We start from the raw sequence: 111,527 nt of genomic DNA, 5'->3' as shown, positions 1-111,527 counted from the left end.
CGGTAGACGACCTCGGCGACCCACGCGCCGCGGCTCAGCCGGTCGACGTCGAACGCGATACCCGGGTGCTCGGCCATGCCGACCGGGGTGACGTGGACGACGCCGTCGACGCGCGGCAGCCAGTCGTCGAGCGAGCCGCCGGCGCTCCGCAGCCGGGCGGGACCCTCGCCCGCCGCGTCGCCGAGCCGGCCGAGCAGCGCGCCGACGGCGGCCTCGACGACGTCGTGCACGACGATCCGCCCGAAGCCCAGGTCGAGCAGGGCCGACGCCGTGGCCGCCCCGGCGCCGCCCGCGCCGACCTGGAGCACGGTGCTGGTCGCGGCCACGGCGGCGTTCTGCGCCAGAAAGCCCTCCAGCGCGGTCCCGAACCCGGTGCGGTCGGTGTTGTGCGCGGTACGACCATGGCCGTGCTGCGCGTCCTGGCCACGGTCGAACAGCACCAGGTTGGCCGAGCCGAGCCGCCGCACGGTCGGGCTGGGGTGCTGCACGTGCTCCAGCACGGACTGCTTGAACGGGTGGGTCACGTTGGCGGCGGCGAACCCGGCGTCCTCCAGGCGGCGCAGCTCGGCGCCCAGGTCGACGTCCGCGCGGTCGATGAGGTCGACGATCCGGTACTCGTAGTCGAGCCCGAGGTGCCGGGCCTCCTCCATGTGCAGCGCGGGAGACAGGGACGGCTTGATGCCGTTGCCGAGCAGCGCGACCCGGTAGGCGCGGCTCATCGCTCGCCCGCCTGCCCGCCGGTCTCGCCCGCCAGGAGGCGGCGTGGGTTGTCCACCATCATCCTCTCGACGTCGCGCGGGTCGGTGCCGGCCGCCAGGAGCCGCGGGATGATGCGCCGGCTGAGGTGGTCGTGGGTCCAGGAGGGCGTGCGGGCACGCCGCCAGGACGGCGGGGTGACGCGGCTGAACCAGGCGCAGTCCTGGGAGAGCACGAGCTGGCCGGCGTACCCCCGGGCCAGCAGCGCGAGGACGATGCCGATCCGTTTCTCGTCGTCGCCGGTGTGGGCCATCCCGAACCGGTCCATCCCGAGCGTGACCCCGGTGTCGAGCAGGGCCAGCAGGTAGTCGAGGTCCTCGCTGTCGCCGCTGTGCCCGACGACCACGCGCGTCAGGTCGACGTCGTGCCGCGCGAGGAACGTGGTCTGGTCGAGGCCGGTCCGCAGGGCCGGTTCGCTGTGCGTCGTGATCGGCACGCCGGTCTCGCCGTGCACCTGCGCGGCCGCCGCCATGACGCGGGTGACGTCCGGCGTCAGGCCGGGGGCGCCGGTGACCACCTTCAGCATCCCGGCGCGGACCCCGCTGTCCCCGATGCCGTCGGTGACGTCGCGCCGGAACATCTCGGCCAGCGGGTCCGGGCCGCCGACCAGCCGACCGGGCCCGTGGGTCCGGAAGTACGGCGGCAGCACGTCGTCGGTGTACCAGCCCGTCGCGGCCACGAGGTTGACCGGCGTCCGCCGCGCGACCTGCCGCACCAGGGCGAGGTCGCGCCCCAAGCCCGGGACGGTCAGGTCGACCACGGTCCGCACACCCAGCCGGTACAGCTCGGCCAGGCCGCGGACGGCGGTGTCGACCGCGCGCTCGGGGTCCCACTCGGGGTGCGGGTGGTCGCGGTCGAGCTCGGGGGCCAGCACGAAGACGTGCTCGTGGGTGAGCGTCCAGCCCAGGTCGGCGCCGTCGATCCGGCCCTGGTAGGTCGGCACGGGGCCGGCCGGTGCGGGGCTGCTCGGAACGGCGGCGCCGGCCGGGTCGTGCGTCACTGTGCGGAGCTCCGCATGGCCTCGTACACCGCCAGCGAGTCGCCCTCGAGGTTCTCCTGGAACCACGCGTCGGTCTGCTGCGCGAAGGCCTCCTGGTCGACGTCGTCGACGATCTCGACGGCGCCCTCCTGCTCCCACCGGTCGAGGATCTCCTGCTCGGACTCCTCGACGCAGCCCGGCATCTGCTCGACGGCGGCCGCGACGGCGTCGTCGAGCGCCTGGCGCTGCTCGTCGCTCAGCTCGGTGTCGTAGGTCGGCGCGACCACGATCAGGTTGGAGTTCTGCTGGTGCGCGGACATGCTGACGTAGTCCTGCACCTCCACCAGGTTGCTCGCGTCGATGTTGGTCAGCGGGTTCTCCTGGCCCTCCACGACGCCCTGCTGCAGCGCGAGGTAGAGCTCCTCGTAGGCGACCTCGGTGGCCTCGGCCCCGAGCGCCTGCGCGTTCAGCAGGTACTGCCCGGAGCCGGGGAACCGCATCCGCAGGCCCTCCAGGTCGGCCGGCTCGCGGATGGGCTCGTTCGCCGTGAACTGCCGGGCACCGGCCGACCAGGCACCGAGGATCGACACGCCGCCGGAGGCCTCCTTGAAGTCCTGCTCGAGCTGGTCGGCGGAGCCGTCGGTGAAGAACCGGTTCAGGTGCTCCGCGTCGTCGAACCCGTAGGCCGCGTCGATCACCCCGGCGGGTTCGTAGACGGCGGCCAGCGCCGAGGCGCCCTGGATGTCGATGTCGATGTCCCCCGACTGCACCGACGCGATGCGGTCGGCGTCGGCGCCGAGCTGGCTGTTCGGGTACACCTCGACGGTGATCCCGACGTCGGCGGCCTCGGCCTCCTCCTTGATGACCTGCGCGCCGCAGGTGTGCTGCGGCTGGTCCTCGGTGTAGCTGTGGGCGAGCGTCAGCTCGACCTCGCCACCCCCACCCGCCGCGGGGTCCTCGCCGGAGCCGCCGCAGGCGGTCAGCAGGACGAGGGGCAGGACCACGGCCGCGCTCGCGGCGGTGGTGCGACTCAGGATCATGGGAAGTCCTTTCGGTTCGGGCCGACGTCGTCGTCGGCCGGGTTCTGGGTTACAGACCGAGCTGTGCGGGCAGCCAGGTGGCGATGCCCGGGACGAAGATGATCAGCAGGCAGCACAGGACCAGCGGCACGATGAACGGGAGGGAGCCCCGGAACACCTCGCCGACCGGCACCTTCTGGGTGGAGCTCAGGACGTAGAGCACGGTGCCCACCGGCGGCGTCAGGAGCCCGATCATCAGCGAGAGGATCATCACGACGCCGAGCAGGATCGGGTCCACGCCGAGGCTGGTGGCGATGGGCATCAGGATCGGCACCACGAGCACGAGCGTGGCCGTCGCGTCGATCACCGTGCCGAGCACGAGCATCAGGAGCATGACGAGCAGCAGGAAGACCGTGCCGTCGCCGGTGACGCCGAGCACGAGCTCGGCGAGCGCCTGGGGCACCCGCTCCTTGGCCAGGACGTACCCGAGCAGCGCGGCGGACGAGACGATCAGCATGATCGCCGCGGTGGTGAGCACGGTCTCGACGAAGATCTGCGGCAGGTCGCGGATCCGCAGCCGGCGGTAGGCGAAGCCGAGCACCATCATGTAGGCCGCGCCGACGGCGGCGGCCTCGGTCGGGGTGAAGAGCCCGCCGAGGATGCCGCCCAGGATGACGACCGGCGCCCCGAGGGGCAGCACGACCCGCTTGCCGGCCCCCGCGAGCCGGGACCAGGAGAAGCCGATGTGCCGGATGTCGGGCTGGCGGCGCACCAGCAGGAAGACCACCGCGCACAACCCGGCCACCATGAGGAGCGCCGGTACCACGGAGGCCGCGAACAGCGCGCCGGTCGAGACCGAGGCCTGGCCGGCGAAGATGACCGCGGGGATGCTCGGCGGCATCACCGGCGCGATGAGCGCCGACGCGCCGACGACGCCGAGGCCGAACCTGCGGGAGTAGCCGGCGCGCAGCATCGGCGGGATCTCGACCTTGCTCAGGGCGGCGGCGTCGGCCACCGCGGAGCCACTCATCCAGGAGAAGCCGAGGCTGACGCCGACGCTCACGTAGCCGAGCCCGCCGCGGACCCGGCCGAACAGGGCCAGGGCGAAGTCGAAGAGGCGGTCCGCGATGCCGGCGTGGTTGGCGACCACGCCGAGCAGCACGAACAGCGGGACGGCCAGGAGCACGAAGTTGCTGGTGGCGTCGGCGACCAGCCGCATGGGCAGGCCGAGCGACTGGCCCTCCAGGAGCAGGTAGCCCAGGCCGGGTCCGAGGAACGCGAACGCGACGGGCACGCGCAGCGCGAGGAGCGCGAGGATCGCGATCAGGAGCAGCAGCACGGTCATCGCCGGTCCTCGCCCTCTGCGCCGAGCTCGCTCGTCGCGATCGCGATCTCGTCGTACTCCGCCGGCGGCATCCCGAACCGGGCGATCCGCACCGCGGAGAAGGCGGCCCGGACGGTGGCGCTCACCAGGCCGATCAGCGCCACCGCGTACACCCAGGACATCGGCAGGCCGAGCGCGGGCGAGGCCAGGAACCCGGCCGAGGACACGAGCTCCCAGCAGGCCCAGGCGAACGCGCCGGCGATCAGTGCGACCAGCACCATGGCGAACGTCTGGATGATCCGGACCGCCGTCGCGCTGGGCAGGCTGTCGACCAGCTGGATCGCGATGTGGCCGTTGCGGGTGACCAGCACGCCCGCCGCGACGAAGGTGAGCCAGATCAGCGCGAACTGCGAGAGCTCACCGGTCCAGACGACCTGCGGCAGCGGCAGGTAGCGCTGCACGGCCTGGAACAGGATGAGCACGAAGATCATCGCCGCGGCCACGCAGGCGATCGTGAGCTCGGTGGCCGTGAGCACGGCCACGACGCGGTCCAGGACCCGCTTCCCGGTGCGGTCGTCGCCCGGCTCCGAGCCAGGTGCGGTGGCCGGGTTCAGGTCCTGGTTCATGCACGGTTCACGTACATCGTGACGGTCCCCTTCCGTAGAGCCACACGGCTGCGTGTGGTGCGGTCGCCGCCACACGTCGGCGTGTGGCGTCGTCACTGCCGCGACAGTAGAAACCGCCCGACAAGTTGCGCAAGCAGTTGCCAAAGTTGCCAGCACTGTGGCTAGATGCCCAGGTGCAGCCCACGATCTACGACGTCGCGAAGGCGGCGGGCGTGGCCGCGTCGACGGTCTCGCGCACCTTCAACAGGCCCGGCCGGGTCAACGAGGCGACCCGGCAGCGGGTGCAGGCCGCCGCCGCCGAGCTCGGGTACGAGCACAGCCCGCAGAACCGGGCGCTGCCGGGCGGTCGGCACCGGACCATCGCGATGGTCCTGTCCGACATCACGAACCCGCACTTCTTCGAGCTCATCCGCGGCGCGGAGCAGCGCGCCAAGGCGTCCGACGTCACGCTCGTGATCGTCAACGCGGAGGAGTCGCAGCGCATCGAGGAGAGCCAGGTACGCGACCTGTCGCCCACGGTCGACGGCTTCGTCCTGGCGGCCAGCCGGCTCTCCGACGACGCCCTGGTCGCCCTGGCGGAGAAGCACCGCGTGGTGCTGCTCAACCGCGAGCTGGCCGGGCTGACGAGCGTGACGATGGCCGTCGCCACGGGCTGCCAGCAGATCCTGGAGCACCTCGCCTCGCTGGGGCACCGGAGCTTCACCTACTGCGCCGGACCGCCGGGATCCTGGATGGGCGCGGTGCGCTGGGCGGCCCTGAGCGCCGGCGCGGAGGAGCACGGCCTGACGGCGCACCGCGTCGGCCCGTACACCCCGAACGTCGCCAACGGCGGCGCGGCGGCCGACGGCGCGCTGCGCACCGGGGCGACGGCGATCGTCGCCCACAACGACCTGCTGGCGTTCGGCGTCATCCGCCGGCTCACCCAGCGCGGCATCAGGGTGCCCGACGACGTCAGCGTGGTCGGCTTCGACGACATCTTCGCCTCCGAGTTCGTCCACCCGTCGCTGACCACCCTCGGCGGCCCGGGCGCGCACGCCGGCCGGCTGGCCGTCGAGCTGCTGATCGACCAGTTCGCCGGGCGGGCGACGCAGGTCGGCGAGCAGGTCAGGCTGCCGACGGAGCTGGTGCTGCGCGAGTCGTCGGGCCCGGCGCCGCGCGTTCCACCACCCCATTTGTCCGCTTCTCGCTAAACTCCGGTCATGGCTCCTGGCAGCAGAGCACCAGAGTCCGGCACGTACGACGCCTTCATGTCGTACAGCCACCAGAACCAAGCGGTCGCCCGATGGCTGCACCAGGCCCTCGAGTTCTTCGGACGCACCGGCCGAGGCCGGGCCTCGCGCATCTTCCGGGACGAGACGAACCTCGGCGCGGGCGGGTCCCTCGACGAGGGGATCATCGACGGGCTGGCGCGCTCTCGTCGACTGATCCTGGTGGCCTCCCCGGAATCAGCGGCCTCTCCCTGGGTGCGACAGGAGCTCGACTGGTGGTGGGAACGCCACAACAGCTACCGCGACGTCGTCGTCGTGCTCGTCGGCGGGGAGATCCGCTGGAACCCCGACGAGCTCGCCGGCCTCGGTGGCGAGGCCGCGATCACCACCACGGACCTGGCGCGGTTCGGCGCCGAGCGCCTGTACGTCGACCTGCGGGAACGGGCCGCGGGGACGCAGGCCACGCTCCCGGCGCCACGGTGGTGGCGGTCGTCCGACGTCGGCTCGGATCACGCGACCGTGGATGCCATGGCCTCGATCGCGGCCACGGTTCGTGGGGTCCCGAAGGAGGTGCTGGTCGGCAACGAGGTCGCGTGGCAGCGCCGTACCCGCCGGCGCACCCAGACCGTCGTCTCCGTCCTGTCCGCCGCCGTCGTGCTGGCGGTCGCCGGCCTCGTCGCGGCCGTCTGGCAGGCGAACGAGGCGGGGCAGGAACGGCGTGTGGCGACGGCACGCCTCCTGTCGTCGTCGGCGATGCTTGCCGCGCGCGAGGACGGCGCCCTCGCGCGGCTCCTGGCCGTGGAGGGGCTGCGGATGCACCGGGACGACCTCACGCTCACGGCGCTCTACGACGTCGCCGACGAGAACCCCTTCCTCGGGGCGCGGACCACGGTCGACGGCGAGGTGACCGTGCTCGAAGGATCCGGCTCCGGCGCGTACGTCCTCGCCGCGACCCAGGACACGACCTATCTCTGGGACACGCTCCACGGCACGACGGAGCCGGTCGACCTGGGCGGCGAGCGCACGGTCGCGGCCGACCTCGACCACGACGGCGACCGGATCGCGATCGCCACCGATGACACGCTCCTGCTCTGGGCACGTTCCGCCGAAGGCGCCACCGCGCCGACGTCGATCGCGCTGGAGAGCGTGATCGACGTCGGGCTGTCCGACGACGACGACGTCGTGGCGGCGCTCCGGGCCAGCTCGGGCACCGCTGAGCGCCCGGACGCCTTCGAGCTCGTCCTGGTCGACACGGCAGACGGGCGCATCCTCCGGACCACCGCCGTGGACGGGTACTGGAGGTGGGTGGGGGTCGACGGGGACGAGGTCGTCATGGTGAGCCACGACGGCACCTGGCAGCGACGGCCCACCTCTGATCCCGGCGTCGTCGTCGCCGAGGGCGGGCCGGTGGCCCCGTTCAACGGCTGGATCGGAAAGGCGTCCCCGGACGCCGGGCACTTCGGGTTCGTCAAGCACTCCGTGGACGTGAACCGGAACTCGCAGGGCAGCTTCGACGAGACCTATCGCCAGGCCCCGATCCCGGGTTCGGGCACGTTCATGCCGCGCCTGTTCGAGCTGTCGCCGGACGGGAGCAGCGCACTGGTGGGCGGTGGCAACGAGGCGTGGGTGACCACCACGGACACCGAGGGCGTGCCCGTGGAGTGGCAGCTCTCCGGCGCCGGACTGCCCGGGCTGGCCGCCTTCCTGAACGAGACCCGGATCGTGTCCGCTCACGGCTCGACGCTCGTCCTGTGGGACCTCGCGCAACCCACCGGCCCCTACGACACGCTCCCCTATCCGGTCGCGGACGGACCGACCGTGGGCTTCTCCGCCCACGTGGCCCTCTCGGACGACCACCGGTCGATCGCGGTGGTGGGTGGGTTCGACCTGGTGTCCCACGGGACGGTCGACGAGACCGCAGGACAGATCACCGGCCCGACCGGTGGCCTGCCGGTCTGGCGGCCCGACGGCTCACTGCTGCTCGCCACCGGCAACGAGGGATACGTCGTCGCCGGGGACGGAACCTCGACGCGACGCCTGTGGACGACCGGGTCCGAGGAGGTCGACCCCTGGTTCCGTGCCCTCGCGGCCCGGATCGTCGGCACGGACCTCTACCTCGTCGACGACGACGGCGTGATCCAGGTCCGCGACGTGCGGGACGGCACCCTCCGGCACACGATCGACCCCGGGTTCGACCGGGGCGAGGCCTGGAACCGGCCGGCCTCCACCACCAACCAGGCCGCGCTCAGCGACGACGGGAGCCACGCCGCCGTCGTCCTGGGCGACGCCTCAGGTGTCGCGCTCGTCCGCACCGCCGACGAGAGCGTCCGGATGCTGACCGACACCGTCGGGTCGGTGCTGATCGACGGCGAGCGGGTGATCGTCGCGACCGGCCGCGACGTACGCACGTTCACGCTCGACGGCGAGCAGACGTCGTCCTTCTCGATGACGGGCGACTACGCGGACGCTCTGGCGGTGGTGCCGGACACGGACGTGCTCGCCCGGGTCCGGACGGACGGCAGGCTCGTCCTGGCGAACCTGACCACCGGCCGGCAGCTCGCGGACTACGCGATGCCCGTGCCGAGGTCCACGACCGCACAGGCCCCGTGGCACTCCTCGACCCTCACCGTCGCGGGAGCCGCCGTCTACTCCGCGACGGTCGGTACCGACGTCGCCCGCTGGGACCTCTCGATCCCGGAGATGGCCGAGGCCGCGTGCCGCGCGGCGGGCCGCGATCTGTCGCCCCGGGAGTGGCGAGCCGTCACCGCGGGCGATCCGCCCGCGGACCTCCGCTGCGACAGACCTGGCCTTGACGCGAGGTAGGTCATGACCGGCCGTGGGCTCGCAGGAGGAGCGGCAGGCTGACCACCAGCGCGACGGCGCGGAGCACTCCGGCGACGGGGTAGCCGGCGCGGACGCCGATCTCGTGGGCGATCAGGCCGCCGGCCAGCGCGCCGAGCGGGATGAGGCCCCAGCCGAGCAGCCGGTAGACGCTGTTGACCCGCCCGAGCAGGGCCAGGGGGACCAGCTCCTGACGCAACGTGACCGTCAGGACGTTCCAGACCGCCGTGGCCAGTCCGCTGAGGGCGAGCAGCGCGGCGAGGACCCACGCGTCCGGGCTGAGTCCCAGGAGGACGAACACGACGGCGTTGACGCCCAGGGCCGCGACGAGCGCCGGTATCTGCCCGAGCACCGTGCCGAGCCGGGCGGCCAGCAGACCGCCGAGAACGCTCCCGACCGCGGCGACGGCGAGGAGCACGCCATAGCCGGCCGCACCGACACCGAGCTCACCGGTCGCCAGCAGGACCAGGGTGACGTTGCCGAGCTGGAAGCAGAACGTGTTCACCCCGAGCAGCAGGGCCAGCGTCCGCAACAACCGGTGGCCGACGAGCCAGCGCAGACCCTCCAGGACCGCTGGTCGTGCCGACCCGGCGGATCCACGCGCCCGCGACCCGCCGCGCAGCCGTGTCAGCAGGAGCGCGGAGAGGACCAGCGCCACCCCGTCCAGCCCGAAGGGCAGGGCGATCGCCAGCCCGAACAGGAGACTTCCGACGGGCGGTCCGACGAAGCCCTGCCCCACGGTCGCGGCCAGGTACTGGCGGGCGTTGGCCCGGGCGAGCTGCCGGTGCTCGACGATCTCCGGCACCACGGACTGGCTCGCGATCCCGAAGCCGACCTGGCCGACGCCGACGAGGAACGCCCCGACGATCAACGTCACGACGTCCACGGCCCCGGCGGCGGCCAGGACCGCCAGGGCCGTGACCACGACCGCCTGGAAGACCTGGGCGGACCGCATCACGCCGATCCGGCTGTACCGGTCGACGACCGCGCCGGCCGGGAGCGCGAACAGCAGCCACGGGACGAAGCTCGCTGCGGTGACCAGCGAGACGAGCCGGGGATCGGCGGTGAGGGTGACCGCGAGCAGCGGCAGCGCCGTCACCAGCGCGCCGTTGCCGACGCTGTCGACCGCCCCGGCCCACCACAGCCGCCAGTAGCGGGCGGGCAGCCTGTCCCCCGTCCATGCCATGCCCGCAGCCTGGGCGCACACCGGGGACCCGCACCATGGTTGAGTCCTGCGCTACATCGTGAGTCGATGACCGTGGCTCGATGATCATGGGGTCATGGCACTGAGCATCGAGATCAGCGCGACCGACCTCGCGGGCACCCGGTTCGCCGTCTCACCGCTGGCCGAGACGATCTCCGGGCTGCAGCAGCTGGCCCGGCCCGAGCCGTCTCCCCGGGCCAGGGGGTGGGTGCGGTGGGCCCGCGACGAGCTCGCGCGGCGACCGCTGCGGCTCGCGGCGACCTGGCCGCTCCTGGTGAGCGAGCGACCCTCCTGGCCCCAGTTCCTCCTGCCGGCACCAGCCACCACCCGCACCGGCATCGACGACGACCTGGAGGCCGTGCAGCGGACCACGCCGCGGCAGGTGGTCGAGAGCCTGCGCCGGGTCTTCGGGGACGATCTGCCGCCCGCGGCCCGTGAGCTGGCCGACGCTCCCGGGGAGCAGCTCGCCGTGGTGGCGGCAGAGCTCCGCGCGGCCCATGACCGCCTCGTGCTCCCGCACTGGCCGCGCATCCGTGCCCTGCTGGAGACCGACATCGCCCACCGCGCCGCACAGCTCACCTCCGGCGGCGCCGCTCGGCTGTTCGCCGACCTGCACCGGGACCTCGCCTGGTCCGACGGCCGCCTGACGGTCCTGACCGACCAGCGCGACGCTACCGCCGCGCACGGAGGACTCGTGCTGCTCCCCGTGGCGCTCGGACCGGACCGGGTGATCGTCAAGCGCAACACCACCACCTGGACGACCCTGCGCTACCCCTGCCGCGGGACGGCCCGACCCGGCGCCGTCCTCGACCGGACACCCGCGCCCGACGGCACGGTACGGCTGATCGGCCGGAGCAAGGCCACCCTGCTCCGCTCCCTGACCGCGCCCGCCACGACGACCGACCTCGCCCGAGAGCTGGGTACGACGCCCAGCGCCGTCGCCCAGCACCTCGCGGTCCTGCGGACCAACGGACTCGTCGACCGCCGACGGCACGGCAGGCACGTCGTCTACGCCACCACCACGCTCGGCCGCGCGCTCCTCGACGCCGGAGCCTGAGGCGACCTCAGCGCGCGAGCGCGGCCGCCATGAACTCCGCCGGGTACGGCGAGCGGGCCAGGGCCTGCGCCCGGCCGAGCCGGCCGGCGGCGACCTCCCGGCAGAGCTCGGCGACCAGCGCCAGCTCGGCACGCTGGGCCCGGACGAAGTCACGGTCCACCGGGTCGCCGTGGCCGGGCAGGACGGTCGCCGCCCCCAGGGCGAGGACGCCGTCCAGCGCGGCGGGCCAGCCCTGCGGAAAGGCGTCGCCGAACTGGGGCGGCGCGCCGTGCTCCACGAGGTCGCCCGCGAACACCACGTCCGCGTCCGGGACGTGCACCACCAGGTCGTGGTCGGAATGGGCGGGCCCGAGGTGCCGCAGCCCGACGCGACGGCCACCGAGGTCCAGCTCGGCGCCTTCGTCGACCAGGCGGTCGGGCAGCACCAGGCGCACGGCGGCGATGCGGTCGGCGACCTCCGGCTCACCGCGTTCGCGGTAGCGCCGCGCCCACGTCTCACGTTGCCGGTCACCCGTCGCCACCAGGTCCGCGCGGCAGCGGCGGTGCGCCCAGACGGCGCACGGCGCGAAGGCCTCGGTGCCGAAGCTGTGGTCGAAGTGGGAGTGGGTCAGGACCACCTGCCACGGCAGCGGCGTCACCTCGCGGACGGCGGCGGCGAGCTCGGCGCCCTGCCCCGCGTCCCCGCCCGTGTCCACGACCAGGCACGACTCTCCGCCCACCACGAGCCCGACCGAGAGGTCCAGCTCGGCGTACCGCCGCACCAGCACGCCGTCCGCGACCTCGACCCACCGTCCCATGGCCCGACCCAAGCAGACGGACCGGGCCGGATCAACCGGCGCCACGGGCCGCCCAGCCGTCGTCGAGCAGGAGGTACCGCGTGATCAGCCCGTGGGCGTCGACGGCGACGTCGAGCACGAAGGCGCCGGCCACCCCCAGACCCGTCGCACGGACGGTCCCCCGGACCGTACCGGTCACCACGGCGCGGTGACCGGCGGCACGGATCGTCACGAGATCGAACTGCTCGAGATCAACCGCCTCGCGGAGCCGGGCGAAGTGCTCGGCGACCCCCGCACGGCCGGATCCGCCGGCGGTCCACGGCGGCTCGCCGACGCCGCCGCGGACCGTCAGGTCCACGTCCACGTCGAACCGCTGCGCCAGATCACACGGCGAAGCGCCCGCGATCCTGGCCGCGAACAGCTCGATCACGGCCACGCGGACCGCGGACTCGGCCGGGTCCGCCACGAGGTCGACAGGTGCTCCCGGCTGCATGGAGGCTGTCTAGCGACCGTCGCCCACCTACCGCAAGAGCCCGCCAGACCGGTCGAGGCCACCGGCCGGAACCGGCCACGACTGTTTACCTGCGCGTCACGCGACCGAGCAGCGGGTCGTGCACATGCAGAGCCCGCTGGTGCATCCCGGCAACGCGCGAGGCGGGCATGACACATGTCATGGATCGGGCGTGCACAACGCCCCGGGAGCCGGTGACAGCCCGGCACTTCTGAGGGACGCGCCCGCGCGGTGGACTGGGGTCAGCGCCGAGGAGACACCCCGGCGGCCGTACTGACAGGAGCACCCCATGGACCTCGTCGACACCCTCCAGAACCTCATCGGGCAGGTGCCCGAGCTTCTCCAGCCGCTGATCGTCGCCCTCGCCGGCGCCATCCCCTTCATCGAGGGCGAGGGCGGCGTCGCCATCGGCATCCTCGGCGGCATCCCCCCGGTCGTCGCCGCCGTGGCCGCGATGATCGGCAACTTCCTGACCGTCGCCGTGCTCGTGCTGCTCAGCACCGGAGCCCGCAACGCCGTCGTGACCCGCCACCGCGCGAAGGTCCAGGCCCGCGACGCCGTGGCGGTCGGCGGCGGCACCACCCTGCGGACGGCGTCGGAGGTACGGGAGGACGACCGCGGCACGGCCCGCCGGGCCAAGTTCCAGCGCGCCTACGAGCGCTACGGCGTGCCCGGCGTGAGCCTGCTCGGCCCGCTGCTGCTGCCCACCCACTTCACGGCCACCATGCTCGCGGCCTCGGGCGTCGGCAAGGCCCGCATCCTCGTCTGGCAGGCCATCGCGATCGTCGGCTGGACCACGCTGACCGCGCTCATCATCAGCGGTGTGCTCCAGGCCGTCCGGTGAGGTCCGCCCGGTCGGCGCGCGGAACGGGCGGGGGCGGGTGCGAGGTTCGCCTCGCACACCGCCCCCGCCCGTCCGGGGCCGGAGGTCCGGTACGGCTCAGCCGGTGACGACGAGACCCTGCTCGGGCTCGCCCGGGACCGTCGGGACGGGCCGCGGCTCGCGCTCGCCGGTCGGTCCGGTCTCGGCCGGAGCGGCCGGGACGGGCGACGGCTCCCCCTCGTCGGCGGGCGCCGGCGCGGCCTCGGCGGGCTCGGCTCCGGCGTCGGACGGCGCCGGTGCGGCGTCGGCGGCGACCGACGGCACGGGCGACGGCTCCTCCAGGACGGCGGCGCTGGCCTGCGTGCAGGCCGTGGCCAGCAGCGCGACGGCGAGCGCGCCGCCTGCGGCGGTGACGCCGCGCACGGCGGAGCTCCAGGTACCACGACGGCGCGGGGCCGCGGTGGTGGTCGATGGGACGTGAGTTCTCGGGTTGATGGTCACGCACCGGTCAGTGTGCGCCGGGGCCCGATCCGTCACGGCCCCGAGGTGTGGCGTGGTCCACACCGGCAGACTGTGACGACGGGGGCGTTGCCGGACACCGACCCATGTGCAGACCCGCGCCCGCCCTCGCACCCGCCACTGGAGACCACACTGTCCACTCACGCCGAGCCGCGCGACCTCGCACGGGGCACTCTGACACCGGAGCAGACCGAGGCACTGGTCGACGAGCACGCGCGCGCCGTGCACCGCTACGCGCGCACGCGGCTGAGCGCCGCCGAGGCCGAGGACGTCGTGGCCGAGGTGTTCCTCATCGCCTGGCGCAAGGGCGAGGTTCCCGACGAGCCGCGCACCTGGCTGCTCGCCGTCGCCCGGCGGGTGCTGGCCAACCAGGTCCGCGCCGACCGGCGACGGGCCGCCCTGGCGGACCGCGCGATGCGGCATCCCGCGCCGCCCGGCCAGGACGACGCGCGGCTGGTCGACGAGCTCGACCTCCTGCACCGCGCCCTGGCGCTCCTGCGCCCGGCCGACCGTGAGGTGGTCGAGCTGCTGGCGGCCGCCGAGCTCAGCACCACGGAGCTGGCCCGGGTGCTCGGCTGCACGGCGACGACCGCCGCCACCCGCGTGTACCGGGCCCGACGGCGGCTCCGGGCCGCCTACCGCACCGTGACCGAAGGCCAGGAGGACTGACATGAGAGCGCTGAAGAGAGCGCAGGGCGACCCCCTGGCACGTGCCCGCCGGGCGCTGGACCAGGTCGACGACGAGCTGGACCTGGCCCGCGTCCACGCCGTGACGTCCGGTCACGGCCGGGCGGGTGCGGACCCGCTCCCCCTGGACGAGGACGCCGAGCCCCGGGTGGAGATCCTGACGCCCGGGCAGCGGCCCACGCGCCCCCGCCGTCGGGCGGCCGCCTGGGCGCTGGCCGCGACCGTCGCGCTGCTGTGCGGCGCGGGGGTCGGTACCGCGATGCTCTGGTCCGGGTCCGCCGAGACGGTTCCCGGATCGACGCCTCCCGCGTCCCCGGCACCCGAGCAGACCGGACCGACCCAGCCGCCGGCACAGGAGCCGAGCCCGGACCCGCGCGAGTGCTCGCCGGCACACCCGACGCCGTCGGCCACACCGGGGCCGACGGCGGACGACGTGCCGTCGGACGCCTGCGACGTGCCCACCCCGTCGAGCGGCCGGGCCGGGAGCCGGCCGTGACCCGACGCCCGTGACCTAGCGGACGGCGGGCCCTCGGCTGTCCCAGGGCAGGACGACGAGCTTGCCGCGGGCGCCGCCGGACTCCATGAGCGTGTGCGCGTCGCGGATCTGGTCCAGGCCGAAGACCCGGTCGACGGGCACGACGGCGCGTCCGGCGGCGACGTCGTCGAGGAACTCCTGCAGCACGTCGGCGGGCAGGTTCTCGGCCTCACCGGAGTATCCGGTCAGCCGCACGCCCGACGGCAGGTACCCGATCGGGTAGAAGTCCTTGACGATCCACTCGTCGGAGAGCATGCCCGTGAAGCAGACGGTGCCGTGGACCCGGACGGCGCGCAGGGTGTCGGGCAGCGTGGGGGTCCCGACGAGCTCGACGGCGCCGTCGACGCCGTCCGGCAGCAGCTCACGCACCTGCCGGGCCACGTCGCCGTCGTCGATCAGCACGTGGTCGACGCCGACCCGCTTCAACGCCTCGCGCTTGCCGGCGTTCCGGGTGGTCGACAGGACCGTCATCCCCATCCGCTTGCCGAGGACGGCGGCAGCCATGCCGACCGACGACGTCCCGCCCCGCACCAGCAAGGTCTGGCCCGGCCGGGCGTCCAGCCCGACGGTCAGCGACCCGTAGGCGGTCTGCAGCATCTCGGGAACCGCGCCGAGGGTCGCCCACGGCAGGTCGGACCGGAACGGGATGACCTGGTCGGCCGGGACGCAGGTGTACTGCGCGTAGCCGCCGTCGTAGGAGCGGCCCATGCCGCCCATCATCGTCATGACCTGCTGCCCCGGGGTGAACGTGCCGCTGGGGTCGGCGTCCACGGTGCCCGTGGCCTCGATACCCAGGACGCGCGGGTAGGTGACGGCGTCGCCGGCGAAACCGAACCGGGTGTGCAGCTCGGACCGGTTGAGGCCGAAGGCCTCGACGCGGATCCGCGTCCAGCCCGGCTCGGGCTCGGGCACCGGGAGCTCGCGGACGTGCAGGTTGGTCACGGGGCCGGGTGCGTCCAGCACGACGGAGCGCATGGTCTCGGTCATGGTGTGGCCTCCTGGGTGGTGACGTCCTGCGTGGTGGTGTCGGCGTCGAGCAGCTCACGGATCCACGCGCGCTCGGCGCGGCTGGTCGCGCGGGCCGAGAGCAGGATGCCGCGGCGGTACGGGTCGGCGATGTCCGCGGCGCGCAGCGGCCGGTCGCCGTCGTAGAAGAAGCTGGCCGGCTGCTCCAGGTAGTCGAGGCGGCGGCGCAGGACGGCGTCGCGCTCGGCCCGGTCGGGCAGCAGGGACAGGAAGGACAGCACCACGAAGAACCGGCTGCCGTCGGTGATGTCGTGCCCGTCGGCCTGGCGCAGCCGTTCGAGGAGATGGGTCCGCCCGGCGTCCGTGATCGTCAGGGTCTGGCGCGGCGCCCCGGCGCTGCCGGGCTCGGCGGCGCGGCGGACGAGCCCGGCCTTCGCGAGGCGGGCGATGGCCGGGTAGAGGGTGCCGTCGCTGATGGTGCGGGCGTACCCGTGGAGCTGCTCCATGCGGCGCCGCAGCTCGTACCCGTGCTGCGGCCGCTCCGCGAGGAAGCCGAGGATCATCAGTTCGATCACGCCATCACCATACCTCGTTTCGATATACCTCGAATCGTAGTACCATGAGGCGACAGCACCGATGGAGGAAAGCCCATGCCCTGGCTGCCCGAGCACTTCTCCGCGAAGTACGTCGCGGAGCTGTCCCAGCGACACTCTGCGCCCCCTGCCGCGATCTCGTTCTTCGACGGCGTCACCTCGGGCCAGGTGGACGCCCTGATCGCGTCCTTCGCCGGCGAGCCCGAGCTCCATCACCCGGTGCGCGGCAGGATCAGGGGACGCGACGCGTTCCGGCGGTACGTCGAGACGACGAGCGAGCAGCTGCACGCGGCGGGCTTCACCGTCGAGGACGTCGACCTGGTCGTCACCCCGCACCGCACGGTCGAGGAGGTGGTGCTGTGGTACGACGTCGGGCAGCGGCGGGTCGGGCTCCCGGTCGCGATCGTCACCGAGCGGTCGGACGCCGGCCTGCACGAGCTGCGGATGTACTTCAGCACCTGGCCGATCACCGGGTCGCACGCCAACCGGCCCCCGCTGCTCCAGCCCGACGAGAAGGCGACGGAGCCCGACGTGGTGGGCGAGTACCAGCGCGCGCTGGCGGCAGGTGACGTCGAGGCCACGGTCGCGGCCTTCGAACCCGACGCGACCGTACGCGAGCCTGCCGGCGGGCAGTACGTGCACCGCGGCACGCAGGAGCTGCGCGCGCTGTTCACGTCGTTCTTCTCCAACGGCGGCGGCATCCCGCTGGAGCACTGCACGGTGACCGACGACGGGCGGGCCTGCGCGCTGGAGTACAACGTGGTGCGGTGGGGCGTGACCGACCTGCCGCCCGAGGCGGGTGTGGCGGTGTACGTGCGAGGCGCATCGGGTCTGCTGACCGCGGCCCGGATCTACGACGACTCGAACCCGCCGCTGACCGCCTGACGCCCTGGGCGCGACGTCGGCCGCTTGCGTCTGCCCCTACGGCACAGTGTCCACTCGGAGGTGGATCACGTCGATCCGCCTCCGAGAAAGGGATCGTTCATCGTGCGCACCTCAGAACCCGGCGTCGACAGCTCGCGGCCGTTCGGCGCCCACCTGCGGATGAGCTGGTGGAAGCCGCTGGTCGTCCTCGTCGTGCCGGCGCTGGCAATGGTCGTGCTCCAGGTCGTGTTCTACCAGGTCGTCGGCGTCATCGAGGGCAGCGACGACCCGATGTCGGCCACGTTCACACCGCTGAAGCTTCTGGCGATCAACCTGAGCGTCGCCCTGGCGGGCGTCCTGGCGGTCCTCCTGCTGGCCCGGCTGGCCAAGGCGCCGTGGCGCAGCCTCATCAGCTTCCCCCGGGCGTTCGACGGCCGGCGCCTGGCGCAGTACCTGCTCGGCGCCGCCGTGCTGGTCGGCGCCGGGATCGGTGTCGTGGCGCTGGTCGCGCCCGAGTCCCCGGGCTGGGTCGCGTTCGGCGTCTCCGGGACGACGGTCCTCATGCTGGTGATCACGCTCGTGAGCACCCCGCTCCAGTCGGTGGGCGAGGAGCTCATGTACCGCAGCGCCGTCCTGCCCGCGGCCGCGTCCTGGGTGCGCGCGGTGCGACCGGCGCTCGCCGTCGGGCTCGCGGTCTCCAGCCTGGCCTTCGCGGTGGTCCACGGCTCCAGCGACCCCTGGCTGTTCGGCTACTACACGTTCATCGGTGTAGCCACGGGGCTGATGGCGATCATCAGCCGCGGCATCGAGGCGCCCGCCGCGTTCCACGTCGCCAACAACGTCCTGTTCTCGAGCGTCAACACCCTCATGGCGGACGGCCAGGGCTACACCATCGACCGGTCCACCGACACCGGCGACCCGTCCCTCCTGATCCTCGCCGCCGTCAACGTCGCCATGGTCGCCCTGGTCTGGGTGCGAGAACGGCGCGCACGATGAGCTGGAGCACGCGCGAGGTCGCCGAGCTGTCGGGCACGACCGTGAAGACGGTGCGGTACTACCACGAGGTCGGCCTGCTGGAGGAGCCCGAGCGCGAGCCCAACGGATACAACAAGCGCTACGAGGTGCGCCACCTGACCCGGCTCCTGCAGATCAAGCGGCTGACCGGCCTCGGCCTGTCGCTGGCGCAGGTCGCGGACCTGGGGACGGCGGGCGGCGGGCACCCGTCGGTGTTCCATGAGATCGACGCCGAGCTCGCGGCGACCGTCGAACGGATCCAGGGCATCCGGCAGGAGCTGGCCACGCTGGCCCAGCCGGGCGCGACGCCCGACGTCCCCACGGCGTTCCACGGCGTCGCGCGGCGCCTGCGCGACAACGACCGTGCGCTCCTGACGATCTACGCCCAGCTCTTCACCCCGGAGTCGATGGACGCGCTGAGCGAGCTCCTGCGGGCCAACCCCCACGAGGCGCTCGACGAGGCCTTCCGCGACCTGCCCACGGACGCGGACGAGGCGACGCGGCGGGCGCTCGCCGAGCGGATGGCCCCGTTCGTCGGCGCGAACACGTCGGTGACGATGGAGCCCCGGGCCGCGACGCCGCGCCAGGCAGAGGCGGCGCGGAACGCCGTGGGCCAGGCCCTGCAGGCGCTGTACAGCTCGGCCCAGCTCGACGTGCTGCGCCGGGCGCACGAGCTGAGTGCGGGGTCGGGCGGCAGAGCCCCCAGCTAGGGGCGGGCTGCCTCCGAGACGGCCCAGCTGTCCTCGAGCATGTGGTAGCGCGTGATCAACCCGGTGTCGTCCACGGTGATGTCGAAGACGTACTCGCTGTCCATCAGGCGTCCGGTGGCAGCCACCCGGGCACGGAAGGTGCCCAGCACCACGGCACGGTTGCCGTCCGTCATGGTGGCGTCGACCTCGAAGCCTTCGGGCCGGACGGACGCGCCGAGCTGGGTGAAGTGCTCGGCGACGCCCGCCCGGCCGACCTTGCGGCCGATCCAGGGCACGTTCTCGGTGTCGCCCTGGATGAACCAGTCGACGTCCTCGTGGAAGCGTTCGGCGAGCTCGTGGGGTGTGGCCCCGGCGAGCCGCGCCTCGAAGAACGCGTTCACCGCGGTACGGACCAGCGAGCCGTTCGGCTGGCCGGTCGAGCCGGGAAGGGCGGATTCGGTGGTCATCTGTGTCTCCTTGAGGGTTCGGTGGTTGTCGGGGTCTGTCGTGTCGGGATCTGACGGTTCGAGGGTCATGCGGCGAGGGCGCGCCGGCGTTGCACGGCCCAGATCAGCAGTGCGAGCAGCAGCAGGACGCCGGCGGCGGTCGTGATCACCGGCCAGCCGCCGAGACCCCACAGCAGACCGGCGAGTGCGGAACCGATGGTGCCGCCGACGAAGTTGCCGACGACGAACACCGTGTTGAGGCGGCTGCGCCCGGACGGGTCGAGCGACATCATGCGGGTCTGGAGCAGGACCTGAGTCGCCTGCACGCCGATGGAGTACAGCGCGACAGAGACGACGACGGCGACGATCGATCCCGGCGCGACACCAGAGATCACGAACGACACGATGGCCACGACGAGGCCGACGCCGATGGCGGGCATCGCCAGGCCGCGGTCGTACAGACGCCCGACCTGCTGCGCCGCGAGGGCACCCAGGATGCCGACGAGGCCGAGCAGGCCGATCCGGGTCGCCGAGAAGCCGAACGGCTCGCCCGAGAGCAGCAGGGTCAGCCCCGTCCAGTACAGCGTGAAGGTGGCCATCGCCGCGGCGCCCATGAGGCCGAGCCAGCGGGCAGCCGCGCTCGTCACCCAGGTGCGGAGCACGGCGGCGAGGAGCGGGCCGTAGCCGACGCGGGCACGCGGCTCGAGCCGCGGCAGCAGGCGGTACAGCACCGACGCCAGGACGAGCATGACGACGGCGACGACCGCGTACAGCGCGCGCCAGCCGACGAGGTCGGTCACGACGCCGCTGATGGCACGGGCGACCAGGATGCCGAGCAGCACGCCGGACACGACGGTCCCGATCACCCGGCCACGCTGCTCGTCCGTCGCGAGGTCACCCGCGAGCGGTGCGAGAAGCTGTCCGGACACGGTGCTCGCACCCACGAGGGCGAGGGTCACGAGCAGCACCGGGAAGCTCGGGGCGGCGGCGCTGATGCCGAGCATGCCGCCGGAGAGCAGCATGAACGCCGGGATCATGACCTTGCGGTCCACGATGTCGCCGAGCGGGACCAGCAGGAACACACCGACGGCGTACCCGACCTGCGTCACGGTGACGAGCACGCTGGCCGTGGTCGCCGTGGTGCCGAACTCACCGGCGATGGTGTCGAGGATGGGTTGCGACCAGTAGAGGTTGCCGACCGCCGCTCCCCCGGCGAGGGCGAGGAGAAAGGCCACGCCCCCGGACACTCCCTGGCGCCGGCGGACCTCGGTTGCTGCTGACATGACGACGTTAACAACGCCAACGTTGGCGTTGTTCCCGGGTAGTACCGTTGACCTTCGCAGGCAACGCTTCCGTTGGTCGACAGTGAGGATCCGCCCGTGGTCAGGGACGTCGAGGGCACGAAACGCAAGATCATCGAGGCCGCCACCGCGGAGTTCGTCGCGCACGGGCCGGACGGCACGACCATCGAGCAGATCGCTCGGCGTGCCGGCGTGAACAAGGAGCGTGTCTACAACTACTACGGCGGCAAGTCCCAGCTGTTCGCCGTGGTGCTGCGCGAGCAGTTCGCAACGACGGCGGGCGCGGTGCCGCTCGACGCGACCGATGCCGACGCCCTCGGCGAGTTCGCCGGGCAGCTCTACGACTACAGCCGCGAGCACCCGGAGTTCGTCCGCCTGCTCATGTGGGAGGCCCTGTCCTACTCCGACGAGGTTCCCGACGAGGCTCAGCGGCGCAGCACCTACCAGAACAGGTCAGCCTTCATCGAGGCGGGTCAGGCCTCCGGGCGGGTGACGTCGGCGCTCGCACCGGAGGCGCTCCACTTCATCGTGCTCGCGATCGCCGCGTACTGGACGGCGCTGCCTCAGGTGGCGCGCATGGTGACCGGCACGACGGCCGAGGATCCCGACGACACGGCGCGCCGCCGCGAGAGCGTCGTCACCGCGGCGCGACGTCTGGCCGACCCCGCGTGAGCCTTGCCGCTCCCGTGCCGTCCTGAGGTTCCCGAGTACGGTCGCGGCGTCGTCGGAGGCATGCGCCGATGCCAGCGAGCCGGCGCATGCCTCCGACGACCATCAGAGCTCCACGGCCGCCTCCGCGTCGCGCATGTCGAGGCGGTCCAGCAGCCGGTTGTACGGGGCGAAGGTCTGCTCCACCTCGGCGGGGTCGAGGTACTGGGACAGGTCGTACTGGTGCGAGGGGGTGCCCTTGGGCTTGGCGATCACGTCGGCCAGGTTCTCCTGGTCGCGGGTGGTCCAGGTGGCTCCGATCGCGGCGTACAGGCGCGGTACCTCGGTGAACGGGTCGGCGGACAGCTTGTGGTACGGCACGTCCACGATGGAGGCCGGCGGCAGGCTCCGGCGCAGCTCCAGGCCCCGCTCGACCTGCGTGAACAGGTGGTCCAGGGCGAACCTCCCGATCTCCTTGCGGTCGGTGTCGTGCTGGTACATCCCCCAGAAGGTCTCCACCAGGCTGCAGAACGACCCGATGACCGTGACCGGGTCGCGGTGGGTCCACACGAACGTCGCGTCCGGGAACACCTTCCGGATGACGTCCATGTCCTCCAGGTGCGCCGGATACTTCAGGACCCACCGCTTGGCCGGCCGCCCGTGCTGCAGCACCTGCAGCGCCCGCTTCAGGTACTCGTAGTCGCCGGTCACGTCCCGCCCGGCGGCCCAGTCGGTGTACGAAGGCATGAGGCCGTGCAGGATCGGCCAGTGGCTGCCGTGCGGCAGGATGAACATCGACTCCTCGGGCTTGTCGATGTTGATCGGGTGGATGTGCGGGATGTCGGGCGCGAACTTCTCCATCATGGCCGCGCCCTGCTGGAGCTGCTTGATCAGCTTCCGGGCGGACCGCGGGTCGTCCAGGCCGGTGTTCTGCATCTCCCACAGCAGCGGGGCGCGGTGGTCGGGCGAGGCGGACAGCACCCGGTGGGCCAGGGTCGTGGCGGTGCGCGGCAGCCCGCACACGATCACCGGTGCGGTGATCTCCTCGTCCGCGATCCGCGGGTGCTCGGCCAGCATGCGGTCGATCCGCAGCCGGTTGACGTACCGGGCCTTGACGTCGGCCGTGATGAGGTACCAGCCCAGCGGCGACAGCCGCGGCATCTCGGCCGCCGCCCGCACGATCACCGCGAGCTCGGCGGCGAACCGGGGGTCCGTGGCTCCGGCCTCCTTCTCGACCTGCGCGACCGTCCTGGCCCAGGACGCGTCCGGGTCCTGGTAGCCCTTGATGACAGGGGCAAGCACGGTGTTCAGCACGCGGGTCGTGCGGGAAGTGCGACTCACTGGTCCTCCGGGGATATATGTAGATGTGCTCGATGAAGACGTGCTCGATGGAACTGCTCGTGCGCCCGACGGACGCGGGTGTCGTCCGGGTGGGTCAGCCGCCCAGGCCGGTGGGGCGCAGCGTCACCGGGAGCGACGCCGGGCGGCGGTAGCGGAAGTCGGGCGCCCAGCGGATCTGGTCGGCGCCGGTCGTGAGCACGGGTTCGACCTGGCGCAGGAGCGTCTCGACCGCGGTGCGGACGATGAGCCGGGCCTGCCGGGGCGCGGGGCACCGGTGGGCCCCTGCGCCCCAGGCCAGGTGGGCCCGGTTGCCGAGCCCGTCCCAGGTGCCGTCGCCCCGGATGCTCGGGTCCGAGGCCGCCGCCCCGACGGCCAGGAGGACCGCGTCCCCGGGCTCGACGTAGGCGCCGTCCCCGAACAGGTGCCCTTCCTTGACGGCGAACCGGGGCGCCATGACGGTCACCGGCGACGCGTCCCACAGGACCTCGTCCAGCGCCTCGTCGGTCCCGAGCCGGCCGCCGGCCAGCCGCCGGGCGAACTGCTGGTCGCTCAGGGCGAGCAGCAGCGCCTGCCCCAGCCACGCCTGCATGCCCAGGCTCGCCCCGGTCACGACCGAGAGCATCCCGGCCACCGCCTCGTCGGTGCCCTCGTAGGCGGGATGCTGGGCGAGCAGGCCGGACGGCGTCGGGCCACCGTTGGCGTCGCGTCCCATGACCTGCCCGCCGAGCACGAAGCTCAGCTCGTCGACGCTCGCGGCATCGCCCTCTCCCGCCGCGAGGGCGTCGGCGATCTCGAACACCTGGCGACCGGTGGCGGGGTCCAGCCCGAGGACCGTGCCGAACGCGAGACGCGTGACGGGAACCACGTAGTGGCGCATCAGGTCGACCTCCCGGCCGGCCGCGTCCCCGCTGCCGAGCCCGTCGAGCACCTGGTCGCACGCCACACGGGTGACGCGGCCGACCTCGGCCGCGTCGACGGCCTCGAGCATCTCGTCCAGCGGTCCGCGCAGCCGGGCGTGCAGCGGCCCGGACGCCGTCTCGACCCGCTGCCCCACCCGGGGCCGGAACAGCGACCGCAGCGGAGCGGGCAACGACCCGGGCTCTCCGTTCCAGGCGCCGGTGTCGGTCGTCACCATGCTGGAGTCCCGGGCGAGCATGACGATGGTCTGGTACCCGCCCACCAGCCAGGCCCGCGCACCCGACCCGAGATCGACCGGAAGGGCCTCGCCCCACTCCTGCCGCAGGGCGGACCACGCAGCGTCGATGTCGCGCGCCGAGAGCACATCGCCCAGCACCGGGACAGTCTCAGGGTCGTACAGGCGCATCCGGTACCTGCCGGAGGCCGAGCCTGCCAGCACCGAGCCCGAGCCGCGCGCAGCCACAGTCACATTCGGATCCGTCATCGTCCTCTTCCGCCAAGGGCCAGGGCGAGATTTCCCAGACGACAGAGACGATAGCGACAAATATCCCGTATCAGTCCTTTTTCACCACCCCCGGTTTGCCAGACCTGGACTGTCGGCTCACGGACGAGTCGTGTGGTGCGGCCCGGTCTTGAGGACATCCCCGGAGCTCTCGAGCACGAGCGGCGCCGTGCTGGGTTCGTCCTTCAGCGGTACGACCTCGACCGGCGTGTCAGAGACGCCCAGGACCGCCCTCGGCGTCCGCCCCAGACGAACCGGGTGCCGCAGGTCGCGGTGCGGTCGAGCGAGCATCAGGACGTCCGCGTCGGTCGCGGTGTCGACCAGGACATCGGCGGGGTGGCCCTCGACCACCACGGTCTCCACGGCGACGCCCGGGAACGCGTCACGCCAGTCACGTGCGACCTCCCCCAGCAGGCGGCCGGCGACACCGACGGACTCACCCGCGACGGGGTCGGTGCCGCCGGACTCGGCCGCACGGCCCGAGACGTCGACGACGTGGACCAGGCGCAGGGCGGCGTGCCGTGCGGACGCCGTCACGTACGCGCGGGCCAGCATCTCGCCGTTGCGCTCGAACGACTTGATGCCGACGACGATCCGGCCGTGGTCGCCGGCCCGCCAGTCCGCGGCCGTGGCCCCCGACCGAGCACCGTCTCGAACCCGACGTCGGACGCGCCGGAGCGCGCCTCAGCGGCGACCCTGTCCAGAGTGCGCTCCCCTGAGCTCCGAAGATCCTCGACATCACGCCCCGCCGCGGGCCACAGACCGATGCGGCTGTGCCTGAGGCGCACCCGCGGACCCGCCGGGCGCGATCCCGTCGGTCCTCCGGCGCACCTCCCAGACCTCCCCGGGTTTCAGCTCTCGTTCCTGACCGTCGACGGCGGCGGTGATCGGGAGCTGCTGCGACCCGGGTATGCCGAGACGAACGCCGTCGTGGTCACACCGCACGGTGATGCCCCAGTGGTCCCGGTAGCGGAGCCGCAGCTCCAGGGCGTCGAGCTCGTCGGGCAGCCGGGGTTCCAGGCGGAGCGCCCCGCTGGTGAGGTCGAGCCCGGTGTAGCACCGCTGGACGAGGTCGACGGCGCCGGCCATCGCGCCGAGGTGGATCCCCTCGGCGGTGGTGCCGCCCTGGACGTCGGCGATGTCGCTGTCGAGCGCCTCCCGGAAGAACCGCCACGAGGCGCTCCGGTCCCGGCTGGCCAGCACCCAGGCATGCACGACGGCGCTCAGCGTCGACCCGTGGCTGGTGCGGGCGAGGTAGTAGTCCACGGTGCGGTCCAGCCGTGCGCGGTCGAACTCGTAGCCGAGTGACGCGAGTGCCCGGAGCAGACCGTCCTCCCCGAGGAGGAACACGAGCATCAGGACGTCCGCCTGCTTGGACGCCTGGTAGCGGTGCACCGAGTCGCCCTCCGCCTCGAGGATCCGGTCGAGGCGGCGGATGCTCCCGTAGCGCGACCGGTAGGCCGGCCAGTCCAGCTCCACGAGCCGGTCGTAGCCCTCGAACTGGCTGAGCACGCCCTCGCCCTGGAACACCACGCGCATGCGTCGGCTGACGTGGTCGAACAGTTCCGTCTCGTGCTCCTCCAGCCGGAGCCGGCGGCGCAGGGCGCTGCCCTCTGGCTCGGGCAGGAGCGCGATCGCGTCCAGGGCATATCGCAGCACTCTGGTCACCATGACGTTCGTGTAGGTGTTGTTGTCGATCCCCGCGCGATCGGCCTCCGGGTACCGGTCGTGATATTCGTCGGGCCCGACCACACCGCGGATGTCGTACCGGTCCGTCACGGCGTCATAGGTCGCGAGGCTGCACCAGAACCGGGCGATCTCCACGAGCATCTCGATGCCGTAACCGTGCAGGAACACGAGGTCGCCGGTGGCCTGGTAGTACTGCCACACGTTGTGCGCCACCGCGATGCCGACGTGCCGCTGGAGGTCCGTGTGGTCCTCGAGCCAGCGGCCGGAGACCGGGTTGAGGTGCGTCCGCTGCGTCTCGTCCCGGCCGTCGCTACCGCTCTGCCACGGGTACATCGCGCCCCGGTAGCCGGCGTCGGACGCCGCCTGCCGGGCTCGCGGGAGCCGTCGCCACCGGTACATCAGCAGCGACCGCGCCACATGGGGCAGGCGGAGCAGCAGGAACGGGAAGACGAACAGCTCGTCCCAGAACACGTGCCCGCGGTAGGCCTCCCCGTGCAGGCCGCGTGCGGGCATACCGACGTCGAGGTGCTCCGTGTGCTCGGACAGGACCTGCAGGAGATGGAAGACGTACAGGTCCAGCGCCCGCTGCGGCTGCCCCGGGACGACCACGCGGCACGACCGCCACAGCTGCTCCCACGCGCGCGCGTGGTCCGTCAGGAGCTCTTCGAAGGGCGGGACACGAGCCGCATGCGCACGTGCGGCGTCCAGGGGTTCGGAGATCGCCCGGTCCAGCGAGGTGTACATCGCGACGCGCTTCTCGATCGTCACGGGTGCGCCCTCGGCCAGGTCCAGCCACATCCGGACCGCGGACTCCCCGGCGGAGTGCTCGAAGAGGGTGGTGACCGGCCGCGACGGGTCCAGGACCACGGTCACTGCCGCCTGCGCGATCCGGATCTGCGACGTGGCGGTGCGAACCTGGAGCCAGGCGATGCGCTCTTCCTTGTCCCACCCTTCGTCGACGGGGACGAGGTGCTGCCCGTCGAGGTCGCGGTACCGGGCCACGCCGGCGTTGGTCACCCGGGCGTCGAGGCTCGCGCGGACCTCCAGCCGGCCGGACCAGTTCTCCGCGACGAACGTCGTCTCCAGTGCGGCCACGTGCGGGTCGTGCATCGACACGAGCCGCCGCTGGGTCACGGCAACCCTCCGGCCGATCGGGTCGCGAAACCGGGTGCGCCGCGTCAGGACCCCCTGTCGCAGATCGAGGTCCTGCTGGTGCTCCAGGACGTGCCCACCGGCCAGGGTGAGCCAGTCCTGCCCGGGGGTGCGGAACCTGAGCGGCAACCAGTTCGGCGCGTTGACCAGGTCCTCGTTCTCGACCGCGCGGTCCGCAACCGTCGAGGTCAGGCGGTCGTAGCAGCCGGCGAAGTAGGTACCCGGGTAGTGCACGCCGTCGGCCGACGACTCCGGCGCGGCGCCGCGGGTCGCGACGTAGCCGTTGCCCAGCGTGCACAAGGCCTCGCGCAGCCCTTCGGTGGCCGGGTCGAAGCCCTCATACGACAGGGTGGCGTGTTCCACGGTGCCTCCCGACGACGGCGACGTCGGCCAGGTCCGCGACCACGACGTGTGCGCCCAGCTCCAGCATCTCCGGGCGCGACCGCCCCTGACGGTCCACCCCGATCACCAGTCCGAACCCGCCGCGACGGCCGGACTCGACGCCGACCAGGGCGTCCTCGATCAGCGCGCACCGGCCGGGTGGCACCGCGAGCCGCTGCGCGGCTTCCAGGAACAGCGCCGGTTCCGGCTTGCCCGCGAGCCCGAGCCGCTGGGCGTCGAGACCGTCCACGCGCACGTCGACCAGGCCGTCCACGCCGGCCGCGCGCAGGACCGGCCCGCAGCTGCGGCTCGCCGACACGGCCGCGATGCCGACCTGCCGATGCCTGAGCTCGTGCAGGAACGCCACGGTGGAGGGGAACGCCCGGACCCCGTGTGTCCGCACCTCGTCGAGGAAGTACCTGGTCTTGCGCTCGAGCAGGGACTCGAGCGTGTCGGTACCGGCCGTACCGGTACCGTCTCGACCGCGCTCGGGCAGCACGATGCCCCGCGAACCGAGGAACGCCCGGGCGCCGTCCTCTCGCGACCTGCCGTCCACGAGACGCAGGTAGTCCGTCTCCACGTCGAACGGCGCCGGGCGGGTACCGCTCCGCGCCCCTCGGTCGTGGAGCAGCTCGTCGAACGCACGCTTCCAGGCCGCCGCGTGGGTACGGGCGGTGTCCGTGATCACACCGTCGGTGTCCAGGACGACGGCGTCGACCGTCGCGAGGTCCAGCTCCGTGCGCGGCAACGTCACGTCGTCTCCTTCGACAGTCGAGCGGTGTCAGGCGGTCGGTCACGCGGTCGCTGTCACGCGGTACTTTTCATGCCACATTGGCTTGCCCGGCCGTCGGGGGGCAGGGCCATCCGGCCCGGGTAGGCGGGACGTTCGGCCCCAGCTGCGCACGACAGCGCAGGCTCGTGGCGCCTCACGTGAAGACGGCCTGGCCGCCGGTCCGCGAGGTCCAGGGACCAATGCCCGGACGAGATGGGACCTCCTGCCCTACCGCTTCCCGCAGCCAGGCGCTGGGCTGGAGCCAAGGGTGGGAGGGTCGAGCACCATGAACCTGATCGACTCCAGGGTGCAGAAGATCCTGCGGGCAGCGGGAAGCGCTCCGAGCGTCTACAACACCCAGCCGTGGCGGGTGTCGGTCGCGGGCAGCACGGTGAGGGTCCACGCGGATCCGGCGCGTCAGCTGCAGCACTCCGACCCGCACGGCAGGGAGATGTACCTCAGCTGCGGCGCGTACCTGTTCAACGCCCGGACGGCCGCTCGCCGCGAGTCGCTGGACGCCGTGGTGAGGGTGCTGCCGGACCCGCACGACGAGCTGCTCGTCGCCGTCCTCGAGCTCGAACCCGGCAGAACTCCCAACACCGACGAGCTCGAGCTGTCCGTGGCGATCGCGCGGCGCACGACGTCACGGACGCCCTTCGACGACCAGCCCCTGTTCTCGGACGTCCTGCACGCCATCGTGTCCGCCGCCCACGACGAGAGCGCGGACCTGCGCGTCATCCAGCCCTCCGAGCCCGTGCGCGCCGACGTCATCGCGCTCGTCCGCCGGGCCGAGGCCCTCGCCGCCGAGGACCCCGTGGCTCGCGCCGAGGAGCTGGCCTGGACCGGAACGGACGCGGATCGCGCCGACGGGATCCCCCAGGAGCTGCTCGGTCCGGCCAGCGCCGACGACCACGCAGGGGCCCGACAGTTCCTGGCCAGCACGGGCGTCGCGCAGTTCGAGCGCATGTCGACGATGGCCGTCCTGACGACGCCGGGCGACACACCCCGGGACTGGGTCCTGGCCGGCCAGGCGCTGGAGCACGTGCTGCTCGTCGCCACGACCTTCTTCGTCCGCGCGTCGTTCGCGACCACCGTCCTCGAGAACCCCACCACGCGCCACGACCTGCGCCGGGTCCTGTCCCTGGACGCGGCGCCGCAGATGCTCATGCGGCTGGGGTACAGCTCGATGCCCAAGCACACGCCCCGCCGGTCCGTCGACGAGCTCAGATCCTGAGGCCCCCCGGGTCACGGATGCAGGCGGACCGGGCGGTGCTCGATCTCGCGGCCCTCGCTCGCCGGCTCACCCACCCCGCGCGCGGTCGCCACCGCGCCGTCGGCGGAGCTGACCGAGCGCGTGCGGAACCAGTTCCGTGGGCACGGCCTGACCACGTACTGACGGGCCGGCGCGTGTGCGGTGCGCCGGCCCTGCCCGGTCATCGGGTCAGGTGGCTGGGGCCGAAGAGCGCCACCTTGAGCGCACCCGTCTCGGCCGGTCGCGAGAACACGTCGTAGGCCTCCTGCATCTGGGTCAGCTCGAACCGGTGCGTGATCAGCTCGGGCAGCCGCAGCCGGCCGGCGGCGACCATCCCCAGCAGCGTCGGGGTGGTGCGCGTGTCGACGAGGCCCGTCGTGATCGTGAGGTCGCGGATCCACGCGGTCTCCAGGTGCAGCATGGCCGGCGCACCGTGCACACCGACGTTCGCCACGTGGCCGCCGGGCCGGACGATCTCGACGCACAGCTCGAACGTCGCGGGAATGCCGACGGCCTCGACGGCCACGTCGGCGCCGAGACCACCGGTGAGCTCGGCGACGCGTCCAGCGACGTCGTCGGCGGAGTCGAGCGCAACGTCCGCGCCGAGGCCGGACGCCGCATCGCGGCGGCTCTTCGCCGGGTCGACGACGACGATGTGCGACGGGCTGTACAGACGAGCCGTGGCGACGGCGGCAAGCCCGACCGGACCGGCCCCGACGACGACCACCGTGTCCCCCGGCGTGACGGACCCGGCCAGCACACCCACCTCGTAGGCGGTGGGCAGGATGTCGGCCAGGAGGACGGCCTTCTCGTCGCCGATCGCGTCGGGCAGCCGGTAGGTCGACAGGTCGGCGAACGGCACCCGCACGTGCTCGGCCTGGGTCCCGTCGACACGGTGGCCCAGGATCCAGCCGCCTCCCCCGAGGCACTGGCCGTAGCGTCCCTCGCGGCAGTACCGGCACCGCCCACAGGCCGAGATGCAGGAGATCAGGACGCGGTCGCCGACGCCGAGGTTCCGGACGCCGCTCCCGACCGCCTCGACGGTACCGACGGCCTCGTGGCCGAGGATCCGTCCGGGCTCGACGGTCGGGACGTCCCCCTTGAGGATGTGCAGGTCGGTGCCGCAGATCGTGACGCAGTCGACCCGGACGACGGCGTCGTCCGGGTCGTCGACGGTCGGCTCCGGCACCTCTTCCCACCCGGTGCTGCCGGGTCCGTGATAGACGAGTGCCTTCATGACTCCTCCTGGTGGTCGGTGCCCGGACATGGGCTCCAGGGGCGGCCTCGGTCGGCGAGCGCCGGTCGTGATGGCTACCCGTTTCCTCGACGACATCACCACGGAGGGTCGGGCTGCAGGACCGAACGTCCCGACTTCTCAGGCCGACGGTCCTGCGTCCTGTCGACTGCACCGACCTGCGAGGCGCCCGCCGTGTCGCGGCGAGCCTGAGCTGCCCGCTCTACGCACTTGTGCGTCGCTCCTGGGAGGCGGTGGGCTCGCGCCGGTTCCGTCGACGCCGGTGCAGGCGCCACGCCTCGTCGATGCCCCAGAGCAGGAGCCGGTTGCTGAACAGGCCGATCGAGCGCAGCGAGGCGAACTGCGTGCGGGAGGCCAGACCGGTACCGATCTGGCACGCGACGATCCCGAGGAACGTCATCGTGGTCGCCTGCTGCCAGACGTGGTGCAGCGGTGTGCCTGGATCGACCGGTGCGCCCAGGCTCCATCCCCCGTCGACGAGGGTCAGGATGAAGACCGTCAGGACCAGGACCGCCGAGACACCGCCCAACAGCCCCCAGGCACGCCCAGCATGGTGGCGTTGATGATGTTCTCCCTGCGGGCCCGGGGTGGCCGGTCCATCAGGCCCGGCTCGGCCGGCTCCCGGCCCAGCGCGAGCGCAGGCAGGGTCTCGGTGCCGAGGTCGATGGCCAGGATCTCCCGGGCCCGCACGATGGTGCGGGTGCCGTCGCGCAGGGCTGTCGCGGTGTCCGGCAGGTATGCCGCGAGCGCCTCCACGGCTCGCTCCGCCTGCTGTTCCTGGACGAAGGCCAGGCCGGCATTCAGCACGATCACCGCGACGATCGCGATCCCGAGCGCCTGCGCGCCCGACGCGAGGGCCAGTGCTGCGGCGAGCCACAGCAGCAGTGCGAGGGGGTGGGTGAACTGGCGCAGCAGCTGCCCGGGCCAGTCCCGGCCCCGGCGTCGGGTCAGCTCGTTGGGTCCGTAGACGAGCAGTCGTCGTGTCGCTTCGCGTCCGGTGAGCCCTTCGGGCCTGGTGCGAAGGTCACGCATGAGCGGTGTGAGCGGTTCTCGCGGGTCGCTCAGTGCCATCTCGTCGGCCACGGCCATGCCACCGAACGTAGCCAGCGGCCAGGACCGGGCACAGGGGCGAAAGCCCTTGGATGCCACGCGCCGTCCCATCACGTGACCTTTGGCCCTGTCGTGCGCACAGCCCGGAACCGAGGCTGAACGTATGGCTGACGAGGCGGAGAAGTCAGACTCGCGGCGCGTCGTCGGCGTCGACGGCTCCGAGTCCTCCGTGCGGGCGCTGCGCCGTGCAGCCGAGATCGCCGAAGCGCTCAGCATGCCTGTCGAAGCGACCATGACGTGGGAGAACCCCGTCATGCTCGCGAACCCACCCGATGCCCCGCCGGCGGGCGGGTGACGACGAGGAGGCGGACAGGATGGAGATCGTTCGAGGCGAACGAACAGCGCAGGAGATCGTGGGCCTGCGCGAGAAGGTGCGGATGGACGAGCTCAAGGACTTCTTTCCGCGGGCGCTGACCGCGGCGGCCGAGGCGCTCGGGGCGCGGGGTGTGGAACCTGCGGGGCCGCCCGTGGCGCTCTACCAGTCCATGTCCCCGGAGGGGTTCGACGTGACCGCGGGATACCCGGTCCCGGCAGGGGCCGCGCCGTCCGACGAGGTCGTCGCCGCGATGCTCCCCGCCGGCGCGACGGTCGAGGCGGTCCACGAGGGGCCCTACGAGACGCTGACGGCGGCCCACCAGGAGCTGACGGCCTGGTTCCAGGAGAACGGGGTGCCCTCGCCCACAGTCGTGTGGGAGGAGTACGTCCTCGGGCCCGAGAGCGGTGCCGATCCGAGCCGGTGGCAGACGCGGATCGTGTACCCGGTGGGCTGACCCGGCCCGTTCCCTGCCGGGCACGCGGACCGGGTGGTGTCCTGGGTGCAGAGCACGGACTGAAGGAGACGAGCCATGGACGTCGGCGACGCACGGATCGAGAGGATCCTGAGAGCGGCTGGAGACGCTCCGAGCGTCTTGAACACCCAGCCGTGGCAGGTGGCGGCCACGGGGAGCACCGTGACGCTTCGTGCCGATCCGTCGAGACAGCTCCGGCACAACGACCCTCAGGGTCGTGAGATGTTGATCAGCTGCGGGGCCTTCCTGTTCAACGCGAGAGTGGCTGCCCGGCGCGAGTCGCTGACCGCCGTCGCCACGGTCCTGCCCGACCCGGGCGACGAACTGCTCGTCGCCGAGATCGTGCTCGAGCCGGGCGACGACCCGAGCGCGGACGAGCTCGAGCTGTCCGTGGCGATCGAGCACCGCGCGACGTCCCGCGACCCCTTCGACGACCGGCCCCTCCCGACGGACATCCTGGTGGCCATCCAGCGGGCCGCGGACCACGAGGGGGCAAGCCTGCGCGCGGTCCACCCGTCGGACCCCGCCCGGACGGAGGTGCTGAGCCTCGTAAGGCGGGCTGAGGCCATCGCGGCGGAGGACATGGCCGGTCGCGACGAGGAGGCGGCATGGACCGCCACCGAGCCGGGGCGCGACGACGGCATCCCGGTCAAGCACCTCGGACGGTCGCCGAGCAACCCGGGTGCACCGGCGCGCCGGTTTCACGAGAGCGTCGGCCGGGAACGGTTCGAGCAGAACTCGACCCTCGCCGTCCTGAGCACGCCCGGCGACACGGCCAGGGACTGGGTCGCGGCCGGCCAGGCCCTGGAGCGCGCGCTCCTGGTCGCCGCCACCTACTTCGTCCGCGCGTCGTTCGCCACGACCGTCCTGGAGAACCCGACGACGCGCGACGACCTGCGCCAGGTGCTCTCCCTCCGTGGCTTCCCGCAGATGCTGATGCGGCTCGGCAACGTCGCACGGCCGGTGCACACACCCCGGCGTACCGTGCGCTCGACCACGCCGTAGGGGCCTCGCCCACCCCGAGGCACGGCACCGTTGTCACGAGTAGCCATGACGACGGTGCCGTCGCCAGGACCACTAGGCCCGTGCGGTCGCCAGCTCGGGGTAGACGGCCTCGAGGGGAGCACTGAGCCCGGCCTTGGCCTGGACGGACGTGGCGTCGGCGAGGACCTCGTACTCCCCCGCCTCGGTGGCGTCGAACACGATACGCACCAGGTCGACCGGGTCGGTCTTGGGGTCGGTGGTGTGGGCGGCCATCGGGGTGTCGACCCAGCCGACGTGCACTCCGACGACGTGCACCCCGGCGGGAGCGAGCTCGAGGCGCAGGGAGTTGGTCGCGGACCAGAGCGCGGCCTTGGTCGCACTGTAGATGCCGGCGACGGCGTACCAGCTCAGTGCGGAGTGGACGTCGATGATCACCGAGCCCGGATTCGCCGAGAGAATCGGCGCGAACGCACGGGCCAGGAGCAGCGGGCCGACGAAGTTGGTCTCGACGCTGCGGCGGATCTCCTCGTCCGTGTGGGTGAGGATGCCCGCGCTGGACACCGACGCACCGGCGTTGTTGATCAGGACGGTCACGTCGGAGGCCGCTTCGACCGCCGCCCGGATGGATTCTGCGTCGGTGACATCCAGGGCGAGCGGCACGATGCGCTCGTCGTCCCAGGTGCGGGGGTTTCGGGCGGTCGCGTAGACCTTGGCCGCGCCGAGGTCGAGGGCCTGGCGCACGAACTGGGTGCCGATTCCGCCGTTGGCGCCTGTGACCAGGACGACGGCTCCGTTGAGTGAGGGCATTGGCTTCTTCTTCCGAGGGATCTGAGATCGGGTGGGGGTCAGACGTGCGTCATGGCTGGGTAGTCCGTGTAGCCGGCCGCGCCGCCCCCGTACAGGGTGGTCGGGTCGAGCTCGTTCAGCGGCGCGTCGGTGCGCAGCCGCTCGACGACGTCGGGGTTGGCCAGGGCGAAGCGGCCCAGGGGCGCGATGTCGGCGAGCCCGGCGTCGATGTCGTCGGCGATCTGCTCGCGGTTCCGCCCGTACCGGACCACGAGCACCGCCGTGGTCCACAGGTCACGGAGGGAGCGCAGCAGGTCGTCGTCACCGAGGTGGTGCACGTGCAGGTACGCCAGCTCCAGCGGGCCGAGCTCGCCGACCAGGTGCCGGTACTGCGCCCGGACGCTCTCGACGCCGCCCTCGTCGATCCCGCCCAGGGGGAAAGCGGGCGAGATGCGGATGCCGGTCCGGTCGGCGCCGATCTCGTCGGCCACCGCTCGGGCGACCTCGACCACGAACCGGGACCGGTTCTCCACCGATCCGCCGTACTGGTCGGTGCGGTGGTTCGCGTTCGGGGAGAGGAACTGGTGCAGCAGGTACCCGTTGGCACCGTGGATCTCGACCCCGTCCGCGCCCGCGGCGATCGCGGATGCCGCCGCGTGCCGGAACTCGCCGAGCACGGCCTGGATGTCCTCGGCGGTCAGCACGCGCGGCACCGGTGTTCTCTGCGGTCCGGTCGCGGTGAACATGTCCTGCTCGGCGGAGACGGCGGACGGCGCGACGGGCCGGCGGTGGTGCGGGGTGTTGTCCGGGTGCGACATGCGGCCGACGTGCATCAGCTGGATGAACAGCGACCCGCCACCGGCGTGCACGGCGTCGGCGACCTTCCGCCATCCCTCGACGTGCTCGGAAGTGTAGATGCCGGGCGTGTTGAAGTAGCCCTGCCCGTCCTCCGAAGGCTGGACGCCCTCGGTGATGACCAGGCCGAGCCCGGCCCGCTGCCCGTAGTACTCGGCGGCCAGCTCGCCGGGCGTGCCGTCCGGGTTGGCCCGGTTGCGGGTCATCGGCGCCAGGGCGAGCCGGTGTGGGAGCTCCACCCGGCCGAGAGCGAACGGCTGCCAGAGGGTAGGTGACAAGGTCATGGGTCTGAGTCCTTACGTCGATCGGTCTTGAGCGGCCGCCACTGCTGCCACGGTCGAAGCCCTCGTGCAATAGTGACTGTGCTCATAACTGAGCATAGTCATCTTTTATTCCGAGAGCGTTGGCGCCGCCCGCACCACCCCCTTGACAAGCTTTTCTGAGCATGCTCATTATTGAGCATGCTCACATGAGCCGGGCTGGACAGGGACCAGGAGAACGACATGTCGCAGCAAGGGACGACCCAGAACTACGCGGACGCTCCGACGAGGACGATCGCGGCGGGCGACGCCGTGTTCGCCTACCGCGAGATCGGCCCGCAGACCGAGATCCCGCTGATACTGCTGACGCACCTCGGGGCGAACCTCGACGGCTGGGACCCGCGCCTCGTCGACGGCCTGGCACGCGACCGCCGCGTGATCGCCGTCGACTACCGCGGCGTCGGCGACTCCACCGGACGCGTGCGCACCTCGATCGAGGAGATGGCCGGCGACGTCGTCGCCGTGATCCACGCGCTCGGCCACGACCGCGTGGACATGTTCGGCCTGTCGATGGGCGGGATGGTCGCCCAGGCCGTCGCCGCACGGGCGCCTCGGCTGATCGACCGGCTCATCCTCGCAAGTGCGGGCCCCGCCGGCGGGCCCGGGCTGACCGCCATGACCGCCGTCATGGTCAGGACCGTGCTCCGCGCCGGGCTCACCGTCAACGATCCGAGGGCGCTGCTGTTCTTCACCCCCACCACCGAGGGGAAGCACGCCGCCCGCACCTACCTCGCGCGGCTCAAGGAGCGCATGACAGGACGCGACAAGCCCGTCGCTCCGGGCGTGTATCAGGCCCAGCTGGCCGCCGTACGCCAGTGGGGTACGCAAGAGCCCGCAGACCTCACGGCGTTCACCGGACCCGTCTTCATCGTCCACGGGGACAGCGACCGGATGGTCCCACCCGCCAACGCCACGGCGCTGGCCCGGCGGCTGCCCGGCGCGGCCGTCACGGTCTACCCGGACTCCGGGCACGGCGCCGTCTTCCAGTACCACCGGGAGTTCGTCGCCGGAGCGCGGGACTTTCTCCACCGGTAGTCCCGGCAGGCCCGTGGTCGCCTCGGACAGACCCACCAGACCAAGTCACCAGATCAAGTCACCAGAACCAGAAGGAAGAACACCATGCGCGCGTTCGTCGTCAGAAAGTACAAGGGACCGCTCCAGGAGGTGGACGTCCCGGAGCCCGTGGTCGGAGAGCACGACGTGCTCGTCCAGGTCCAGGCAGCCGGGCTCAACATGCTCGACGAGAAGATCCGCGCGGGCGAGTTCAAGCAGATCCTCCCGTACAAGCTGCCGCAGATCCTGGGCAACGACGTCGCCGGAACCGTGATCGGCGTCGGCCCCGAGGTGCAGGAGTTCGCCCTGGGCGACCAGGTGTACGCCCGGCCCGACAAGGGCCGCATCGGAACGTTCGCCGAGCGCATCGCCGTGGCCGAGACCGATCTGGCGCTCAAGCCGGCCTCGGTCAGCATCGAGGAGGCCGCGTCGCTTCCGCTGGTGGCCCTGACCGCATGGCAGGCGCTCGTCGAGAAGGGCAACGTGCAGCCGGGCCAGCGGGTCCTGATCCACGCCGGCGCAGGGGGCGTGGGGACGATCGCGATCCAGCTCGCCAAGCACCTCGGCGCGACCGTCGCCACGACGGCCGGCGGCGGCAACGCCGACTTCGTCCGAGAGCTGGGTGCCGACAGCGTCATCGACTACCGCACCCAGGACTTCGAGCAGCTCCTGGACGGGTACGACCTCGTGCTGGACAGCCTCGGCGGCCAGAACCTGGAGAAGTCCCTGCGGGTGCTGCGACCCGGTGGCAAGGCGATCGGGATCGCCGGGCCGCCCGACCCCGCCTTCGCGCGGGAGGTGGGCCTGAACCCCGTGCTGCGCCTCGCGATCGCCGGACTCAGCGGCAAGGTCCGCAGGCAGGCGAAGCGCCTCGGCGTCACCTACGAGTTCCTCTTCATGCGTGCCAGCGGCGACCAGCTCCGTGAGATCACCGCCCTCGTCGACAGCGGCGCGCTGCGCCCCGTCGTCGGACGCGTCTTCGACTTCGACCAGACCGTCCAGGCCGTGCAGTCCCTCGAGAAGGGCGGCATCCGCGGCAAGGCCGTCGTCACCAGGGCCTGAACGAGCCCTCATCCACCGCAGACCAGAAGCAGGAGAAACATCATGAGCACCAACGACACCTCGAACCGGCCCACCGTCACCTCTTATGCGCTGGCCCCGGCCCGCACGATCACCGCGGGCGGCGTCACCTACGCCTACCGGGAGCTCGGCCCGAAGGGCGGGATCCCCGTCGTCTTCTTCGTGCACCTCGCCGCGACCCTCGACAACTGGGACCCCCGGATCGTCGATGCGATCGCGCGGAACCGCCACGTCATCACATTCGACAACCGCGGTGTCGGCGCCTCCACGGGCAGCGTTCCCGACAGCGTCGAGGCGATGGCCGATGACGCCTACACCTTCGTCAAGGCCCTCGGCTTCGGCACGATCGACGTCTTCGCCTTCTCCCTCGGCGGCATGGTCGCGCAGGACCTGGTGGTCAAGCATCCCGAGCTGGTCCGCAAGCTCGTCCTGACCGGCACCGGGCCCCGCGGCGGCAGGGACATCGACAAGGTCGTGGCCACCACCTACTGGGACATCCTGCGCGCGACGCTGACCCGGTCAGACCCGAAGGAGTTCCTGTTCTTCAACCGCAACGCAACCGGCAAGCCCGCCGCGAAGGCGTTCGTCGAGCGCCTCCAGGAGCGCACCATGGACCGTGACGAGGACATGTCGCTGAAGGGGTTCCGGACGCAGCTCAAGGCGATCAAGAAGTACGGGCGCTCGGCCCCCTCGGACCTGTCCAAGATCACCCAGCCCACCCTGATCGCCAACGGCGACAACGACCGCATGGTGCCCTCCGTGCTCTCCGAGGACCTGCACCGCCGCATCAAGGACTCCACGCTCATCATCTACCCGGACTCCGGGCACGGCGGCATCTTCCAGTACCACCAGGAGTTCGCCCCTGTCGCCGCCGAGTTCCTCGCCGGCTGACCCCGACCACCGGCCGACTCACCGGACGAAGGACGATCATGACGACGACACCCCCCTCGGCGAAGAAGGCGCTCGTCTCGTCGATCCCGCTGTGGATGCGCACCGACCAGCCGCGGCAGACGGGCATGGACTACTGGAAGGGCCCGCACTCGAAGATCATCTCCGTCACCCCGGGCTTCGAGGAGTACCGCCAGATCCACCTGGCCGAGCACAACCCGGGGCTCTGGCCCGCGACCCGGGGCGTCGAGACTGCCATCCCGGCAGACCGCCGGATCGACGGAGTCGCCGAGGTCACCTTCGCCTCGGTGCTGTCCCCGCTGCTCGGCCGCAAACAGACCAAGCTGGCGTACCAGGACGAGATCAACGTGTTCCGGCGGACCCTGCTCTACGCCGGGACGCCGCGCTCGGCACGCTGGTACCACGTGGGCAGCGGGGAGAAGGTCGGTGCCCGAGCCCTGGTCTACCTCCGACGCAGGGCGGGCGTGCGGACCGGCCCGTTCCGGCGACACCTCACCGACGAGCTCGTGCCCGCCATGGCGGAGACCGGGGTCCTGAGGGAACTACGCACCCAGGCGTTCACGCCCTGGAACGAGAAGCTCTGGGACACCCCGAACGTGGCCCACGACAACCCGGTCGACCAGCAGTTCCATGCGTCCCTGATCATCGGCTTCGCGGACACGGCGGCGCGGTCGGCCTTCTTCGCCGGCCCGGAGGTCGCGAGCCTGTCCGACGCGCTCGCCCCGTTCGCCTCCGCCGTCCACGCCTACGACGTCACCGACGCGCTCACCTACGTCAAGGGCGGCAAGGTGCTCGCGCACTACCAGAGCTGACGACACAGCGGTCCACCCACAGAAAGAACTTCAGCATGCCTTCCCTCGATGGAGCAGTGGTCCTGGTCACCGGAGCGAACGGTGGCATCGGAACGCAGTTCGTGCACCAAGCCCTCGCCCGCGGCGCCGCGAAGGTCTACGCCACCGCCCGCACACCCCGGACGTGGGACGACGAGCGCATCGTGCCGCTCCCCCTCGACGTCACCGACGGCGCGTCGATCGCCGCGGCGGTGACTGCGGCACCCGACGTCACCGTCCTGATCAACAACGCCGGTGCGAACCCGCCCAGCGCGAGCCTCCTGGAGGTCACCGAGGCGGACATCCGAGCGAACATGGAGATCAACTTCTTCGGGCCGGTCTTCCTCGCACGAGCCTTCGCGCCGGTCCTGGTCCGCGCACCAGGGGCCGTGCTCGTGGACGTCCACTCCGTCGCGAGCTGGCTCGGCTTCGGCGGCGTCTACAGCGCCGCCAAGGCCGCGTTCTGGTCGGCCACCACCTCGCTGCGGCTAGAGTTCGCGCCCCGGGGCGTCCATGTCACCGGCGTGCACATGGGCTACGTCGAGACCCGGATGGCCGCACACGCCGACGGGCCCAAGATGACGCCGTCCGACCTCGTGACGAAGGTCTACGACGCCGTCGAGGCCGACGAGTACGAGGTCATCGGCGACGAGCTGACCGCGCAGGTCAAGGCAGCCCTGAGCGGCCCTGTCGACGCGCTCTACCCGGAGCTGCGCGGCACCGGGGCACCCCGGGTTGCCGTGGAAGAATGAGCGCCGAGCGCCAGCCCGATCAGCCACGAAGGAGGCAGCCATGTCACTCACCTCCGGGTCGCCGTCCGCGTCCCTCAGCCGGCGGGAGCGGAACAAGCAGCAGAAGCTCGAACGCATCGTGGCCGCCGCCACCGAGCTCTTCGCCGAACGCGGCATGGACGACGTCACCACCCAGGAGATCGCCGACAAGGCCGACATCGGGGCGGGCACGCTGTTCCTCTACGCCAAGACCAAGGGCGAGCTCCTGCTGCTCGTGCAGAACTCCACGTACGCCGAGGCCCTCGCCCAGGGCAGGCAGGCGGCCGAGAACGTGACGGATCCGCTGGATGCGGTGATGGCCGTGGTGCGGCCGGTCGTGGAGTGCAACCGCAAGCAGGTCGACAACGGGCGGACCTACCTGCGCGAGATCGTCTTCGGCGACCCCACCGAGCCCCACCACCGCGAAGCCCTCGGCCTGAGCGCGCAGACCGAGGAGGCGATCGCCGCCGTCCTGCAGCGCGACGGACGCCTCACCGCGCAGGACGCCGCAGCACTGGCGCGCGTGGTCTCCGCAATCATGTTCATCAGCATGGCCGTGTCCTTCAACGCCACCATGCCGGTCGACGACGTCGTGCGGGAGATCCGGGACCAGGTACGGCTGCTCCTGCCCGGGTGACGGCGCTGCGTGCGGTGAGCAGGCCGGCCAGCGGCCGCGCCCATCACGGAAGCCTGATCTCCAGCGCCTCTGGGGCCACCGCGAGCGATGTCCGGATCAGCGCGCACAGCTCGGCGCGGGTCGCTGTCTCCTCGGCGTCGGGCGCCGATCGCCAGGTGTCCACGGCGGCCCGGTGGCCGGCCACCGCGACGGCGCACACGACGCGCGCCGAGAGATCCGCCCCGGATGCACCGGCCAGCCGCGCCACGATCGCGTCGACCACCTGTTGCGTGAAGCGTTCGCACACCAGCATGCCCGCGGCGTCGACCACCGGGCTGGTGCCGCTCAGCCGCGCGCTCAGCACCGCGAGTCGCTCCCACCCGGGCGGCATCCGTTCGACGACCTCGACGAGCGCGTCGCCCAGGACCTCCAGCAGCGGCCCGCTGCGCTCGAGCACCTCGTCGAGATCGGCGATCAACGTGCGCCAGACATCGTTCAGCGGGGTCAGGGCGAGGTCTTCCTTGCCGTCGAAATAGCGGAAGAAGCTCCGCTTGGACACCTCGGCCTGGTCGCACAGCCAGTCGACGGTCACCGCGTCGTACCCGCGCTCGGCGAAGGCCGGCAACGCGACCTCCACGAGGCGCTGCCGGCTGCGCGCGATCCGCCGGCCGCGGAGCGTGCCGGTGGCGGCCTGTGTCGTCATGCGCCCATCATAGCTATCTGGCACTCAGTGGCACTTGGCATACAGTAGCGCCATGCTCGCATGGACAGTCGACCACTCGTCCCCCAGCCTCCTCGCCCTGCGCGAGGTGCCCGATCCGGTACCCGGACCGCACGACGCGGTCGTCCAGGTGCGGGCGTTCGCGCCGAACCACGGCGATCTCGAGTCGCTGCCGAGCCTGCCCGACGGCACGATCCCGGGCTGGGACGCCGCGGGCATCGTCGTGGCCGAGGCGTCCGACGGCACCGGCCCGCGCCTCGGCCGGGTGGTGTCGTCGCTGGGGCCCGACGGCGCGTGGGCGCAGCAGCGGCTGGTGACCGCCGAGTCCGTGGGGATCGCCCCGGCCGGTGCAGACCCTGACGTCATGAGCGTCGTGCCCGTCGCCGCCACCAGTGCACTGCGCGGGCTCCGCCGCCTCGGCCCAGTCCTCGGCCGCCGGGTGCTGGTGCTGGGCGGGACCAGCGCGGTCGGGCTGTTCGCCGTCCAGCTCGCCGCCCGGAGCGGCGCCGAGGTCGTCGCCACCACCAGGAACCCTGCCGCGCGGGAGCGTCTGGTCGAGCTCGGCGCGCACGAGGTGATCGCCTCGCCGTCCGACCTGGGCGAAGAGGTGTCCGGCGTGCTCGACCTGCTCGGCGGACCCCACCTGGCGCGGGCGTTCGCCCGGCTGGCGCCGGGCGGCACGCTCGTCGCCCTGGGACACGCGGCCGGGGAGGAGGAACGCTTCGGATACGGGGACCTGTTCGGCGACGCCGGCCGGCACGACCGGTCCCTGTCGACGTTCTTCCTCGGCGCCGAGACCGACCTCGGCCCCGACATGACGTGGCTCGCGACCGAGATCCACGAGGGGCGTCTCGACCCCGTGGTCGCAGCCGTGCGGCCATGGCGGGAGCTGCCGGACGTCTTCGGTGCCGGCACGGGCCGGTCGTACGGAAAGACCGTCCTGACCGTCGAGTGAAGGCGACGCCCGACGAGGCGACAGCACGACTGGGCTGCGGCGCGGCGTGGCGACCGTAGCCCTCGCCGTCGATGTGCGGTTTTTCAGCGCGGGCCGCCACGGCTTCCCGCAGGGTCGGACCTTCCGTATCGAGGCGACTGCATCCGCCGGGCCGCACCCGGCGGAAGCACAGGTTGTCAGAGGGACGTTCGCACCCGCGGCGTCGACGACCTGGAGGGCACCATGGAACGCACAGCACGACGCGCCGGAGCATTGATCGGCGTCACCACCTTGGCCGCGCTCGGCCTGGCCTCCGTCGGATCGGTTGCCGCGTCCGCCGACACCTCCGACGGGGCAGTCCTGTCGGTCATGCACGGCGTACCCGACACCACCGTGGACGTCTGGGTGGACGACGAGCTCACCGTCGACGACTTCGAGCCCGGCGACATGGCGGGGCCGCTCGACCTTCCGGCCGGTACCTATTCCGTGGCCATCACGGCCGCCGATGCGGAGGACACCAGTGAACCGGTGATCGGCCCCGTGGACCTGCCGCTCGACGCGGGTGCCGACTACACCGCCGTCGCACACCTGGACGCCGACGGTCAGCCGACCGCCACGCTCTTCACCAACGACACCTCCGCCACCGCCGCCGGCGAAGGGCGGCTGACCGTACGGCACGTCGCCGCGGCACCCGCCGTCGACGTGCTGGCCGGCGACGAACCCGTGATCAGCGGCCTCGAGAATCCCGACGAGGGCGTTCTCGACCTCCCGGCGGGCACCGTGTCCGCGTCGGTCGCCGCCGCGGGTACGACCGACGCCGTGCTCGGCCCGGCAGACGTCGAGGTCGCCGAGGGCGTCAACACCATCGCCTACGCCTGGGGAAGCCTGGAGGACGACACCCTGGCGCTGGCCACCCAGACGGTGGACGGGCTCCACTCCTCACCGGACGGGGTGCCCGCCGGTAGCTCCGGCCTCGCGGCCGAAGGCCCGGCGGCCGACGGCGCGCTCGGCTCGATCACCGCGCTGGCGGGCCTCACCCTGGTCGCGCTGTTCCTCGTCGCGGGGTTCGTGGGCGTGCGACGTGCGCAGGGACGAAGCGGAGCGGGGCAGCCGGCCCCGGACCCCGCGCGGCGTCGATGACTCCACCGCGCAAGGGCGCCGTGGCGCGGGCGGCCCGAACGGGTTCCGCCTGCGCCGCGGTGGCCTGCCTCATGCTCGTGATCGCCGGCTGTACGGGCACGCCCGGCCCGTCGGCTCCCGAAGCAGCACCGGCGCCGTCCGCTGTCGCATCTCGCCTGCCGCCCGACGGCGGGCGCGACGTCGCCAGTGGTACCGACCGTGCCCCGCAACAGGGAACCGCGGACGGGACACTCGGTGAGGTTCCCGTCCGGGCCGCCCAGGACACCCCCACGCCTCGGCCGCCCGCACCCGTGCAGGTCGAGGTCCCGGCCCTGGACGTCGACGTGTCCGTCCGGCCGGAAGGCGTGGACGCGCAGGGCCGCATGGCCCTTCCCGCTTCCGCGGACCAGGCCGCCTGGTACCGGTTCGGGTCGGCGCCCGCGAGCGCCTCCGGTGCCACGGTCGTCGCGGCGCACGTCGACGACGAGGAGAGCGTCGGTCCGTTCGCCCGGCTCGCCCTGGCCAGGTCCGGCTCGGCGGTGCGTGTCCGCACGGCCGACGGCACCACACACAACTACACAGTGACCGACGTACGGGCGGAAGCGAAGGCCGACGTCTCGTTCGACGACCTGTTCGACAGGTCCGGGCGGCCTCGTCTCGTCCTGGTGACGTGCGGCGGCGAGTGGGACGCCGACGCCGGCTCCTACTCGGACAACATCGTGGTGACGGCGGAGCCGCGGTCGTGACGGCCGTGGGTCGCCCGACTCCGGTGGTCGGGGCTCACGGCCGCGCCCTACGATCGAATCAGACCGACCGCGGTGTCCCCGCTCCGGGAGCACCGCCCGAGCCTGAGGATGCCCACCTGAACGCCGACGACGCCGAGCTGAAGGACGCCGAGCTCGCCGTGCGCAGCCTGGGTCGGCGCTTCGCCGAGGGTGACGAGGCCGCCCTCGCGGATGCCTACGAACGCTGGTCGGCGCTCGTGCACACCATGGCGCTGCGCTCCCTCGGCTCCCGCACCGACGCCGAGGACGTGACCCAGCAGGTGTTCGTCGCCGCCTGGCGCGGCAGGGCCCGCTACGACCCGGACCGAGCCCGACTACCTGCCTGGCTGGTCGGGATCACCCGCCACACGATCGCCGACGCCCACGAAGCACGATCACGGGTGCGCCGGTCGGAGGACGCGGCAACGTTCGCCTCACGGTCCAGCAGCGGCGCAGAGTCGGTGGTGGAGCGGATCGCCGACAAGGTCATGATCGACGACGAGCTCCGCCGGCTCGGAGACCCGGCCCGCACGATTCTCCGTCTGGCCTTCTTCCGCGACCTCACCCACGTGCAGATCGCGGAGACTCTCGACCTGCCGCTCGGTACCGTGAAGAGCCACGTACGGCGCGGCCTGATCCGGCTGCGCGACCGATTGGAGGTGGACGATGCCACACATCGATGACGAGACGCTCGCGCTCTGCGCCCTGGGCGAGGACGTGCTCGGACCTGCGGAGCACGTCCACCTCGAGGACTGCACGGACTGCGCACGAACCGTCCGGAGCCTCACGCGGGTGGTGGACGGCGCACGGGACACGGAGCACCCGGACATGGTGCCGCCGCGACCAGAGGTCTGGAGCCGCATCCACACCGAGCTCGGTCTCACCGAGGCGCCCGCGGTCCTTGCCCCCACCCCTGCCTCTGGCCCTGCCCCCGATGCCGAGGAAGGTGCCGACCAGACCGGGGCCGCCGAGCCGGCGCACCCGGACGAGCTGGCGTCACGTCGACGCCTACGAGCCTGGGTACCGGTGCTCGTCGCGGCATGCGCGGCCCTCGTACTGGGCGTCGCCGGTGGAGTGCTGTGGGAACGGTCCGCCCTCCAGCCGGAGGAGACGACGATCGCGAGTGCCGTGCTGGACCCGCTGCCGGACTGGGCCGGGGTGTCCGGCGAGGCCATGCTCCAGGAGTCCGCGGACGGAAGCCGGCAGGTCGTCGTCTCTGTCGACGGCCCCGCGCCCGAGGGCACCTACCGCGAGGTATGGCTGCTCACGCCCGACGCGAGCGGACTGGTCAGTCTCGGCGCCCTCGAGGGCGCCGAGGGACGCTTCGCCGTTCCCGAGGGCCTCGACCTCGCCGACTACCCGGTCGTGGACGTCTCCGAGGAGCACTTCGACGGCGACCCGGCACACTCCGGCAATTCGGTGGTACGCGGCGAGCTCGCCACCTGATCGGCGCGTTCGACCGTCGTCCGCAACGCTCGCACAGCTCGGAGGGATACGCAGATGAAGATCGATCTGACCGGACGGGTAGCGCTCGTCACCGGTTCCAGTGCCGGCATCGGCCGGGCGATCGCCACCTCGCTCTCCCGCGCGGGAGCGGACGTCGTGGTCAACGGCCGCGACGCGGGGCGCGTGAGATCCGTCGCGGAGGAACTCGGCGGACTCGGGATCGTCGCCGACGTCGCCACCACTGAGGGCGCAGACCATCTTGTCACGGAGCTGCCCGAGGTCGACATCCTCGTCAACAACACAGGCGCCTTCCCGGCACGCCCGGTGTTCGAGATCGACGACGCCGAGTGGCGGGAGATCTTCGAGATCAACGTGCTCTCCGGGATCCGGCTCACCAGGCACTACGCCCAGGGGATGGCGACGCGCGGACACGGAAGGGTCGTGTTCATCTCCAGCGAGGCAGGTGTCCAGCCGCCGACCAACATGGTGCACTACGGCACCACGAAGACCGCGCAGCTCGCGGTGGCGCGCGGCTACGCGCAAGCCCTCGCCGGCACGGGCGTCACCGTCAACAGCGTGCTCGCCGGCCCGACGATGAGCGACGGCGTCCTGGCCATGTGGGACGACATCTACCCGGGCCTGTCCCGCGAGGAGCAGGAAGGCCAGTTCATCGCGGACGGCCGGGTAGCCGGATCACTCATCGGGCGGTTGATCCGGCCCGAAGAGGTCGCACACCTGGTGACCTACCTCGCCTCGGACTACTCCTCGGCCACCACCGGGCGGGCGCTCGGCGTGGACGGAGGCCTGGTGCCGACGATCCTGCCCTAGACGAACAGCCACCCACCCGGACCCGGTCGGTGAGATCGGTGGCGGTCAAGCCGGGATCTCATGGACCGCTCAGACGTTGAACTGCCTCTGAGTCCAGAGCACGGTCCATCGTCTTTGGTGTCGGACCTCCCTCAAGCCGGTGGTCACTTCATCTGCACCAGGCCGCCGGCCGCGCTCCGAGTTCACCTTCGTCGCTGTCGGGGCGTTGAGGCCGCTCTATTGTTGGTGTCAGCGTCACATGACCCACCTCATAGAGTCGCCATCGGCGGTGCTAGTGATTGGAAGTCAGATGCCAGAGAGCAGCACACCAGCGAGTCCCCTGCGGGCCCTTACGGAGTCCGTGCCGTCTTGGGGCGCGAAGATCGCATTCGGCGAAACCGTTACGGTGAGCGGTCAGGAAGTCATACCTGCCGCTCTGGTCATGTTCGGCTTCGGCGGCGGCGGAGGGTCCGGCAAGTGGCCCGAGAGGGAGGCGGTCCCGGAGGGCGAGGGCGAAGGGAGCGGCGGTGGCGGTGGCGGTTACGTCTTGCCGATCGGCGCATACGTGCGAGGTCCAGACGGGATGAAGTTCCGGCCGAACCCGGTGGCCATGATCGTCGTGAGCGTGCCGTTGGTGTCAGCGGTCGGCTGGGCAGTCGCGCGGATCATCACCGCGGTAAATTCCGGCCGCGCCACAAACTGATCAGGCCTGCCCGGTGCCCGGGACGCTCTCAAGCATCCCGGGCACCCTGAACGTGCCACAGCGCCATGGCCAGTGAAGCTTCCTTCCACCCGTCGATGCACTGTTGGAGCAGCGGAGTGGCAGGCGTGCTCGAACCTTCTCTACTGCGCCAGGTAGCCGCCGTCAATCACCAGCTCGGTGCCAGTGACATAGCTGGACTCGTCCGACGCGAGGAACAGGCAACCATAGGCAACTTCGATCGCCTTGCCGCCCCTTTTCATCGGGGTCGCAGCGATGACGGCCTCGTTCAGCTCCAGCGCCTGCGCGTTCGTGAGAGGAGTGTCGATGAAGCCGGGATGCACAGAGTTGGCGCGGATGCCGTCGGCGACGTACGTCATTGCGGCGTTCTTCGTCATGTTGCGCACTGCGCCCTTGGCGGCGTGATAAGCGTGGGCACCGCCGACAGCAGCACTGCCCCAGATCGAGGAGATGTTGATGATCGAGCCTGATTGCTGCTTGCGCATGGTACGAACCGCCTCGCGCATACCGAGGAAGACGCCGGTCTGGTCGACCGAGATCATCCGCATCCATGCCGTCATGTCCAGCTCATCAAGCGCCTCGTAGGCGATGATGCCGGCATTGTTGACCAGCACATCGAGACGGCCCGAGTGCTCGACAACCGCAGCGACCGCAGCGGCCCAGTCAGCTTCGCTGGTCACGTCCAGCGTCAGCTCCTGCACGCCGGCCGGGTAAGCCTGCGCAGGAGACACGATGTCGCTGGCGAATACGGTGGCGCCTTCCTTGCTGAACAGCTCCGCAACCGCGTATCCGATGCCGCTAGCTGCGCCGGTGACCAGCACTACCTTTCCCTGCAGTCTCATCTCACATCTCCGTTTCGACGGTCGAAGCCTTGCTGTTCTCGGTCATACTGCTTTCCTTTCGACGGTGCTTGACAGTGTCAAGCGCTCATGGGTGGCAACGCTACGACGCGTGGTTGACACTGTCAAGCAGGGGTCGGTGTGACGCCTCACCCACTGCCGCACCGGCTGATCTGCGCAGCGCACTCCACCCCCTGGCGGCGCGTCGCACGATCCGCAGGAGCATCTCGCCGCCGGTTGGGCTCGTCATCGAGCAGCAGACGGACACCACAGGCATCGGCGCGGCCGATGATTTCGCCGCCGCGATCGAGGCGGGCACGGGGGACGCCCTTGTCATCACCCGCATGACCCCCGATGAGCCGGCCACAGCGATGCAGGAGGACGCTGCCGCCGGCGCGATCGTGATCCCGGCAGGCTTACGCGTCGATCGCGAGCCCCCTGCCTGGTGCGTCCGAGAGCGCCGTCCCCGCCCTGTCGATCCTCACCAACGCCGATGATGGTGGGCTCAGCAGCGGCCTACTGTTCGGCAACCTCACTCCGGCGCTGCACGCTGTCGCCGACCACCTTCCTCGGAAAGGTGGCGACTCTTGTGGGCACAGCACCGGTCGCCGCGCTCGGAACCAGCGCCCGGCCACGCGGACCACGCGCTCAACCTTCAGCTGCGGCCGAGTTCGGGGAAGCTAGCAGTGGCCTGACCCCGAAGGCCCTCGCCGCCGCCGGCACCCAGTTGCCGCCCGAAGGCCGTCGCATAAAGTGCTACGAGTTCGCGTGCGTGATCGGCCTCCCGGTCGGGCTCGTACCCAGCGATCCGAGCAAGCAACCCTTCGCGCACGATGTTCACCAGACCGTGCACCACAGCCCAGCTGACCAGCGACCACTCCTCGGCACGCTCGCCCACCACGTCGCCAACAGCCCCCCGCAGGCGTCCGAGCGCGGCGCGCTGAGCCGCCACGAGAGAGGGGTCGTCGGGCACGAGCTCCGATCGGCGGAACATGAGGTCGACAAGCGCCGGGTGCGCCAACCCGAAGTCGACGTAGGCGAGCCCAAGTGCCGCGAGCGTTGTCTCACCCCCGCCGGATGCCTTCCGCGCAGCGTCCTCAAGAGCCCGCTCCAGCATTCCGAAGCCGTCTGTCGCGACGGCGGTCAGCATCCCGGCGCGATCACCGAAGAAGTGCGCCGGGGCCGCGTGGGACACACCGGCCCGACGAGCGACGGCTCGCAAGCTCACGGCCGCATGCCCCTTCTCCACCAGTTCCTCGCGCGCGGCTCGCAGAAGCGCTTCACGGGCCGGGACAGTCTGCTCGATCGATGCCATCCCGCCATTCTCATGAGACTTACTTAACACTGTCAAGCGGAGTGGGTTCATCCGGTCGGCGGGCAGTTCCGCGGCATAGACTTTGATGCCACGCACGGCCTTCCCTGATCGTGCACGCTTGGTCGAGCAGAGCGAACGGTGGCAGCCGTGGGCCCACGGGATGAATCTGACAATATCGGCGGTGATCTCGGGCCTTACTCGGGCAACCCGCTGCGTCTACGGGTGCTCGGGCCGCTGCGAATTTGGCGCGGGGACGTCGAGCTGGATCCCGGCCCTCGGCAACAGGCTTACCTGCTCGCCCTGCTCCTGGCGCGGGCGGGGCGGCCAACCAGCACGGGTGAGCTGATCGACTGGGTCTGGGGCGAGACGGCGCCGCTCAGCGCGCTCAACACGATCCACAAGTATGTCGGCTCGTTGCGGCACCTGTTGGAACCGTCGCTGCCTACCCGGGGAACCAGCTCTTACCTGGTGCGGCGCGGTAACGGATACATCTGCACGGCCGGGCCGGACGTCCTTGACCTGGTTGCCTTCCGTCGGTCCGTCGCCGCCGCGGAAGCAGCCCTCGGAGGCTTTCGATCCGACGCGGCTCTTGACCTCTACGTGGAAGCGCTCGGCCTCTGGTCCGGGCCTGCGTGCGACGGGCAGGTTCACGAATCGGCGGCGACGGGAGTCCTCGCAGGCCTGAACGCGGAGTTCTACGACGCCTGCACCGCAGCCGCCGAGCTCGCCACGTCTTCGGGCGGGCCGGAACGAGTTCTGCCGTCCCTGCGCCTCGCCGCAGTGATGGCACCGCTCCATGAGCCCGTGCACGCCGGCCTCATCTCCTGCCTGGGTGCGGCAGGGCAACAGGCCGAGGCACTGTCGGTCTACCGCACCGTACGCGCACGCCTGGCGGAGGACCTGGGAATCGACCCGGGACTCGTACTGGAGGCCGCCCACCAGCGGCTTCTGGCGCAGAAGCCCCCGTCATCGGCCCGACCGTCAAGCATTCGGCCACGAGCGGAGGACCGGCCAGTAGCGTCTCACCCTCCAGCCGAGCACGAAGCGCCCCCGACGGGCGGCCTCGTCGGCCGCGAGGAGGAGATCTCCGTACTGCGACGAGTCCTGGAGGCGGCGTTCAACGAAGACTCGGGGCTCGTGCTCGTCGAGGGAGAAGCCGGGGTGGGCAAGACCCGCCTGCTCAAGGAGATCTCGGCCGACGCGAACGTGCGGGGGGCTGCCATCGTCTGGGGACACTGCCTCGAAGGTGCGGGGACTCCGACGATGTGGCCCTGGGTGCAGGCGATCGGCTCGATTCTGGACGATCTGCCGGTCACCGTTCGCAGTGATTGGTTGGCCGGCGACCTCGGTCATCTGATCGAACCGCGTGGCGACCTTCTCGCTGGGGACATCATGCCCGACAGCAATCTCCAGTTCCGCATGTTCGAGCAGGCTGCAGGCATCATCGCCCAGGCCGGAGCCCAGCGCCCTCTGGTCCTGGTGATCGACGACCTCCAGTGGGCGGACGCGACCTCGGTTCGTCTGCTGGCCCATCTCGCGACGACGTTGCCGGGTGGGACTGTCATCGTCGGGGCGCTCCGCGACCACAAGCCCGAACCGGACTCCGAGCTTGCTCGGATGCTTGCTGCGGTGAGCCGCGCGCCGGGACAGCGGCGTGTCCGACTCGGACAGCTGCGTCCCGACGACGTCGCCGAGCTCGTCCGCCGGGAGACCGGGCAGGCGCCCAGCCCCGAGGTCGCCCGGAGCATCCATGCCCGTACTGACGGCAACCCGTTCTTCGTCCGGGAGCTGTCCCGGCTACTGGCGGAGGGGGGTGCGCTGACCGCCGAAAGGGTGGCGCGAACAGGTGTGCCGTCCACCGTGCTGGACGTCGTCCGCGGCCGCATGGCCGTGCTCGACGGCGGAGCGAGGAACCTGCTGCAGTTCGCTGCCCTCATCGGCAGGGACGTCGATCTGAGGCTCCTCGCAGAAGCGGCCGGCCTTGACGCCCCGACCTGCCACGATCAGCTGGAGCCTCTGGAAGCCAGCGGCCTGCTCGAGGCGGTGCCAGGGAATCCGTTCTCGGTCCGGTTCACACACGACCTGGTCCGTGAGTCGGTGGCAAGTACCGTCTCGCAGCTGCAGGCCAGTAGGTTGCACCTTCGCGTCGCGGACGCCCTGGAAAGTACCAGCCCCGAGCGTGAACCTATCGCCGAGCGACTCGCGCACCACTTGTGGGCCGCCGGGCCGCTCTCGGATCCCGCCCGGACGGCACGTGCTCTGGTGGACGCCGGCCGGTGCGCCGCGGGAAAGTCCGCGTTCGGGTCAGCGGCGCGGCACCTGCGGTCCGCGGCACAGGTCGCGCGGACGGCGGGGCTGGCCGAGCTGGAGCTGTCCGCCCTGTCGCAGCTGACCGCTGTCGTCGGGATGCACTCCGGCTATGTCGCTTCGGCGATCGACGTGCTGGAGCGCGCCGAGGAACTGGCGTGGGGGCTGGGGCAGGAGCTGGTCGCCACCGACTTTCTCTTCTCCCGGTGGGCCGGGTACTCCCAGGGCATCCAGCTCGACCTCGCCGACCGTCTGGCGCGCCAGCTGCTCGAACACGGGGAGGTGTCCACGAACTCGGTCGTGCGCGCCTACGGCCAGCACGCATGGGGTATCCACCAGTGGGACGTCGGCAACATCGGCGAAGCGTTCCGTTACCTGGGCAAGTCGCGCGAGACGATGTTCGAGAGCTCCACCCACCGGGACGAAGATCCGCTCCGGCACGACCTTCAGCTCCTGTCCCCCGTCATGCTCGCCCTGATGACAGCACTGCACGGCGACCTCGATGCGGCCCGGGAGCAGCTCGACACGATCGAAGCCGCCGCCGGTGACGATCCCTACGCGATCACCGTCTGGGCCGCCTTCGCCGTCACGGTCGCAGCGCTCGCCAATGACCCGGCCCGGGCCTTGCGGGCGGCACAGCGGGGAATCTCCGTCGACCCCGACTTCTCCTTCGTCTTCCTCGGCAGCTACCAGCGACTTGCCAGGTGCTGGGCCCGTGCGGCCACCGGCCAGGACCCGGTCAGCGCCGCGCACGAGGCGGACGAGCTGATCACCAGAGCACTCCTCGACCCACCACGCTCGGGCCTGGCGACCTGGTACGGGCTCCTCGCCGAGATGTGGCTGGCCGCCGGAAGGCCGACCGAGGCCGCCGCCGCCCTTGACCGGGCCGACCAGGCACTCGACACCTACGACCAGCGCTACCCCGAAGGCTTCGTGATGCTGCTGCGTGCACGGCTGATGCGAGCCCGTGGTGAACCCACCAAGGATGTCCGGGCTGCCGCCGAGCGCGCCCGGGCACTCTCCGCGGAACGCGAGGCCCATCTGTTCGCTTTCCGCGCCGAGCAGCTGCTGACCGAGCTTGTCGACGAGCCCAAGGACGGCTGACCGCACAAATCAAGTCAGGTTCCAGAACTGCTCCATCGGTCAGCCGTAGTGTCCCGGTTCAAGCTGATCTGCGGGCCGCGAGCCATCTCTGTCCGCGGACCGAGGAGCTGCGCGGTGATCCAGCGGCCATCCACCAGTCTCGCCGAGCATCACGTCAAGAGACTGTTCCACCGAGGGCGGAACCATGCACCAACAGGCGTACGAAAGTCAGTGCACAGCTGAGGAAAAGCGGCACGAGACAGCGACGTCACCGATCCGCAACCCGCGGCTGGCGCTGTTCGCCCTGGCGCTGGGTACCTTCGCGATCGGGACCGGGGAGTTCGGCAGCAACGGCATCATCCAGCTCTTCGCCGCCGACCTGGACGTGTCCATCCCCGTAGCCACCTACGCCATCACCGCCTACGCGTTCGGCGTCATGATCGGCTCCCCCGCGATCACCCTGCTCGCCGCGCGCGTCAACCGCCGCACCCTGCTGCTCGGCCTGATCGTGCTCTTCCTGGTCGGCAACGGCCTGTCCGCGGTCGCACCGAACCTCGCGTTGCTGGTCATCTTCCGGTTCGTCGCAGGCAGCGTCCAGGGCGCCTTCTTCGGCGCCGGCGCCGTCGTCGCCGCCTACGTCTACGGCCCCGGCAAGGGCGGCAAGGCCTTCGCCACCGTCATGGGCGGCCTCACCGTCGCCACCATCTTCGGCTCACCCCTGGCCACCTTCATCGGCCAGAACGCCGGCTGGCGCGCCATGTACTGGGCCGTGGTCGCCATCGGCCTGCTCGCGGGCGTCGCCCTGGTGGCCTGGCTACCCCGCACCAAAGACCTGCGCGGCGGCTCCGTCCGCAACGAGCTGAGCGCGCTGCGCCGCCCCAACGTCTGGCTCATGGTCGCCGTCGCCGCCCTCGGCATCTCCAGCATCTTCGCCGTCTACACCTTCATCGGCCCGTTCATCACCGACGCCGCACAACAGGACGCGTCCCTGATCCCGATCGCCCTGGCCGTATTCGGTGTCGGCATGGCCGTCGGCAACCACCTGGGCGGGCGGATCGCCGACCGTTACCGGAGCCGCGGGCTGATCCTCGGCTACGGCGGCGTCCTGATCTTCCTGGTCCTGATCGGCGTAGCGGGCAGCAACCTGACCGTCCTGCTGTTCTGCTTCTTCGGCACCGGGGCAACCATGATGTACGCGATCCCCACCATCCAGGTCCGGCTGACCAGCTTCGCCCCCGACGCACCCACCCTGATGGGCGCCCTCAATCTGGCCGCCCTGAACCTGGCAAACTCCCTCGGCGCGATCGGCGGCGCCATCACCCTCGGCGCCGGCTGGGGAACACTGTCCACCGTATGGGCAGGCGTCGCCCTCACCTCCGCCGGCCTGCTGCTGTACGTCACGACGGTCGGTCGGGAGAGGTCAGCGGTCGCCTGAGCTGCTCATCGCCCGTCACGAGCCTCGTGACGAAGACTCGATCTTCCTCGTCCCCATGAGTCGCCTAGCCCGGAGCACGCCATGACCACTTCAAGGATTCCTGTCATCTTCGTCCACGGGCTGTGGATCCATTCCTCGGCCTGGGAACCGTGGATCGAGAAGTTCCGTTCGGTCGGCCTCCAACCGGTTGCACCCGGTTGGCCGGGTGATCACGAGACCGTCGCCGAGACCCGTGCCCAGCCCGAACAGCTCGCGGGGGTCGGTCTGGAGAGCATCGCAGCGCACTACAGCAACATCATCGATGCCATGGACCAGCCCCCCATCGTCATCGGCCACTCGATCGGCGGACTCGTCACCCAGAAGCTGAACGTCTCACGCACGCTACGCGCGGCCGTCGCCATCGACCCTGCGCCGATCAAGGACGTACGACCAGCGCCACTGGCACAGCTACGCTCCTCGTTCCCGGTCCTACGCAACCCTGGCAACGCCAACCGCACGGTGGCGTTGAGCGCCCAGCAGTTCCGGTACGCGTTCGGCAACATGGTCTCGGTTCTGGAGTCCGACGCCCTGCGCGCACGCTATGCGATCCCTGGGCCGGGCCGGCCGATCTTCGAGGTCGCCACCGCGAACCTCCGGCGAAGCTCGCCTGCAGCGGTCGACATCCGCACTGAAGACCGTGCCCCGTTGCTCATCGTCTCGGGAGAGTCGGACCACACTGTTCCCGACGTGGTAGCACGGGCGGCGCACCGTCTGTACCGGAACTCCCCTGTCGTGGCGGACCTGCTGCCGATGAGTGGCCGTGGCCACTCCCTCGTGCTCGACGATGGCTGGCAGGATCTCGCTGACCGGATCCTGGTTTGGCTGAGCGAGAAGGTCGAGCAGCTCCCGGCGACGACTCCTGATGTGAACACCCGGTCTTCGCAATCTGACTAGGGATCCTTCTATGTTCGTCAAGCCGGGCTGGGTGCGGGTTCGGTGGCGTTGAGGAGCCGGTAGATCTGCCTGGCGAGGTAACGCTTGAGACAGCGGCAGATCTCTCTGGTGGTGAGCCCTTCGTCGTCGCGGTGTGCAGGGCCTTGTTCAGTTGGCGGTCGCCGCCGCGGTTGAGGCGGTGGCGGACGGTGTTGCCGGAGGCTGGGAGGTATCGAGCGGCAGGACCGCAGTGCCGATGCGAACGGTCGTGGGGAACTGCCGGGTATCGATCACCTGGCCGGTTGCGGCAAGGATCGCCAGGACGTGGTTGCGGGCGTGGTTGTCCACTCCCACGACGAACGGGTGGGCTGCGCGACGACGGTCACGGCGGCTGGGTCCTTCCTACTTCAGGTACGGCGGTCCGGTCGCTGACGGCCGGCGCCGGTCTGGGTGGGAGTCACTTCGGGGCAGCACTGTGATGAGTCACGCCCCACGGGGCGAGCGGCCGACGCCATCCTCGCCAGCCGGTCCCAGACCAGCCACCGAAAGACTCACCATCGATGCGGCGTGGGCGGTGGTCGGGCCGTGCTACCAGTGGCTTCGCAGGACAGTACCGGGATGGACCCGTCCACTGCCCATCCAGTACATGTCCACGGCTCGACCCTATCGTCGGTGTCTCCGGCAATACGCCAGACGAGACACGAGTGGAGACAACCGTGAAGACCAGCCATGTCGCGCCGCTACGGGTACCAGCAGACGCGGTCGATCTTGAGGAGTGGATCTTCTCCCTGAGCGACGCGGACTACCAGGCCGCGTCACCACAGCACCGGGCCGCCGGGTTCACCCACGTAGACGGAGTACGCGGCACGATCAACGTCGAGTCGATCGGTGGGACGCTCATCGTCCAGCACTACGCGGAGGTCGCTGCCAGCGCTCGTAGCTTTGAGCTGATGTCCAATCACAGCAGGGCGTACCTGCTCCACCTCGTCGCGGTTCGCGCCCAGGTGCGGTGGATGGTGGCCGTCCAGTCCGAGGCGAACGGTGCGGCGTCTCTGCGCTGCACGGTCGAACTCACCCTGCCACGATTGCTGCAGATCTTGTCCGCGATGATCGCTACCCCATACTTCATCAGTCGCCACGTCCGCAACGAAACCCTCGGATTCGCCCGCGACATCGAGCGCAAGTACGCCCCTCGCGAGGTGGCCCACCCCTAACACTCCAGGCTTGTGGACACCGGAGACTTTCGAGGAGAGGGCACCCGGTCACGGGTCACGAGCCCGGCAACCAGGACCCGGCGGAGCGCCGTGAAAAGCCCGCACTCCCCCGGTGTCCGTACGCGAGGCTCCGGGGCTGAGGGGGCCGGTGCGTGCGTTCCGGGCCGCGCCCTCCAACAGACAGCCTCAGCTCGACCGCTTGGCACACTTTTCGTAGTTGCCCGGAACTGCTGTACATGGCGGCGATGTTCCACGACGTCGGCCTGCTGGCGCCCTTCTCGGAGATCGAGCAGCGGTTCGAGGTCGATGGTGCCGACCATGCCCGCCAGTTCCTCCTGCGTCGGGGATTCTCGGTGGGTGCCGCGGAGACCGTCTGGACGGCGATCGCGCTGCACACCACGCCGGGCATTCCGGGTCGGATGGCGCCGTTGATCGCGATGACACAGCTCGGCGTCCTGACCGACATGCTCGGGCTGCCACACGCCGCCGTCGATGGTTCGCAGCAGGTAGCCATTGGCGGCGCGCTCGTGCACGTTCGCGGCTGCGCCCAGGACGGGGTGGCCGGCGAAATCCAGCTCCTCGAAGAGGCGCCTTCGACGCGCTGTACAACGCGCACAAGATCGCCTACGTCGCCCAAGTTCCGGGCTGGGAGTCCCTCGCGGTCCTCAGCGAGACCTTCGGCGTCTTCGAAGCGCTCTCGACGCTGGCCCAGGTTTCAGAGCAGCCCGCTTAGCTTTATCGCCGGACTTCAACGTTCCTGAGTGACCGCGCGCCGCCGGGCCAGCAGCCGCGCCGGCCCAGGGAGGGGGTCAGCCGGAGATCACCAGGCTTGAGATCCGGTCGCCGTCGAGCACGAAGGTCATGGGTCCGGTGCCGTTGTAGCCGTTGCCGGAGACGGCCAGAGTCACGATCCAGGTGCTGGGTGCGGTGCCGGGGCGGAGGTCGACGAGATCGAAGTGTGCCTGCACGCCGATGTTGTCGGTGCTGTTCCAACGCGCGATGCCGTCTTGCCCGTGGAAGACGCGTCCCCAGTCCTCGAGCGTGGCGTCGCGTGCGAAGGCTTCGAGGAATGCTGCAGGATCGGCGGCGTTCGTCGAGCTGATGAACTGCTCGATCGGGGCGGGGAGGGTGTGGTGCGACATGCTGTTCCTTTCGTGGGTGACCAGGGCGTCTGCCCCGGGCTGCGCGGCCTGGTCGCCGTGGAGTGCAGCTACGGCTGTGGCTCGGGCTGCTGCGATGAGTGGGGAGAGCCGGGCAATCGTGAGTTGAACACCGCGGCGTTCGCCACCTGCGCGCTCCACGACGCGGTCGAGGTACTTCAGTCGTTGCTGCACCCTGCGCATGTCGTGCTGGGTCGGCGTCGTGCCCGCGGCGAGCAGGGTCGCGGACTGGCGTACGTCGTCGACGGCGGACCTCACCATCCGTTCGATGAGTCCCGGCCACACCGCTCGCGCGACGGCTACGGCCGCCACCGCGCCGACTGCGGTCTGTCCGATCCAGGCGAGCGCGAGCTCGCCGAGACCGGAGGCAGGCTCGGCGCTGTCGCTCAGGAGGAACGCGTAAGCGGTGATGATCACGACGGCGACCGCGTAGTTGCGGGCGACGACCAGCACGACAAGGCCCTGCAGCATGCCGAGTGCGATGCCGACCAGCGCGGTCGGCACGTCGAACGAGAGCACGACAGCGGCCAGGAGGATTCCGACGATCGCACCGCCGATGCGTTGCAGGGCGCGGCGGTCGGTGACCGCCGCATAGCTGCCCTGGCCCAGCACACCCGCGGCGGCCACCATCGCCCAATAGGGGTGGGCCAGCCCGCTGGCTGTGGCAAGGAGGCCCGCGACGAGCACGCCCGCCGAGGTTCGGGCGGCCAGGAGCAGCGCGGCAGGGGTCGGCGGCCACCACAGAGGGTCGGCAGATGTTGCCGAGCGTGCGGTGCGGGCACGCCAGACCGCGAGGGCTGTGACGAGCAGGCAGCTCATCACCCCGGTGGCGAGAACGAGGAGCCCGTGGCCGACAGCATTGCTGGGCGGGAGGCCGGTGCCCGCTGCACAGGCCAGGACGATGAGCTGAGGTCCGGGAGCGCCGAACTGGCTGGCCTCGAAGTAGAGCGTGACGGTCGCCGCGAAGGCGGCGACCACGATGACGGAGAGCCACGGGTGTCCGGCGCTGGCCGCGCCGAGCGTGACTCCGAGTGCCAGGAGTGCCGCGGCGGACGCCGAGGCGGCGAGCGTTCCCAGCGCTCGCCGCCCGGCGCCGTACATGGCGGCGAATGCCCCGAGGCTTGCAGTCAGTCCCGCGCTGATGTCGCCGACGAGCGCGGCAATCATCACGGGCGTTGCGGTGCACAGCAGCGCGACGATCGCGACCGGGTAGTCGGCTGGGTCGGGACGCAGTCTTGGCAGGCGCCCGGGGTGTTCGCCGTTCATGTCAGCCGCGGTCCGCGATCGTGATCCAGCGGGTCTCGGTGAAGAAGTCGGCTCCCCACTGGGAGCCGAAGTGGCCGTAGCCCGAGTCCTTGACGCCGCCGACCGGGGCTTGTGGCTCGTCGGACACGGAGTGGTTGTTGATGTGCACCGCTCCGTGTCGTAGCCGTCTGGCGATCGCCAGCCCTCGGGTGGCGTTCTCGGTGTATACGGCCGAGCTCAGGCCGTAGTCGGTGTCGTTGGCCAGGGTGAGCGCGGCCTCGTCGTCGGGCACGGTGAAGATTGTGGCGACGGGGCCGAACACCTCCTCGCCGTAGATGCGCATCTCGGGAGTGATGTCGCTGAGGACGGTGGCTGGGTAGAACGCCCCGTCGGGCGAGCCGCCGCCGACGAGGACACGCGCGCCCTTCGCGACGGCGTCGGCGACGAGGCCTGCGACGCGCTCGGCAGCGCGGGCGTTGATGAGCGGCCCGACGGTGGTGGTGGGTGAGTCCGGGTCGCCCTGTCCGAGTGCTCGCACCTTCTCGACGAAGCGTGTGGTGAAGTCTTCGGCGATGTCTTGGTGGACGATGACGCGGTCCACGCACATGCAGATCTGGCCGGAGTTCATGAACTTCGCCGTGGTCACGCCGTTGGCGGCGTGGTCGAGGTCGGCGTCGGCCAGGACGAGGATCGGATTCTTGCCGCCGAGCTCCAGGATCGCGGGCTTGAGGTGTTGGCCGGCTGCGGCTCCGACGATGCGCCCCACGCCGGTGGATCCGGTGAAGTTGACGCGCCGGATCCTTGGGTCGGCAACCAGGGCCTGCACGACGCCGGGTGCGTCGGCGCGGTCGTTGGTCACGGTGTTGACGACGCCGTCGGGCAGTCCGGCGTCGGTGAGCACCTGGGCGAGGAAGAGGCCGGAGGTGACAGGGGCGTCCTCGCTCGGCCGGATGACGACGGGATTTCCGGTGGCGAGGGCTACGGCGACGGCTCGGGCGCACAGGATGAGAGGCCCGTTCCAGGGAACGAAGGCCGCGACTGGTCCGGCGGGCTCGCGTACGGCGAGGGACCACTGGCCCGGGACGTCCGTCGCCAGGAGCGAGCCGGTGGGTGTCGTGGCCATGGTCGCGGCCTGGCGGATCAGCTCGGCCGACATCGAGACGTTGAACGCGGCCCAGGTGCGTGTCCCGGCGGTCTCCGCGAGCATTGCTGTCGTGAACTCCTCGAGCCGGGATTCGAGGAGATCCGCGGCGTGGTTGAGGAGGGCACGCCGGGTCGAGGGTGCGGTGGCTGCCCACCATGCGAACGCCGCGTCGGCGGCGTCGACCGCGAGCGTGACGTCTCCGACGTCGCAGGCCGGGACGCGGAGGTAGGTCCCGCCCGTGCGTGGGTCGAGGTCGTCGGTCATCCGGCCGGAGGCGGCGGGTACCTCGCGTCCGCCGACGAGGTTGCCGTGGAACTGTGGTGGGGTCTCGGTGATGGTCATGGGTGCTCCTTGGGATCAGGCCTGGGCGGGGACGGGTGCGCTGGGGTGCAGCACGTCGGTCAGGCCGATGCGGGTCAGGAACTCGGTGCGGATGCGGTCGGCTACCGCGCTGACGACCGCGGCACCGTCGTCGGCCGGGTCGATGTGGACCCGGAAGGGACGCTTGCCATGGGTGGTGCCGACCACGTCGACGATTGCCGTGGCGACGTCCGCGACGTCGGCGTCCGGCGGGGCGAGCTCGGCGAGACGGAGGCTGACCTGTTCCATCAGGTTCGGGTAGTGGGTGTCGTAGGCGGCGACGGTCGCGGAGTCGGCGGGGCGGCCGCTGTTCGCGAAGTGGTTGGTGCCGTGGGTGAACGAGCCGGGGACCACGATCGTGGTCTCGATGCCGAACCGCGCCACTTCGGCCGCGTAGCTGACCGCCAGGGAGTCCATCGCGGCCTTGGCCGCGAAGTACGGCGCGAGGTAGGGCGGGGTGCCGCCGCGCGTGCTGGTGCTGCCGACCCACAGGAGCAGCCCCTCGCCCTGGCCGCGCAGGACCGGGAGGGCGGCGCGGTTGAGGCGCTGGGTGCCCAGGACGTTCGTGTCGTACACGGCGGCGATCTCGTCAGTGCTGAACGCCTCGGTCGGTCCGGTGACCATGTGCCCGGCGTTGTGCACGACGACGTCCAGGCGGCCGGCGTCAGCCAGGACGGTGGTGATCGCGGCGTCGCAGGACTCCTGCGAGGAGATGTCGAGCTCGACGGCGCGCAGGTCGACGGACTTGTCGGCCGAGTACTGCCGAGCCGCCTCGACCTGGGCGGCGTTGCGCCCGGACGTGCCACGCATGCCGGCGTAGACGATGTGCCCGGCGTCGGCCAGGGCGCGGGCGGAGAGCGCCCCGAACCCGCTGGACGCGCCGCTGATGATGATGACCTTGCTCATGATGTGCTCCTGGGTGAGTTGTGCAGGGGTGTCGGTCGGGTGGCCGGGCTGCCGGGGATCAGACGATGCCCCCGTTGATGCGGATGACCTGGCCGTTGATCCAGCGGGCGGGTCCGGCGAGGAACGCCACTACCTCGGCGATGTCAGCGGGGACACCGAGGCGCTCCAGGGGCGGCTGGGCGGCCATGTGCGCGATGGTCGCCTCGTCCTTGCCGTCCAGGAACAGGGCCGTGGCCGTGGGGCCGGGAGAGACCGCGTTGACGGTGATGTCCCGGCCGCGCAGCTCCCGGGCGAGGATCAGGGTGATGGCCTCAACCGCGCCCTTGGTCGCGGCGTAGCCGGCGTAGGTGGGCAACGACAGGTTGACCACGGAACTTGCGAAGTTGATGATCGCGCCACCCGGTCGGATCCGGCGAGCGGCCTGCTGGTCGACCACGAACGTGCCGCGCACGTTGACGCGATGCATGAGGTCGATGTCCTCGAGTGCGGCGTCGACCAGCGGGGCAAGGCGCATGATGCCGGCGGCGTGCACCACGACATCGACGCCGCCGAACGTCGTGACAACCTGGTCGAACGCCGACTGGGTGGCGATCTCGTCGGCGACGTCGGCCTGGATGGAGATGGCGTGACCGCCCGTGGCGGTGATCCCCTCGACGACGGCGTCGGCCTCGGTCTTGTTGCCCGCATAGACGATCGCGACGGCGAACCCGTCTGCGGCGAGCCGTTCGGCGGTCTCGCGGCCAATGCCCCGAGACCCGCCGGTGACGATCGCGACGCGCTCGGCGTCGGAGGGTGTGGTGCTGGTCATGGTGAGCTCCTTGATCGAACGGGTCGTGCTGACCGGTTCAATCTCGTGCGTGAGGTCCCGCTCAGGCATCGGCACTCGTTGCCTAAAAGGTTCATCCGGGTACTAGGCACCAGACGCCTAACGAGCGGCGTTAACATGCCCTATGCAAGGCCGACCCATGACAGACGCGTTGATCGGCCGCGAACCTCAGGTCCGCGCTCTTCAGGCCCTCCTTGACCATGCGGCCGGGGGCGCAGGTGCGGCACTCGTGCTGCATGGTGACGCCGGTGTCGGCAAGAGTGCCTTGCTCGAGGCGACGACCCTCCCGGGAGCCCTCACCCTGCGAACCCGTGGCATCGAGTTCGAGGCCGACTTCGCTTTCGCCGCGTTGCACCAGCTGTGCCGTCCGGTGCTCGGCTTGCTCGAATCCTTGCCGGGCCCGCAACGCGACGCTCTGGAGACCGCCTTCGGACTGCGCCCGGAAGCACAGGCCGATCTGTACCTCGCCAGTCTCGCCACGCTCAACCTGCTCACCTCGGCCGGTGAGGGCCACCCGGTGGTCTGCCTGGTCGACGACGCGCACTGGCTCGACGACGCCTCCGCGCGCGTCCTCGGGTTCGTGGGGCGCAGGCTGGCCGACGAGCCGGTCGTCCTTCTGTTCGCCACCCGCGACCGCCCCGAGCTGGGGCCCCTCGACCGGATACCGACAATGCCGGTCACGCCGCTGAACGAGGCGGAATCGCGCGCGCTCCTACGCTCGCGTCGCACAGCACCGCTGGACCAGCGCGTCGAGCAACGGATCCTCGCGGAGGCACGGGGCAATCCCCTGGCGCTTCTGGAACTCCCACAGATGCGGCACGACCCGAGCGCCGTGCCGGCGTACCTCGTCCTGACGGCGCGAGACACGGTGCAGAGGTCTTTCTCCCAGCGCCTGGCTGCCCTCGACCGGACGACACGGTTGCCGCTGCTCGTCGCCGCGGCCGAGCCGCTGGGAGACCCAAGACTCTTCTGGGCGGCGTTGCCCCGGCTCGATGTCGGACCCGTCGAGGTGGCCCGAGCCGAAAGCACAGGGTTGCTCGCCGTGGGGTCTCACGTGGTGCTGCGCCACCCCCTTGCCCGAGCCGCGGTGTACGAGGGCGCGACACCAGAGGACCGCCGGACGGTACACCAGGCGCTCGCCGCCGTCACCGACGCCGAACAGGACCTGGACCGGCAGATCTGGCACCGAGCACAGGCCAGCCTCGGCCTCGACGACGACCTTGCCGCCGACCTCGAGGGCGCCGCCTCCCGGGCAGCAGCGCGAGGCGGCCTGGCCGCAGCGGGCACCTTCCTGAGACGAGCAGCCGCCCTCAGCACCGAGGACACCACCCGAGCCCGACGACGCCTGGCAGCCGCGGACACACTGCAACGCGCCGGAGACATCGAGGGCGCACACGTCATGCTCGACCGGGCCGAGAGCGGCCCACTCGACACAGCCCAAGCGAACGAGGCACAACTGATCCGAGCACGGATCACGTTGTACACACGGCAGGGCAGCAAAGCTCTGCGGATGCTCCTCGGCGTCGCCGAGCGCCTGGAACCGGAGACCGCGACCGACGCCTACCTCGCAGCAATCCTGGCTGCACTATGGGGACGACGCCTGGCCGGCAAGGACCCCCTCCTCGAAGTCGCCCACGCAGCCGCCCGCCGCAGAGTCAAAGCGGCCCACGACGTACCGCGCAACCTGATCATCGACGCCTACACGTCACAAGCCACACGCCCACCCGCCGAGGCGGCGCACGCCATGCGACACACCGTCGAGGAACTCCTCGCCGCGCCTTTGCACGACGAACGCCTCGACCAATGGTGGTGGATCGGAGCGATGATCGCCGAGGACCTCTGGGACGAGACCTCCTGGCGAACCCTCGCCCGACGCCACGTCGACGTCGCACGCGAAACCGGGGCCGTAACCGTCCTCCCGAACGGACTCAACCTCCTGGCACTCACCGACGTCCACACCGGCGACCTGCGCACCGCAGACGCCCGGATCGCCGAGGCCTATGCGATTTCCGAGGCGATCGGAACCCCGGGGATCACCTATGTCGACTGCCTGCTGCACGCCTGGCGAGGCGAAGAGAAAGCCCTCCAGGCCATGATCGACACCGAGCATCCACGCGCCGTCGCGAACGGCGAGGGTGGTTCCCTCACCAGCCTCGAACTCGCCCAGGGCATTCTCTACAACGGCCTCGGGCAGTGGGAACGGGCGCTTGCCGCGACGGCTCCCACTCAGAAGCGCGACGAGATCGGGTACTACGCCTTCAACCCCGTCGAGTACATCGAAGCAGCGGCCAGGATCGGCAGGAACGACCTCGCGTCCGCCCCGATGCAGCGCCTTCACGAGCGAGTGGCCGCACATCCGACGCCCTGGGGCAGCGGCACCGAACACCGACTCCTCGCACTGCTCGCCGGACAGGAAGCAACCGCCGAAACCCACCACCAGGAAGCGATCGACTCGCTCAACGGATCTGCCGCCCGGCTGGAGCTCGCCCGATCGCACCTCGCCTACGGCGAGTGGCTGCGCCGGCAACGGCGGCCCCGCGAAGCGCGCGAGCACCTCAGTTCGGCACATGAGATCTTCGCCGCGGCGGGCGCCGTGGGGTTCGCCGAACACGCGGCCCGCGAACTGCAGGCAGCCGGCGGATCAGCCCGGCGCGCGTCATCGAGCACGGTCAGCGCACTCAGCGGCCGAGAACTCCTGATAGCCACACGCGTCGCCGAGGGCGCCACCTCGAACGAGGTCGCTGCCGCACTCTTCATCAGCCGACGAACCGTGGACGCACATCTGCGCACGATCTTCCGGAAGCTGGAAATCACCTCGCGACGCGAGCTGCGTTCGTTCGATCTGACCTAATTAGGGCGAAATGCGCGTGAAGAGCAGGGTTTGCCAGCTGCAAGATCCGGCTGCGCTGTCAGCGGCACAGCTTCCGCGTTTCACAGACGTTTGCCCTCGATCGACCGTCGGGCCCACTCTCGCAGCGTGATGGACCGCTGCTGCGCGAGGCGCGCTTCAAGCTCACGGACCTTTGGGGGCGTCCACTCACCGCGGTCGACAAGGATCCGCTCGTCGTTGAGCCCGGCCTCGGCTGTCATTTTGTCCCCGAAGGAACGAGTGTGTTTTTCCGTGTCCGGGCCGACGTACCGGGCCCGGACGCTCGTGACCTTGCCGGTCACTGGGCTTTGCGCTCCTCCAGGAGACCGAAGGTGCGACGGGAAGGTCTGCGCGCCATGGGTGGGTACTCTCGCCCACCAGGTGCGCCCACCGCCCATGCATGATCCGCCACCTGCGGACTCATCCCAGAGCCCGTGGGACTTCGGGTGGCCTCACAAGGCCGTCCCTGTCCGCTTCCGTCCCACGGGCCCGAAAAGAATTAGCAGGTCAGGCGGCGTTTTCCCGGTTCAGGAACCCGCCGCCCAACCTCCCCGATCCTCAGACGTTGAACCCGAGCATCCGCAGCTGCTCCTTGCCGTCGTCCGTGATCTTCTCCGGACCCCACGGCGGCATCCAGACCCAGTTCACGCGGAACCCGTCCACGAGGCCCTCGAGCGCCTGCGCGCTCTGGTCCTCGATGACGTCCGTCAGCGGGCACGCGGCCGACGTGAGCGTCATGTCGATGGTCGCGTGGTTGTTCTGGTCCACCTGGATGCCGTAGATCAGGCCCAGGTCCACGACGTTGATGCCCAGCTCGGGGTCGATCACGTCGCGCATTGCCTCCTCGACGTCCACCACGGTGGTCGGCGACGGGCCCACTCCCTCAGCGGGAGCGGCGGGGGCGTCCTGCCCGACGTCGGTGCTCGCCTCAGTCATAGGTCTCTCCTCAGTTCGTGGCCAGCGCGCCGCTGCGCGCCAGCGAGTCCTTGAGCGCCGCCCAGCCGAGCAGCGCGCACTTGATCCGGGCGGGGTACTGGGACACGCCCGTGAAGGCGGTCGCGTCGCCGAGGGCGTCCTCGGCGTCGTCGTCGCCCAGGCCCTTGCCGCGGGACGACATCAGGTCGTGGAACAGGCGGTCGAGCCGCGCCACCTCGGCGAGGTCGGCGCCCTCGACGAGCGAGGTCATGACCGACACGGACGCCTGCGAGATGGAGCATCCCTGCCCCTCCCACGAGACGCCCGCCACGGAACCCTCCGGCGTGACGTCGACCCGGAGGGTCACCTCGTCACCGCACGTCGGGTTCACCTGGTGCGACTCCCCCGCGAGGTGTCCCTCCACCGACGCGACGTCGACGAGCCCACGGCCCACCGGGTGCTTCGCGTGGTCCAGGATCACCTGCTGGTACATCTGCTCGAGCGTGCTCACGACGCTGCCTCTCTCAGTCTTGCCGACCTCGGTCGTCCCGAGGTTCTCACTCTGCTCCGAAGAACGCCCGGACCCCCGCCAACGCTTCCCGGAAGGCGACAACTTCTTCGACCGTCGTGTAGACCGACGCCGAGGCGCGCGCCGTGGCGGCCACGCCGAACCGGCGGTGCAGCGGCTGCGCGCAGTGGTGGCCTACCCGCACCGCGATGCCCTTGTCGTCCAGCACCTGCCCGACGTCGTGCGCGTGCACGCCGTCGACCACGAACGAGACCACGGCGAGCCGGTCGGCCGTGTCGAGCGGGCCGATCACCCGCACGCCCGGGATGTCGGCGATCTTCAGCATCTCGGCGGCCAGCTCGGTCTCGTGCCGGGCCACGCCCGCCATGCCGAGCTCCCCGAGGTACTCCGCCGCGCAGCCCATGCCGACGGCCTGGGCCACCATCTGGGTGCCGGCCTCGAACCGCTGCGGCGGCGGCGCGTAGGTGGTGGACTCCATGGTCACGACCTCGACCATGGACCCGCCGGTGAGGGTGGGTGGCATGGCCTCCAGCAGCTCGCGCCGCCCGTACAGTGCGCCGACGCCGGTGGGGCCGAGCATCTTGTGCCCGCTGAACGCGGCGAAGTCGACGCCGAGCTCGTGGAGGTCCACGGGCATGTTCGGCACCGACTGGCAGGCGTCGAGCACGGTGAGCGCGCCGACCCGCTGCGCCGCCGCGACGAGCGTGGCGACGGGCGCGATCGCGCCGGTCACGTTCGAGACGTGCCCGAACGCCAGCACGCGGGTGCGCTCGGTGACGATCGAGTCGAGGCCCGACAGGTCGAGCCGGCCGTCGTCCGCCACCGGGATCCAGCGCAGGACGGTGCCCGTCCGCGCGGCCAGCTCCTGCCACGGGACGAGGTTGGCGTGGTGCTCCGCCTCGGTGACCACGATCTCGTCGCCCGGCGCGAGCCGGAACCGCGCGGCGGCCTCTCCCCCGCGACCCAGGGTCGCGTTGGAGAAGGCGTAGGCCACGACGTTGATCGCCGCGGTGGCGCCGGGCTGCCAGACGATCTCGCCCTCGTCCGCGCCGACGAACGCGGCCACGGCCGCGCGCGCCTGCTCGAACACCTCGGTGGCCTCCTCGGCGAGCTGGTGCGCGCCGCGGTGGACCGCGGCGTTGCGCTGCTCGTAGAAGTCCACCTCGGTGTCCAGCACCACCTGGGGTTTCTGGGACGTCGCGGCGGAGTCCAGGTACACGAGGGGCTGACCACCCCGCACCGTGCGCTCGAGCAGCGGGAAGTCCGCGCGGACGGCGGCCAGCTCGGTGGTGGAGAGCGAGCCGCTCTCCGTAGCCTGCGGCGCCGGGTCGCCCGGTCGCACGGTGGTGGTGGTCATCATGTCCCCTCGAAGTGCCTCAGCGGTCGGTCAGGCCGTGACCGTCGAGCTCGCGCCGACGTACTTGTCGTAGCCTTCTTCCTCGAGGCGGTCGGCCAGCTCGGAGCCGCCCTCCTCGGCGATCTTGCCGTCGACGAAGACGTGCACGAAGTCGGGCTTGATGTAGCGCAGGATGCGCGTGTAGTGCGTGATGAGCAGGATTCCGATGTCGGAGGTCTCCTTGGCCCGGTTCACGCCCTCCGACACGATGCGCAGCGCGTCGACGTCGAGGCCCGAGTCGGTCTCGTCGAGGATCGCGAAGCGCGGCTTGAAGAGCTCCATCTGCAGGATCTCGTGGCGCTTCTTCTCACCGCCGGAGAAACCCTCGTTCACGGAACGCTCGGCGAAGGCCGGGTCCATGCGGAGGTTCTCCATCGCGCCCTTGACCTCCTTGCCCCAGGTGCGGAGCTTCGGGGCCTCGCCGGAGATGGCGGTCTTGGCGGTGCGCAGGAAGTTCGCGACGGAGACGCCGGCGACCTCGACCGGGTACTGCATGGCCAGGAACAGGCCGGCGCGGGCGCGCTCGTCGACCTTCATCGCGAGGAGGTCCTCGCCGTCGAGCGTTGCGGTACCCGAGGTGACCGTGTACTTGGGGTGGCCGGCGAGCGCCGAGGCCAGGGTGGACTTGCCCGAGCCGTTGGGGCCCATGATCGCGTGGGTCTCACCGCTGGCGATCGTCAGGTCGACGCCGCGCAGGATCGGCTTGGGGCCTTCCTTGGTCTCGACGCTGACGTGCAGGTCGCGGATCTCGAGGGTGGGCATATCGGTTACTCCAGGGTTGCGAAGTCAGGGATTCAAGAAACAGGCACGGTCACGTCGATGTCGACGAGCACCCGCTCGCCGTCGACGGTCACCGGGTAGACGGGCACGGGGCGCACCGCCGGAAGCTGGACGGGCTGGCCGGTCCGCAGGTCGAACTGGGAACCGTGCAGCCAGCACTCCACGAGGCAGCCTTCGACCTCGCCGTCGGACAGCGAGACGGCGCCGTGGGAGCAGACGTCGGAGATGGCGTGGAAGTTGCCGTCGGCGTCGCGGGCCACGGCGACCGGGACCGGGGCGCCGTCGGCGCCGTCGAGCTCCACGAGCATCGCCTCCTCCGGTCCCAGGTCGTCGGTCATGCAGGCCAGCTGCGCGGTCATGCGGTCGGAGCCTCGGCGGCCGGTGCCCCGGTGATCACGCTCATCGACTTCTCCAGCTCGGCCTCGATGGAGGCGAGCAGGCGCTCCTCGACGGACGGGACGCCGATCTCGTGGATGAGCTCGGCGAAGAAGCCGCGCACGACGAGACGACGGGCCTCGGCCTCGGAGATACCGCGGGACTCGAGGTAGAAGAGCTGCTCGTCGTCGAACCGGCCGGTGGCGCTGGCGTGGCCGGCGCCGGCGATCTCGCCGGTCTGGATCTCGAGGTTCGGCACGGAGTCCGCGCGCGCCCCGTCCGAGAGGACCAGGTTGCGGTTGAGCTCGTAGGTGTCGGTGTTCTCGGCGTTCGCCCGGATCAGCACGTCGCCCACCCACACGGTGTGCGCGCCGGAGCCCTGCAGCGCGCCCTTGTAGGTCACGCGGGACTTGCACTCCGGCACGGCGTGGTCCACGAAGAGGCGGTGCTCCTGGTGCTGGTCGGTGTCCGCGAAGTAGAGGCCCACCATCTCGACGTCGCCGCCCTCGGCGGTGAACTCGGCGTCCGGCGTGACGCGCACGACGTCGCCGCCGAACGTCACCACGACGTGCTTGAGCTTCGCGTCGCGGCCCAGGCGGGCACGGTGCGAGGAGGCGTGCACGGCGCCGTCGGCCCAGTCCTGGACGCTGACGACGGTGAGGTGCGCGCCGTCCTCGACCACGATCTCGACGGTCTCGGCGAGCGTGCCGACGCCCGCGTGGTCGAGGACCACCACGGCTTCGGAGTGCCGCTCGGCGCGGACCAGCACGTGCGCCGCCGTCGCGTCCTTCGACACGCCCTCGATGCGCACGGAGGTGACCTCGGAGGCCACGGCCTCTGCCGGGACCGTCACGACGGTGGCCTGCTCGAAGGCGTTCCACGCGGTGACGGCTGTGCGGTCACCGGGCTGGCCGGCGGTACCCAGGCGGGCGTCGTCGCGTGCGACGGTCTCCACCTTGACCTCGGGGGCCGGGGTCACCTGGACCGTGACGCCCGAGGAGCCCAGGTCCGCCTGGAACAGGGGCTGGAGGCGGTCGGCCGGGGAGAAGCGCCACTCCTCCTCGCGGCCGTTGGGGACGGGGATGTCCTCCAGGGAGAACGACGTGCGGCGCTCTGCGCGGGAGCCCTGGGGCTTGCCGCCGACGCCGTGTGTGTGGGCGCCGTCGGCAACAGCGCGCGAGTGATCGGTCGTGAGAGTCATGTCAGCCGACGGACCCTTCCATCTGCAGCTCGATGAGGCGGTTGAGCTCGAGTGCGTACTCCATGGGCAGCTCGCGCGCGATGGGCTCGACGAACCCGCGCACGATCATGGCCATGGCCTCGGTCTCCTCCATGCCTCGGGACATGAGGTAGAACAGCTGGTCCTCGCTCACCCGCGAGACCGTGGCCTCGTGCCCCATGGACACGTCGTCCTCGCGGACGTCCACGTACGGGTAGGTGTCGCTGCGGGAGATCTGGTCCACCAGCAGCGCGTCGCAGAGGACGTTGGACGCGGAGTGGGAGGCGCCCTCGAGCACCTGCACCAGGCCGCGGTATGACGTGCGGCCGCCGCCGCGCGCCACGGACTTGCTGACGATCGACGACGACGTGTTCGGCGCGGCGTGGACCATCTTCGCGCCGGCGTCCTGGTGCTGGCCCTCGCCCGCGAAGGCGATGGACAGCGTCTCGCCGCGGGCGTGCTCGCCCAGCAGGTAGATCGCCGGGTACTTCATGGTGACCTTCGAGCCGATGTTGCCGTCGACCCACTCCATCTGGGCGCCCTCGGCGGCCGTGGCCCGCTTGGTGACCAGGTTGTACACGTTGTTCGACCAGTTCTGGATCGTCGTGTAGCGCACGCGGGCGTTCTTCTTCACGATGATCTCGACCACGGCCGAGTGCAGGGAGTCCGACGTGTAGATCGGTGCCGTGCAGCCCTCGACGTAGTGCACGTACGAGCCCTCGTCGGCGATGATCAGCGTGCGCTCGAACTGGCCCATGTTCTCGGTGTTGATCCGGAAGTAGGCCTGGAGCGGGATCTCCACGTGCACACCCGGCGGCACGTAGACGAACGAGCCGCCCGACCAGACGGCCGAGTTCAGCGCGGCGAACTTGTTGTCGCCCGACGGGATGACCGTGCCGAAGTACTCCTGGAAGAGCTCCGGGTAGTCGCGCAGGCCCGTGTCGGTGTCGACGAAGATGACGCCCTGCTCCTCCAGGTCCTCACGGATCTGGTGGTAGACGACCTCGGACTCGTACTGGGCGGCGACACCCGCGACGAGGCGCTGCTTCTCCGCCTCCGGGATGCCGAGCCGGTCGTACGTGGCCTTGATGTCCTCGGGCAGCTCCTCCCAGGACGTGGCCTGCTTCTCCGTGGAGCGCACGAAGTACTTGATCTTGTCGAAGTCGATGCCCGACAGGTCGGAGCCCCAGCTCGGCATCGGCTTCTTGCCGAACAGGCGAAGGGCCTTGAGGCGCTGGTTCAGCATCCACTCGGGCTCGCTCTTGAGCGCCGAGATGTTGCGGACCACGTCCTCGCTCAGGCCTCGCTGCGCGGACATGCCCGCGGCGTCGCTGTCGTGCCAGCCGTACTCGTACTGGCCGATGCTGGCGATGATCTCGTCGTCGGAGCGCTGCTCTGGCGCTTGCGTTTCTGCGCTCATCACTTTCCTTCGGTGGGGGTCGTCGCGGGGAACGTTCGCGGGACGCCTGCGCCTGGCTGGGCAGAGACGTTCACGGGGATGTTGGTCGTGCAAGCATGTGCGCCACCGGCGATGGTCGCCAGCCGCTGGACGTGCGAGCCCAGCAGCTCGCTGAACGCGCGGGCCTCCTGCTCGCACAGCTCGGGGAACTCCTCGGCCACGTGCTGCACCGGGCAGTGCCCCTGGCAGAGCTGGACCGCGGGCGCCACGACACCGGCCGTGGGGCCGGTCAGCGGCGCCGGCACCGGCCGCACGGAGGCGGCGTAGCCGTCCGCCGACAGGAGCTGGACGAGCTGGGCGGCGCGACCCTCGGCGTCGGGCGCCGTGAGGTGCGGTGCGTAGCTGCGCGCGACGGCGTCGAACCGCTCCTTGGCGAAACCCGCCACGGCCGCGCTGCCGCCCGTCTCCTTGAGGAACCGCAGCACCTGTCGGGCGATCTCCTGGTAGCCACCGGCCAGCTCGGACTGACCGCCGCTCGTGACGACGTACCGCCGCGCGGGGCGCCCACGCCGGGGGGTGCCCGACGGCGTGGCCTCGTGGACGGTGATCTTGCCGTCGTCCTCCAGGAGGCCGAGGTGCCGGCGAACCGCGGGAGCGGTCAGCTCCAGGACGGCAGCCAGGGCGCCCGCGGTGACCGGCCCGCGGGAGGCGACGAGCTCGAGCACGCGCCGTCGCGTGGTGCCGTCGGTCTCGTGGGTCGCCGTGTGGTGGCTCGCCGAGGGTCCGGCGGGCACCTGTGTCGGTGCGCTCATGCAGGTCACCTCCCCTCACGTCGGTCCACGGGCACGCTTCGCCCCGTTTGCACGCCTTCGTAGACGCCAATGCTTTTGAGAACATCCTTGTTCCCTAATTCGAGATGCGCAAGGAAGGCGACCCTCAGTTGGGGCCGATCGCGACACATCTCACACGCGAGGTCCACGCCCAGGTCACGCCAGACGACACCGTCCGCGCGGGGCGCCGCCTACGATTGTGCGGTGCCCCTGTCCGACGCGCCCGCGATCGACCCCGCCCAGGCGGCCACCGCGGACGCCGCCACAGCCAGCCCCGCCGGTGCCGACCACGAGGTCGCCGTCCAGGTGCGCGGACTCGTCAAACGCTACGACGGCCGCGCCGTCGTCGACGGCCTGGACCTGACCGCCCGCCCGGGCGCCGTCACCGCCGTCCTGGGCCCCAACGGCGCGGGCAAGACCACCACCATCGAGTGCTGCGAGGGCCTGCGCTCCCCCGACGGCGGCACCGTCCGCGTACTGGGCCACGACCCCGTGGCCGACGCCCGGGCGCTGCGCCCGCGCGTCGGCGTCATGCTGCAGGACGGCGGGCTGCCCACCGGGGTGCGCGCCCTGGAGCTGCTGCGGCACGTCGCCGCCATGTACGCCGCGCCCCGCCCCGTGGACGAGCTCGCCGAACGCCTCGGCCTGCACGGCTTCGCGCGCACCACGGTGCGCCGCCTGTCAGGCGGGCAGCGCCAGCGTGTCGCGCTCGCCGCCGCCGTGGTCGGGCGGCCCGACGTCGTGTTCCTCGACGAGCCCAGCGCCGGCATGGACCCCCAGAGCCGGCGCGCCGTCTGGGACCTGGTGCGCGAGCTGCGGTCCGACGGCGTCGCCATCGTGCTGACCACCCACCTCATGGACGAGGCCGCCGACCTCGCCGACCACGTGCACGTCGTGGACCACGGCCGCGTCATCGCGTCCGGGAGCGTCCGCGACCTGACGGCGGGTACCGGCGCGGGTCCGGGCTCGATCCGCGTCGAGGCCTCCCCGGGCCTGGACCTGACGACCCTGCGATCCGCGTTGCCCGGCGACTGGGTGGTCGGCGAGGGCGAGGCCGGGGTGTACACCCTGACCGGGGCCGTGGACCCGGCGGCGGTCGCCGCCGTCACCGGTTGGCTCGCCGAGCGGGGCGTGCTGGCCCGGTCGGTCACCACCGGCAGCCGCACCCTCGAGGACGTCTTCCTCGACCTCACCGGGAGGCACCTGCGATGAGCGCGCCCACCTCGCGGGTCGAGCCCGCAGCCGCGCGGGTCGAGCCCGCGGCCGCGCCGGCCGTGCGCCGGATCGCCGCCCAGGCGTCCTTCGAGACCCGCGCGATCCTGCGCAACGGCGAGCAGCTCCTCGTGACGATCGTGCTGCCCGTCCTGGTGCTCTTCGCCCTGGTGCGCACCTCGTTCATCGACCTGGACACGCACGGTTTCTCGCGCGTCGACTTCGTGACGCCGGGCGTGCTGGCGCTCGCCGTGATGTCCACGGCGTTCACCTCGCAGGCGATCGCCACCGCGTTCGACCGGCGCAACGGCGTGCTGCGGCTCATGGCCACCACACCGCTCGGCCGGTCCGGGCTGCTGGCCGGCAAGGTGCTCGGCGTGCTCGCCGTCGAGGTGGTGCAGGTGGTCGTCATCTGCGGCGTCGCGGTGGCGCTGGGGTGGCGTCCGGAGCTGGGCGCGCTGCCCGCCGTCGTCGGCGCCGTGCTGCTCGGGACCGCCGCCTTCACCGCCCTGGCCCTGCTGCTCGCGGGGACCCTGCGCGCCGAGGGCGTGCTGGCCGTCGCCAACCTGGTGCTCGTGCTGCTCACGGTGGGCGGCGGCGTGCTGCTGCCCGCGCAGCAGCTCGCGGGGCCGCTGGCGCACGTGGCGGTGCTGCTGCCGTCCGGCGCGCTGGGCGAGGCGATGCGCGGCGCGCTGTTGTACGGCGCCGTGCCCCCGTTCTCCGTGGTGGTGCTGCTGGCCTGGACCGCGGCGCTCGGCGCGGGCGCGGCCCGCCTCTTCCGCTGGCACTGAGCCGCGGGCACCGGACGCAGGAAACTACTTACCACACACGCATACCTGGGCGGTATGACCTTTTCGAGAGGTTGGCGGGTGAAATTTGCCCATTTAGGGTCCACTTCACCTACATTCCCCAGGGAGGCAGCGTGACTTCCACTCACAGCAACCGTCGCCGGCTGATCGTCGGTGCCGGTATCGCGATCGCCCTCGCGGCGGCCCCGGCCGCAGCGGCCGTGGCCTCGGCGACTCCGGACGAGGCACCCGCACCCGTCGCGGGCGCACTGATCGAGGACTCGTACATCGTGGTCCTCAAGGACAGCGGTGTCAGCAAGGGCCAGGTTCGCGCCGCGGCGAGCAGCCTGGTGCAGGAGTACGGCGGCGAGGTCCGCCACTCGTACAGCCACGCGGTGCGCGGCTTCTCCGCGTCCATGTCGCAGGAGCAGGCGGAACGGCTCGCGGCCGACCCGTCGGTCGCGTACGTGGAGCAGAACCGGGTCATGACCGCGACGGACACGCAGTCACCGGTCCCCTCCTGGGGTCTGGACCGCATCGACCAGGAGGGCCTGCCGCTCGACGACTCGTACACGTACGGGAACTCGGGCTCGGGCGTGACGGCGTACATCGTCGACACCGGCATCCTGACCACCCACGAGGACTTCGGCGGCCGCGCGGTCAGCGGCACCGACACCGTGGACAACGACGACGACGCCACCGACTGCGCGGGCCACGGCACGCACGTCGCGGGCACCGTGGGCGGCTCGTCCTACGGCGTCGCCAAGGACGTCTCGCTCGTCGCGGTCCGCGTGCTGGACTGCAGCGGCTCCGGCACCTACGACGGCGTCATCGCCGGCATCGACTGGGTGACCGCCGACCACGAGGCCGGGGAGCCGGCCGTGGCCAACATGTCGCTCGGCGGCGGCTTCTCGCAGGCCGTGAACGACGCCGTGTCCGAGGCCGTCGCGGACGGGGTCACCTTCGCGCTGGCCGCCGGCAACGACTACGCCGCCGACGCCTGCGACGGCTCGCCGGGCTCCACGCCGGAGGCCATCACGGTGGGCGCCACCGAGGACACGGACGCCCGCGCCGTGTACTCCAACATCGGCACCTGCGTGGACATCTTCGCGCCCGGTACCGACATCACGTCGACCTGGTACACCGGCGACACCGCCACGAACACCATCAGCGGTACCTCGATGGCCACGCCGCACGTCGCGGGCGCCGCCGCGCTCGTGCTGGGCGGCAATCCGGGCGCGACGCCGGCCGAGGTCGGCGACGCCCTGACCGGCGCGGCAGTGCCGGACGTCGTGTCCGACCCGGGCACGGGCTCGCCGAACCTGCTGCTGAACGTCAGCGGTCTCTGACGGTTCCTCCTCCTCGTCACCGTCACGTGTCAGACGCTCAGGTCACCCCGGTGATCTGAGCGTCTGACACGTCTGTGGCGTTCCTGACAGGTAGTCGGCAAAGAATCACACCCGGTGCGGGACCAGCACGGGAGGCGTCGTCGGCGGTGGGCACTAGCGTGGGACCGTGACCGCACCCGCCGCACCCACCTCCTGGATCGACGCGCTCCCCGGCCGCGTGGACCGCTTTCGGCACTGGACCCGCGCCGTCCTGATCGCGAACCTGATCGGCCAGATCGGCATCATCGGGACCGGCGGCGCCGTGCGCCTGACCGACTCCGGCCTGGGCTGCTCCACCTGGCCGCAGTGCGAGCCGGGCAGCTTCACGCCGCAGTTCCACGAGGCCACCACGCTGCACCCGTACATCGAGTTCGGGAACCGCACGCTGACGGGTGTGCTGGGCGTCGTCGCGGTGCTGCTCGCGGTGCTGGTGTGCACCGACCTGAAGCGCACCGCGTCCTACCGCATGCTCGGCCTGGTGCCGATCGTGGGCGTGATGATGCAGGCGCTGATCGGCGGCATCGTGGTGCTGCTCCACCTGCACCCGGGCTGGGTGTCCCTGCACTTCGGCGTCTCGGGCGCCTTGGTCGCGGCGTCCCTCTACATCCTGCACAGGCACGGCGAGGGCGACGGGGCCCCGCGCCTCGTGGTGGCGCCGCAGGTGCGCACCCTGGCCTGGGCCCTTGCCGGGCTGACCGCCGTCGTCGTGGTGTTCGGCGTGCTCACCACGGGGGCCGGCCCGCACAGCGGCGACTCCGAGGTGGGTTACCGGTTCGCCATCGACCCGGCGCTCCTGACCAAGTGGCACGCCGCCGCGGTGTGGGTGTTCCTGGCTGCCCTGGTCGCCTTCCTCGTGGCAGTCCGGCGCGGCCCGGCCGAGGTGCGCCGCGCGGCCGTCACGCTGCTCGTCATCACGCTGGCCCAGGGCCTGATCGGGTACGTGCAGTACTTCACCGACCTGCCCGAGCTGCTCGTCGGGCTGCACATGATCGGCGCGGCCGCGCTCATCGCGGGGACCACCCGCGTGTGGCTGACGACGCGGGTGCGCTGACCGACCGGCGCTAGGCCTCTTCCCGGCCGGTGCCGACCAGCCCGTGGTCGTACGCGGCGATGACCAGCTGGGCCCGGTCGCGGGCGTGCAGCTTGGCTCGCAGGCTGCCGATGTGGGTCTTGACGGTCCCCATCGAGATGGTGAGCGCCTGGGTGATCTCGTCGTTCGAGAGGCCGCGGCCCACCTGGGTGAGCACCTCGGTCTCGCGGTCGGTGAGGACACCCGGTCCACGCGACAGCCGTGCTGCGGTGCGCCGCGCCGTCGCGTCCTGGGACAGGTCCCGGGCCGGGTGCTGCGCCGCGTGCCGATCCAGCGCCGCGGGCTTGTCCAAGTAGTGCGCGACGAGCCGGGTGAGGATGCTCGGCGCGAACAGGGACTCGCCGGAATGGGTCCGCCGGATCGCGTCGACGAGCCGCGCGGGCTCGGCGTCCTTGAGGAGAAACCCGCTCGCGCCGGCACGCAGGGCGGCATGGACGTACTCGTCCAGCTCGAACATGCTCAGCACGAGCACGCGGGTTCCCTGCAGCCCGGGACCGGCGAGGATGCGACGGGTCGCGTCGATGCCGTCGCCGCCGGGCATGCGGAGGTCCATGAGCACGATGTCGGGTCGCAGCTCGGCGGCACGCGCGACCGCGGCGTCGCCCGTACCGGCCTCGCCGACCACGGCGAGGTCCGGCGCGCCGTCGACGACGATCCGGAGGCTGTGGCGGATCAGGGGCTGGTCGTCCACGACGAGCACCCCGACCGGGGCCGTCATCGGCGGGTTTCCCCGTCCGCCGGGCTGCCGGACGGGCTGCCGGACGGATGGTCCGGCAGGCACGCGACGACCCGGAAACCGGCCCCACCGGCACCGGCGTGCAACGTGCCGCCGAGCGCGGCCACCCGCTCGCGCAGGCCCGCGAGGCCCAGGCCGGCTCCGGGGCAGGGTCGCCAGCCGGTCACGGGGCCGTCGTCCTCGACGATCAGCGCGATCGTGTCGGCGTCCCGGCGCACGGTGACGCGAGCACCCGTGGGGCCGGCGTGCCGCGCGGTGTTGGCGAGCGTCTCGCGGACGATCGCGCACACGGTCAGCTGCGCGCCGGCGGACACGTCGCCGAGGTCGTCGAGGTCCAGGGTCGCCGCGACGCCACCGGCCCGCGCGGAGTCGACGACGGCGGGCAGGTCGGCGAGCGCCTCGGCCGGCCGCAGCGGCGCCGTCTCGCCGCCCGGTGTGCGCAGCACGGTGAGCATTCGGCGCAGCTCGGTCGTGGCCGCCCGGCCGGCCCGTTCGATGTCCGCGAGCGCCTGGGCGTGCTCGACCTCGCCGGCGGGGCCGGTCAGGGTGCGGGCGGCCGCGGCGCGCACGGTGATGAGGCCGAGCCCGTGGGAGGCGAGGTCGTGCAGGTCGCGCGCGATGCGCAACCGCTCGGCCTGGGCGGCGCGCTCGGCGGCCCAGGCGGTCAGGTCGTCCTCGTAGGTGCGGCGCTGGCGGCCCGTGCGGACGAGCGCCCAGACCATCACGCCCAGGGCGATCCCGGCCGCCCCGAGCACCGTGACCAGCACGGCGACGGGCTGCTGGACGCCCGTGGCGGCCAGCGAGAGGCCGAGGACGGCGAGCACGATGGTGGCGGTCAGCCACGCTCGTGAGCGCAGTTCGGGGCGGGCGGTCGAGTCCATCGCCTGAGTCTAGGTTTCCGCCCGCCGACGCACATCGAACCTGGGTCTGACGGACCACGGGCCGAGTCGTCGCGCGGAGTCCGGACCTGGGGCCGATGACGTCGCGGGGGCGGGCCGCTGGGATGGAGGCATGCTCCTGATCGAACAGCTCGTCAAGCGCCATGGTCCCCGTACGGTCCTCGACCGGGTCGGCTTCACCGCCCGGCCGGGTCGCGTCACCGCGTTCCTCGGCCCGAACGGGGCCGGCAAGTCCTCGACCCTGCGGATCCTGCTCGGCCTGGACCGCGCCGACGGCGGCCGTGCCCTGGTCGGCGGGCGCCCGTACCGGAGCCTGCGTGATCCGCTGCGCACCGTCGGCTCGATGCTCGACGGGTCCGGCGCGCACCGGTCGCGCTCGGCACGGGACCACCTGGCGTGGGTCGCGCGGAGCAACGGCATTCCGGGCCGCCGCACCAGCGAGGTGCTCGATCAGGTCGGGCTGTCGGACTCGGGGCGGGTCCGCGTCGGCCGGTACTCGCTCGGCATGGGGCAGCGGCTGGGTCTGGCCACGGCGCTCCTGGGCGAGCCGGAGGTGCTGGTGCTCGACGAGCCGGTGAACGGGCTCGATCCCGAGGGCATCCGCTGGATTCGCGGCCTGTTGCGCGGTCATGCGGACGCCGGGGGCACGGTCCTGCTGTCCAGCCATCTGATGGATGAGGTCTCGGGCATCGCGGACGATCTCGTGGTGATCTCCGCCGGCCGGGTCGTGGCCGCCGGGACGCTGGACGCGGTGACCGCCGGACACCGGAGCCTGGAGGACGCGTTCTTCGCGCTCACCAGCGGCGGCCGGAAGGCGGCACGATGAGCTTCCTGAACACGTTCCTGGCCGAGCTGCGCAAGACCGTGAACCTGCCCGCGAGCGGGCTCGCGGCCGCAGGCACGCTGATCGGGTCGGCGGGCATCACGGTGCTCAACGCGTTCGGTGCCCGGGCCGCCCTCGACTCGGGCGTGCAGGGGTCGCGGGCGTTCCAGTCCGCCTTCGAGACGGGTTACGCGGCCGTCCCGCTCGGCACGGTCGGCGCCGTCGTGATCGGGGTGGTCGCGATCAGCAGCGAGTACGCCGCGAACAGCCCGGACGCAGGTGGTGGCCGCCAGATCACGGCGACCCTGACGGCGAGTCCGCACCGGGTCCGCCTGCTCGCCGCGAAGGCGCTGAGCGTGCTGCTGCTGGTGATCGCGACAGCGGCGGTCACGATTCCCGCGTGCGTCGCTCTGGCCGGCCTGATCATCGGCGGCGCGTCTGGCGGGGCGGTCGGGTGGGACGAGGCGGTGGCCCGATCGGCCGGCGCCGGCCTCTACTGGGCGCTGACCGCCCTGCTCGCCCTCGCGGTCACGGTACTGACCCGCAGCGGGATCATCCCGCTCGTCGTGCTGGTCTCGAACAGCTCGCTCGTGTCGTTCTCCCTGCTGCTGACGCACGTCACCCCGCTCGCCCACTGGCTGCCGGACATGGCCGGCCGGAGACTCTTCGGTGGGCTGTCGACGGTGGAGGGCGGCCTGGACGTCCTGCCCGGCGCTCTCGTCATGGCGGCGTGGACCGTCGGTCTGCTCACCGTCGCGTGCGTGGTGTTCTCCCGACGGGACGCGTGAACCATGCGCCTGCTGAACGTCGCCGCCGCCGAACTCGACAAGCTCCGCACGCTACCGGCTGCCGTCCTCGCCGCCGTGGGCACGGCGGTGGTCGGGGTCGCCCTCGCCGCGGCCCTGACCGCCTCGGCGACCGCCGCACAGGGCGAGGCCGTCTCGACCATCGACGTCATGGCCCGGGCCGTGCCGTTCGTGCAGACCGGCCTGATCCTGCTGGGTGTCCTCCCGGTCTCCCACGAGCTGGCGGGACACCAGCTCCGCACCACGCTCGCCGCAGTCCCCCGCCGAGGACTGCTCCTGGCGGGCAAGACCGTCGCCACGCTCGTCGCGGCGGTGCTCACCGCCGTCACGACCGTCGGTGGGCTGCTGGGCGCCGCCACCGTCACCGCGTACCTGACGGACGCTCCGGTGACGCCGGGCGACGTCGATGCGAGGCTTGTTGCCGGCGCGGTGGCCTACCTGGTCCTGGTCGGGCTGCTCAGCCACGCGATCACCCTGCTGGTCCGGGGTCTGGTCCCCGCGCTCGTCGGGACGCTCAGCCTCGTCCTGATCGTCTCGCCGCTGCTCGCCGCGCTCACCGAGCACGCCCGCTGGTTCCCCGACCGCGCGGCGGCGCAGCTCTACGCCCCGGCCGACGAGGTGCTCACGACCACCACGGGTGGCCTGGTCATGCTCGCGTGGATCGCCCTGGTCGGCGCCGCCGGCACGGTGCTCTTCGTGCGGCGCGACCCGTGACAACGCGTGACAGCGGTCTGACAGTCCCGTGCGAGCGGGCCCCCGCACGCTGGGACCATGAACACGAACGCGATCGAGGCACAGGGCCTCGTCAAGATCTTCGGCGACAACCGCGCCGTGGACGGCGTCGACCTCACCGTCCGTACCGGGACCGTCTACGGGGTGCTCGGGCCCAACGGCGCGGGCAAGACCACGACCATCCGCATGCTCGCCACACTGCTGCGGCCCGACGGCGGCGAGGCCCGCATCTTCGGCCACGACATCGCCCGCGAGGGCGCCGCCGTCCGCTCCCTGATCGGGGTGACGGGCCAGTACGCGTCGGTCGACGAGACGCTGAGCGCCACCGAGAACCTCGTGGTCTTCGGGCGGCTGCTCGGGCTCTCCGCGCGCGCCGCACGGGCCAAGTCGGCCGAGCTCCTGGAGGAGTTCTCGCTGACCGACGCCGCCAAGCGGCCGCTGCGCAACTACTCCGGCGGCATGCGCCGCCGGCTCGACCTGGCGGCGAGCCTGATCGCCCGGCCGCCGCTCATCTTCCTGGACGAGCCCACCACGGGCCTGGACCCGCGCACCCGCAACCAGATGTGGGACACGATCCGCCGCCTGGTCGCGGACGGCTCCACGGTGCTGCTCACCACCCAGTACCTCGACGAGGCCGACCAGCTCGCCGACCGCATCGCGGTGATCGACCGTGGCACGGTGGTCGCCGAGGGCACCGCCGACGAGCTCAAGTCCACCGTCGGCGCCCAGTCGCTCCAGGTCGGGCTCGCCGAGGCCGACGACCTCGGCACCGCGCTCAGCCTGGTGCAGCAGGTCTTCGGTGCCGCGGGCGTCGTCGCGCCGGAGGGGCTGCGCATCACCGTGCCGGTCCCCCACGCCGAGGCCGTCGCCGACCTGCTGGTCCGGTTCCGGGACGCCGGGGTGCCGATCGACTCCGTCAGCCTCGACAAGCCGAGCCTGGACGAGGTCTTCCTCACCCTCACCGGCCACGCGGCGTCGGACGACGCCCCCGCTGCCGGCAGCACCGCGAACACCCGGAACGACACCGAGAAGGTGACCGCATGAGCACCGCAACCCTGGCCCCGGCACCGCACACCGCCACGATCCAGCCCGCCCGGGTCGGCCTGGCCGCCACCGTCTCCCAGTCGTTCACCATGGCCTACCGCGGCCTGCTCAAGGTGCGTCACACCCCCGAGCAGCTCATCGACGTGACCTTCCAGCCGATCATCTTCACGCTGATGTTCACGTACCTGTTCGGCGGCGCGGTCTCCGGCAGCGTCGGCGCCTACCTGCCGCTGATCATCCCCGGCATCCTGGCGCAGACCGTCATCACGGCGTCGGTCGTGACCGGCGTCCAGCTCCGCGAGGACATGGACAAGGGTGTGTTCGACCGGTTCCGTTCCCTGCCGATCGCCCGCATCGCGCCGCTGGCCGGCGCCCTGCTCGCCGACACCGTCCGCTACCTCGTGGCGACCACCATCACGTTCCTGACCGGCCTGGTCATGGGCTGGCGGCCCGGCGGCGGCTTCGGCGGCGTGGTGCTCGCCGGGCTGCTCGTGATCGTCTGCGCGTGGGCGCTGAGCTGGATCTTCGCCTACATCGGCGTGATCGCACGGTCGGCCACGTTCGTGCAGGGCGTCTCGTTCATGGTCCTGTTCCCCCTGACGTTCCTGTCCAACGCGTTCGTCGAGGTCGACACCCTGCCGGGCTGGATGCAGGCGTTCGTCCGGGTCAACCCGGTGTCCCACCTGGTGTCCGCCGTGCGCTCCCTCGCGAACGAGGGCCTGGTCACGGCCGACGTGGGCTGGACGCTGCTGAGCGCGGCAGTGGTCGTGGTGATCTTCGCCCCGATCGCGGTCCGCAGCTACCTCCGCAAGGCCTGAGTCCCGCCCGCGGCCCACGCGGTGTCGAACGTAGGGATCGTCGCTCCATGACCGCTCATGGTCCGACGATCCCTACGTTCGACACCCGCTCACCCGCGGCCGACGTCAATGTCGGCAGGTGCTCCAGAGTTGCCAGGGCCCGCTCCGCGAGGTCCTCCCGGGGGATCGCCGCGATCGTGGCCCGCGCCGCGGCCACCGCTTCGGCCCCGTGCCGGTCGGCCGCCGCGGCGAGGACGGGCTCACGCCGCAGCGCCAGGAAGTCCTGCCGCGAGCCCAGCACCTCCGCCAGGGCGAGCAGCTCCAGCCCGCCGGCGGCTGCCGACCGCGACCCCGCCGCGAGCACGGCGCCCACGGCAAGGCACACCGTGCCGAGCACGGGGTGGTCGGCCACGTGGCGCATCCACTCCCGGTACAGCCGCACGGCACGACGCCGGACGACGTCGGCCACCTGCCGCGCCCGCGCGTCCTGGCCGGCGTCGACGAGCCGAACGATCCAGGCGGAGCCCACGATCACCGCCCAGGGCGCGGCCGGCGACGGGTCCCCGCGGCCGGCCGGGGGCGGCCCGACGGCGGGCGCCGCGGGCGAGCCCGGACCGGCGGGCGACACGTCGTCGTCCGCGATGCCCGGCAGGTCCGCGAACACGTTCACCGCCTGCTCGTACAGGTCGAGCGCCCCGGCGACGTCACCCCGCAGCCAGGCGATCTCGGCCCGGCCCGCCCGGACCACGGCGCGCGACTCGTCTCCTCCGCGCTCGGACTGGTCCGTGTCCTGTCCGGCCCGCTCCACCCGCGCGCAGATCCGCTCGGCCCCGGCCAGGTCGCCGTCGGCGATGGCGGTGCCGAGGTCCACCCAGTCGAGCTGCCGCATCGCGCCGTCGGCCCCGATCACCGTCAGGCCCTCCCGCGCCACGCGCGACCAGTGCTTCGCGGTCCGTGTGTCCCCGGCTCCGAACGCCGTGGTGGCCAGGAACATCGCGGCGCCGGCCCGGCTGGCCACGTCGCCGATGCCCTGGGCGAGGTGGTAGGCGCGCTCGGCGCCGTCGAGCGCCTCGTCCAGCCGCCCGGCGTTCTCCGCCTCCTGCGACGCGACCAGGTGGGCGAGAAACGCGATGAGCGGGTCGGCCGAGTCGCGCAGGTCCAGGACCGCGCCCGGTGCGGGCGCCAGCAGCATGCTCGCCACCGCACGGGTCCGCGGGCCCACCGCGTCGCCGTGGTCGCGCAGCACCCGCCGGAGCCGGGCCAGGGCCCGCAGGTTGCCCGTGATCCCGGAGAACGCCGTGGTGGCCGCCGCGTAGGCCAGGGCCAGCGCGGTCACGTCCGCGTCCGCGGCCGGGACGGTCCGGCCGGTGACCGCGTCGAGGACGGCGGGCGCCAGGTCGGCCGCGCGCTCCTCCGCGCCGCGCAGGGTCCACGCACCGCCGAGCGCGACGAAGCCGTGGACGACGACGTCGGGCCGCTCCGCGCGCGCCGCCTCCCGGATCGCGAACAGCAGGTTCTCGTGCTCGCGCCGCAGCAGGTCGACGGCGGCCACCTGCTCCGGCCCGAGCAGCCGGGACGTGCACCAGCGCGCCACGCCCTTGCCCCAGCTCAGCAGCGCGTCGCGGACGGCGTCGTCCTCGCCCGCCTCGGCGAGCCGCAGCAGGCCGAACTCCCGGACCGTCTCCAGCATCCGGTACCGCACCGGGGCGGGCCGGGGCGCTCCCCCGGCAACGGTGCCCGGCAGCCCGGGGTCCTCCTCGACGACGAGCAGGGACTGCGTCACGAGACCGTCGACGTCGTCGAGCACGTCGAGCGGGACCACCCCGTCGGGGGCCGTCCCCTCGGGATGCGTGTCGAGGCGGCCCAGGGCCGCGGCCGCGTGGGCGGACAGCCCGTCGGGCAGCACGCAGACGCGGCGCCACAGCTCCCGCTGCGACGGCTCCAGCAGGTTCCAGCTCCACTCGATGACGGCCTCGAGCGTGCGGTGCCGGTCGGGCACGGTCCGGTCACCGCCGCGCAGCAGGGCGAACCGGGCGTCGAGGTGCCGCTCGATCTCCTCGACCGACAGGGTGCGCACGCGCGCGGCGGCCAGCTCGATCGCGAGCGGCAGCCCGTCGAGCCGGTCGCAGAGCCGGGCGACGACGGCGTCGGGCAGCTGCGCCCCGGGCCGGGCCGCGAGCGCCCGCTGCCGGAACAGCTCGACGGCCGGGCCGCGTCCGGTGCCGGACGGGCTCGCGCCGTCGCCCGGGACGCCCGCGCCGGCCGCGGAGTCCCCGCCGCGCGCACCGCCCGAGGCGAGCGGCGCCAGCGGGTACACCTGCTCGGCGGCGACCTGCAGGGGCGCGCGGCTCGTGGTCAGGATCCGCAGGCCGGGGGCGGCGGAGAGCAGGACGTCCGCCCAGCGGGCGGCACCGTCGGGCACGTGCTCGCAGTTGTCCAGCACGAGCAGGGTGCGGGCGGTGCGGGCCCGCTCCACGATGCGGTCGTACAGGTCGCCGGCGAGCAGCCGGTCGGACAGGCGCGCGGAACCCACCGCCGACACCCCGAGGCCGTCGGCGATCGCGAGCGCCACGTCGTCGTCGGTACGCACGCCCGCGAGCTCGGCGACCGCGATCGAGAGCCCGTCCAGCGGGCCCGACGCCGTCGCGGCCCGGTCCTCCGCGACCGTGCGCGCCACCTCCTGGGCCAGCCGGGTCTTGCCGAGCCCGCCCGCGCCGAGGATCGTCACCAGCCGGTGCCGGGTCAGCTCGCCGACGACGGCGCGCACGTCGTCCGCGCGCCCGATCAGCGGCGTGGCGGCGGCGCGCAGCCCGCGCACGAACCGGCCGGCTCCGGGCCGGGGTGCGGCGGTGGCCGGCGTGCCGGCCACCGCGACGGCGGCCGGGCCGTCGCCGTCGGCCACCCCTCCGGCGACGCCCCCGGCGATGCGCGCGTGCAGTGCCACGAGGTCCGGCGCCGGGTCGGTGCCGAGCTCCGCGACCAGGGCGTGCCGCAGCCGCCCGAACACGCGCACCGCCTCGTCGGGGCGCCCGGTCGCCGCGAGCGCCGTCATGAGGTCCCGCGCCGCGTCCTCGTCCAGGGGGTCGGCGGCCAGGGCCGCGCTGCCGAGCACGGTCACGGTCGCGGCGTCCCCCGCGGCCACGGCGGCCCGACGGCGCAGGGTGGTCAGCTCGCCCCGGAGCCGTCCGGCGGTGTCCCGCAGCTCCTGCGCGAGGCCGGGTGTCGCGTCGTCCAGCCCGTCTCCCGGTTCGCCGTGCCAGAGCGCGAGGGCGGCGTCGACGACGGCGGCCGCCGCGACGGCCCGGGTGCTGCCGTCGGACGCGCCGGCCGGATCGGCCGTGTCCGCCGAGCGGTGCGGCGCACCGCCGTCCGGCCCCGCGATACCCGCGGACCCGAGCAGCTCACGCGCCTCCGTCACGGCCGCGCGCGCCCGGTCCAGGTCGCTCGGACCGCCGAGCGCATACCCCGCGGACGTGAACCGCACGACGTCCGGGCCCAGCGAGCGCAGCCGGGACACGAGGCTCTGGAGCGCCGCCCGCGGGTTGGCCGGCAGGTCGTCGGCCCACAGGGCGTCGACCAGGGCGGACACCGTGACCGTTCGGGGAGCGGCCAGCACGAGCAGCACCACGAGGGCGGCGGCGCGGGTGCCGCGCGGCGCGACCGGACCGGCGTCGGACAGCACGGCCACCGGCCCGAGAACCGCCACCACCGGGTGCTCCCCGGGCGCTCCGGTCGGGGGGCCGGAGTTGACGTGCTGCATGCGCGCCACTCTAAGCCGTGCACCTGGGCCGCGGTTCACCTACCACCGGTTCTGGGCGCAGGCGCGAGCTAGCAGCCCCCCAACGTGTCAGACCCTCAGGTCACCGGGGTGACCTGAGGGTCTGACACGTTCAGCGGGTGCGAGGATCAGACCTCGGGGACCCAGAGGTCCTCCCCGTTCGCGGGGGTGCCGACCGCGCCGACCCCCACCGGGACGGCGTCGGGCACGTCGCCCAGGGCGCGCTGCGCCACGGCGCCCGACGAGAAGTTCGCGTAGCACTCCGGGCAGTACCAGTCCGGCGTCGGCACCGGGGTGTCGAAGCCGCCGTACACGACGTCCGGCTCCAGCTTCATGTTGTCGTGGATCGCCTGGCCCCACACGATGCGCTTGGTGGCGCCGCGCTGACCGCACGACGGGCACGAGGGGCGCATCTGCGCGCGCTGCGAAAGCACGGCGTGCGGGTGCAGCAGGGCGTGGCACGGGCCGCACACCAGGAACGTCTGCTCGATGAGCTCCGCCAGGGGGCGCTCACCGGTCTGGCCGGTGTGGGCGCCGTCGTCGTGCGGGCGCAGCTGCAGGACGTCGACGAACCGCTCGCACGACGCGCAGCGCTCCTCGCGGCGCAGGTCCGTGCCCGAGACCTGCTTGTGGCCCAGCAGGCGCAGCACGTGCAGGTTGGGCGACAGCTCGTCGGTCTCGCAGTTGCCGGCGTCGAGCGTGCCCGTGGCGCCGTGCTTGTACTGGTGGGCGATGCCGTCGAGCACGAGGCGGGCATGCTCCTGCGGCAGCCAGCCGGACGAGCGCGCGTAGGCGGCCGCGCCGTTGAAGAGGTCGTCCCAGACCACGGGCTTGTCCGGGCCGAAGACCTCGTCGCTGACCCAGTCCTCGCCCTGGCTGGCGCCCATGAGCTCGACCGCGGCGACGATGCCCGGCTCGGAGCCCACGACGGTGACGACGACGTCGCCGCGCTGCGGGCCGTCCGCGCCACCGGGCAGGCGGTGCTCGTGGCTCCGGCTCGCGATGGCGACCGCCTCGCCCAGCCAGTCCTCGGACCAGTTGAGGTAGACGGACGGAACGAGCCACGCCGGGAGGGACGAAACGTTGGGAAGCATGTCGGGTTCGCTGGTCACGCGGGGAGAATAGCGCAGCCCGGTGACGCAGTTATGACACGCCCGGTAAGCGGCCTTCGCGACTTACCCGGACACTTACCCGAACTCGACCACGACCTGGTCGTACCCCAACGGGGACAACATCGCCTCCAGGGTCGCGGTCGTGTTCGCGCGGGCCCGTTCGTCCAGTTCGGAGCCCGCCGCGGCGTCCGAGATCCGGTCCTGGGCCGCCGCGAGCGCCTCCTGGCGAGCGTCGGTGTCGGCGTCGAAGAGATCACCCACGCGGTCGACGAGCCCCCGGTCCTCCGTCAGGGCGCGGCTGGCGTCGAGGTCGATGCGCGGCTCGGCGAGCGCCGGCTCCGGCAGCGTGACGGTGACCGTCGTACCGTCGTCCGAGATCTCGATCGCGTCCTCGTCCAGGTCCCGGAAGTCCACGTACGCGTCGACCGAGCCGTTCACCGCGAGCACGATCCGCTCCCCCGCGAGCCAGCTCGGCACGTACCTCACGTCGTTCTCCAGGTCGACCAGCACCTCGTACTGCGCCTCGGCCGCCACGAACCGCGCCAGGTCGTGCATGCTGACCAGCACCGGCGTCTCGGACCGGTCGACCTGGCCCGTCGTGAACGGGTTGAGCCCGTCGAGCAGCGTCCGCCAGATCGCGTCGCGGAAGTCGTCGCGCAGCGCGGAGACGGCGCCCGCGACCAGCCCGGCGGTCAGTGCCGCACCCAGCACGAACCCGAGCACGCCCGCCATCCCGGCGGGCATCCTGCGGCGTGGCTCGCCCGGCGCCGGTGTGCTGCCCGACGGCGTCGGCTCGGTCCTGGAACCCACCTGCTCGGTCTGTACCTCGGTGCCCGTCATCGCCGCGCCCCTTCCCGGGGAGATACCAGACATATCTCCGGCCAGAAACAACGCTAGCCGCACCCACTGACACCCGCACGGCAGGCACGCGGCGGGCGCGCGGCAGGCACGCGGCAGGCACGCGGCAGGCGCGCGGCCAACAGCAAGTGGTCGGCAGATCGTCAGGAGATCGGCACCTCGATTTGCCGAATACCTGACGTTCCACCGACCACCCTGATCGGACCCGCTCCGCTGCGAGAACTCAGTTCTTGCGGTACTCCCACGGGGAGTCCACCGGGCGCAGCGTCTCCCAGTCGGAGGCCCGCCCGATCGCCGCCGCCAGCACGCCCGCGATCGTCGCCGCGTTGTGCAGCCGGCCCGCGAGCGCCAGCGCCGCGGCCTCCTCCAGCGGCACCGGGACCACGACCATGTCGGCCTCCTCGGCCTCGCGCGTGTGCCGCTCGTCGTCGGGCACGGGCGTGAGGTCGCGCGCCAGGTACACGCGGACGGCCTCGTTGCTGCCGCCCGGCGTGGGCAGCAGGTCGAGCAGCACGTCCCAGGAGCCGGCGTTCATGTCCGCCTCCTCGGCCAGCTCGCGGGCCGCCGCGACGTGCGGGTCCTCGCCGTCCAGGTCGAGCAGGCCGGCGGGCGCCTCCCACAGGAAGGCGCCGACCGGGTGCCGGTACTGGCGCAGCAGCAGCACGTTGCCGTCGTCGGTCAGCGCCACGACGACGACCGCGCCCGGGTGGTCGACGTACTCGCGCCGGACGATGCCGCCGGCCTCGCCGAGGTCGACCTCGTCGGAGACCATGTCGACCACAAACCCCTGGAACGGTACGTCGAGCCGCCGCGCGGGGCGGGGGTCGATGACGTCCGTGACCTCGTCGCTGCTCATGCTGTCCCTCCGCCGCGCCTACCGGCGATCCTGCCCGTTCTCACGAGGACTGCTTCTCGAGCGCCGCCGCGATCAGACCCGCGAAGAGCGGGTGTGCCCGCGTGGGGCGCGACTTGAACTCGGGGTGCGCCTGCGTGGAGACGAAGTACGGGTGCGTCTCGGCGGGCAGCTCGACGAACTCCACGAGCGACGAGTCGGGGGACGTGCCGGAGATCAGCAGGCCCGCCTCCTCCAGCTCGACGCGGAACGCGTTGTTCACCTCGTAGCGGTGCCGGTGGCGCTCGGTCACCTTCTCGCTGCCGTAGGCCTTGGCCACGACGGAGCCGGCGGTGAGCTGCGCCTCGTAGGCGCCCAGGCGCATGGTGCCGCCCATGTCGCCCTCGCCCTCCACGATCGACTTCTGCTCGGCCATGGTCGCCACGACGGGGTGGCTGCTGGTCGGGTGGAACTCGGTGGACGAGGCGTCGGCCCAGCCCAGCACGTTGCGCGCGTACTCGATGACCATCGACTGCAGGCCCAGGCAGATGCCGAGGGTCGGCACCAGGTTCTCGCGCGACCAGCGCAGCGCCCCGACCTTGCCGTCGATGCCGCGCACGCCGAACCCGCCGGGCACCAGCACGGCGTCGACGCCCTCGAGGGAGGCCTTGGCGCCCTCCGGCGTCTGGCAGTCGTCGGCGGCGACCCAGCGGATGGTCACCTTCGCGTCGTTCGCGAAGCCGCCGGCGCGCAGCGCCTCGGTCACGGACAGGTAGGCGTCGGGCAGGTCGATGTACTTGCCGACCAGCGCGACCTCGACGTTGTGCTCGGGCTCGTGCACACGCTCCAGGAGGCGGCTCCAGCCGTCCCAGTCCACGTCGTGGAAGGGCATGCCCAGGCGGCGCACCACGTAGGCGTCCAGGCCCTCGGCGTGGATGACGCGCGGGATGTCGTAGATCGAGGGCGCGTCGGCGCAGTTGATCACGGCCTCGTTGTCGACGTCGCACATGAGCGCGATCTTGTTCTTGATGCCCTGCGGCACCACGCGGTCGGAGCGCAGCACGATGGCGTCGGGCTGGATGCCGATCGAGCGCAGCGCGGCCACGGAGTGCTGCGTCGGCTTGGTCTTCAGCTCGCCCGACGGGCCGATGTACGGCACCAGCGAGACGTGCAGGAAGAACACGTTGTCGCGGCCGAGCTCGTGCCGCACCTGCCGGGCGGACTCGAGGAAGGGCTGCGACTCGATGTCGCCGACGGTGCCGCCGATCTCGGTGATGATCACGTCGACGTCGTCCGACGCCTGCTCGCGCATCCGGAACTTGATCTCGTCGGTGATGTGCGGGATGACCTGCACGGTGTCGCCCAGGTACTCGCCGCGGCGCTCCTTGGCGATGACGCGCGAGTACACCTGGCCGGTCGTCACGTTGGACGAGGCGGGGAGCTCGACGTCGAGGAAGCGCTCGTAGTGCCCGATGTCCAGGTCGGTCTCGGCGCCGTCCTCCGTGACGAAGACCTCGCCGTGCTGGAACGGGTTCATGGTGCCGGGATCCACGTTGAGGTAGGGATCCAGCTTCTGCATCGTGACGCTGAGGCCACGGGAGCGGAGCAGGCGGCCGAGTGACGACGCCGTCAGACCCTTGCCGAGAGAGGACGCCACACCACCGGTGACGAAGATGTGCTTGGTCGGCGTGGAGGCGCCGGACCGATGACGGGACTGGAGACTGCTTCGGTGTTCGACCACGGAACTCCATCCTAAACGAGGTACGGCGTACTGGTGGTGTAACAACCAGCACACGCGCTCACTGCGCGTGACGTATCGCTCGGTTCCTGTCGAGTCTGCCCCTGTTGCGCCCTTTGCGCTCGCTAAGTCAGGACTTCCGGGAGAACTTCCTCCACACCTTCCTGAGCAGCGGTCCGACGGCGGTGCGCAGGTCCCGGTCGAGCAGCACCGCCACCACCAGCGTGACGAGCGCGGCCAGCAGCCCGAAGGCCAGCCCGAGGCCCAGCTCGGCGGCGAACGCGCCGCCGTCGAACTCGACCTCGCTCGACGCAGAACCCGGCAGCGAGAAGAACGAGCTCTCCCACAGCCCGAGCCGCCACGGCAGCCAGAGCCCGGCGGCGCCACCGACGGCGGCCGCCACGAGGACCACGATCAGCGCCCGCCAGACGCCGCCCAGCGCGGGCGCGCCGAGGTGCCGGCGGACGGCCAGGAGCAGCCCCAGCCCGGCCACGACCATCCCGGCCGTGCCCACGGCGCCCAGCGCCGCCATGACGTCGGTCCGCAGCGCGAGGTCGACGCAGGAGGACGAGGACTCGAAGCAGTCCGACTCCCGCGTCCGCGTCGCGAACAGCACCGGCACCAGCGCCGCGCCGACCGCCGCGACGCCCCACCCGCTCGCGGTCGCGGTCACCGCGGCCCGCCCGTGGTCGACGGCGTACAGCGCGCGCGACAGGTGCAGGATCAGCGCGAACCCGATCAGCCCGGGCGCCATCGTGATCAGCCCCGCAGCGAGGCCGGGGGCGTCACCACGCACGATGAGGTCGAAGACCTGCTCGACGAACGGGGCGGCCGCGATCAGCGCGGCCATGCCCAGGGCCGTCACGAGCAGCAGGGTGCGCGTCGTGCGGGCCACCAGGGCGCGCAGCTCGTCGGTCCGGCCGGCCGAGGCGTGCTCCGCGAAGTGCGGGAACGCGCTCGTGGCGATCGGGAACGCGAGCACCGCGTACGGCAGCAGGTAGACCTGCTGCGCGTACAGGTAGACCGAGAGCGTGCCGTCGCCGCCCGCGGCATTGGCCGCGCGCAGCGTGAGGAACACCGAGAGCTGCTGCGCCACGAGCGCGCCCACGCCTGCGAACGCCAGGCGCGCGGCACGCGGCCCCTCCCCCGACGGGAACCGCAGCGCGGGCCGCAGCCGCAGCCCGGTACGCCACACGGGTACCACGAGCGGCAGCGCCAGGAACAGGACACCCACCGTGGTGCCCCACGCCAGCCACTCCAACGCCTGGGCGGACAGCGCGGCGACGTCCTGCTGGTCGCCGTCCGCCAGCAGGTAGAAGACCCCGTAGACCACGATCACGACGAGGCTGGAGACCAGCGGCGCGAACGCCGGCCAGAAGAACCGTTTGTGCGCCTGGAGGATGCCGCCCAGCACGACGGCGATCCCGTAGAGCGGCACCTGCACGGCGAACACCCGCAGGAACGCCGTGGCGACGTCCACCTGCACCGGGTCGTCCAGCCCGGTCAGGCCGATGATCGGGCGCGCCAGGAGGGCCGTGAGGGCCGCCAGCGGCACCAGGACGACCAGCGTCCAGCCCAGCAGGGCCGACGCGATCCGGGAGGCCTGCTCCTTCGAGGCCGCGGTGCCGTCGGCGGTGAACGCCGCCCGGGCCAGGGGCCCGGCCAGCAGCGGCACGACGGCGCCCGCGAGCGCGCCGCCGGCAGCGACCTCGAACAGCAGGTTGGGCAGCTGGTTGGCCGAGTTGAAGACCGTCCCGACGCCGTCGGACCCGAGCCACGCGCCCTGCGCGAGCCAGCGGCCGAAGCCGACCAGGCGGCTGGCGAGGGTGACGACGGTGACGAGCAGCGCCGCGCTCGCCAGGGACTGGGTGCGGCTCACGCGCCCGGGGTGGCCACGGGCTTGGTCTGGGCGAGCTCGGCGACCGACTCCTCGACCGCCGCCGAGGGGCGCCGGCCGAGCATGTCGGCCTTGTTCAGCCACTCGTTGTCGGCGATCACCTGGGAGAAGCTCACCTTCTCCGAGGCCAGCATGAGGCCGACGACGCCGGCGAGCGCCGCCCACCGCACCGCGCGGGGCGCGTTGAACGCGACCTGGCTGCCGACGAGCGCGCCGAGCGCGTTGGCGCCGCCGTCGCCCAGCATGTCCTTCTCCCCCAGGTCGCCCGGCGCCGCCGCGGCGGCCGCGCCCAGCACGGCGCCCGCCGCGCCGGTGCCGGCGAGGGCGAACGGCAGGCTCGCCGCGACGCCCGCCTTCAGGGCCCGGCCAGGACGCAGGTCGAAGAGGTTGATCAGGTTGGCGGTGCCGCCGATCAGCGCGCCGTTGAGGCCGATGTCGACCACGTGGCCGAACGCGCTGCGCGCCGTGCGGGGCGTGCCGACGGCAGACGCCAGCAGCGCGGAGCCGGAGATGCCGAGCACCTTGAGGCCGCCCGTGGTCAGGCGGCCCTCCTTGAGCGCGCCGAGGTGGCCGCGCAGGCCCTTCGTGCGGGTGGCGGTGTCCTCGGCGAGGTCGTCGTAGAGGCCGAATCCGCCCGCGGCGGCCGTGGCGAACGCCGTGGCGCCCGGGGCTGCACCGCCCCCGACGGCCGCGCCGGCGACGAGGCCGGCCGTGACCGCCGGGCCCTCCAGCAGGCTGATCGGCTCGCCGCGGTGGTTGGTCCGCGTCCACGTGTCGTCCCCGCCGAGAGCGCCCTCGGCGACCTTCTCGTCGAGCTTGCGGCGCGCGAACGCCGTCGCGATCCCGGCCACGACGCCCGCGACGATGAACCTTCCTGCACCCATGACTACCCCTCGGTCTGTGTGTCGGTCTTTTCGCTGCTCGTACCGTTCGGCCTCGGCTCGTTTCCGGCTCAGCCGGCGGTGTCGCCCACGGTGTCGCCGGCCGTGTCGTCGACGGCGGGCGGCAGCACCGTCGTCGCGTCGTCCTCGAGCCCGTACTGCCCCACGACGCCGCTCAGGCGCGCCGCGACCGCGAGCGGCACGTTGATCCGGCCCGCGAGCCGGTCGACGCCGCTGACGGTCGTGACCACCGCGGCGATGTCCTCGTCGTCACGCACGGCCTGCACGGCGTCGCCCGGGTCGTCCGTCGGGCCGGCGAGGATCGCCGCGCCGGAGACCTCCTGTGCGGCCAGCGTCACGGCCGTCCACACGTCCGGCGTCGGCTCCGCCTCCTCGGTGGCGCCGTCCGCCGTCTCCTGCGGCTGCCCGGCCGGGCCCACGAGCAGCACGAGCGCCTGCGCGGCCTCCGTCTGCTCGTCGCCCGGCTCCGCGAAGCCGAACCGCTCCAGCTGGGCCTCCAGGTCGGTGGCCTGCGAGCTGCGGTCGCTGCCGCCGTCGCTGCCCGTGAGCGACAGGGCGAGCGCCGCGCCGAGCAGGGCGCTCGGGTCGTCCGTCTCGGGGGCCGCGGAGCCGAGGTTGACTCGCAGCCCCTCGGCCACGGTCTCGCGCGTCGACTCCTCGGCGGGGTCGGTCCACGCGTCCGTGAGCTCCGTCTTGGCCACGACCGAGGCGCCCGCGGTGTCGAGCTGGTTCAGCACGCCGTCGTGCACCTCCTGCGAGACCTCGCCGAGCTGCACCACCGCCACGCGCTCGCCCTCGAGCGAACCGGAGACCAGCTGCGTACCCGCCGCCTCGATGTAGCGCTCGTCGCCGTCCAGCGCGCTCTGCGTGGCGTCCAGCTCGGTGCGCAGGTCGGAGCGCTCGGCACGCAGCGCGTCCACCTGTTCCGTCAGCGTCTCGCCGATCGCCCCCTGCAGGGGTCCGGCGCCGAGGATGATGCCGACCGCGAGGGCGAGAAAGACGGAGATGAGCGAGACGAGGTGGTATCGGAAGTCGATCACGGTGGAAAGGAGTCCTTAAGCAGGTTCCGGGCGGTGGGGCCCGGTGTCAGGTCGGGGCGGCATGCGTGCGGGAAGGTATCCCCGCAGGTCAGCCGCCGAACAGGTTACCGATCCAGGACACGACGTCGTCGAACCGTGCCCCCATCAGTCCGAAGAAGGTCTGGCCGGCCGACGTCGAGGCCAGCGCCGCGAGCACAGCCGCGACGCCCGCGCCCGACAGCAGCGTGAGCTGGGTGTTGGAGATCCGCGTGCGGTACAGCCGGGACACGCCCTTGGCGTCGACCAGCTTGCCGCCGACCCGGAGCCGGGTGAGGAAGGTGGAGGCCATGCCCGAACGCCCCTTGTCGAGGAACTCCACGAGGGTGGCGTGCGTGCCGACGGCGACGATGAGCTCGGCGCCCTTGTCGTCGGCCAGCAGCATGGTGATGTCCTCGCTGGTCCCGGTGGCGGGGAAGACGACGGGTTCCACGCCGAGCGCCTTGACGCGCTCCAGCCCGGGCGCCTTGCCGTCGCGGTAGGCGTGCACCACGATCTCCGCGCCGCAGGCCAGCGCCCGGTCGGAGACGGAGTCCATGTCGCCCACGATCATGTCGGGCTGCCAGCCCGCGTCGATGATCGCGTCGGCGCCGCCGTCCACGCCGATCAGGACGGGCCGGTTCTCCCGGATGTAGGACCGCAGCTGCGCCAGGTCCTCGCGGTAGTGGTAGCCCCGGACCACGATCAGCACGTGCCGGCCGTCGATGTGGGTCCGGATGTCCGGCACGCCCACGCCGTCGAGCAGGAGGTCCCGCTCGCGGCGCAGGTACGTCATCGTGTTCTCGGCGAACCGCTCGATCTCGGCCGACAGGCCCTCGCGGGCCGCGGCCATGCTCGCCGCCACCGTCCGCGGCGTCTGGAACGTGCCCGTGGCCACGACCTCGCCGTCGACGACGACCTCGCCGCCCACGATCTCGATGTCGGCGTGCTCGTCGATCTTCATGACCGACGGCCCCAGGTCGTCCACCAGGACGATCCCGGCCTCGACCAGGATGTCCGGGCCCGTGTTGGGGTACCTGCCGGACGTCGACGGGGCGGCGTTCAGGACGGCGACGGGCGCGGCCGACACCAGGGCGTCGGCCGCGACGCGGTCGATGTCCACGTGGTCGATCACGGCGACGTCGCCGTGGTTCAGCCGGGACGTGAGCTCCTTGGTGCGCGCCCCGATCCGGGCGGGACCGTGCGCCACGGCCTGCGGCAGCACCGGGGCCTGGTCGGCGGCACTCTTCGCTGCGCCCTTGTCGGCGCGCTTCTCGGGTCGGGAGATCAGCTTCATCCGCTCTATCGTCCCACGACCGAGGACTCCAGGAGCTCCAGCGCGTGGGTACGCGCCGTCTCCGAGTCGTCCTGGCCGGACAGCATGCGCGCCAGCTCGCGGACGCGGGCGTCCGCGGTCACCTCGCGCACGCCCGTGACCGTGATCATCCCGTCGTCACCGTCGCTCGCGCCGGCCTCGCCGTCCGAGCTCTTGGTGACCACGAGGTGGGCGTCCGCGAACGCGGCGACCTGGGCCAGGTGCGTCACGACGACCACCTGGGTGCTGCGCCCGAGCTGCGCCAGCCGGCGACCTACCTCGACGGCCGCCCGGCCGCCGACCCCGGCGTCGACCTCGTCGAACACGAACGTGCTGCGCGGGGTGTCCGCGGTACGCGCCGCGGCCGCGCCGCCCGACGTCGCCAGGGCGACCTCCAGGGCGAGCATCACGCGGGAGAGCTCACCGCCGGACGCACCCTTGCCGAGCGGGCGCTCCGGGGCGCCGGGGTGCGGCACCAGCAGGAACGTGACCTGGTCGGCGCCGAACGGCCCCGGCTGGTCGAGCCCGTCCACCGTGACCACGAGGTGCGCGCCGCCCATCGCGAGGCCGTGCAGCTCGTTCGTCACGGCCTCGGCCAGCTCGGACGCGCCGCGGCTGCGCTCGGCCGTGAGGATCTCCGCCAGCCGGTCCAGCTCGCCGTCCAGCTCCGCCACGCGGGCGCGCATCGAGGTGAGGCGGTCGCCGCCGTCGTCCAGGTCGAGCAGGCGCAGGCCCGCGTCGCTGGCCCACTGCAGCACCTCGTCGATGGTCTCGCCGTAGGACCGGGTCAGGCCGTTCAGCTCCGCCATCCGGTTGTGCGCCGTCTCCAGCCCGGCCGGGTCGGCCTGCAGGTCGTCCACGTAGGCGGCGACGTCGGTCGCCACATCCGAGAGGAGGTAGCCCACCTCGGCGAACCGGGTGGCGAGCACGCCGAGCGCGGCGTCGGAGTGCGCCGCCGCGTCCAGCGCGCGCCGCGCGCGCTCGACCAGCGCGATCGCGTTCTCCCGGGCGCCGTCGGCGTCCTCGCCCGCGACGGCCTCGTGCGCCTCGGTGGCCGCCGTGCGCAGGCCCTCCGCGTTGGACAGGCGCTCGATCAGCGCCTGCAGCTCGACGTCCTCGCCGCTGACCGGGTCGACGCGCTCGATCTCCTCCAGGCCGATGCGCAGCAGCTCCACCTCGCGGGCCCGCTCGGCGCCGCGCGCCTCCAGGTCCGCGATCTCGGTCAGCAGGCCGCCGCGCTCGCTCCACGCGGTGCGGTACGCGGCCAGCACGCGCTGGTGGGCGGGGCCCACGAACGTGTCCAGGGCGTCGCGCTGCTTCGCAGAGGTGCGCAGCCGGAGCTGGTCGGCCTGGCCGTGCACGGTGAACAGGTCCTCGGCGATCTCCGCGAGCACACCCTGCGGCACGGCACGGCCGCCCAGGTGCGCGCGGGAGCGGCCGTCGGCGATGGTGCGCAGGATCACGACGGTGCCGTCGTCCTCCACCTCGCCGCCCGCCTCGTCGACGCGGCCCAGCACGGCGTCACGCCCGGAGACGCGCACCCGCCCCTCGACCGCGGCCGACGACGCGCCCGGGCGCACCGACTGCGGGTCGGCCTTGGCACCCATGAGCAGGTTCAGCCCCGTGAGCACCATCGTCTTGCCCGCGCCCGTCTCGCCCGTGATGACGGTCAGGCCGTCCGACAGGGGTACCCGGGCCGAGCGGATGACGCCCAGGTTCTCGATAGCGATCTCCTCGAGCACCTGACTCCTTAATGTTCTGGTGTGGTGTCGGCTGGGTCAGAAGGTACATCCTGCCCTGCTGCCCGCCCCGACCCGACACGGTCCCGCCAGCCCGAGACGGGCAGGCTGAACTTCGACACGAGACGGTCCGCGAACGGCGCGTTCGACAACCGTGCGAGCCGCACCGTACCGCCCTGGCGCACGACGACGCGAGAACCGCGGGGCAGCCGGATCTCCCGGCGCCCGTCACAGGTCAGCACGCCCTCGACCGTCGACTGCGGCAGCACGTCGACCGTGTAGCGCGACCGCGGGCCGATCACGAGCGGTCGCGCGAACAGCGCGTGCGCCGACAGCGGCACCATCAGCACGGCGTCGACGTCCGGCCAGATCACCGGCCCGCCGCCCGAGAAGGCGTGGGCCGTGGAGCCCGTCGCGGTGGACATCACCACCCCGTCGCAGCCGAACGACAGCAGCGGGCGGCCGTCCACCCCGATCGCGACCTCCAGCATGCGGTCGCGCGACGCCTTCTCGACGGTCGCCTCGTTCAGCGCCCAGCCGACCACCGGCTCCGCCGTGCCCGGCAGGTGCACCGTCACGTCGACCGTGGCGCGCTCCTCGACGTCGTAGTCCCGGGCCACCAGCCGCCGGACGGCGGCGCCGAGGTCCTCGCGCTCCGACTCCGCGAGAAAGCCGACGTGCCCGAGGTTCACGCCGAGCAGCGGTACGTCCGTGCCGCGGGTCAGCTCCGCCGCGCGCAGGATGGTGCCGTCGCCGCCCAGCACCATCACGGCCTCGGCGTTGTGCACGCCCTCCGCGAGGCGCTTGGCCGCCATGTGGTCGCCGAACTCCTCCGCGAGCGCGTCGTCGTGCAACGTGTACTCGAAGCCCGCCGCCTTCAGCTCGCGCAGAGCCTCGGCCAGGGCGGCGACCGCCTGGGGACGACCGCCATGGGTCACGATGAGGACGCGCCGGGTCACGGTCGGGGCTCCTTCTGCTCGGTGTGCTTCTGGTCGGTGTGCTTCTGATCCGTGTGCTGGTCCTGCTGCCCTGCCGGCCGGTCGGCCGGGGGTTCGTCGTCCTGCCGTCCGTGCACGACGACGGCCGGCGGCTCCGGCGGGTGGCCGGGCCGTGTCGCGGGCTCGCCGTGCGTCGGGTCCCAGGCCACCGCCGTCTCGACGGCAGCCGCGAGGGCCAGGTCGTCCCCGGGGGTCCAGTCGGTCGCGCCCGCCGGCGTGAGCCACACGAAGAACTCGCGGTTGCCGCTCGGGCCCGGCAGGGGGCTCGGCACCACGGCCCGCGCCAGCAGGCCCAGGCCCTCGGCGGCGCGCAGCACGGTGGTGACCGCCTCGGCGTGCAGCGCGCGGTCGCGCACCACACCCCCGCTGCCCAGCCGCTCGCGCCCCACCTCGAACTGCGGCTTGACCATCAGCAGCGCCTGCGACCCGGGACGCAGCACGCCCGCGACGGCGGGCAGCACCACGGTCAGGGAGATGAACGAGAGGTCGGCGACCACGACGTCCGGGGCCCGGGGCAGGTCGCCCGGCGTCAGCTCGCGGACGTTGAGGCCCTCGACCACCGTCACCCGGTCGTCGGCACGCAGCGCCGGCACGATCTGGTCGTGGCCCACGTCGACCGCCACCACATGGGCGGCGCCGCGGCGCAGCAGCACGTCCGTGAAACCCCCGGTCGAGGCGCCGAGGTCGGCGCAGAACGCGCCCTCGACCACCGGGCTGCCCGGCACGCGGGCCAGGGCGTCGAGCGCCCCGACCAGCTTGAGGGCGGCGCGCGACGCGAACTCGTGCTCGGGGTCGGCGCCGGGAGCGACCGACACCTCGTCGCCGTCGGACACCGCCGACGACGGCTTGACCACCGCCCGCCCCGCCACCGTGACCCGGCCGGACGCGACGAGCTCCGCGGCGTGCCGCCGCGAACGGGCCAGCCCGCGACGGACCAGCTCCGCGTCCACACGCGTACTCACAGTCGTCGTCACCACCGTCAGGCGTCACCGCTCAGGTGCGCGCGCAGGGCGTCGTGGACCGCCTCGAACCGGGCGACGTGCTCGGCCGGGGGCAGGTCGTCGAGCCCGTCGAGCGCGTCGAGCGCATGTCGCACGCCCGCCTCGGGATCGGCCGGGCCGGTCGCAGGTTCCTCGGTCTCGTAGAACTCGTCCATCGTGCGTCAACGCTCCACTGTGCTCGTCCGTACTGTGCTCGTCCGTGACGGTGCTCGTCCGTGCTGTTGCTTGCTGGTGCCTGCTCGTCCCTGCTCCTCGGCGGCGGTCCGCCGCGCGGGGACCGTCGGCATGCTGCAAGACACGGTACCTGTCGCCTCCGACAGAACCCGGGAGAATTCCGTCAGGTTCTCTGCGGGGAGAAGCCGCGCCGCCCGCCGACGTGGACGCGTCGCCCCGGCCAGGGGTCGCACCCGGCGCCCGCGGTTCCCGCCCGACACCCGTCCCGGACTCCGTCGCGGTCCCCGCCAAGGTGCGCTTCTACCCAGCGATTGCGCCCGGAAACGCTCGGTTTCCGGGCGCAATCGCTGGGTAGAAGCGCACCTTCCGGGATCAGAGCGAGAAGTCCGGGACCGACGCCGGGTCCAGGGGCTCGCCGGCGTCCGTCGCGGTCCAGGACGCGGCGCACGCGGCGCGGACCAGGTCGATGCCGGTGCCGTCGAGCCGCAGCTCGCCGTCGGACACGCGGGCCGCCGCGCCACCGGACACGTACCAGCCGTCCGCGAGCTCCGGCGCGCCGTGCGGCTCCAGCAGGGCCCGGAGGTCGGCCCCCACGAACGACGGGCGCTCCCCCGGCACGGCCAGCACGGCGTCGCGCGCCGTCGAGACGCCCGTCAGCACGTGCAGCCCCGGGTACCCGCCGCCGCGCGCGCCGGCGAGATCCGTGTCGAGCCGGTCCCCGATCACCAGCGGCCGGCTCGCCCGGGCCCGCTCGACCGCGAGCCGGTACATCGTGGGCGACGGCTTGCCGGCGCTGTCCGGGGTGACCCCCGTCGCCGACACCACGGCACCCACCAGGGCGCCGTTCCCCGGCGCGAACCCGCGCGCCGTCGGGAGCGACAGGTCCAGGTTGCTCGCCACGTGCCAGGCGCCGCGGCCCACCGCGTACGCGGCCTCCGCGAGCTGCGTCCAGCCCAGCTCGGGGGAATAGCCCTGGGCGACGGCGTCCGGCTCGTCGTCCGCCGACTCCACCACCGTGAAACCCGCGGACCGCACCGCCGTGACCAGGCCCTTGCCACCCACGACGAGCACCTTCGCGCCCTCGTCCAGCCGCGTGGTGAGAAGCGCCGCACAGGCCTGCGCGGCGGTCATCACCTCGTCGGGGTCGGTCGGGATGTCGAGGCCGGTGAGCTGGCCGGCGACGTCCTCCGGCTCGCGCGACGCGTTGTTCGTCACGAACAGCAGCCGCATGCCGCCCGACCGCGCCGCGGCGAGGCTCGCCGAGGCGTGCTCGATCGGCAGGTGCCCCTTGTACGCGACGCCGTCCAGGTCGACGAGCGCGAGGTCGTAGGCCTCGGCGAGCGGGACGTCGCTCGCCAGCAGCCCGGCGGTCGCCGTCACTCCTTCTCCTGCCCGACGCCGGACCGGCCGCCCTCGGCTGCCGGCTCGCCCTCCGCGTCGGTCGCCGCGGCGTCGGGCGCGGACGTCGTCACCTCGGTCCCCGTCACCTCGGTCGCGGGCGAGGCGTCGGCGGCTCCGGTCGACGGAGCGTCGGACGCCTCGTCCGACTCGGCGACGCTCGGCTCGTCGACGGCGTCGGCCTCGGGCTCGGGCTCGTCGGCAGCGTCCTCGTCGGTGTCAGAGTCGTCGTCGGACTCGTCGTCGTCGGACTCCTCGTCGTCATCCTCGTCCGCAGAGTCAGCCGAGTCCGCGGAATCGGCAGAGTCAGCCGAGTCGGCAGAGTCGGCGGAATCCGGGGAGTCCCCGGAATCAGCCGAGTCAGCGGAATCTTCGTCCTCGTCGTCGCCCTCGTCAGAGCCCTCGCCGTCCGAGTCCTCGTCGTCCGAGTCCTCGTCGTCCGAGTCCTCGTCGTCCGAGTCCTCGTCGTCCGAGTCCTCGTCGTCCTCGTCGTCCGCGAACTCCTCCGGGTGCTCCGCGGCGTACTCCTGCTCGGCGATCGCCGCGTCCTCCTCGACGTCGAAGACGGTGATGTCCTCGTCCGGCGTCTGCGCGCCGATCGCCCGCTCGAGGGCCTCGCTGTCGACCGACGCCAGGAGCGCGGCGGCCTCGTCTGCCCGGCCCGCGGCCTCGAGCGCCACGGCCCGCGCCTGCACCACGCGCAGCCCGAGGTCGCCCTGGGCGTCCTCGGCCGAGACCTTGTCCAGCACGGCCAGGGCGGCGTCGTGCTCGCCCAGGTCCGAGCGGGCGCCGCTCGCCACGATCGCGAGCTCGATCCGGCCGGTCGCGTCCAGCGTCGCCGCCTCCTCCGAGGCCGCAAGCGCCAGGGCGCGCTCCGGACGACCGAGGCCACGCTCGGCGTCCGCCATGATCGGCAGGTGCTCCGACGAGCCGTTCAGCCGGCGGACGGTGCGCAGCTCGCGCAGCGCCTCCGCGTACCGGTTGGTGTGGTACGCGGCGAGGCCGGCGGCCTCGCGCACGATGTCGATGCGGCCGGCGCCACGCACCGCGGCCTGGGTGTGCTCGTAGGCACGCTCCGGGTCGACGTCGAGCAGCCGGCCCGCCATCACCAGGTGCAGCCCGACGTACTCGGCGTGCTCCTTGCTCAGGCCGCGCAGGCGCGAGCGCACGTCACGGTCGAGCTGGCTGAACGAGGCGTCCTCGGCGATCTCCGGCTCGGGGGCGCGGGGAGCGCGCTCCTCACGCTCCTCGCGGTTCTCCTGGCGGGGCCGGTCGTCGCGGTCGCCGAACGAACGGCGCGGGCGGTCGCCGCCACGGTCGTCGTGACGCGGGCGGCTGCCGCCACGGTCGTCCCGACGAGGACGGTCACCACCCCGGTCGTCCCGGCGCGGACGGTCACCACCCCGGTCGTCGAAGGACCGACGGGGCCGATCGCCGTCGTTCCCCTGGAACGAGCGGGCGCCGCCGGCGTGCCCGCCGCGGCTGTCGCGGCCACCACGGTCGTCGCGGTCGCCGTACGACCGGCGCGGCCGGTCGTCGCCACCACGCTGGAACGGCCGGTCACCACCACGGTCATCACGACGCGGACGGTCACCACCACGATCGTCGAACGAACGACGCGGACGGTCGTCCCGGTCGCCGTACGACCGGCGCGGCCGGTCGTCGCCACCACGCTGGAACGGCCGGTCACCACCACGGTCATCACGACGCGGCCGGTCACCACCACGATCGTCGAACGAACGACGCGGACGGTCGTCACGGTCGTTGAACGACCGCTGCGGACGGTCGTCCCGGTCGCCGTACGACCGGCGCGGCCGGTCGTCGCCACCACGCTGGAACGGCCGGTCACCACCACGGTCATCGCGACGCGGCCGGTCACCACCACGGTCATCGAACGAACGACGGGGGCGGTCGTCACGGTCACCGAAGGACCGGCGCGGACGGTCGTCGTCCTGACGCGCCGGACGCTTGTCGCCACGGTCGTCGAAGTTCCGGCGCGGCCGGTCACCACCACGGTCGTCGAAGGACCGACGCGGACGGTCGTCCCGGTCGAAGCTCCGGCGGGGGCCGTCGTCGCGGCGCGCGGGACGGTCGCCCCCACGGTTGTCCCGGTCCTCGTACGGCCGGCGCGGCCGGTCGCCGTCGCCACCGCGGTACGGACGGTCGTTCCGGGCACCGCGGTCGTCGCGCCCGCCCCGGTTGTCCCGGTCGTCGCGCCCGCCCCGGTTGTCCCGGTCGTCGCGCCCGCCCCGGTTGTCCCGGTCGTCGCGCCCGCCCCGGTTGTCGCGGTCGTCGCGGCCGCCCCGGTTGTCCCGGTCGCCGTACGGACGGCGGGGACGGTCGTCGCCGCTGCTCCGGAACGGGCGGTCGCCGCCACGATCGTCGCGACGCGGGCGGTCGCCGCCACGGTCGTCGGAGGACCGGCGCGGTCGATCGTCGTCGCGCCGGGGCCCGCTGCCCCCGCGGGCGCCGTCATACCGGCGGCCCCGGTCTCCACCGCGCTCACCGCCCCGGTCGTCACGACGCGGCCCGTTGCCGTCGTTGCGGTAGGCGCTCCTGCGCTCGCCGCGGCGGTCGCCCTCGCGGTCGTTCCCCTGGTCACGGGGCGTTTCGTTCACGGTGTTCCCTTCGATGACAGATGCCCGAACATTCTCCCACGGGAGCAGCCGCCTACCAGGGTCGAAGAGCTGTGACATGTGCGTCCACGAGCCACCCGTACGCCCGAAACCATCGGGGTCGGCAGTCGGCATCGAGATCGGTCCAGCGCTGGACCGATCTCGATGCGAACTGCCGACCCCACCGCGAAACCGCCGACCTCACACCCGCGCCGGAACGACCTCCAGGTTGTGGACGTCGGCCTTGCGCAGCATCCGGACCGCGGCAACGACCAGCGCGGCCACCACGACCCGGCGGGAGTGCCGGAATTCACCCGTGCCTCGTGCGCCTCAGCCCAGCAGCTCCGCCGGCCCGGCCCCGCGCAGGGAGGCGTCCAGCACCAGCACCATGTGCGCCGTCGGCATGGCACGCCCCTGCCGGGACAGGGCGTCGGTGATCTGCAGCAGGCACCCCGGGTTCGACGTGACCAGCAGCTCGGCGCCGGTCGCGGCCACGTGCGCGGCCTTGCGGTCGCCCAGCTCGCGCGCCGGCTCCGGGTTCGTCAGGTTGTAGATGCCGGCCGACCCGCAGCACATGTCGCCCTCGGCGATCTCCTTGACCACGAGTCCCGGGATGGCCGCGAGCACCGCGCGCGGCTGGGCCTTCACGCCCTGCGCGTGCCGCAGGTGGCAGGCGTCGTGGTAGGCGACGGTCACCGGCAGCGGGTGCCGCGGCGCGACGGGCTCCAGCTCCGCCAGCACCTCGGAGACGTCCCGGGCCCGGTCCGCGAACGCGGCGGCACGTTCGGCGTACTCCGGGTCGTCCGCCAGCAGGTCCGCGTAGTCCTTCATCGTGGAGCCGCACCCGGCAGAGTTCGCCACGATCCGCTCCACGCCGGCGTCCGCGAACGCGTCGATCAGCGCCCGGGCGTAGTCGAGCCCCTCGGCCTCGCGCCCGGCGTGCACGGACAGCGCGCCGCAGCACCCCTGGTCCGGCGGCACGACGACGTCGCAGCCCTCCGCCGCGAGCACCCGCGCCGTCGCCGCGTTGACGCCGGGGTAGAACTCCCGCTGCACGCAGCCCAGCAGCAGCCCGACCGTCATCCGCCGCTCCCCCGCGGCGGGCACGAGCGCCGGCACCGGGATGCGCGGGCCCACGGGCGGCGCGATCGCCTCCATCGTCGCCAGCGTCGGCGACATCCGAGCCAGCACCGGACGCACCAGTCGCGACAGCCCCGTGCGCTGGTACGCGGCGAGCAGCGGGAGCACGCGCCGCAGCCGCTGGGGCCGCGGGAAGAGCGCGAAGATCGCCGACCGCAGCAGCCGCTGCCCCCGCGTCCGGTGCTCGGCGCCGCGCCGCTCGACCTGCTGCCGGGTCGCCTCGACGAGCTTGTCGTACCGGACCCCCGACGGGCACGCCGTCACGCACGCCATGCAGCCGAGACACGCGTCGACGTGCTGGACGAGCGACGGCGACATCGGCTCGCCCTCCAGCCCCTGCTTCATGAGGTGGATCCGGCCGCGCGGGGAGTCCATCTCCTCGCCCCACAGGGAGTAGGTGGGGCACGCGGGAAGGCAGAACCCGCAGTGCACGCAGTCGTCCACCAGCTCCCGGGCCGGCGGGTGGTGCCCGTCGAAGGCACCTTGCCCGTTGCGCCCCGGCCCGTCGAAGGAGCCCAGCAGGTCCGGCTTCGCCTCGGTCATCAGATGCCTCCCACGAATCGGCCGGGCGCCAGGTTCCGCCCGGGATCGAGCTGTCGCTTGATCGCGCGCATCAGGTCGAGCCCGCCCACGGGACCCCACGCGTCGAGCGCGGCGCGCACCTGGCGCGACGCCCGCAGCACGGTCACGGTCCCGTCCCGCGGGCCGGGCGCGGCCGCGCGCAGGTGCCCGACGGCGAGCGCGGTCGCCTCGGGCGAGCCCGTCACCGCGGCGTGCAGCACCCCGGCCGCGGTCCCGCGCAGCGTGATCCCGACGTCGTACCGCTGCTCGGCGTCCCGCGCCGCCGCCAGCAGGCCGGCCACCCCGGTGAGCGTGGCGGTCGCCTTGGCCAGGGTCAGCTCCGGCTGCCCGACGGCGGCGCCCGAGCCCCCGCCCTCGTGCCGACCCCCGGCAGGCCCGGCCCACACCGTCCCCGGCAGCTCGCCCCACCACGACGGCGGCCCGGCCTGGACCCGCCCGCCCAGCAGCTCGGCGGCCGCGGCGGCCCGCCGTCCGACGGCGTCCGCCGTCCCCTCCAGCAGCACCGCCACCTCGGCGGCGTCGCTCCCCGCGGGCCGGTCGATCTCGACCGCCGCGGGCGCGAGCTGCGAGGCGACCACGTCCCGCGCCCCCGCGGCGACGTCGGCCAGGGGGCCGGAGCCGATCACGAAGGCCCGGTCCGGCCGGGCCGGATGCAGCCGGAACGCGGCCCGGACCACCACGCCGAGGGTGCCGTACGCGCCGGTCAGGAGCTTGGCGAGGTCGTACCCGGCGACGTTCTTGACCACCTTGCCGCCCGAGGAGGCCCGGGTGCCGTCGGCGAGCACGACCGTGGCACCCAGCACGAGATCGCGCACCGCGCCGCGCTGCAGGCGGCGCGGACCGGACGCGCCGGTCGACAGCATGCCGCCCACGGTGGAGCCGCCCGCGAGCCGACCCGGCGGCAGGTCCACCACCAGCTCCTGGGCGGCCTGACCGACCGTCTCCGACAGCGCGGCGACGGGCAGCCCGGCCTCCGCGACCACCACGAGGTCGCCCGCGCCGTGCTCCACGAGCCGGTCCAGCCCCGTGGTGTCCAGGATCAGGTCGGCCCGCTCGGGCGGCGCGCCCCAGTCGAGCGCCGTGCCGGCCCCGCGCGCCACGGTGACGAGTCCCTGCGCGGTCGCCTCGCGCAGCACGGCCGCCACCCCCTCGGCCGACGCCGGCCGCGCGACCGCGGTGGCCGGCACTCCGTCGACGGCGTCCCCCGGACCTGCCTCCCGCACCTCTCCCCCGTGCTGCCGCAGCGTGTCGCCGAGTCGCTGCAGGTCCGCCATCAGAAGACCTCCGCCACGCCGGACTCCGCCAGTGGGTGCGCGCCCTGGTGCCGCCCCGGCCGCTCCCCGCACAGCCGCGGCGTGGGGAACACCTTGCCGGGGTTGGAGATGCCGTCGGGGTCGAACGCGCAGCGCACCGCCTGCATCGTGTCGAGGTCGTCGGCGGTGAACATGCGCGGCATGTGCTTGGCCTTGTCGGCGCCCACGCCGTGCTCGCCCGTGATGGACCCGCCGTGCTCCAGGCACAGGTCGAGGATGCCGCCGGCCACCGCTTCCGCACGTTCGACGGCGCCCTCGACCGCGCCGTCGAACAGCACCAGCGGATGCAGGTTGCCGTCGCCCGCGTGGAAGACGTTCGCCACCCGCACGCCGGCGCTCTCGCCCAGCTCCGCGATCTGTCGCAGCACGCGCGGCAGCGCCGTCCGCGGGATCACGCCGTCCTGCACGATGTAGTCCGGGCTGATCCGGCCGACGGCCGCGAACGCGGACTTGCGGCCCTTCCAGATCAGGGCGCGCTCGTCGTCGTCCGCCGCGACCCGCACCTCGAACGCGCCGGCGGCCTCGCACAGGCGGACGACGTCGTCGAACTCCCCCGCGACGTCCGGCGCCGGACCGTCCAGCTCGACCACGAGCACGGCGCCCGCCCCGTGCGGGTAGTCGCAGTGCACCGCGGCTTCCGCGGCCTCGATCGCGAGCGCGTCCATCATCTCGATCGCGGCGGGGATCACGCCCGCCGCGATGATCGCGGAGGTGGCGGCGCCGGCGTCGTCCATGGAACGGAAGGCCGCCAGCAGGGTGCGGACCTCCTGCGGCAGCCGGGTCAGGCGCACCGTCGCCGCCGTGACGACGCCGAGTGTGCCCTCGCTGCCCACGAGTGCGCCGAGCAGGTCGTAACCGGGCGCGTCGGGTGCCTTGCCGCCGATCTCGACCTGCACGCCGCCCGGCGTGACCAGGTCCACGCCCGTGACGTGATGGGTGGTGAAACCGTACTTGAGGCAGTGCGCCCCGCCGGAGTTCTCGGCGACGTTCCCGCCGATCGAGCACACCGACTGACTCGACGGGTCGGGCGCGAAGTAGTAGCCGTCGGGGCTGGCCGCCGCCGTGAGGTGCAGGTTGATCACCCCCGGGTCGACCACGGCGCGCTGGTTGTCGGCGTCGATCTCCCGGACCGCCCGCATCTGCGACATGACCACGAGCACGCCCTCGGAGTGCGGCAGCGCCCCGCCCGACAACCCCGTGCCCGAGCCGCGCGCGACGAACGGCACGCCGTGCCGGGCACAAGCCCGCACCGTGGTCGCGACGTCGGCGGCGTCCCGGGCCAGGACCACCACCCCGGGGATCACGCGGTACGCGGCGAGCCCGTCGCACTCGTACGTCCGCCGCCGCTGCCGGTCGGTGATGACGTGCTCCGCCCCGAGCGCTCTGACCAGCTCGCCGACGACATCGGACAATGACTCACTGCCACCCAAGGCAACCTCCTCGTTGCACGGTCCTCGCCCCCAGCACTCAACGGAGCAAGGTCAGGGCATGCGGGCGTAGGCCGGGAGGGTCAGGAAGTCGGCGTAGTCGTCGGCGACCGCCACCTCCAGGAACGTCTGCTTCGCCTCCGCGTAGTCTGCCGCGTCGCCCGGCAGCCCGGCGATCTCCTCCTCGACGATCCGGTCGATCAGCTCGCGCGTGACCTGGTGCCCGGTGTCCGCGAGCGTGACGTCGTTGTGCAGCCACTGCCACACCTGCGAGCGGGAGATCTCCGCCGTCGCGGCGTCCTCCATGAGGTTGAAGATGGCGACGGCGCCGAGCCCGCCGAGCCACGCCTTGAGGTACTGGATGCCCACCGAGATGTTGTTGCGCAGCCCCGCCTCGGTGACGTCGCCGGGTGTGGACGCGACGTCGAGCAGCTGCGCCGCGGTGACGTGCACCTCCTCGCGGGTGCGGTCGATCTGGTTCGGCCGGTCGCCCAGCACCGAGGTGAAGACCTCCGTGCAGAGCTCGACCATGCCGGGGTGGGCCACCCACGACCCGTCGAAGCCGTCGTTCGCCTCGCGGGTCTTGTCGTCGCGCACCTTCGCGAACGCGGCCGCATTGGCCTCCTCGTTGCGGCTCGGGATGAACGCGGCCATCCCGCCGATCGCGTGCGCGCCCCGGGTGTGACAAGTCTTGACCAGCAGCTCCGTGTAGGCGCGCATGAACGGGACGGTCATGGTGACGGCGTTGCGGTCGGGCAGCATGAAGTCGGTGCCGCGGGTCCGGAACGACTTGATCACGGAGAACATGAAGTCCCAGCGGCCGGCGTTCAGACCCGCGCTGTGCTCCCGCAGCTCGTAGAGGATCTCCTCCATCTCGAACGCCGCGGGGTAGGTCTCGATGAGCACGGTGGCGCGGATGGTGCCCTGCGGGATGCCGAGGAAGTCCTGGGCCAGCACGAACGCGTCGTTCCAGAGCCGCGCCTCCAGGTGCGACTCCATCTTGGGCAGGTAGAAGTACGGGCCCTGGCCCTTCTCGATCTGCCGCAGCCCCGCCGTGGCCAGGTAGAGCGCGAAGTCCACCAGGCTGCCCGACGTCGGCCGACCGTCCACGAGCAGATGCTTCTCCGGCAGGTGCCAGCCGCGGGGACGCACGATGATCGTCGCCAGCTCCACGTCCGGCTTGAGCGCGTAGTGCTTGCCGTTTTCGCCCGTGAAGTCGATGTTCCGGTTGATCGCGTCGAGCAGGTTGAGCTGCCCGCCCACCACGGCGCTCCACTGCGGCGTGTTCGCGTCCTCATGGTCGGCGAGCCACGCCTTCGCCCCCGAGTTGAGCGCGTTGATCGTCATCTTGCGGTCGGTGGGGCCGGTGATCTCGCAACGCCGGTCCTCCATCCCGGGCGCCGCCGGCGCGACCTGCCACGTCGGGTCCTCGCGGATGTGCCGGGTCTCTGGCAGGAAGTCCAGCGTGCCGCCGGCCGCCAGGTCCTCGACCCGCCGTCGCCGCGCCTCCAGCAGCTCGAGGCGGCGGTCGTCGAGCTCGCGGTGCAGGGCGACGATCAGCCCGAGCGCCTGCGGCGTGAGCACCTCCTCCGCCCGGGGTGCGATGTCGCCGGTGATCGTCAGGCCGTCCGGAGTGTCCACGTCGAGTTCCTTTGGTCGATCGGCTCGGCTCCGCCGCAATTCCACGATGCGGAAACCAAATACTTCCTAGTGAAAACACTAGGTGCCCGACAACGCTCGGTCAACGCGGCCGGACCCGCTCAGCTCCCGGACAGCTCCGCGGCGATCTCCCGTGCGACCTCGTGCAGCACCGGAACGGCATGCTCCCCGAACTCGAACGACACCCGCGCGGCAGGCCCGGACACGGACAGCGCGGTGGGCACGGGCACCCCCGGCACGACGACGGCGAAGCACCGCACGCCGACCTCCTGCTCACCGTCGTCCACGGCATACCCGCGTTCACGGATCTCGCCGACAGCGGCGAGCAGCGCCTCGACCTCGGTGATCGTCCGGTCGGTCGCGGGAGCAAGCCCGGCACGTGCGGCGATGTCCCGCACCGCGGCCTCGGGCAGCTCACCCAGCAGCGCCTTGCCCACGCCGGTGCTGTGCAGGTGCACGCGCCGCCCCACCTCGGTGAACATCCGCATCGAGTGCGACGATGCCGCCTGCGCCACGTACACCGCCATCTCGCCGTCGAGCATGGCCAGGTTCGCGGTCTCGCCCAGCTCCCGTGCGACGCGGGCCAGGTGCCGGCGGGCGCCGGCGCCGAGCTGACGGCCGGCCGCCTCGCCGAGGCCCATCACCCGAGCGCCGAGCGCATAGCGGCGCGAGGGCAGCCGGCGCGCGTAGCCGCGGGCGACGAGCGTACGCATCAGGCGGTGGATGGTCGGCAGCGGTAGCCCGGACTGCTCGGAGAGCTCGCTCAGGCCGGTGTCGCCGTCGAGCGACGCCATGATCTCGAGCAGGTCGAGCGCCCGCTCCACGGACTGCACACCAGGTTCTGCCATGTCGCCTCCCCGTCGGAACGCCAGACCTGTCGTCTGACGGAACCAGCATTCCACGGGGCGGAAGACGGGAGAGTGTTTTGGGCATGCAGAAAGGGGGCGGGGTGTCTCCGACCATCTCTGGTCGGGCACCCCACCCCCTTGCTGGGAATGGTTGTCCGGCGGCGTCCTACTCTCCCACCCCGTCACCAGGGCAGTACCATCGGCGCTGTGGGGCTAAGCTTCCGGGTTCGGAATGGGACCGGGCGTTTCCCCCACGCTATGACCACCGTAACTCGATCGAGAACCAGGCAACCCATCCCACACACACCCACCAGAGAAACCTGGTAGTGGTTGGGGGGGTTGGTGCCCGTGACTCGGGAACCGCATAGTGGACGCGTAGCAACCATCAAATTCTTTTTGACTCGTGTGAGTGTGGTTGTGAAGTTATCGGCAGGTTAGTACCGGTCAGCTCCACAGGTCTTCAGTCCCTGCTTCCACATCCGGCCTATCAACCCAGTGGTCTGCTGGGTGCCT

General features: G+C 72.1%; 106 protein-coding genes, 2 rRNA genes and 1 pseudogene (1 of these 109 running past the window's edge). 43 read left to right on the top strand and 66 right to left on the bottom strand.

Annotated features, from left to right (window positions below):
• The 5 genes in view from ACIPN7_RS17385 to ACIPN7_RS17365 are tightly spaced (at most 49 nt apart) and all read right to left on the bottom strand, a layout consistent with a single transcriptional unit that may run on beyond the window.
• On the bottom strand, positions 1-719 hold the 5' portion of the coding sequence (locus tag ACIPN7_RS17385) for a shikimate dehydrogenase (protein ID WP_400544730.1). Its footprint begins 190 nt before the window's first position; 719 of the gene's 909 nt are visible here — the first part of the coding sequence; it begins with the start codon at positions 717-719; the stop codon falls past the left edge of the window.
• Positions 716-1,756 carry a phosphotriesterase gene (locus tag ACIPN7_RS17380; protein WP_400544727.1) on the bottom strand — a complete coding sequence of 347 codons (1,041 nt, stop codon included), beginning with the start codon at positions 1,754-1,756 and terminating at the stop codon, positions 716-718. The genes ACIPN7_RS17385 and ACIPN7_RS17380 overlap by 4 nt, the downstream gene beginning before the upstream one ends.
• A complete protein-coding gene (locus ACIPN7_RS17375; RefSeq protein WP_400544724.1) occupies positions 1,753-2,775 on the bottom strand; it encodes a DctP family TRAP transporter solute-binding subunit in 1,023 nt (340 codons plus the stop codon). The genes ACIPN7_RS17380 and ACIPN7_RS17375 overlap by 4 nt, the downstream gene beginning before the upstream one ends.
• Before the next feature lie 49 nt (positions 2,776-2,824).
• Complete coding sequence (locus tag ACIPN7_RS17370) at positions 2,825-4,099, bottom strand: TRAP transporter large permease (RefSeq protein WP_400544721.1); 1,275 nt, start codon at positions 4,097-4,099, stop codon at positions 2,825-2,827.
• Positions 4,096-4,704, bottom strand: coding sequence for a TRAP transporter small permease (locus ACIPN7_RS17365; protein ID WP_400544718.1), 609 nt, complete (start codon positions 4,702-4,704; stop codon positions 4,096-4,098). The genes ACIPN7_RS17370 and ACIPN7_RS17365 overlap by 4 nt, the downstream gene beginning before the upstream one ends.
• Positions 4,705-4,877: 173 nt before the next feature.
• On the opposite strand from ACIPN7_RS17365, the gene ACIPN7_RS17360 reads away from it, so the two are divergent.
• On the top strand, positions 4,878-5,894 hold the full coding sequence (locus ACIPN7_RS17360; protein ID WP_400544715.1) for a LacI family DNA-binding transcriptional regulator: 1,017 nt from the start codon (positions 4,878-4,880) through the stop codon (positions 5,892-5,894).
• A 9-nt stretch (positions 5,895-5,903) separates the two neighbouring features.
• Entirely contained in the window at positions 5,904-8,735 is a 2,832-nt protein-coding gene (locus ACIPN7_RS17355) for a TIR domain-containing protein (RefSeq protein WP_400544712.1), read from the top strand.
• Position 8,736: 1 nt separating this feature from the next.
• Here ACIPN7_RS17355 and ACIPN7_RS17350 read toward each other — a convergent pair whose 3' ends face one another.
• On the bottom strand, positions 8,737-9,939 hold the full coding sequence (locus ACIPN7_RS17350) for an MFS transporter (protein ID WP_400544709.1): 1,203 nt from the start codon (positions 9,937-9,939) through the stop codon (positions 8,737-8,739).
• Positions 9,940-10,033: 94 nt separating this feature from the next.
• Here ACIPN7_RS17350 and ACIPN7_RS17345 point away from each other — a divergent pair, with 94 nt between their 5' ends.
• The gene (locus ACIPN7_RS17345; protein WP_400544706.1) at positions 10,034-11,014 is read left to right on the top strand and encodes an ArsR family transcriptional regulator; all 981 of its coding nucleotides are present in this window, start codon (positions 10,034-10,036) and stop codon (positions 11,012-11,014) included.
• Positions 11,015-11,021: 7 nt separating this feature from the next.
• Here the strand turns inward: ACIPN7_RS17345 and ACIPN7_RS17340 are convergent, their stop codons facing one another.
• A complete protein-coding gene (locus ACIPN7_RS17340; RefSeq protein WP_400544703.1) occupies positions 11,022-11,810 on the bottom strand; it encodes an MBL fold metallo-hydrolase in 789 nt (262 codons plus the stop codon).
• 31 nt (positions 11,811-11,841) lie between these two features.
• Positions 11,842-12,282 carry a nuclear transport factor 2 family protein gene (locus tag ACIPN7_RS17335; RefSeq protein WP_400544700.1) on the bottom strand — a complete coding sequence of 147 codons (441 nt, stop codon included), beginning with the start codon at positions 12,280-12,282 and terminating at the stop codon, positions 11,842-11,844.
• A gap of 307 nt (positions 12,283-12,589) precedes the next feature.
• Between ACIPN7_RS17335 and ACIPN7_RS17330 the strand changes: the two genes are divergently transcribed.
• A complete protein-coding gene (locus tag ACIPN7_RS17330) occupies positions 12,590-13,144 on the top strand; it encodes a small multidrug efflux protein (RefSeq protein ID WP_400544697.1) in 555 nt (184 codons plus the stop codon).
• Between the two features lie 96 nt (positions 13,145-13,240).
• On the opposite strand, the gene ACIPN7_RS17325 is transcribed toward ACIPN7_RS17330, so the two are convergent.
• Positions 13,241-13,624 carry a hypothetical protein gene (locus ACIPN7_RS17325; protein WP_400544694.1) on the bottom strand — a complete coding sequence of 128 codons (384 nt, stop codon included), beginning with the start codon at positions 13,622-13,624 and terminating at the stop codon, positions 13,241-13,243.
• 87 nt (positions 13,625-13,711) lie between these two features.
• Between ACIPN7_RS17325 and ACIPN7_RS17320 the strand changes: the two genes are divergently transcribed.
• The gene (locus ACIPN7_RS17320) at positions 13,712-14,311 is read left to right on the top strand and encodes an RNA polymerase sigma factor (protein WP_400544691.1); all 600 of its coding nucleotides are present in this window, start codon (positions 13,712-13,714) and stop codon (positions 14,309-14,311) included.
• Between the two features lies 1 nt (position 14,312).
• Positions 14,313-14,825 (top strand): hypothetical protein, encoded by a 513-nt coding sequence (locus tag ACIPN7_RS17315; RefSeq protein ID WP_400544688.1) that lies wholly within the window; start codon positions 14,313-14,315, stop codon positions 14,823-14,825.
• A 15-nt stretch (positions 14,826-14,840) separates the two neighbouring features.
• Here ACIPN7_RS17315 and ACIPN7_RS17310 read toward each other — a convergent pair whose 3' ends face one another.
• Positions 14,841-15,851 carry a zinc-binding alcohol dehydrogenase family protein gene (locus tag ACIPN7_RS17310; RefSeq protein WP_400544685.1) on the bottom strand — a complete coding sequence of 337 codons (1,011 nt, stop codon included), beginning with the start codon at positions 15,849-15,851 and terminating at the stop codon, positions 14,841-14,843.
• The gene (locus ACIPN7_RS17305) at positions 15,848-16,405 is read right to left on the bottom strand and encodes a PadR family transcriptional regulator (RefSeq protein WP_400544682.1); all 558 of its coding nucleotides are present in this window, start codon (positions 16,403-16,405) and stop codon (positions 15,848-15,850) included. Before ACIPN7_RS17305 ends, ACIPN7_RS17310 begins: the two co-directional genes overlap by 4 nt.
• A 75-nt stretch (positions 16,406-16,480) precedes the next feature.
• Here ACIPN7_RS17305 and ACIPN7_RS17300 point away from each other — a divergent pair, with 75 nt between their 5' ends.
• The 3 genes from ACIPN7_RS17300 to ACIPN7_RS17290 all read left to right on the top strand — a co-directional run bounded on the left by ACIPN7_RS17300 (position 16,481) and on the right by ACIPN7_RS17290 (position 19,011).
• Positions 16,481-17,308: a nuclear transport factor 2 family protein gene (locus tag ACIPN7_RS17300; protein WP_400544679.1), complete on the top strand. Its 828-nt coding sequence runs from the start codon at positions 16,481-16,483 to the stop codon at positions 17,306-17,308.
• Positions 17,309-17,410: 102 nt separating this feature from the next.
• Positions 17,411-18,283: a CPBP family intramembrane glutamic endopeptidase gene (locus tag ACIPN7_RS17295; protein WP_400544676.1), complete on the top strand. Its 873-nt coding sequence runs from the start codon at positions 17,411-17,413 to the stop codon at positions 18,281-18,283.
• Positions 18,280-19,011, top strand: coding sequence for a MerR family transcriptional regulator (locus ACIPN7_RS17290; RefSeq protein ID WP_400544673.1), 732 nt, complete (start codon positions 18,280-18,282; stop codon positions 19,009-19,011). Before ACIPN7_RS17295 ends, ACIPN7_RS17290 begins: the two co-directional genes overlap by 4 nt.
• On the opposite strand, the gene ACIPN7_RS17285 is transcribed toward ACIPN7_RS17290, so the two are convergent.
• The gene (locus ACIPN7_RS17285; protein ID WP_400544671.1) at positions 19,008-19,457 is read right to left on the bottom strand and encodes a nuclear transport factor 2 family protein; all 450 of its coding nucleotides are present in this window, start codon (positions 19,455-19,457) and stop codon (positions 19,008-19,010) included. The genes ACIPN7_RS17290 and ACIPN7_RS17285 overlap by 4 nt on opposite strands.
• Positions 19,458-19,522: 65 nt before the next feature.
• Positions 19,523-20,719: an MFS transporter gene (locus ACIPN7_RS17280; protein ID WP_400544668.1), complete on the bottom strand. Its 1,197-nt coding sequence runs from the start codon at positions 20,717-20,719 to the stop codon at positions 19,523-19,525.
• 96 nt (positions 20,720-20,815) lie between these two features.
• On the opposite strand from ACIPN7_RS17280, the gene ACIPN7_RS17275 reads away from it, so the two are divergent.
• Positions 20,816-21,409 (top strand): TetR family transcriptional regulator, encoded by a 594-nt coding sequence (locus ACIPN7_RS17275; protein ID WP_400544665.1) that lies wholly within the window; start codon positions 20,816-20,818, stop codon positions 21,407-21,409.
• A gap of 102 nt (positions 21,410-21,511) precedes the next feature.
• Here ACIPN7_RS17275 and ACIPN7_RS17270 read toward each other — a convergent pair whose 3' ends face one another.
• The 5 genes from ACIPN7_RS17270 to ACIPN7_RS17250 all read right to left on the bottom strand — a co-directional run bounded on the left by ACIPN7_RS17270 (position 21,512) and on the right by ACIPN7_RS17250 (position 28,122).
• Complete coding sequence (locus ACIPN7_RS17270) at positions 21,512-22,726, bottom strand: sulfotransferase family protein (RefSeq protein WP_400544662.1); 1,215 nt, start codon at positions 22,724-22,726, stop codon at positions 21,512-21,514.
• A gap of 94 nt (positions 22,727-22,820) precedes the next feature.
• Entirely contained in the window at positions 22,821-24,113 is a 1,293-nt protein-coding gene (locus tag ACIPN7_RS17265; RefSeq protein ID WP_400544659.1) for a hypothetical protein, read from the bottom strand.
• Between the two features lie 132 nt (positions 24,114-24,245).
• Entirely contained in the window at positions 24,246-24,701 is a 456-nt protein-coding gene (locus ACIPN7_RS17260) for a universal stress protein (protein ID WP_400544656.1), read from the bottom strand.
• A 183-nt stretch (positions 24,702-24,884) separates the two neighbouring features.
• Positions 24,885-27,350: a glycoside hydrolase family 65 protein gene (locus ACIPN7_RS17255; protein ID WP_400544653.1), complete on the bottom strand. Its 2,466-nt coding sequence runs from the start codon at positions 27,348-27,350 to the stop codon at positions 24,885-24,887.
• Entirely contained in the window at positions 27,325-28,122 is a 798-nt protein-coding gene (locus ACIPN7_RS17250; protein ID WP_400544650.1) for an HAD family hydrolase, read from the bottom strand. The genes ACIPN7_RS17255 and ACIPN7_RS17250 overlap by 26 nt, the downstream gene beginning before the upstream one ends.
• A gap of 304 nt (positions 28,123-28,426) precedes the next feature.
• Here ACIPN7_RS17250 and ACIPN7_RS17245 point away from each other — a divergent pair, with 304 nt between their 5' ends.
• Positions 28,427-29,374 carry an Acg family FMN-binding oxidoreductase gene (locus ACIPN7_RS17245; protein ID WP_400544647.1) on the top strand — a complete coding sequence of 316 codons (948 nt, stop codon included), beginning with the start codon at positions 28,427-28,429 and terminating at the stop codon, positions 29,372-29,374.
• A gap of 11 nt (positions 29,375-29,385) precedes the next feature.
• Here ACIPN7_RS17245 and ACIPN7_RS17240 read toward each other — a convergent pair whose 3' ends face one another.
• From ACIPN7_RS17240 to ACIPN7_RS17225, 4 genes are all read right to left on the bottom strand, one after another.
• Entirely contained in the window at positions 29,386-29,577 is a 192-nt protein-coding gene (locus tag ACIPN7_RS17240; protein ID WP_400544644.1) for a hypothetical protein, read from the bottom strand.
• Positions 29,574-30,629, bottom strand: coding sequence for an alcohol dehydrogenase catalytic domain-containing protein (locus ACIPN7_RS17235; protein ID WP_400544641.1), 1,056 nt, complete (start codon positions 30,627-30,629; stop codon positions 29,574-29,576). Before ACIPN7_RS17235 ends, ACIPN7_RS17240 begins: the two co-directional genes overlap by 4 nt.
• Before the next feature lie 220 nt (positions 30,630-30,849).
• Positions 30,850-31,176: a cation transporting ATPase C-terminal domain-containing protein gene (locus tag ACIPN7_RS17230; protein ID WP_400544638.1), complete on the bottom strand. Its 327-nt coding sequence runs from the start codon at positions 31,174-31,176 to the stop codon at positions 30,850-30,852.
• The gene (locus ACIPN7_RS17225) at positions 31,146-31,736 is read right to left on the bottom strand and encodes a cation-transporting P-type ATPase (protein ID WP_400544635.1); all 591 of its coding nucleotides are present in this window, start codon (positions 31,734-31,736) and stop codon (positions 31,146-31,148) included. Before ACIPN7_RS17225 ends, ACIPN7_RS17230 begins: the two co-directional genes overlap by 31 nt.
• Before the next feature lie 124 nt (positions 31,737-31,860).
• Between ACIPN7_RS17225 and ACIPN7_RS17220 the strand changes: the two genes are divergently transcribed.
• The 3 genes from ACIPN7_RS17220 to ACIPN7_RS17210 all read left to right on the top strand — a co-directional run bounded on the left by ACIPN7_RS17220 (position 31,861) and on the right by ACIPN7_RS17210 (position 33,550).
• Complete coding sequence (locus ACIPN7_RS17220) at positions 31,861-32,052, top strand: universal stress protein (RefSeq protein ID WP_400544633.1); 192 nt, start codon at positions 31,861-31,863, stop codon at positions 32,050-32,052.
• A 19-nt stretch (positions 32,053-32,071) separates the two neighbouring features.
• Positions 32,072-32,527: a GyrI-like domain-containing protein gene (locus ACIPN7_RS17215; protein WP_400544630.1), complete on the top strand. Its 456-nt coding sequence runs from the start codon at positions 32,072-32,074 to the stop codon at positions 32,525-32,527.
• A gap of 75 nt (positions 32,528-32,602) precedes the next feature.
• Positions 32,603-33,550 carry an Acg family FMN-binding oxidoreductase gene (locus ACIPN7_RS17210; protein WP_400544627.1) on the top strand — a complete coding sequence of 316 codons (948 nt, stop codon included), beginning with the start codon at positions 32,603-32,605 and terminating at the stop codon, positions 33,548-33,550.
• A gap of 72 nt (positions 33,551-33,622) precedes the next feature.
• On the opposite strand, the gene ACIPN7_RS17205 is transcribed toward ACIPN7_RS17210, so the two are convergent.
• Both ACIPN7_RS17205 and ACIPN7_RS17200 read right to left on the bottom strand, forming a co-directional pair.
• Positions 33,623-34,336, bottom strand: a complete 714-nt coding sequence (locus tag ACIPN7_RS17205) for an SDR family oxidoreductase (protein WP_400544624.1) — start codon at positions 34,334-34,336, stop codon at positions 33,623-33,625.
• 38 nt (positions 34,337-34,374) lie between these two features.
• Positions 34,375-35,454, bottom strand: a complete 1,080-nt coding sequence (locus ACIPN7_RS17200) for an alkene reductase (RefSeq protein WP_400544621.1) — start codon at positions 35,452-35,454, stop codon at positions 34,375-34,377.
• Between the two features lie 219 nt (positions 35,455-35,673).
• On the opposite strand from ACIPN7_RS17200, the gene ACIPN7_RS17195 reads away from it, so the two are divergent.
• The 6 genes from ACIPN7_RS17195 to ACIPN7_RS17170 all read left to right on the top strand — a co-directional run bounded on the left by ACIPN7_RS17195 (position 35,674) and on the right by ACIPN7_RS17170 (position 40,769).
• Positions 35,674-36,525: an alpha/beta fold hydrolase gene (locus tag ACIPN7_RS17195; RefSeq protein WP_400544618.1), complete on the top strand. Its 852-nt coding sequence runs from the start codon at positions 35,674-35,676 to the stop codon at positions 36,523-36,525.
• 84 nt (positions 36,526-36,609) lie between these two features.
• Positions 36,610-37,605, top strand: a complete 996-nt coding sequence (locus ACIPN7_RS17190; protein WP_400544615.1) for an NADP-dependent oxidoreductase — start codon at positions 36,610-36,612, stop codon at positions 37,603-37,605.
• 42 nt (positions 37,606-37,647) lie between these two features.
• Positions 37,648-38,514: an alpha/beta fold hydrolase gene (locus tag ACIPN7_RS17185; protein WP_400544612.1), complete on the top strand. Its 867-nt coding sequence runs from the start codon at positions 37,648-37,650 to the stop codon at positions 38,512-38,514.
• 38 nt (positions 38,515-38,552) lie between these two features.
• Entirely contained in the window at positions 38,553-39,344 is a 792-nt protein-coding gene (locus tag ACIPN7_RS17180) for a strictosidine synthase (RefSeq protein WP_400544609.1), read from the top strand.
• A 35-nt stretch (positions 39,345-39,379) separates the two neighbouring features.
• Entirely contained in the window at positions 39,380-40,114 is a 735-nt protein-coding gene (locus ACIPN7_RS17175; protein ID WP_400544606.1) for an SDR family oxidoreductase, read from the top strand.
• Between the two features lie 40 nt (positions 40,115-40,154).
• Positions 40,155-40,769, top strand: coding sequence for a TetR/AcrR family transcriptional regulator (locus ACIPN7_RS17170; RefSeq protein WP_400544603.1), 615 nt, complete (start codon positions 40,155-40,157; stop codon positions 40,767-40,769).
• Between the two features lie 43 nt (positions 40,770-40,812).
• On the opposite strand, the gene ACIPN7_RS17165 is transcribed toward ACIPN7_RS17170, so the two are convergent.
• Positions 40,813-41,451 (bottom strand): TetR/AcrR family transcriptional regulator, encoded by a 639-nt coding sequence (locus ACIPN7_RS17165; RefSeq protein WP_400544600.1) that lies wholly within the window; start codon positions 41,449-41,451, stop codon positions 40,813-40,815.
• A gap of 52 nt (positions 41,452-41,503) precedes the next feature.
• On the opposite strand from ACIPN7_RS17165, the gene ACIPN7_RS17160 reads away from it, so the two are divergent.
• The 7 genes from ACIPN7_RS17160 (at position 41,504) to ACIPN7_RS17130 (ending at position 47,242) form a co-directional block, all read left to right on the top strand.
• On the top strand, positions 41,504-42,424 hold the full coding sequence (locus ACIPN7_RS17160) for a zinc-binding dehydrogenase (protein WP_400544597.1): 921 nt from the start codon (positions 41,504-41,506) through the stop codon (positions 42,422-42,424).
• Between the two features lie 222 nt (positions 42,425-42,646).
• On the top strand, positions 42,647-43,543 hold the full coding sequence (locus tag ACIPN7_RS17155) for a DUF4397 domain-containing protein (RefSeq protein ID WP_400544594.1): 897 nt from the start codon (positions 42,647-42,649) through the stop codon (positions 43,541-43,543).
• Positions 43,540-44,268: a class F sortase gene (locus ACIPN7_RS17150; protein ID WP_400544591.1), complete on the top strand. Its 729-nt coding sequence runs from the start codon at positions 43,540-43,542 to the stop codon at positions 44,266-44,268. Before ACIPN7_RS17155 ends, ACIPN7_RS17150 begins: the two co-directional genes overlap by 4 nt.
• Positions 44,265-44,969 carry an RNA polymerase sigma factor gene (locus tag ACIPN7_RS17145; RefSeq protein WP_400544588.1) on the top strand — a complete coding sequence of 235 codons (705 nt, stop codon included), beginning with the start codon at positions 44,265-44,267 and terminating at the stop codon, positions 44,967-44,969. The genes ACIPN7_RS17150 and ACIPN7_RS17145 overlap by 4 nt, the downstream gene beginning before the upstream one ends.
• On the top strand, positions 44,953-45,732 hold the full coding sequence (locus ACIPN7_RS17140; RefSeq protein WP_400544585.1) for an anti-sigma factor: 780 nt from the start codon (positions 44,953-44,955) through the stop codon (positions 45,730-45,732). The genes ACIPN7_RS17145 and ACIPN7_RS17140 overlap by 17 nt, the downstream gene beginning before the upstream one ends.
• 54 nt (positions 45,733-45,786) lie before the next feature.
• A complete protein-coding gene (locus ACIPN7_RS17135; protein ID WP_400544582.1) occupies positions 45,787-46,560 on the top strand; it encodes an SDR family NAD(P)-dependent oxidoreductase in 774 nt (257 codons plus the stop codon).
• A gap of 340 nt (positions 46,561-46,900) precedes the next feature.
• Entirely contained in the window at positions 46,901-47,242 is a 342-nt protein-coding gene (locus ACIPN7_RS17130) for a spore germination protein GerW family protein (protein WP_400544579.1), read from the top strand.
• A gap of 140 nt (positions 47,243-47,382) precedes the next feature.
• Here ACIPN7_RS17130 and ACIPN7_RS17125 read toward each other — a convergent pair whose 3' ends face one another.
• Both ACIPN7_RS17125 and ACIPN7_RS17120 read right to left on the bottom strand, forming a co-directional pair.
• Entirely contained in the window at positions 47,383-48,102 is a 720-nt protein-coding gene (locus ACIPN7_RS17125; RefSeq protein WP_400544576.1) for an SDR family NAD(P)-dependent oxidoreductase, read from the bottom strand.
• Positions 48,103-48,754: 652 nt separating this feature from the next.
• Entirely contained in the window at positions 48,755-49,414 is a 660-nt protein-coding gene (locus ACIPN7_RS17120) for a TetR/AcrR family transcriptional regulator (protein ID WP_400544573.1), read from the bottom strand.
• Positions 49,415-49,552: 138 nt separating this feature from the next.
• On the opposite strand from ACIPN7_RS17120, the gene ACIPN7_RS17115 reads away from it, so the two are divergent.
• The 3 genes from ACIPN7_RS17115 (at position 49,553) to ACIPN7_RS17105 (ending at position 55,172) form a co-directional block, all read left to right on the top strand.
• Entirely contained in the window at positions 49,553-52,825 is a 3,273-nt protein-coding gene (locus tag ACIPN7_RS17115) for a BTAD domain-containing putative transcriptional regulator (RefSeq protein WP_400544570.1), read from the top strand.
• Positions 52,826-53,009: 184 nt separating this feature from the next.
• Entirely contained in the window at positions 53,010-54,239 is a 1,230-nt protein-coding gene (locus ACIPN7_RS17110) for an MFS transporter (protein WP_400544567.1), read from the top strand.
• Between the two features lie 81 nt (positions 54,240-54,320).
• Positions 54,321-55,172 (top strand): alpha/beta hydrolase, encoded by an 852-nt coding sequence (locus ACIPN7_RS17105; protein ID WP_400544564.1) that lies wholly within the window; start codon positions 54,321-54,323, stop codon positions 55,170-55,172.
• 17 nt (positions 55,173-55,189) lie between these two features.
• On the opposite strand, the pseudogene ACIPN7_RS17100 reads toward ACIPN7_RS17105, so the two are convergent.
• Together ACIPN7_RS17100 and ACIPN7_RS17095 are read right to left on the bottom strand one after the other, a co-directional pair.
• Positions 55,190-55,374: pseudogene (locus ACIPN7_RS17100) on the bottom strand (IS110 family transposase); the annotation flags it as partial.
• Complete coding sequence (locus tag ACIPN7_RS17095; protein ID WP_400545566.1) at positions 55,320-55,499, bottom strand: hypothetical protein; 180 nt, start codon at positions 55,497-55,499, stop codon at positions 55,320-55,322. The pseudogene ACIPN7_RS17100 and the gene ACIPN7_RS17095, both read right to left, overlap by 55 nt.
• 368 nt (positions 55,500-55,867) lie before the next feature.
• Here ACIPN7_RS17095 and ACIPN7_RS17090 point away from each other — a divergent pair, with 368 nt between their 5' ends.
• Positions 55,868-56,365: a hypothetical protein gene (locus tag ACIPN7_RS17090; RefSeq protein ID WP_400544561.1), complete on the top strand. Its 498-nt coding sequence runs from the start codon at positions 55,868-55,870 to the stop codon at positions 56,363-56,365.
• Between the two features lie 152 nt (positions 56,366-56,517).
• On the top strand, positions 56,518-57,126 hold the full coding sequence (locus tag ACIPN7_RS17085; RefSeq protein WP_400544558.1) for an HD domain-containing protein: 609 nt from the start codon (positions 56,518-56,520) through the stop codon (positions 57,124-57,126).
• A 48-nt stretch (positions 57,127-57,174) separates the two neighbouring features.
• Here ACIPN7_RS17085 and ACIPN7_RS17080 read toward each other — a convergent pair whose 3' ends face one another.
• From ACIPN7_RS17080 to ACIPN7_RS17065, 4 genes are read right to left on the bottom strand one after another with little or no spacing between them, the layout of a single operon-like run.
• Positions 57,175-58,791, bottom strand: coding sequence for an FUSC family protein (locus tag ACIPN7_RS17080; RefSeq protein ID WP_400544555.1), 1,617 nt, complete (start codon positions 58,789-58,791; stop codon positions 57,175-57,177).
• Position 58,792: 1 nt separating this feature from the next.
• Positions 58,793-60,256: an aldehyde dehydrogenase family protein gene (locus ACIPN7_RS17075; RefSeq protein ID WP_400544552.1), complete on the bottom strand. Its 1,464-nt coding sequence runs from the start codon at positions 60,254-60,256 to the stop codon at positions 58,793-58,795.
• A 15-nt stretch (positions 60,257-60,271) separates the two neighbouring features.
• Positions 60,272-61,180 (bottom strand): SDR family oxidoreductase, encoded by a 909-nt coding sequence (locus tag ACIPN7_RS17070; RefSeq protein ID WP_400544549.1) that lies wholly within the window; start codon positions 61,178-61,180, stop codon positions 60,272-60,274.
• A gap of 58 nt (positions 61,181-61,238) precedes the next feature.
• Positions 61,239-61,988, bottom strand: a complete 750-nt coding sequence (locus tag ACIPN7_RS17065) for an SDR family oxidoreductase (protein ID WP_400544546.1) — start codon at positions 61,986-61,988, stop codon at positions 61,239-61,241.
• 157 nt (positions 61,989-62,145) lie between these two features.
• Here ACIPN7_RS17065 and ACIPN7_RS17060 point away from each other — a divergent pair, with 157 nt between their 5' ends.
• Positions 62,146-64,857, top strand: coding sequence for an AAA family ATPase (locus ACIPN7_RS17060; protein ID WP_400544543.1), 2,712 nt, complete (start codon positions 62,146-62,148; stop codon positions 64,855-64,857).
• A gap of 80 nt (positions 64,858-64,937) precedes the next feature.
• Here the strand turns inward: ACIPN7_RS17060 and ACIPN7_RS17055 are convergent, their stop codons facing one another.
• The 9 genes from ACIPN7_RS17055 to ACIPN7_RS17015 form a co-directional block, all read right to left on the bottom strand.
• Positions 64,938-65,177: a hypothetical protein gene (locus ACIPN7_RS17055; RefSeq protein WP_400544540.1), complete on the bottom strand. Its 240-nt coding sequence runs from the start codon at positions 65,175-65,177 to the stop codon at positions 64,938-64,940.
• A gap of 256 nt (positions 65,178-65,433) precedes the next feature.
• Complete coding sequence (locus ACIPN7_RS17050) at positions 65,434-65,811, bottom strand: metal-sulfur cluster assembly factor (RefSeq protein WP_020012947.1); 378 nt, start codon at positions 65,809-65,811, stop codon at positions 65,434-65,436.
• Positions 65,812-65,821: 10 nt separating this feature from the next.
• Positions 65,822-66,301, bottom strand: a complete 480-nt coding sequence (sufU, locus tag ACIPN7_RS17045; RefSeq protein WP_400544537.1) for a Fe-S cluster assembly sulfur transfer protein SufU — start codon at positions 66,299-66,301, stop codon at positions 65,822-65,824.
• Between the two features lie 46 nt (positions 66,302-66,347).
• On the bottom strand, positions 66,348-67,676 hold the full coding sequence (locus tag ACIPN7_RS17040) for a SufS family cysteine desulfurase (RefSeq protein ID WP_400544534.1): 1,329 nt from the start codon (positions 67,674-67,676) through the stop codon (positions 66,348-66,350).
• A gap of 30 nt (positions 67,677-67,706) precedes the next feature.
• A complete protein-coding gene (gene sufC, locus ACIPN7_RS17035) occupies positions 67,707-68,477 on the bottom strand; it encodes a Fe-S cluster assembly ATPase SufC (protein WP_400544531.1) in 771 nt (256 codons plus the stop codon).
• 32 nt (positions 68,478-68,509) lie between these two features.
• A complete protein-coding gene (locus ACIPN7_RS17030; protein ID WP_400544528.1) occupies positions 68,510-68,854 on the bottom strand; it encodes a non-heme iron oxygenase ferredoxin subunit in 345 nt (114 codons plus the stop codon).
• Entirely contained in the window at positions 68,851-70,071 is a 1,221-nt protein-coding gene (gene sufD / locus ACIPN7_RS17025) for a Fe-S cluster assembly protein SufD (RefSeq protein ID WP_400544525.1), read from the bottom strand. Before sufD ends, ACIPN7_RS17030 begins: the two co-directional genes overlap by 4 nt.
• A 1-nt stretch (position 70,072) precedes the next feature.
• Positions 70,073-71,509 carry a Fe-S cluster assembly protein SufB gene (gene sufB, locus ACIPN7_RS17020; RefSeq protein ID WP_400544522.1) on the bottom strand — a complete coding sequence of 479 codons (1,437 nt, stop codon included), beginning with the start codon at positions 71,507-71,509 and terminating at the stop codon, positions 70,073-70,075.
• The gene (locus ACIPN7_RS17015) at positions 71,509-72,300 is read right to left on the bottom strand and encodes a helix-turn-helix transcriptional regulator (RefSeq protein ID WP_400544519.1); all 792 of its coding nucleotides are present in this window, start codon (positions 72,298-72,300) and stop codon (positions 71,509-71,511) included. Before ACIPN7_RS17015 ends, sufB begins: the two co-directional genes overlap by 1 nt.
• A 222-nt stretch (positions 72,301-72,522) precedes the next feature.
• Between ACIPN7_RS17015 and ACIPN7_RS17010 the strand changes: the two genes are divergently transcribed.
• From ACIPN7_RS17010 to ACIPN7_RS16995, 4 genes are all read left to right on the top strand, one after another.
• On the top strand, positions 72,523-73,530 hold the full coding sequence (locus ACIPN7_RS17010; protein WP_400544516.1) for an ABC transporter ATP-binding protein: 1,008 nt from the start codon (positions 72,523-72,525) through the stop codon (positions 73,528-73,530).
• On the top strand, positions 73,527-74,321 hold the full coding sequence (locus ACIPN7_RS17005) for an ABC transporter permease (RefSeq protein ID WP_400544514.1): 795 nt from the start codon (positions 73,527-73,529) through the stop codon (positions 74,319-74,321). Before ACIPN7_RS17010 ends, ACIPN7_RS17005 begins: the two co-directional genes overlap by 4 nt.
• Positions 74,322-74,452: 131 nt before the next feature.
• Positions 74,453-75,667, top strand: coding sequence for a S8 family peptidase (locus tag ACIPN7_RS17000; RefSeq protein ID WP_400544511.1), 1,215 nt, complete (start codon positions 74,453-74,455; stop codon positions 75,665-75,667).
• 166 nt (positions 75,668-75,833) lie between these two features.
• On the top strand, positions 75,834-76,757 hold the full coding sequence (locus ACIPN7_RS16995) for a heme A synthase (RefSeq protein WP_400544508.1): 924 nt from the start codon (positions 75,834-75,836) through the stop codon (positions 76,755-76,757).
• A gap of 10 nt (positions 76,758-76,767) precedes the next feature.
• Here ACIPN7_RS16995 and ACIPN7_RS16990 read toward each other — a convergent pair whose 3' ends face one another.
• Together ACIPN7_RS16990 and ACIPN7_RS16985 are read right to left on the bottom strand one after the other, a co-directional pair.
• Positions 76,768-77,514, bottom strand: a complete 747-nt coding sequence (locus tag ACIPN7_RS16990) for a response regulator (RefSeq protein WP_400544505.1) — start codon at positions 77,512-77,514, stop codon at positions 76,768-76,770.
• Entirely contained in the window at positions 77,511-78,413 is a 903-nt protein-coding gene (locus tag ACIPN7_RS16985) for a sensor histidine kinase (RefSeq protein WP_400544502.1), read from the bottom strand. Before ACIPN7_RS16985 ends, ACIPN7_RS16990 begins: the two co-directional genes overlap by 4 nt.
• 130 nt (positions 78,414-78,543) lie before the next feature.
• Between ACIPN7_RS16985 and ACIPN7_RS16980 the strand changes: the two genes are divergently transcribed.
• From ACIPN7_RS16980 to ACIPN7_RS16960, 5 genes are read left to right on the top strand one after another with little or no spacing between them, the layout of a single operon-like run.
• Positions 78,544-79,257, top strand: a complete 714-nt coding sequence (locus tag ACIPN7_RS16980; protein ID WP_400544499.1) for an ABC transporter ATP-binding protein — start codon at positions 78,544-78,546, stop codon at positions 79,255-79,257.
• Positions 79,254-80,042: an ABC transporter permease gene (locus ACIPN7_RS16975; RefSeq protein WP_400544496.1), complete on the top strand. Its 789-nt coding sequence runs from the start codon at positions 79,254-79,256 to the stop codon at positions 80,040-80,042. Before ACIPN7_RS16980 ends, ACIPN7_RS16975 begins: the two co-directional genes overlap by 4 nt.
• 3 nt (positions 80,043-80,045) lie before the next feature.
• Positions 80,046-80,774: a hypothetical protein gene (locus ACIPN7_RS16970; RefSeq protein WP_400544493.1), complete on the top strand. Its 729-nt coding sequence runs from the start codon at positions 80,046-80,048 to the stop codon at positions 80,772-80,774.
• Between the two features lie 57 nt (positions 80,775-80,831).
• Positions 80,832-81,836, top strand: a complete 1,005-nt coding sequence (locus ACIPN7_RS16965; RefSeq protein WP_400544491.1) for an ATP-binding cassette domain-containing protein — start codon at positions 80,832-80,834, stop codon at positions 81,834-81,836.
• On the top strand, positions 81,833-82,654 hold the full coding sequence (locus tag ACIPN7_RS16960) for an ABC transporter permease (RefSeq protein WP_400544488.1): 822 nt from the start codon (positions 81,833-81,835) through the stop codon (positions 82,652-82,654). The genes ACIPN7_RS16965 and ACIPN7_RS16960 overlap by 4 nt, the downstream gene beginning before the upstream one ends.
• 55 nt (positions 82,655-82,709) lie before the next feature.
• Here ACIPN7_RS16960 and ACIPN7_RS16955 read toward each other — a convergent pair whose 3' ends face one another.
• The 15 genes from ACIPN7_RS16955 to ACIPN7_RS16885 form a co-directional block, all read right to left on the bottom strand.
• Positions 82,710-86,393, bottom strand: a complete 3,684-nt coding sequence (locus ACIPN7_RS16955; protein ID WP_400544485.1) for an AfsR/SARP family transcriptional regulator — start codon at positions 86,391-86,393, stop codon at positions 82,710-82,712.
• Positions 86,394-86,539: 146 nt separating this feature from the next.
• A complete protein-coding gene (locus tag ACIPN7_RS16950) occupies positions 86,540-87,523 on the bottom strand; it encodes a hypothetical protein (RefSeq protein ID WP_400544482.1) in 984 nt (327 codons plus the stop codon).
• Between the two features lie 75 nt (positions 87,524-87,598).
• Positions 87,599-88,363 (bottom strand): DUF4230 domain-containing protein, encoded by a 765-nt coding sequence (locus tag ACIPN7_RS16945; protein ID WP_400544479.1) that lies wholly within the window; start codon positions 88,361-88,363, stop codon positions 87,599-87,601.
• A gap of 241 nt (positions 88,364-88,604) precedes the next feature.
• Positions 88,605-89,237, bottom strand: coding sequence for an NUDIX domain-containing protein (locus tag ACIPN7_RS16940; RefSeq protein WP_020012930.1), 633 nt, complete (start codon positions 89,235-89,237; stop codon positions 88,605-88,607).
• Between the two features lie 40 nt (positions 89,238-89,277).
• Positions 89,278-90,954 (bottom strand): CTP synthase, encoded by a 1,677-nt coding sequence (locus tag ACIPN7_RS16935; protein ID WP_400544476.1) that lies wholly within the window; start codon positions 90,952-90,954, stop codon positions 89,278-89,280.
• 127 nt (positions 90,955-91,081) lie between these two features.
• Positions 91,082-92,830 carry a murein biosynthesis integral membrane protein MurJ gene (murJ, locus tag ACIPN7_RS16930; RefSeq protein ID WP_400544473.1) on the bottom strand — a complete coding sequence of 583 codons (1,749 nt, stop codon included), beginning with the start codon at positions 92,828-92,830 and terminating at the stop codon, positions 91,082-91,084.
• The gene (locus tag ACIPN7_RS16925; RefSeq protein WP_400544470.1) at positions 92,827-93,732 is read right to left on the bottom strand and encodes a hypothetical protein; all 906 of its coding nucleotides are present in this window, start codon (positions 93,730-93,732) and stop codon (positions 92,827-92,829) included. Before ACIPN7_RS16925 ends, murJ begins: the two co-directional genes overlap by 4 nt.
• A gap of 68 nt (positions 93,733-93,800) precedes the next feature.
• Positions 93,801-94,790, bottom strand: a complete 990-nt coding sequence (locus ACIPN7_RS16920) for a copper transporter (RefSeq protein ID WP_400544467.1) — start codon at positions 94,788-94,790, stop codon at positions 93,801-93,803.
• Positions 94,791-94,878: 88 nt separating this feature from the next.
• On the bottom strand, positions 94,879-96,102 hold the full coding sequence (gene steA / locus ACIPN7_RS16915) for a putative cytokinetic ring protein SteA (protein ID WP_400544464.1): 1,224 nt from the start codon (positions 96,100-96,102) through the stop codon (positions 94,879-94,881).
• A 5-nt stretch (positions 96,103-96,107) separates the two neighbouring features.
• The gene (gene recN, locus ACIPN7_RS16910) at positions 96,108-97,862 is read right to left on the bottom strand and encodes a DNA repair protein RecN (RefSeq protein WP_400544461.1); all 1,755 of its coding nucleotides are present in this window, start codon (positions 97,860-97,862) and stop codon (positions 96,108-96,110) included.
• 8 nt (positions 97,863-97,870) lie between these two features.
• Positions 97,871-98,818, bottom strand: coding sequence for an NAD kinase (locus ACIPN7_RS16905; protein WP_400544458.1), 948 nt, complete (start codon positions 98,816-98,818; stop codon positions 97,871-97,873).
• Positions 98,815-99,819 (bottom strand): TlyA family RNA methyltransferase, encoded by a 1,005-nt coding sequence (locus ACIPN7_RS16900; protein ID WP_400544455.1) that lies wholly within the window; start codon positions 99,817-99,819, stop codon positions 98,815-98,817. The genes ACIPN7_RS16905 and ACIPN7_RS16900 overlap by 4 nt, the downstream gene beginning before the upstream one ends.
• Before the next feature lie 17 nt (positions 99,820-99,836).
• Complete coding sequence (locus ACIPN7_RS16895) at positions 99,837-100,013, bottom strand: hypothetical protein (RefSeq protein WP_400544452.1); 177 nt, start codon at positions 100,011-100,013, stop codon at positions 99,837-99,839.
• Between the two features lie 391 nt (positions 100,014-100,404).
• Positions 100,405-101,412, bottom strand: a complete 1,008-nt coding sequence (locus ACIPN7_RS16890) for an HAD-IIA family hydrolase (RefSeq protein ID WP_400544449.1) — start codon at positions 101,410-101,412, stop codon at positions 100,405-100,407.
• Positions 101,409-102,599, bottom strand: coding sequence for a hypothetical protein (locus ACIPN7_RS16885; RefSeq protein ID WP_400544446.1), 1,191 nt, complete (start codon positions 102,597-102,599; stop codon positions 101,409-101,411). Before ACIPN7_RS16885 ends, ACIPN7_RS16890 begins: the two co-directional genes overlap by 4 nt.
• Between ACIPN7_RS16885 and ACIPN7_RS16880 the strand changes: the two genes are divergently transcribed.
• The gene (locus ACIPN7_RS16880; protein ID WP_400544443.1) at positions 102,564-104,123 is read left to right on the top strand and encodes a hypothetical protein; all 1,560 of its coding nucleotides are present in this window, start codon (positions 102,564-102,566) and stop codon (positions 104,121-104,123) included. The two genes, ACIPN7_RS16885 and ACIPN7_RS16880, sit on opposite strands and share 36 nt — an antisense overlap.
• Positions 104,124-104,375: 252 nt before the next feature.
• Here the strand turns inward: ACIPN7_RS16880 and glcF are convergent, their stop codons facing one another.
• The 7 genes from glcF to ACIPN7_RS16845 form a co-directional block, all read right to left on the bottom strand.
• On the bottom strand, positions 104,376-105,728 hold the full coding sequence (glcF, locus tag ACIPN7_RS16875; protein WP_400544440.1) for a glycolate oxidase subunit GlcF: 1,353 nt from the start codon (positions 105,726-105,728) through the stop codon (positions 104,376-104,378).
• Positions 105,728-107,041: an FAD-binding oxidoreductase gene (locus ACIPN7_RS16870; protein ID WP_400544437.1), complete on the bottom strand. Its 1,314-nt coding sequence runs from the start codon at positions 107,039-107,041 to the stop codon at positions 105,728-105,730. Before ACIPN7_RS16870 ends, glcF begins: the two co-directional genes overlap by 1 nt.
• Complete coding sequence (locus ACIPN7_RS16865; protein ID WP_400544434.1) at positions 107,041-108,510, bottom strand: FAD-linked oxidase C-terminal domain-containing protein; 1,470 nt, start codon at positions 108,508-108,510, stop codon at positions 107,041-107,043. The genes ACIPN7_RS16870 and ACIPN7_RS16865 overlap by 1 nt, the downstream gene beginning before the upstream one ends.
• A 51-nt stretch (positions 108,511-108,561) precedes the next feature.
• Positions 108,562-110,148 (bottom strand): malate synthase A, encoded by a 1,587-nt coding sequence (gene aceB / locus ACIPN7_RS16860; protein ID WP_400544431.1) that lies wholly within the window; start codon positions 110,146-110,148, stop codon positions 108,562-108,564.
• A 119-nt stretch (positions 110,149-110,267) separates the two neighbouring features.
• Positions 110,268-111,014, bottom strand: coding sequence for an IclR family transcriptional regulator (locus tag ACIPN7_RS16855; protein ID WP_400544428.1), 747 nt, complete (start codon positions 111,012-111,014; stop codon positions 110,268-110,270).
• A gap of 153 nt (positions 111,015-111,167) precedes the next feature.
• Positions 111,168-111,284, bottom strand: a 5S ribosomal RNA gene (gene rrf / locus ACIPN7_RS16850).
• A 144-nt stretch (positions 111,285-111,428) separates the two neighbouring features.
• Positions 111,429-111,527, bottom strand: a 23S ribosomal RNA gene (locus ACIPN7_RS16845); the annotation flags it as partial.

The organism is Promicromonospora sp. NPDC090134 (assembly GCF_044746965.1).
Lineage (GTDB): Bacteria > Actinomycetota > Actinomycetes > Actinomycetales > Cellulomonadaceae > Promicromonospora.
Note: the sequence above shows the minus strand (reverse complement) of the source record. Positions and strands in the feature narration are given on the sequence as shown.

What these genes read in the sequence shown, in the direction of transcription:
- ACIPN7_RS17375 (WP_400544724.1), bottom strand. Translation starts at nt 2,775, where the DNA reads ATGATCCTGAGTCGCACCACCGCCGCGAGCGCGGCCGTGGTCCTGCCC.
- ACIPN7_RS17370 (WP_400544721.1), bottom strand. Translation starts at nt 4,099, where the DNA reads ATGACCGTGCTGCTGCTCCTGATCGCGATCCTCGCGCTCCTCGCGCTG.
- ACIPN7_RS17365 (WP_400544718.1), bottom strand. Translation starts at nt 4,704, where the DNA reads ATGAACCAGGACCTGAACCCGGCCACCGCACCTGGCTCGGAGCCGGGC.
- ACIPN7_RS17355 (WP_400544712.1), top strand. Translation starts at nt 5,904, where the DNA reads ATGGCTCCTGGCAGCAGAGCACCAGAGTCCGGCACGTACGACGCCTTC.
- ACIPN7_RS17350 (WP_400544709.1), bottom strand. Translation starts at nt 9,939, where the DNA reads ATGGCATGGACGGGGGACAGGCTGCCCGCCCGCTACTGGCGGCTGTGG.
- ACIPN7_RS17345 (WP_400544706.1), top strand. Translation starts at nt 10,034, where the DNA reads ATGGCACTGAGCATCGAGATCAGCGCGACCGACCTCGCGGGCACCCGG.
- ACIPN7_RS17340 (WP_400544703.1), bottom strand. Translation starts at nt 11,810, where the DNA reads ATGGGACGGTGGGTCGAGGTCGCGGACGGCGTGCTGGTGCGGCGGTAC.
- ACIPN7_RS17335 (WP_400544700.1), bottom strand. Translation starts at nt 12,282, where the DNA reads ATGCAGCCGGGAGCACCTGTCGACCTCGTGGCGGACCCGGCCGAGTCC.
- ACIPN7_RS17330 (WP_400544697.1), top strand. Translation starts at nt 12,590, where the DNA reads ATGGACCTCGTCGACACCCTCCAGAACCTCATCGGGCAGGTGCCCGAG.
- ACIPN7_RS17315 (WP_400544688.1), top strand. Translation starts at nt 14,313, where the DNA reads ATGAGAGCGCTGAAGAGAGCGCAGGGCGACCCCCTGGCACGTGCCCGC.
- ACIPN7_RS17310 (WP_400544685.1), bottom strand. Translation starts at nt 15,851, where the DNA reads ATGACCGAGACCATGCGCTCCGTCGTGCTGGACGCACCCGGCCCCGTG.
- ACIPN7_RS17300 (WP_400544679.1), top strand. Translation starts at nt 16,481, where the DNA reads ATGCCCTGGCTGCCCGAGCACTTCTCCGCGAAGTACGTCGCGGAGCTG.
- ACIPN7_RS17290 (WP_400544673.1), top strand. Translation starts at nt 18,280, where the DNA reads ATGAGCTGGAGCACGCGCGAGGTCGCCGAGCTGTCGGGCACGACCGTG.
- ACIPN7_RS17285 (WP_400544671.1), bottom strand. Translation starts at nt 19,457, where the DNA reads ATGACCACCGAATCCGCCCTTCCCGGCTCGACCGGCCAGCCGAACGGC.
- ACIPN7_RS17280 (WP_400544668.1), bottom strand. Translation starts at nt 20,719, where the DNA reads ATGTCAGCAGCAACCGAGGTCCGCCGGCGCCAGGGAGTGTCCGGGGGC.
- ACIPN7_RS17260 (WP_400544656.1), bottom strand. Translation starts at nt 24,701, where the DNA reads ATGCTGGCCCGCGCGTACGTGACGGCGTCCGCACGGCACGCCGCCCTG.
- ACIPN7_RS17245 (WP_400544647.1), top strand. Translation starts at nt 28,427, where the DNA reads ATGAACCTGATCGACTCCAGGGTGCAGAAGATCCTGCGGGCAGCGGGA.
- ACIPN7_RS17240 (WP_400544644.1), bottom strand. Translation starts at nt 29,577, where the DNA reads ATGACCGGGCAGGGCCGGCGCACCGCACACGCGCCGGCCCGTCAGTAC.
- ACIPN7_RS17235 (WP_400544641.1), bottom strand. Translation starts at nt 30,629, where the DNA reads ATGAAGGCACTCGTCTATCACGGACCCGGCAGCACCGGGTGGGAAGAG.
- ACIPN7_RS17225 (WP_400544635.1), bottom strand. Translation starts at nt 31,736, where the DNA reads ATGGCCGTGGCCGACGAGATGGCACTGAGCGACCCGCGAGAACCGCTC.
- ACIPN7_RS17220 (WP_400544633.1), top strand. Translation starts at nt 31,861, where the DNA reads ATGGCTGACGAGGCGGAGAAGTCAGACTCGCGGCGCGTCGTCGGCGTC.
- ACIPN7_RS17215 (WP_400544630.1), top strand. Translation starts at nt 32,072, where the DNA reads ATGGAGATCGTTCGAGGCGAACGAACAGCGCAGGAGATCGTGGGCCTG.
- ACIPN7_RS17210 (WP_400544627.1), top strand. Translation starts at nt 32,603, where the DNA reads ATGGACGTCGGCGACGCACGGATCGAGAGGATCCTGAGAGCGGCTGGA.
- ACIPN7_RS17205 (WP_400544624.1), bottom strand. Translation starts at nt 34,336, where the DNA reads ATGCCCTCACTCAACGGAGCCGTCGTCCTGGTCACAGGCGCCAACGGC.
- ACIPN7_RS17200 (WP_400544621.1), bottom strand. Translation starts at nt 35,454, where the DNA reads ATGACCTTGTCACCTACCCTCTGGCAGCCGTTCGCTCTCGGCCGGGTG.
- ACIPN7_RS17195 (WP_400544618.1), top strand. Translation starts at nt 35,674, where the DNA reads ATGTCGCAGCAAGGGACGACCCAGAACTACGCGGACGCTCCGACGAGG.
- ACIPN7_RS17190 (WP_400544615.1), top strand. Translation starts at nt 36,610, where the DNA reads ATGCGCGCGTTCGTCGTCAGAAAGTACAAGGGACCGCTCCAGGAGGTG.
- ACIPN7_RS17185 (WP_400544612.1), top strand. Translation starts at nt 37,648, where the DNA reads ATGAGCACCAACGACACCTCGAACCGGCCCACCGTCACCTCTTATGCG.
- ACIPN7_RS17180 (WP_400544609.1), top strand. Translation starts at nt 38,553, where the DNA reads ATGACGACGACACCCCCCTCGGCGAAGAAGGCGCTCGTCTCGTCGATC.
- ACIPN7_RS17175 (WP_400544606.1), top strand. Translation starts at nt 39,380, where the DNA reads ATGCCTTCCCTCGATGGAGCAGTGGTCCTGGTCACCGGAGCGAACGGT.
- ACIPN7_RS17170 (WP_400544603.1), top strand. Translation starts at nt 40,155, where the DNA reads ATGTCACTCACCTCCGGGTCGCCGTCCGCGTCCCTCAGCCGGCGGGAG.
- ACIPN7_RS17165 (WP_400544600.1), bottom strand. Translation starts at nt 41,451, where the DNA reads ATGACGACACAGGCCGCCACCGGCACGCTCCGCGGCCGGCGGATCGCG.
- ACIPN7_RS17160 (WP_400544597.1), top strand. Translation starts at nt 41,504, where the DNA reads ATGCTCGCATGGACAGTCGACCACTCGTCCCCCAGCCTCCTCGCCCTG.
- ACIPN7_RS17155 (WP_400544594.1), top strand. Translation starts at nt 42,647, where the DNA reads ATGGAACGCACAGCACGACGCGCCGGAGCATTGATCGGCGTCACCACC.
- ACIPN7_RS17150 (WP_400544591.1), top strand. Translation starts at nt 43,540, where the DNA reads ATGACTCCACCGCGCAAGGGCGCCGTGGCGCGGGCGGCCCGAACGGGT.
- ACIPN7_RS17140 (WP_400544585.1), top strand. Translation starts at nt 44,953, where the DNA reads ATGCCACACATCGATGACGAGACGCTCGCGCTCTGCGCCCTGGGCGAG.
- ACIPN7_RS17135 (WP_400544582.1), top strand. Translation starts at nt 45,787, where the DNA reads ATGAAGATCGATCTGACCGGACGGGTAGCGCTCGTCACCGGTTCCAGT.
- ACIPN7_RS17125 (WP_400544576.1), bottom strand. Translation starts at nt 48,102, where the DNA reads ATGAGACTGCAGGGAAAGGTAGTGCTGGTCACCGGCGCAGCTAGCGGC.
- ACIPN7_RS17120 (WP_400544573.1), bottom strand. Translation starts at nt 49,414, where the DNA reads ATGGCATCGATCGAGCAGACTGTCCCGGCCCGTGAAGCGCTTCTGCGA.
- ACIPN7_RS17110 (WP_400544567.1), top strand. Translation starts at nt 53,010, where the DNA reads ATGCACCAACAGGCGTACGAAAGTCAGTGCACAGCTGAGGAAAAGCGG.
- ACIPN7_RS17105 (WP_400544564.1), top strand. Translation starts at nt 54,321, where the DNA reads ATGACCACTTCAAGGATTCCTGTCATCTTCGTCCACGGGCTGTGGATC.
- ACIPN7_RS17080 (WP_400544555.1), bottom strand. Translation starts at nt 58,791, where the DNA reads ATGAACGGCGAACACCCCGGGCGCCTGCCAAGACTGCGTCCCGACCCA.
- ACIPN7_RS17075 (WP_400544552.1), bottom strand. Translation starts at nt 60,256, where the DNA reads ATGACCATCACCGAGACCCCACCACAGTTCCACGGCAACCTCGTCGGC.
- ACIPN7_RS17070 (WP_400544549.1), bottom strand. Translation starts at nt 61,180, where the DNA reads ATGAGCAAGGTCATCATCATCAGCGGCGCGTCCAGCGGGTTCGGGGCG.
- ACIPN7_RS17065 (WP_400544546.1), bottom strand. Translation starts at nt 61,988, where the DNA reads ATGACCAGCACCACACCCTCCGACGCCGAGCGCGTCGCGATCGTCACC.
- ACIPN7_RS17060 (WP_400544543.1), top strand. Translation starts at nt 62,146, where the DNA reads ATGACAGACGCGTTGATCGGCCGCGAACCTCAGGTCCGCGCTCTTCAG.
- ACIPN7_RS17050 (WP_020012947.1), bottom strand. Translation starts at nt 65,811, where the DNA reads ATGACTGAGGCGAGCACCGACGTCGGGCAGGACGCCCCCGCCGCTCCC.
- ACIPN7_RS17040 (WP_400544534.1), bottom strand. Translation starts at nt 67,676, where the DNA reads ATGACCACCACCACCGTGCGACCGGGCGACCCGGCGCCGCAGGCTACG.
- sufC (WP_400544531.1), bottom strand. Translation starts at nt 68,477, where the DNA reads ATGCCCACCCTCGAGATCCGCGACCTGCACGTCAGCGTCGAGACCAAG.
- ACIPN7_RS17030 (WP_400544528.1), bottom strand. Translation starts at nt 68,854, where the DNA reads ATGACCGCGCAGCTGGCCTGCATGACCGACGACCTGGGACCGGAGGAG.
- sufD (WP_400544525.1), bottom strand. Translation starts at nt 70,071, where the DNA reads ATGACTCTCACGACCGATCACTCGCGCGCTGTTGCCGACGGCGCCCAC.
- sufB (WP_400544522.1), bottom strand. Translation starts at nt 71,509, where the DNA reads ATGAGCGCAGAAACGCAAGCGCCAGAGCAGCGCTCCGACGACGAGATC.
- ACIPN7_RS17015 (WP_400544519.1), bottom strand. Translation starts at nt 72,300, where the DNA reads ATGAGCGCACCGACACAGGTGCCCGCCGGACCCTCGGCGAGCCACCAC.
- ACIPN7_RS17005 (WP_400544514.1), top strand. Translation starts at nt 73,527, where the DNA reads ATGAGCGCGCCCACCTCGCGGGTCGAGCCCGCAGCCGCGCGGGTCGAG.
- ACIPN7_RS16990 (WP_400544505.1), bottom strand. Translation starts at nt 77,514, where the DNA reads ATGACGGCCCCGGTCGGGGTGCTCGTCGTGGACGACCAGCCCCTGATC.
- ACIPN7_RS16985 (WP_400544502.1), bottom strand. Translation starts at nt 78,413, where the DNA reads ATGGACTCGACCGCCCGCCCCGAACTGCGCTCACGAGCGTGGCTGACC.
- ACIPN7_RS16980 (WP_400544499.1), top strand. Translation starts at nt 78,544, where the DNA reads ATGCTCCTGATCGAACAGCTCGTCAAGCGCCATGGTCCCCGTACGGTC.
- ACIPN7_RS16975 (WP_400544496.1), top strand. Translation starts at nt 79,254, where the DNA reads ATGAGCTTCCTGAACACGTTCCTGGCCGAGCTGCGCAAGACCGTGAAC.
- ACIPN7_RS16970 (WP_400544493.1), top strand. Translation starts at nt 80,046, where the DNA reads ATGCGCCTGCTGAACGTCGCCGCCGCCGAACTCGACAAGCTCCGCACG.
- ACIPN7_RS16965 (WP_400544491.1), top strand. Translation starts at nt 80,832, where the DNA reads ATGAACACGAACGCGATCGAGGCACAGGGCCTCGTCAAGATCTTCGGC.
- ACIPN7_RS16960 (WP_400544488.1), top strand. Translation starts at nt 81,833, where the DNA reads ATGAGCACCGCAACCCTGGCCCCGGCACCGCACACCGCCACGATCCAG.
- ACIPN7_RS16955 (WP_400544485.1), bottom strand. Translation starts at nt 86,393, where the DNA reads ATGCAGCACGTCAACTCCGGCCCCCCGACCGGAGCGCCCGGGGAGCAC.
- ACIPN7_RS16945 (WP_400544479.1), bottom strand. Translation starts at nt 88,363, where the DNA reads ATGACGGGCACCGAGGTACAGACCGAGCAGGTGGGTTCCAGGACCGAG.
- ACIPN7_RS16940 (WP_020012930.1), bottom strand. Translation starts at nt 89,237, where the DNA reads ATGAGCAGCGACGAGGTCACGGACGTCATCGACCCCCGCCCCGCGCGG.
- ACIPN7_RS16925 (WP_400544470.1), bottom strand. Translation starts at nt 93,732, where the DNA reads ATGGGTGCAGGAAGGTTCATCGTCGCGGGCGTCGTGGCCGGGATCGCG.
- steA (WP_400544464.1), bottom strand. Translation starts at nt 96,102, where the DNA reads ATGAAGCTGATCTCCCGACCCGAGAAGCGCGCCGACAAGGGCGCAGCG.
- ACIPN7_RS16895 (WP_400544452.1), bottom strand. Translation starts at nt 100,013, where the DNA reads ATGGACGAGTTCTACGAGACCGAGGAACCTGCGACCGGCCCGGCCGAT.
- glcF (WP_400544440.1), bottom strand. Translation starts at nt 105,728, where the DNA reads ATGACCGAGGCGAAGCCGGACCTGCTGGGCTCCTTCGACGGGCCGGGG.
- ACIPN7_RS16870 (WP_400544437.1), bottom strand. Translation starts at nt 107,041, where the DNA reads ATGGCGGACCTGCAGCGACTCGGCGACACGCTGCGGCAGCACGGGGGA.
- ACIPN7_RS16855 (WP_400544428.1), bottom strand. Translation starts at nt 111,014, where the DNA reads ATGGCAGAACCTGGTGTGCAGTCCGTGGAGCGGGCGCTCGACCTGCTC.